We start from the raw sequence: 115343 nt of genomic DNA, 5'->3' as shown, positions 1-115343 counted from the left end.
GGGGCGGGAGCCGGACGGCGGTGATCAGCGCGCCCCGGGCCAGGGTGGTCTCCTGCTCCGGGTGGTTGCCGGGGGAGCGGTAGAGGTCGGTGATCGGGATGTCGCGGACGCCGTCGGACTCGTGCACCTGCACCACGGCGTCGAGTGCGGCCAGCGCGACGGCCAGGTCGGACGGGTGGGTGGCCACGCACTGCTCGGACCAGTCCAGCACCGCCAGGTCGCGGTTCTGGCCGTGCAGGGCGGCGCAACCGCTACCCGGCTCGCGTTTGTTGCACGCCTTGCCGGTGTCCTGGAAGTAGACGCAGCGGGTGCGCTGTAACAGGTTGCCGCCGGTGGTCGCCATGTTGCGCAGCTGCCCGGAGGCGGCGGCGAGTAGGGCGCGGGCCAGCACCGGGTAGTCGCGGCGCACCACCGGGTGGGCGGCGAGGTCGCTGTTGCGGACGGTGGCGCCGATCCGCAGCCCGCCGTCGGGCAGCTCCTCGACGGTGTCGAGCGGGAGTCGGGTCACGTCCACCAGCACGTCGGGGCGCTGCACCCCGAGCTTCATGAGGTCGACCAGGTTGGTGCCGCCCCCCAGGTAGGCGGCCTGCGGCTCGGCGGCCAGCACGGCGACCGCCTCCGCCACGTCGGCGGGCCGGTGATAGCGGAAGGCCCTCACCGCGTCGCCGCCCTCGTCGCGTCGGCCGCCAGCGGTTGCACACCCGCCGTCTCGCGCACGGCCGCGACGATGTGCGGGTACGCGGCGCAGCGGCAGAGGTTGCCGGCCATCCGCTCGCGGATCTCCGCGTCGGTCAGTTCGGCGGGCGTGGCGAGGTCGTCGGTGACCGCGCTGGGCCATCCCTTGGCGACCTCGTCGAGCATGCCGCGGGCGGAGCAGAGCTGCCCGGGGGTGCAGTAGCCGCACTGGAACGCGTCGTGGGCGACGAACGCGGCCTGCAACGGGGACAGTCCGTCCGGCCCGGCCAGACCTTCGACGGTCACCACCGAGCGGCCGTCCACGGTGACCGCGAAGACCAGGCAGCTCTTCACCCGGCGGCCGTCCAGCAGCACCGTGCAGGAGCCGCACTGGCCGTGGTCGCAGCCCTTCTTCGCCCCGGTCAGGTCGAGGTGTTCGCGTAGCGCGTCGAGCAGGGTGGTGCGGTTGTCCGCTGTCACCTCGCGGGACGCGCCGTTGACGTCGAGCGTCAACCGGGACGAGTGCCGCTCGTCGGGCGTCGTCGCGTTCTCCGGTCCGTCCTGCACCGCGCCAGATTAGCCTTATCGGTATATGTCGGTGCCAATAACGCAAAGCTCTTCATCCCCGAGAGGACGACGGTGATCGCCGGACTGCTCCTGGCCGCCGGGGCCGGACGGCGGTACGGCCGCCCGAAGGCGCTTGTCGAGCTGGATGGGGAACCGCTGGTGCGGCGTGGGGTCCGACTGCTCGCCGACGGTGGTTGCGCACCCGTGCACGTGGTGCTCGGGGCGGGCGCCGACGAGGTGCCCGACCTGCCCGGCGCGGTGCCGGTGCGCCACGATCGCTGGGCCGACGGGCTGGGCTCGTCGCTGCGCCGAGGCCTGGCCTCGCTGCCGGTCGACGCGTCGGGCGCGGTCGTGGTCCTCGTCGACCAGCCGCTGCTCAGCCCGGTCGCCGTTCGGCGGGTACGCGAGGCGTACGCCGACGGCGCGGTGGTTGTCGCCACCTACGCCGGCCGACCGGGCCACCCGATCCTGCTGTGTCGACGGACCTGGCCGCTGCTGAACAGGTACGCCGTCGGTGATCGGGGTGCCCGCGACCTGCTCCGCGAGCGGCCGGATCTGGTGGTCGCGGTGCCCTGCGACGACGTCGGCTCCCCGGTCGACGTGGACACCCCGGCCGACCTGCCCCGCTGCTGAGCACCGCCGAACGGCCGCCCGGGGTCGACACCCCGGGCGGCCGCACGCCCCCGTTCAGGCCACCGGCGTGGCGGTGCCGGTCGCCCGGGCGACCGCCTGGTGGGCGCGGATCAGCTCGGCGTAGCGCAGACCGCTCGCCTTCATCGTCCGCTGCTGGGTGGCGTAGTCCACGTGGACCAACCCGAAGCGCTTGTCGTAGCCGTACGCCCACTCGAAGTTGTCCAGCAACGACCAGACGAAGTAGCCGTCCAGCGGCACGCCCCGGGCCACCGCCGACGCGCACGCCGCCAGGTGCTGCTCCAGGTGGTCGGTGCGCTCCTTGTCCTCCACCGTGCCGTCCGCGGTGACCTCGTCCGGCCACGCCGAGCCGCTCTCGGTGACGATGATCCGGCCCGGCCGGTACTCCTCGTGCACGTCGACGAGCAGCCGCTCCAGGCCCGCCGGGTAGACCTCCCAGCCCATCGCGGTCTCCACCGAGCCCGGCACCGGCACCTGCCGGGCGTACGGCGCCGCGCCGGCCGGGTCGTCGACCACCAGCTGACGGAAGTAGTAGTTCACCCCGAGGAAGTCCGTCGGCGTGGCGATCACCGCCAGGTCGTCGCCGCGCACCGGTGGCTCCACCCCGTAGGTGGCGATCATGTCGGCGGGGTAGCCGCGCCCGTGGATCGGGTCCAGCCACCACCTGTTGACGTGCCCGTCCGCCCGGCGGGCCGCCGCCACGTCCTCGGGCCGGTCGGTCGCCGCCTCGATCGGGCTGAGGTTGAGCACCAGACCCACCGAGGCCGGCCGGGCGGCGTTGGCGCGGATCGCCTGGGTGGCCAGGCCGTGCCCGAGCAGCACGTGGTGCGAGGTGTGCACCGCGCGGGTGAGGTCCCGCTCGCCGGGGGCCATGTTCCCCTCCAGGTGCCCGATCCAGGACACGCAGAGCGGCTCGTTGACGGTGCACCAGTCGGCGACCCGGTCACCGAGGCGGCCGGCGACCACCGCCGCGTAGTCGGCGAACGCCTCGGCGGTGGCGCGCTGGGGCCAACCGCCGGAGTCCTGCAGCACCTGCGGCAGATCCCAGTGGTAGAGCGTGACGAACGGCCGGATCCCGTCGGCGAGCAACGTGTCGACGAGCCGATCGTAGAAGTCCAGCCCAGCCGCGTTGACCCGCCCCACGCCGTCGGGCATGACCCGGGGCCAGGCCACCGAGAAGCGGTACGCGTCCACGCCGAGCCGGCGCAGCAGCGCCAGGTCCTCCGGCCACCGGTGGTAGTGGTCGCAGGCCACCGCGCCGGTGTCGCCGTTGTCGACGTTGCCGGGAGTCGCCGAGAAGGTGTCCCAGATGGACGGCGCCCGGCCGTCGACGTCGACGGCCCCCTCGATCTGGTACGCCGCCGTGGCGACACCCCAGAGGAAGTCGGGTGGCAGCTTGGACAGGTCGGGCACGGGTTGGTTCTCCTCTGGGGTTGGATGACTCACTTGACCGCGCCGGCGGTGAGGCCGGCGACGAAGTACCGCTGCAGGGCCAGGAACCCGACGACGACCGGGATGCTGACCACCAGCGAAGCCGCCATGATCTGGTTCCAGTAGACGTTGAACTGGGTGGAGTAGCCCTGTAGGCCCACGGCCAGGGTGCGGCTGCCCTCGTCGGTCATCACCGAGGCGAAGAGCACCTCACCCCACGCGGTCATGAACGCGTACACGGTGACCGCGACGACGCCGGGCACGGCGGCCGGCAGGATGACCTGGAACAGGGTACGCAGCGGACCGGCGCCGTCGACCTGCGCCGCCTCGTCCAGACCCCGCGGAATCGAGTCGAAGTAGCCGACCAGCATCCAGATCGAGAACGGCAGCGAGAAGGTCAGGTACGTGATGACCAGGCCGGTCCGGCTGGCGTACAACTCGATGCCGGTGGCGTTGCCCAGGTTGACGTAGATGAGGAACAGCGGCAGCAGGAACAGGATGCCGGGGAACATCTGGGTGGACAGCACCGTCACCGAGAAGACCCCCCGCCCGCGGAACCGGTACCGGCTCACCGCGAACGCGGCGAAGATGGCCACCGCCACCGAGCAGACCGCCGCGATGCTCGACACCACCAGGCTGTTCACCAGGTACCGGGCCAGCGGCACGGTGCTCCACATGTCGATGAACGGTTGCACGGTGGGCCGGCTGGGCCACCAGGTGAAGCCGTTCTGCACGTCCTGCAACGGCTTCACCGCCGAGGTGACCATCACGTAGAGCGGGATGACGACGAAGAGGGCGAGCAGGGTCAGCACGATGCGCCGGCCCCAGCGCTCACCGGCGGTCTCACGCATGGTCGTCCCTCCGACGGTTGGTGATCAGCAGGTACGCGGCCGAGACGACCAGCAGGAACAGCAGCAGCGCCACCGACATCGCCGACCCGGAGCCGAAGTCCCAGGTCTTGAAGGAGCTGCGGTAGATGTGGATGGAGATGAGGTCGGCCTGCTCCGGCGCGGAGCCGCCGAACAGCACGAACGGGGTGTTGAAGTCGTTGAACGTCCACAGGAACAGCACCAGCAGCAGCACCAGGTTGACCGGCCGCAGCATCGGCAGGGTGACCGAGCGCAGCCGGCGCCAGAAACCCGCGCCGTCGATCGCGGCGGCCTCGTACAGCTCGCCGGGCACGTTCTGCAGCCCGGCCATCAGACACAGGAACGCGAACGGCCAGTTGCGCCAGACCGACACCACCAGCAGCGACCAGAAGCTGTTGTCGCCGATCAACCAGAACGGCCGGTCGTTCATCAGCCCGAGCTGGTCGACGAGGACGTGGTTGACCAGGCCGGTGTCGCGTTGCAGCAGGAAGCTCCAGGTGATGACGGCGGCGTAGACCGGCAGCGCGTACGGGGTGAGGAACAGCGCCCGCAGGATCGCCCGACCCCGGAACGGCCGTTGCAGCACGACCGCCGCCGAGATGCCGAGCAGCCAGGCGAACCCTACCGAGAGCAGGCTGTAGGCCAGGGTGACCCAGAACGAGTGCAGCAGTTCCTTGCCGGCGGCGCTGTTCAGGTCGAGCGTCGCCCGGTAGTTCTCCAGCCCGATGAAGGGCGCGGTGGACCAGTCGCGGATGTGGAACTGGGTCAGCTCCAGCAGGCTCATCCAGACCCCGACGACCATCGGGATCACGTGGATGGCGAGTTCCAGCACGATGGCCGGTGCGAGCAGCAGGTACGGCAGGAGCGAGCGGCGCGGGCCGCGGGGCCGGCGGACCGGCTTCCGTGCCGGTGACCCGGCCCGGGGTTCGCGCTGGTCGGCGTCCGGCGCGGTGGTGCTGGTTGCCATCGGGGTCCTCTCGGAGGCGGTGGCCGTGGCAGGGCTCAGCACCCGACCACGGCCACCGGTGACGCCTGGGTCAGCGCATCTTCTGCTGCGCGTCGGTCAGCTTGGCCTTCACCGACTCCTCGGTGACCGGCTTGCCGCTGGCCGCGTCGGCGAACAGCTCCTTCATCGCGGTGCCGACCAGGGTCTCGAACGTGCTCTCCTCGGGCACCTGCGGCAGCGGGGCCGCCGTGGTGACCAGGGTCTCCTGGATGGTCTTCTGCTCCGGGGCGGTGAACGCCGGGTCGGAGGCCGCCGTCTTCACGGCCGGCAGCGAGCCGTACGTCTTGTTGAGGATCGTCTGCTCCTCGTCGCTGGTCATGAACTTCACGAAGCTCAGCGCGCCGTCCTTGTTCTTGGTGTGCTTGAAGACCGCCATGTTGATCCCGGCGACCATGCTGTTGACCTTCTTGCCGCCGGCCGGCGGGCTGGCCAGGAACGGCACCGGGGCCACCCCGTACGCGTCGGCGGGCATGTTCTGCGTCTTCAGGTTCGACCCGGCGGACTGCCACAGCAGCATGGCGGCCTTGCCGTTGGCGAAGTCGGAGACCGACTGGTTCTGCGCGTACTCGGCGTTGCTCGGGTTGGTGATCTTGTCAGCGGCCATGAAGTCGATGTACCGCTTGATCGCCGAGACGTTCTGCGGGGTGTCGAAGGTCGGCTTGCCGGCCGAGTCGAACCACTCGCCGCCGTACTGCTGGCTGAAGGTGAAGGCGTGGTGGGCGTTCTCCGACGGGTTGGCGCCCTCGATCGCCAGGCCCCACTTGCCGCCGGTGCTCAGCTTCTTGCCGTACTCGGCGAGTTGCTCCCAGGTGGTCGGCGGGGCGGTGATGCCGGCGTCGGCGAACGACTTCTTGTTGTAGTACAGGCTGTACGCCATCGAGTAGAGCGGCACGGCGGCCGGCGGCTTTCCGGGGGCGCCGGCGGCGGCGAGCGCGGCTGGCACGATCCGGTCCTTGCCGCCGACGGCCTGCAGGGCGGCGTCGTCGAACTCGACCAGCGCGCCGGTGGCCTGCAACGACGCCGACCAGGTGTTGCCGATGTTGACCACGTCCGGGCCCTTGCCGGACGCGGCGGCGGCGAGCAGCCGGTTGAGCAGATCCGACCAGGGGACCACCTCGACGGTGACCTTGATGCCGGTCTGCTTCTCGAACTTGTCCAGCTCCGGCTGGAGGATGGTCTTGTCGGCCTCCAGGCTGGCGCCCTGGTTGCTGGCCCAGTAGGTGAGCGTCTTGGGCGACGCGGCGGAGTCGTCGCCGGAGCCGCCACAGGCGGTCAGCGAGGCGGCGGCCAGTACGGCGGCGGTGAATATCCCGAGGTGTCGTCTCGACACGGGTCAGCCCTTCCGGTGCGTGGTGGGGGTCCGCTGACCTTCGTCGCCGATAGGGGTCGGGCGACGGGGGCCGGCTGCGGGCAGGGTTTCGGGGGTGCGCCGTCGGGGTCCGTCGGCGTTTCCCGGGAGTTACATCACGGCTTAAATTATGTCGTCATTAAAGTTGTTGGCCGGTGGGTCGTCAAGCACGAGGCGGTTACAGTCGCCTCGAACGGCCGACAGGAATGAGGTGACGAGTGGAGCTGGCGCGTGCCACCAACCGCAGCGTGCGGCTGCGCAACCGGTCCGCCCTGCTGACCAAGCTCTTCCTCGACGGTCCGCTCACCCGGCAGGACCTGGTGCGCAGCACCGGGCTGAGCCAGCCCGCGGTCAGCAACGTGGTGGCCGACATGATCGACGAAGGGTTGGTCGCCGAGGCCGGGGCCGCCGAGTCCGACGGCGGTCGACCCAGCATGTTGCTGCGGATCAAACCCCGCTTCGCCTTCCTGATCGGCGTGGACGTCGGCGAGACCCGGGTCCGGGTGGAGCTCTTCGACTTCGCCATGACCCTGCTGGCCAGCGTCGAGTACCCCCTCGACCCGGCCCGAACCGAGCCCGACCTGGTGGCCGGGCACGTGCTGGCCGGCATCGACGCGGTCACCGGCCAGGCCGGGGTGGCCACCCGCGACGTGCTCGGCGTCGGCATCGGCGTCTCCGGCGTGGTCGAGCAGGGCACCGAGGCCGTCGTGCACGCCCAGGCCCTCGGCTGGGACCGGGTGCCGCTGGAGCGCCTGATCGGCGCCGGCACCGACCTGCCGCTGCACATCGACAACGGCGCGAAGACGCTGGGCCAGGCCGAGATGTGGTTCGGTGCCGGCCGGGGCGCCCGGCACGCCGTCTTCGCGCTGGTCGGCTCCGGAGTGGGCGCGTCGGTGGTGACCAACGGCGCCACCTACCGGGGCGCGTCCAGCAGCGCGGGGGAGTGGGGGCACACCACCCTGGTGTACGGCGGGAGGGCCTGCCGGTGCGGCGCGCGCGGCTGCCTGGAGGCGTACGTCGGGGCGGAGGCGATCATCGACCGCTACCGCGAGGCGCGCAGAGGTCGACCGGTGCCGGGCGAGGACGAGGAGTCCCAGCTCGCCGCGCTCGTCGCCGCCGCCGACACGTCGACCACCGCCCGACGGGTCCTCGATGACACCGCCGGTTACCTCGGCGCCGGGGTGGCCAACCTGATCAACCTGTTCAACCCCGAGCGGGTGGTGCTCGGCGGTTGGGCGGCGATGGCCCTCGGTGACCTTCTACCGGCCGTCCGGAAGGCCGCCGGCCGGCAGGCGCTGCGCCAGCCGTACGAGCAGGCGTCGATCGAGCTGTGCCGGCTCGGGGTCGACGCGGTGGCGCTGGGCGCGGCGACTCTCCCGATCGCCCGCTTCCTCACCGAGGGCGGCGTCCGCCGAACCTGACCCCCGCCGCCCCGCCCGTGCGCCCGCCGCCCTGCCCGTGCGCCCGCCGCCCTGCCCGTGCGCCCGCCGCCCTGCCCGTGCGCCCGCCGCCCTGCCCGTGCGCCCGCCGCCCTGCCCGTGCGCCCGCCGCCCTGCCCGTGCGCCCGCCGCCCTGCCCGTGCGCTCGTGCCCTGCCCGCGTGATCGTGCTCGATCCTGGTTGTAGTGGCCTCGCGGCGCGGGGAGGGCCCTCTTTCCTGGATCGAGCACGATCATGGGCGCCTGGATCGGGCCGGGCGCGGTCGATCGATCACCGGGGTCGATCACGGGCGGGGTCGGTGGCGGGCTGACGGTCGGTGGCGGGGAAGAATTACACAAAACCCGGCTCTCGGGATAAATAACGAAGTTATAGATCGATGTCTTGACGCCGTCGCAATCTCGCCGCAACACTCCTACGAGAGCGCTCTCCTCCCTCCGGTGTCGCGTCGGCGGCGGCACCATCCACGGCGCTACGGGCGCGCCCGATCCCCTCCGTGTGGCAACCCGTAACCCCCTATCGACAGGCGATGTCATGACATCTCGTGCTACATCCGTACGCCCGCGTCCCCGGGTCGTCCGGCACCTGCTGGTCGGGCTCACCGTGGCCCTGGTCGCGGCGCTCACCCCGACCGGCCCGACCACGCCCGCGCAGGCCGCGCCCACCCTGCTGTCCCAGGGTCGCCCCGCCACCGCCTCGTCCACCGAGAACGCCGGCACCCCGGCCTCCGCCGCCGTCGACGGCAACACCGCCACCCGCTGGGCCAGCGCGTTCAGCGACCCGCAGTGGCTCCAGGTCGACCTGGGCGCCCGCGCCACCATCAGCCAGGTCAACCTGCTCTGGGAGGGCGCCTACGGCCGGGCCTTCCAGCTCCAGACCTCCGACGACGGGGCCACCTGGACGACGATCTACTCGACCACGACCGGCACCGGCGGCACCCAGAACCTCACCGTCACCGGCGCCGGGCGCTACGTGCGGATGAACGGCACCACTCGGGGCACCGGCTACGGCTACTCGCTCTGGGAGTTCCAGGTGTACGGCGAGAGCGGCGGCAGCACCCCCACCTGCGGCAGCGCCAACGTCGCACAGGGCAGCCCGGCCACCGCCTCGTCCATCCAGGACGCCGGCCTCGCCGCGTCCGCGGCCGTCGACGGCAACCCGGGCACCCGCTGGGCCAGCGCCGCCAGCGACCCGCAGTGGCTACGCGTCGACCTCGGCAGCACCCGCACCATCTGCCGGGTGGTGCTCACCTGGGAGGCCGCGTACGCCCGGGCCTTCCAGCTCCAGACCTCGGCCGACGGGGCCACCTGGACGACGGTCTACTCCACCACCACGGCCACCGGCGGTACGCAGTCCCTCACCGTCACCGGCAGCGGCCGCTACCTGCGGATGTACGGCACCGCCCGGGGCACCGCCTACGGCTACTCGCTGTGGGAGTTGACGGTCAACACCACAGGCGGCGGCACCGGCGAGCCACCGGTGACACCCACCGACCCGTACAACCCCAATCTCGGCGCGAACACCTTCGTCTTCGACCCGAGCACGCCGACGTCGACCATCCAGAGTCGACTGGACACCCTCTTCACCCAGCAGGAAACCAACCAGTTCGGCCCGCAGCGCTACGCGGTGCTGTTCAAGCCGGGCACCTACACCGCCGACGTCAACCTCGGCTTCTTCACCCAGGTCGCCGGGCTCGGTATGAGCCCCGACGACGTCAACCTCAACGGCCACGTCCGCACCGAGGCGTTCTGGATGGGTGGCAACGCCACCCAGAACTTCTGGCGGGCCGCCGAGAACCTCTCCGTCACCCTGCCCGTCGGGCAGACCGTGGAGCGGTGGGCGGTGTCCCAGGCCGCGCCGTACCGGCGGATGCACCTGCGCGGCGGGCAGAACCAGATCCAGCTCTGGAACGGCGGCGACGGCTGGTCCAGCGGCGGGCTGCTGGCCGACACCCGCGTCGACGGTCTGGTCGTGTCCGGTTCGCAGCAGCAGTGGTACTCCCGCAACAGCGAATTCGGCAACGGCTGGACGGGCTCGGTCTGGAACATGGTCTTCCAGGGCGTCGTCGGCGCCCCGGCGCCGAGCTTCCCCAACCCGTCGCACACCGTCATCGCGCAGACCCCACAGGTCCGGGAGAAGCCGTTCCTCTACGTCGACGGCGGCGGCGAGTATCGGGTCTTCGTGCCGGCGCTGCGGGCCAACTCCACCGGCACCAGCTGGTACAACAAGACCCCGGCCGGCTCGTCCATCTCGCTGTCGCAGTTCTTCGTGGTGCAGCCCGGCACCAGCGCCGCCACCATCAACGCGGCCCTCGCCCAGGGGCGGCACCTGCTCTTCACCCCGGGCGTGCACCACGTTACGGAGCCGATCCAGGTCAACCGGGCCGACACGGTGATCCTCGGCCTCGGCCTGGCCACCATCCAGACCGACAACGGCGCGGTGGGCATGCGGGTGGCCGACGTGGACGGCGTGAAGGTGGCCGGCATCATGTTCGAGGCCGGCACGACCAACTCGCCGGTGCTGATGGAGGTCGGGCCGTCCGGCTCGTCCGCGAGCCACGCCACCAACCCGACCTCGCTGCACGACGTGTTCTTCCGCATCGGCGGGCCGCACGTCGGCAGGGCCACCAACACGCTGACAGTCAACAGCGACAACGTGATCGGCGACCACATGTGGCTGTGGCGCGCCGACCACGCCGCCAGCGGCGTGCCGACCGGGTGGACGCTGAACACCGCCGACACCGGGCTCACCGTCAACGGCGACAACGTCACCATGTACGGCCTCTTCGTCGAGCACTACCAGAAGTACCAGACCATCTGGAACGGCAACGGCGGGCGGACGTACTTCTACCAGAACGAACTGCCGTACGACGTTCCGAACCAGGAGGCCTGGATGAACGGGTCGACCCGGGGCTACGCCGCGTACAAGGTCGCCGACTCGGTAACCAGTCACCAGGCGTTCGGCCTGGGCAGCTACAGCTACTTCAACGTCAACCCCGCGGTGGTCGAGGAACGGTCCTTCGAGGTGCCCACCAACCCGAACGTGCGCTTCACGAACATGGTCACCGTCTCGCTCGGTGGCGTCGGCACCATCAACCGGGTGATCAACAACGCCGGAGGCACCGCGAACGCGGCCAACCAGACGGTGTACCTGACCACCTACCCCTGACCCGGGCGCCCGCGCCGGCCCGGCCGTCTGACGGACCGGGTCGGCCGGGTCGCACCGTGGGCCGAGGCCGGCCCGGTCCCGCCGAGACCGGGCCGGCCACGGTCGCGTTCGCTCGGCGGCACGTCAGCCGGCCAGCACCTCGGCGGCCGCCCGCTCACCGGCGCGTACCGCGCCCTCCAGGTAGCCCGTCCAACGGGTCGCCGTCTCGGTGCCCGCCCAGTGCACCCGGCCCACCGGCGCCCGCAGGTGCGGGCCGTACGCCCTCCACGCGCCGGGGGTGAGCGCACCGCAGAAGCAGCCCCGCGTCCACTCCTCGGTCGTCCAGTCGTACTCGACGAGGTCGACGGGGTCACCAGCGCGTGGCCCGACCACTGTGGCGAACGCGTCCAACAGGCACCGGCGACGCTGCTCGGGAGACATCTCGCGCAACACCGCGGCGTCCGAGGCGTAGCTGAACCCGGTCAGCACCCCGAGCGACGAGGTCGGCGTGGAGTTGTCGACCGTCTCAGTGAGCGGACCGGTGGTGCTGGTGGACACCCCGGAGAACCCGTCGGCGCGCCAGAACGGCTCCGGGTAGACGGCGTGCACCTTCAGCGCCGAACCCATCGGCATTCGCTGGGTCAACCCGTCGCGCTGTGCAGGCAGCGGCGGGGCGTACCGGATCCGGCCCGCCAGCGTCGGGGGCAGCGCGACCACCAGGAAGTCGCCGTTCACGCGCCCGGTGTCGGTCCACGCCGTCACCCCGTCGACGCTCTGTTCGACGGCCCGCACCGGTGTGGCCAACGTCAGCACCCCCGGTGGCAGGGCAGCGGCCATCCGTTCGGCCAGCGCCGGCGGCCCGCCCACGATCCGGTCCTGCTGAGCGCCGCCCGCCATCACCAGCAGAGGCCCGGTCCCGCCGCCGCTGCGCAGGTAGAACAGCAGGTGCAACAGCGACACCTCGTCCGCGCCGGTGGCCAGCAGCCCGCCGGCCAGCACCCGCCCCAGGTAGTCGGCGGTGTCGTCGTCCCCGGCTGTGGCGCGCAGCCAGCCGCCGAGGACCGTCCGGTCCCACTGCGCGGCCTCCGGCGCCTGCCAGGGCGCGGTCGGGTCCAGCCGGGCGGCGTACTCGTCGAGCAGGCCGAGGACCCGGACAGCCTGCGCCGACGGCTCGCCTCGGCGCTCGCCGGCCCAGAGCACGGTGGGCGGGCCGAACGCCGCCGACGGGAACGTCGACAGCCCGTGCTCGGCGACCAGTGCGTACATCCGGTCCTGGGTCGGGCCGATCCACTGCGCGCCCAGGTCGAGTTGGGTGAGCTCGGGCAGCCAGCGGGTCAACACCCGACCGCCCACCCGGTCGCGGGCCTCCAGCAGTCGCACCTGGGCGCCGGCGCGGGTGAGTGCCAGTGCGGCGGCGAGCCCGGAGAAACCGGCGCCGACCACGACCACCCGCAAGGCGTCAGCCACACCGGGGTCTACCCACAACTGTCGTCGCTATGACTGTCGGCTCCGGCTCCCGGCACCGGCGGGCGCGACCCCTGTCCTTCGCCCTTTGCTCCGCACCCACCGATGCGACACCCGGCCTGCGCCCCCGTGCCTCCGCGGGTGCAGAGCAAAGGGCGCATCACCACCGGGTTCGGGTCGGGGGCCGAGAATCTTCTGCGGACCTGTCGATTGGGACGGCGGCCGATCGTATGAAGGATGAGAGGTCGGCGAGCCGCCGTAGGGCCTTGACCTAGCGAGCCTGCATCGATGGCGGTGGCCCGGCTCGGCCGGGGCGGGGAGGCCGTCGAGGCGTACCGGATGGCTGTCGCCCTTACGGACAACGCGGCCGAACGGGCCTTTCTCACCGCACGCGTGACGGCCCTGGCGACGCCCTGAGGGCGCGTTTGCCGCCGGGGCGGCCGGGAACCCCGAGGCACCGCCGCAGCAGGGATGGGGAGGGGCCATGGCGTACCGTCCGACCGCCGTCGACACCGCACCCGACCTGTCCACCCTCACGCTCGGCGTGGAGGAGGAATATCTGCTGCTCGACCCGGACAGCGGCCGGAACCTCCCGGTCGCCGACCAGGTGCTCGCCGCGCTGCGCGGCCCCGCCCGGGACCAGAGCCGTCAGGAGTTCCGGCACAGCATGGTGGAGATGGTCACCCCGGTCTGCGCCGACCTCACCGAGCTGCGCGCCCACCTGGTGGCGCTGCGTCGCTCCGCCGCCGAGGCCGCCGCGGCGGCCGGGGCCCGACTGGTGGCGGTCGGCGCCACCCCGGTGGCTGAACCGCACCGGACGGTCCCCGACGAACCGCGCTACCACGCGATGTCCCGCCGGTATGGGCCGGTGGCGCACGACCCTGCGGTGTGCGGCTGCCACGTGCACGTCGGGCTGCCCGACCGGGAGTTGGCCGTGCAGGTCTGCAACCACCTGCGGGTGTGGCTGCCGGTGGTGCAGGCGATCACCACCAATTCGCCGCTGCACGACGGCTACGACACCGGGCACGCCAGTTGGCGCTCCATGCAGTTGGAACGGTGGCCCAGCATCGGGCCGACGCCGTACTTCGACTCGGCCGCCGACTACGACCGCACGGTCGACGAGCTGATCGCCGCCGGCATCATGCTCGACGCCGCGATGGTCTACTGGTACGCCCGGCCGTCTTCGACGTACCCGACGGTGGAGGTGCGGGTCGGTGACGTCTGCACCGAGGTGGACGACGCGGTGCTGGTTGCCGCGCTGGTCCGCTCGCTCGTGGCCACCCTCGCCGACGACGTACGGGCCGGGGTGAGCGCCCCGAACGTCCGGGACTGCCTGGTCGCCGCGGCGCACTGGCGGGCCGCGCACGACGGCCTCGACGGCGAGCTGATCGATCTGCGGGCCGGCGGCACCCGCCCGGCCTGGGCGCTCGTCGACGAGCTGATGGCGGTGATCGCCCCGGCCCTGCTGCGCCACGGTGACCTCGGGTACGTGTTGGCGCAGCTCGCCCGGCTGCGCCGCGACGGCACCGGCGCGAGCCGGCAGCGGCAGGTGCTGGAGCGCGCCGGGGAACTGCACGCGGTCCTCGACGACCTGGTCGCCCGCACGGCCGCGGGCTGACCGCCCGTCGGGCGCGCCGGTGGCTCAGCGGATGTCGTGCGTCTGTAGCCACAGCTCCAGCAAACCGAGCTGCCACAGCTTGTTGCTGCCGGCCGCCGCCTGCGCCCGGTCCGGCTCGGCGAGCAGATGGGCCACGTACTCCGGGCGGAACAGCCCTCGCTCGCGCGCGGCCGGCGCCTGCAACGCCTCGGCGACCAGTTCGCGCACCGGGCCGTCCACGTTGCGCAGCGCCGGCACCGGGAAGTAGCCCTTGGGCCGGTCGATGACCTCGGCGGGCAGCACCTCCCGGGCGACCTCCTTGAGGACGCCCTTGCCGCCCTGGGCGACCTTGTGCTCCGGCGGGCAGTGCGCGGCCAGGGTGACCAGGTCCTGGTCGAGGAAGGGCGTGCGCACTTCCAGACCCCACGCCATGCTCATGCTGTCGACCCGTTTGACCGGGTCGTCGGGGAGCATCAGGTGGGTGTCCAGACGCAGCACGGCGTCCAGCGCGGTCTGTGCCCCGGGCGCGGCGAGGTGCCCGGTGAGCAGGTCCCGGCTGGCGTCGTTCTCCAACGCGTACGCCGGGCCGACGATGCGGCGCAGCTCGTCGTGGTCCCGGTCGAAGAACGCGGCGGCGAACGTCTCGGCGGCGCCGTGCCGGGGCGCCTCGACCAGTGGTTGGTGGTAGCCGTAACCGGCGAACACCTCGTCCGCGCCCTGCCCCGACTGGGCCACCTTCACGTGTTTGGCCACCTGCTCGGAGAGCAGGTGGAAGGCGACCACGTCGTGGCTGCCCATCGGCTCGGTCATCGCCAGCACGGCCTGTCGGACGGCGGGCACCAGGTCGTCGTCGGCCAGTTGGATCCGGTGGTGGTCGGTGTCGAACGCGCGGGCGACCAGGTCGGAGTAGTGGAACTCGTCGCCGGACTCGCCGTCGCGGCTGTCGAAGCCGATGCTGAACGTGCGCAGGTGTTGCTGGCCGGCCTCGGCGAGCAGCGCCACGATGAGGCTGGAGTCCAGTCCGCCGGAGAGCAGCACCCCGACCGGTACGTCGGCGACCAGCCGTCGGCGTACCGCCGCGCGCAGCGCGTCGCCGATCGTGGCCCGCCAGGCGGCGGCGTCCATCCCTGCGTCGGCGGGCTCCCGTACGTAGTCGGGTCGCCAGTACACCTCCTCGCGGCTGCGCCCGTCCGACTCGATCACCCGCAGGGTGGCCGGCGGCAGCTTGCGCACACCGCGCAGCACGGTGCGCGGTGCGGGCACGATGGAGTGCCAGGACAGGTAGTGGTGCAGCGCCACCGGGTCGATGCCCGTGTCGACGTCGCCGGCGGCCAGCAGAGCGGGCAGGGTGGAGGCGAACCGGAGCCGCCCCGGCGTCTCGGCCAGGTAGAGCGGTTTGATGCCGAGCCGGTCGCGGGCCAGGATCAGCCGCCGCCGGGCCCGGTCGACCAGCCCGATCGCGAACATGCCGACCAGGTGGTCGACGAAACGTTCACCCCAGTGCGCGTACGCCACCAGGATCACCTCGGTGTCGCTGGTGGATCCGAAGGCGTACCCGGCGTTCTGCAGCTCCTCGCGCAGCTCCGGGTAGTTGTAGATGCAGCCGTTGAAGACCAACGCCAGGCCCAGGTCGTCGCGGACCATCGGCTGCCCGCCCGCGTCGGACAGGTCGATGATGGTCAGCCGGCGGTGCCCGAGGGTCACCCAGCCGTCGGCGAACAGGCCCTCGTCGTCCGGGCCGCGTGAGCGCATCGCCTCGGTCATCCGGGTGACCGCCGCCGCGTCGGGCGAGTGGCCGTCGAATCGCGCCTCCCCGCTGATCCCGCACATCAGCCGGGGCGGTGCTGGTTCAGGGCAGACATGGCCCCTCCTGTCAGGTCTCCCCGACTGGTGGTGGCGGGGCCCGCGGTGGGAACGGGGGCGCTGGCTACCCGAGTAGCGGGCGGGCAAACCCGCAGGTGATCTCGTGTCCGGCTCAGTCGAGCAGGGTGCGCAGGATGCGGGCCAGCTCGGCGCGGTCGGTGTCGTTGAGGTGGCCGAAGAAGCGGTCGGCCTCGGCCCGGCGTGCGGCGCGGATGGCGGTGCTGACCCGGTCGCCCTCCTCGGTGAGCGCGACAAGGGTCGCCCGGCGGTCGGTCGGGTCGGGTCGGCGCTCGACCAGCCCCCGGGTCTGGAGGTCGTCGATGACCTCCGTCGCCGAGCGGGGCGCGATGCGCAGGTGCTCGGCGATTGTGCCGGGGCGTACCTCGCCGTGCCGGGTCAGCACGCGCAGCGCCCGGGACTGGCTGGGGGTGACGTCCCAGGGCGCCAGCGAGTCCCGCGCCTGCCGGCGTAGACGGGACGCCACCGCCCAGAACGTCTCCGCCAGGCTCTCGTCGTCGGCGCTGTCGGAAGTGTGCTCGGTCACCGGAATACGGTAGCAGGAAATGTGGTTGCTCCCTCATGATGAGGTAACCTCAGCAATATTGCCGACGAGAGGTAGTGCCCCCTTGGAACCCACCCCGATGGGCCGCGACCGCGGCCACCGCACCCTCGGCGCCGAAGAGAAGGCGCAGGCCCGCCAGGTGTCGCTGCGCCGCATCGGCCGCCTGTTCACCCCCCACCGGCCCGCGTTGGCCGCCGTCACCGCGATCATCGTGCTCTCCTCGATCATCGCGATGGCCAGCCCGTTCCTGCTGCGTGCCGTGATCGACAGGGCCCTGCCGCAGGGCGACGTGACTCTGCTGGTCTGGCTGGTCCTCGGCATGGTCGCCGTCGCGGCCGTGACCTCCGCCCTCGGCGTCGTGCAGACCTGGATCTCCACGCAGGTCGGCCAGCGGGTCATGCACCGGCTGCGCACCGACGTCTTCAGCCACCTCCAGCGCCAGTCGCTCGGCTTCTTCACGCGCACCCGCACCGGCGAGGTGCAGTCCCGGATCACCAACGACATCGGCGGCATGCAGTCGGTGGTCACCTCCACCGCAACCGCCGTCGCGGCCAACCTCACCACCGTCGTCGCCACAGCTGTCGCCATGGTCGCGCTGTCCTGGCAGCTCTCCCTGGTCTCGCTCGTGGTGCTGCCGCCGGCCATCTGGCTGACCCGTCGGGTCGCCCGGATGCGCCGCGAGATCACCGCACAACGGCAACGCGAACTCGCCGACCTCAACGTCACCGTCGAGGAAGGGCTCTCGATCAGCGGCGTCCAGCTGGCCAAGACCCTCGGCACCGGTCCCGCGCTGATCGACCGGTTCACCGCCTCCTCGGAGCGACTGGTCGACCTGGAGCTGCGCAGTGAGCTGGCCGGCCGCTGGCGGATGACCTCGATGAGCATCATCTTCGCCGCCGTACCGGCGGTCATCTACCTCGCCGCCGGGCTGCCCGGCACCGCAGGCACGCTGAGCATCGGCACCCTGGTCGCCTTCACGGCCCTGCAGGGCGGCCTGTTCCGGCCGCTGATGGGGCTGCTCAACGTGGGTGTCTCACTCACCGCGTCGCTGGCGCTCTTTGCCCGGATCTTCGAATACCTCGACCTCCCGGTCGACGTGGCCGACCCCGCCGAACCGGTCCGTCTCGACCCGGCCCGGGTACGCGGCCACCTGCGCCTGGAGGACGTCACCTTCGGCTACCCGGGCAGCGACACCGCCGCCCTCGCCGGGATCACCCTCGACGTGCCCGCCGGCACCAGCCTCGCCCTGGTCGGCGAGACCGGCTCGGGCAAGAGCACCCTCGCCGGGCTGGTCAGCCGGCTGCACGACCCGACTGCCGGCCGGATCACCGTCGACGGAGTCGACCTGCGCGACCTGCGCCTGGCCGATCTGGCCGCGATCGTCGGCGTGGTCAGCCAGGAGACGTACCTGCTGCACACCACAGTTCGGGAGAACCTGCGGTACGCCCGGCCGGAGGCCACCGACACCGAGATCGAGGACGCGGCCCGAGCCGCCCAGATCCACGACCTCATCGTCGGCCTGCCCGACGGCTACGACACCATGGTCGGCTCGCGCGGTCACCGATTCTCCGGTGGGGAGAAGCAGCGCCTCGCCATCGCCCGTACGCTGCTGCGCGACCCGCGCATCCTGGTCCTCGACGAGGCCACCAGCGCGCTGGACACCGAAACCGAACGGGCCGTGCAGCGGGCCTTCGACGTGCTCGCCGAGGGGCGCACCACGATCACCATCGCGCACCGGCTCTCCACCGTCCGCGACGCCGACCAGATCGCGGTGCTCGACCACGGTCGCATCGTCGAGGCCGGCACCCACGACAGCCTGCTGGACCGCAACGGCCGCTACGCCACGCTGGCGGCCTGAACCCCGGCTTACAACCGTCTCGAAATAGTCTTAGAACTGTCTCATAATTCCGGGCCGAGGTGTCGGTAGACGGTGGCCCGCGAGACACCCAGGTCGGCGGCGATGGCGTCCACCGAATGGGTGCCCGCCGCGTGCATCCGCCGCGCCGCCTCGACCTGCTCCCGGCGCAGCGCAGGCGGCCGTCCCGGCCGCCGACGCGCCATCGCCGCACCGTTGGCCACGCCCGATGGCGGCCCGTCCGCGGGCGACCCCGCGGCGGCGTCCGCGGGAGGTGGGGCCAGCAGTCGGCGTACGCCGTCGAGCATGTCGGCGCGCAGCACCTCGTCGGACACGTCGGTGAAGAAGACGACCGGATCGCTGCACGCGCCCACCGCCTGCGCCGCGAGGACCCGCTCACGGCGCCCCGCGTTCGGCCCGGCGATGAGGTCGTTGGCCCGCATCGCGACCTCCATCAGGCGGTGGTACGTGTCGCCCCGGCCGATCAGCGCGATGTCGTGGAAGAGCATGCCCAGCGGTCGGCGATGGGCGAGCATGATGTCCACCCAGCCCTCCAGCACCGTCCACCTGGCCTGCTCGGTGGGTTGTGCCTGCGCCGAGTCGAGCAGCGCCTCCAGGTCCGCCATCAACGGCTCGACCAGGGCTGCGAGCAGGTGCTCCTTGGCCGGGAAGTGATACAGGATCGCGGTCTTGGTGAGCCGCAGCCGCTCGCCGATCTGGCGCAGCGAGGTGCGCTGGTAGCCGTGTTCAGCGAACAGGTCGAGTGCGGCGCGCAGGATCCGGGTGCGGGTGTCGTCCGCGGGATCGGCGGTCATGTCGGCCAGCCTAGCGACGTCCTGACCGACGGGCACGATTACCGTTGATTCGACTGACCAGCGGTCAGTACAGTGGGGGCGGTCGACGCAGCCAACGGCAGGAGGGGTCATGCCCGTCATCTCGATCGGCAACCTGGTCAAGACGTTCGGCGCCATCCGGGCACTCGACGGGCTGGACCTGCACGTCGAGCGGGGGGAGGTGCACGGCTTCCTCGGGCCCAACGGTTCCGGAAAGTCCACCACCATCCGGGTCCTGCTCGGGCTGCTCCGCCGCGACTCCGGCGACGCCCAGGTGCTCGGGGCCGACCCGTGGCGCGACGCGGTCCGCCTGCACCGCCGGCTGGCGTACGTGCCCGGAGACGTCAGTCTCTGGCCCAACCTCACCGGCGGCGAAGCCATCGACCTGCTCGGGCAACTGCGCGGCGGCCTCGACCGGCGTCGCCGCGACGAGCTGTTGCACCGCTTCGACCTGGACCCGACCCGCCGCTGCCGCACCTACTCCAAGGGCAACCGGCAGAAGATCGCCATCGTCGCCGCCTTCTCCTCCCCAGTGGAGCTGTATGTGCTGGACGAGCCGACCTCCGGCCTCGACCCCCTGATGGAGGCGGTGTTCCAGGACGAGGTCCGGCGGGTCAAGCAGGCCGGCGCCACCGTGCTGCTCTCCAGCCACGTGCTCGCCGAGGTCGAGGCGCTCTGCGACCGGGTCAGCATCATCCGCGAGGGCCGCACCGTCGAGTCCGGCACCCTCACCGAGCTGCGCCACCTCACCCGCACGGCGGTGACCGTCGAGACCGCCCGCCCGGTCACCGGCCTGGACGCGCTGCCCGGCGTGCACGACGTGCACGAGGTCGACGGCCGCACCCACCTGGAGGTCGAGCCCGCCCACCTCGACGAACTGCTCGGCCAGCTGATCCGCTTCGGCGTCCGCGCGCTGACCAGCACACCACCCACCCTGGAGCAGCTCTTCCTGCGCCACTACGGCGACTACAGCGCCACCACGGGTGCTCCCGCCGTCGCCACCACCGGTGCCCCCGCCGTCGCTGCCACTGGTGCTCCCGGCGACGGCGTCTCGGTCGCCGATGCGCAGGCTGACGCCCCGCAGGGCGGTGCCCGGTGAGCGCCCTCACCAACACGACCCGGCTGGCCCGGCTCGTGCTGCGCCGCGACCGGATCCGCCTCGCCATCTGGATCCTCGGCACACCCCTGCTCGGCTACGCCCTCGCCGGCAGCGTCGCCGCAATCTACCCGGACCAGGAGGCCCGGTTCGTCTACGCCACCACCTCGGCGTCCAGCCTCGTCGCCCGCGCCTTCAACGGCCCCATCCACGGCACCGACCTCGGTGCCGTGGTGGTCGCCGAGACGTACGTGACGTTGGCCCTGATCGTCGCGCTGTTGAGCACCTTCGCGGTGACCCGGCACACCCGCCAGAACGAGGAGACCGGCCGGGCCGAGCTGCTCGGTGCATCCGTCGTCGGCCGGTACGCGCCGCTGACCGCAGCGCTGCTTGTCATCGTCGCGGCGAACGCCCTGGCCGGCGTGCTGCTCGTGGTCGCGCTGGTCGCCGCCGGTCTACCGCTCGCCGGATCCGTCGCGGCGGCGGCCGCGATCGGCGGCGTCGGGGTCGCCTTCACCGCGATCGCCGCGGTCACCGCCCAGCTTTCCGTCACCTCGCGCGGCGCCAACGCGCTCGCCGCCGCCACCGTCGGGCTCTCCTTCGTGCTGCGCGCCGCCGGGGACGTGCTCGGCGAGCAGAGCGCCGACGGCACCCGGGTGCAGAGCGCCTGGCCTTCGTGGATCTCCCCGCTGGGCTGGGGCAACCAGGTACGCGCCTTCGACGGTGAACGCTGGTGGGTGCTCGCCCTACCTGTCGCGCTGCTGCTCGCCGGGGTGGCACTGGCGTACGCCCTTGCCGAGCGACGCGACCAGGGCGCCGGGCTGATCGCCCCCCGCCGTGGCCCGGCGACCGGCGCGCCACGGCTGCTCAGCCCCGCCGGGTTGGCCTGGCGGATGCAGCGCGGCACACTGCTCGGCTGGGCGGTCGGGGTGGCGGCGCTCGGCCTCCCCATGGGCGTCGCCGCCGACGAGTTCAACGACATGATCGACGCGAATCCGGCCGCCGCCGAGGCGATCAACGCGATGGGTGGCGGAGACGACCTGATCAACGCGTACCTGACCGCGATGCTCGGCCTCTTCGCGCTGACCATCGGCGCGTACGTCGTGCAGGCCCTGCTCCGGGTCCGCGGCGACGAAGCTGACGGGGTGTTGGAGGCCGCCCTCGCCACGGCGGTCAGTCGTACCCGCTGGCTCGGCACGCAGGTGCTCGCCGCGACGCTCGGCGCGGTCGCCCTGCTGCTCCTCGCCGGAGTGACCACCGGCCTCGGCTACGGCATCGTCGCCGGCGACCCGCTCGGCCAGGCCGTCGAGCTGGGCGGTGCCGCGCTGCTGCGCCTGCCCGCCCTGCTCGTGGTGGCCGGGGTGGTGACCGCCATCTTCGGGCTGTTGCCCCGCTGGTCGGTGGTGCTGTCCTGGACGGCGCTGCTGGTCTTCCTGCTCCTCGGGCAGCTCGGTGCGGTGCTGGAGTTGCCGCAGGCCGCGCTCAACGTCTCGCCGTACACCCATGTGCCGGCCGTGCCGGCGGTCGACCCGGCGGCGCTTCCCCTGCTGGTGCTGGCGGCGGTGGCCGCGGCCCTGCTGGCCGTCGGCGTGGCCGCCTTCCGCCACCGCGACGTCCCGTCCTGACGTGTTCGCCTGATCGTTGCCTTCTGCGTGGGCGGTCTGGACCACTCGCGCCGGGTCTCGGCTGAGGCGATCAGTGCCTACAGTGGACCCGTGACGGAATCCGGGCAGGCGAGCTGGTGGAACACCCTGGGGGGCCTGCTGACCGGTGTCGCGGCCGTCATCACGGCGATCGGGGCGCTCATCGGGACACTGCACGTCGTCGGTGTCATCGGCGGCACCGAAGCAGCGGCACCGTCACAGGATGCAACCGGCCCCGGTGCAGGTGCCAACTCTGCACCAGCAGGCTCACCGTCCCGCACCTCGACCGCCAAGGTGCCGGTCGCGCCGAGCGTGGAGGGAGCGTCGAGTCAGGGCCTGCTCACGATCTCGGCCATCGCGAGCGCCGACCTGGAGAGCGGCATCGTCGGCTTTGGTGTGCCAGGGCAGGACTTCGTGGTCATGCCCGGCGGGCGGGCATTCGGGCTGAACGGCACCCCCATGGGTGCCTACTTCAGCACGATCGGCAGTGACCCACGCAAGGATGCCTGCGTCGACGCTCTCACCACGAACCGGCTCGGCGACCTCGACATCGATGCCGAGTCGCTCGGCAGGTGGTGGTGCGTGCGGACGAGCGAAGGGCACACCGGCGCTTTCACGGTGAAGTCCGTTTCGGTCGAGGCGCCGCGCGAGTTGGTGCTCGGGTACGTGCTCTGGCGGTGACCCGGCAGGGACGCCCCCATCGTTCCTGCTGCTCGAGCGCTGCGACTGACGGCCGATCACCGGCCGGGATACGGGCGGGGCGTCCTGGCTGGCGCGGGTCGACCACAATCGTGCGGTGCGGCGACGCGGATGGAAGTGGGGCTTGCTGGGCGTGGTGGCCGCGCTGGCGGCGGGCGGCACAGCGTGGGTGTGGCTGAGGTACGACTTCGAGAAGGTCAACTGGACCTGGGGCGTCGTCGCCGGGGTCATCGCCGTCTACGTCCTGCTGGATCAGCTCTTCCGTGCCGGAACGGAGGGTCTCGCCGAGGTCGCCGCGCACCGTCGCGCCGCCGCCGACGAGCTCATGGAGCTGATCCGCCGCGACCCGACCGACGAGGCGCTGTTGCGTACCGTCGATGAGCCGTACCCGTTGCCGGTGCGGTGGCGTACCGCTCCCGACCGGTTCCTCCCCTCCTGGCGGGCCATCGGCCGATCCAGCGCCGCCGCCCCGATGGACCTCGCCGGCGGCAACGGGACACTGTGGGGCTGCTACCGGCGGGTGCCCTCCGGCCGGCTGCTGCTGTTGGGGCCGGCCGGCTCCGGCAAGTCGATCCTCGCGCTGCGGATGGCTCGGGAGTTGCCCGTGCACCGCGATCCGGACACGCCCGTACCGGTGCTGGTGCCGGCCGACTCCTGGGATCCCGACCGGGATGGCTTCCACGACTGGCTGGTCGACCGGATCGCCCGGCGCTATCCGCAGCTCGCGGCCGGTCACCCACGCAGCGACGCCGTGCTGCGCGACCTCATCGAGACCGACCTGGTGGTACCCGTCCTCGACGGACTGGACGAGGTGCCCGAGGACCGGCTGATCGCCTGCCTCGACGAGCTCAACGCACTGCCGACCCAGCGTTTCGTCCTCACCTGCCGGACCTCGGTCTATGAGCGTTACCTGACCCAGGGGGAGAAGCTGCGCGGCACCGCCGTGGTCATGCTCGAACCGCCGGCGCCCGCCGAGGTCGCCGACTACCTGGTGGACGCGGCCCCGCTGCACCAGGCCGACAACTGGTCCGCCGTCGCCGACGCGCTCGAGGTCACCCCGCAGCTGACCGCCGCGCTCTCCACCCCGCTGATGGTGTCGATGGCCCGTAGCGCCTTCGACCAGCCGGTGACCGATCCCCGGGACCTCGTGCCCCTGGCGCGCGAGCGGGGTCAGCGCTCCGTGGAGGACGACCTGCTGACCAGGGCGGTGGACGCCGCGCTGCGGTCCCGCCGCGGATCCCAGGGGCTACGGCGCTGGGAGCCCCAGACCGCCCGGCGCTACCTGTCCTTCCTCGCTGCGCACCTGGAGTCGCTCGACGTCCGGGAGTTCCGCTGGTGGCAGTTGGCCAACGCGCAACCCGGCCCGTTCTGGGCGCTCGTCGCCGGTGCGCGTACCGCGGGGGCGGTGTGGCTGACGCTTATCCTCTCCGCAGACGCTCTCACGGCGACGGCGCAGTTGGTGGCCCACCCTCCGACCCGGGATCTCCTCAACGATCTGGTCCGCGAGACGGACGCCTTGACGATCACGGCCTTCCTGCTGGCCAGCGTCGTGGCGTTGGTCCGCGGCGCGGGACGGGCCGGTCGAGAACGACCCCGCCGGGTGGCATTCGTCGGCGGCCTCCGGGCGTTTCGCGACGGGCTGCTCGACGGGCTGTTCAGCGGGGCCTTCCTGGCGCTGCTCACGTTCGGCTTCCTCACGGTGTTCGCGCCCACGCCACAACTGGTCGCGCTGGTGGACCGCGTGCCCGGCTTACCACCGTGGCCCGACCCGGTCCGGGCCGCCGTCCTGTTCGGACTGGTGACTGGGGCGTTCCGAGCGGTCCGAGCTGGACTGCGGGTGGACGTCGCCGCGCCCGCCGCGGAACTCGGGGCGACCAGCGTGGTCGAGACCGTCGAAGCCGACCGCGCCGCCAGCGTCGCGTCCGCGCTGGCCAGCGCCGCCACCGGCGTCATTCGCCTACTCATCGTCGTCGCGGCGCTGCGTCTCACCGGGGTGCTGTCCGCAATGCCGCCGCTGCCGGCGCTGGTCTGGGCCGGGGTGGGACTCGGGCTGGGCTGGTGGCTGCACCGGCGCGGGGGCGGGGCGTGGATCCGCTTCGCTCTCACCCGTGCCGCTCTCGCCGTCCGTGGCCGCACGCCCCACCGGCTGCTCGCCTTCCTGGCGTACGCGGAGACCGTCGGGCTGCTGCGCGACGGCGCGGGAGCCTACCGGTTCCGGCACGGACGGCTGCAGAGCCGACTCGCCGCCGGTTCGGTGAGCGCCCGACGGGGCAGCCGACTGCGTGAGGAGTTCGGCGTCGAGCTTGCCCGCGCCGGCTACTGGCGGGAGTCGCTCGGCGTCTTCGCCGACGTCACGCAGGCACGGGCCGCGAGCATCGGGCACGCCGACGACCTCACCGTGGCGGCGTTGCGCCGAGCGCTGCTGGCCGGGGCTGCCGCGGGGGAGTGGACCCAACTGGCGAGCCTGCTGGCGCTCATCCCACCACCCGACGAGCCGACGCCGTTGGCGGTGCAGCGACAGCGGCTCGCCCAGCTGATCGCCGACGACGCGCCGGTCACCCAACTGATCGTCGCGGCCGAGGAGCTGAACCGGGCGGCCACCGGCGTCCCGCCGGAGTCCGCTTCCGCGACCCGCCCGGCGGCGCCCGGAGTGCTGGAGTTCCTCGCCGTCCTGCACCACGTCAGCGGGGACGTCGAAGTGGCGCGCGAGCGCTTGGACCTGTTGCGCACCGCTGCCAGTCAGGACGTCGGGGAACCGGCCCCTATCGGCGCCGGTCTCCTCGCCGGGATGCTCGTCGACGCCGGTGAACCCGGCACAGCCCTGGTTGTCTGCCATCACGAACTACTCCTTGCCGATCAACCGCCCGACCGGGTCGACCTGCTGCTCCTCGTCGAGATGTGGCGCTGGTCGGTCGAGGTGATGCGCCGCAACACCGACGAACAGGCCGAACTGCGCCGCCGCATCCGGGCGGTGTTGGCCGAGCGGCGGGACCACCCGCGGCGGATCGAGCTGGGCCGACGCGAGCTGGCCGAGCTGGGACTCCAGCTGTGCCACGCCGTGATCGAGCACCAGACGTTGGGCCCGCTCGCGGTCGCGGCGTCCCGGCTGCTGGTTGCCGTCCTCGCCGAGCCGGCCATCGTCGTGCAGACCGTCAAGCGCAGCGCCCCCATGTGGTACCACGGCTGACGGGTACCTGACATTCTCGGCGATCGTGTGCGCGGTTTGTCGGACGCTGCCGCGACACTGGAGCCTCCTCGACCGGGGAGGTGCCTCGTGCCGTACGTCAGGTCACACACCAGGAAAGGTGGCGCGCGAGTTCGGGCGCACTACCGAAGGCGGCGCACCGGCAGTGTTCGGCGCAGATCGACGGTCCGCCGCGTGGGCGGTGGCGGCAGGTCGGCCAACGGCTGGGTGCTCGCGCTGGGTGCCGTCGTCGTCTTCGTGCTCCTCCGCGCGGTCATCGACTTCGTGCGGCGGCATCCATACTGGGCCGCGCTCCTGGTGAGCCTCGTCGTCGTGGGGGCGGTCGCGGTGGTTCTCCTGGTGTCGAAGCAGCGGGCCCGCGAGCGAGCCGATCAGGCCCAGCGGGACCGGTTGATCGCCGTGACCGACGCGATGAGCGGCCCCGAGTTCGAGCAGTGGTTCGCCCGGCTCCTGGTCGCCTCCGGGTTTCGCGACGTGACGGTGTGCGGCGGCTCCGGCGACCGGGGAGCCGACGTCGTGGCGTTGGCTCCCGACGGCCGACGCGTCGTGGTGCAGTGCAAGCGGCAGAGCGTCAACAACCGGGTGGGCAGCGCCGCTATCCAGCGGTTCGCCGGCACCTGCCGGGTGATCCATGGCGGCGAGATCTGCATGCTCGTGACGAACAGCTTCTTCACCGCGGGCGACGGCATCCAGATAGCCCGGCAGCTGGACATCACGCTCGTCGACCGGCACGCATTGGAGATGTGGGCCTGGACGGGGAGACCGGCGCCGGGGTGCATCGCGGGAGGCTGAGCGCAGCTCCGGTCGACCCGATCGCGCAGCTCCGACAACTCGGCGAGCTGCGTGACGCAGGCATTCTGACTGACGTCGAATTTACTACCAAGAAGGCGGAAATACTCTCCCGGCTCTGATTGCGCAGGTGGGGTCCCCGATGGTTCAGCCCGCTCCCCCTAGGATCTCTGGAATGCAGGAGGGCCGGTGGACGACGATCACGCCGTCGCAGTTCGCGCACGAGCGGGAGGCGCTGGCCCACGTCCAGGCTCTGCTACCCGACACGGAGCCCTACCGTGCCTGGTCGAACTTCACCTTCACCGCCCAGACCGGGCACCCCTACGAGGTTGACCTGCTGGTCGCCGCCCCGGGCGGGCTCTACCTCATCGAGATCAAGAGCCTGAACGGTCGACTGATCTCCAGCGGCTCCAACTGGATCCTGCAGGGCCCGTCGGGGAGCGCGACCCGTACCTTCGACAACCCGCTGCACCTGGCGGACATGAAGGCCAAGAAGCTCAAGTCCCTGCTTCAGGTCGCCGCGGCCCAGCGCAAGGGGCCGCCGGTCAGGATCCCCTTCGTGCAGGCGGCGGTCTTCCTGTCGAAGCCCGGCCTGCACGTCGGCCTCTCCGAGCACCACCTGCACGGCATCTTCGGCCCGGAGCCGGCACCCGGCCACCAGCCCGGCTCGCTGCCGACGATCGGTTCGCTGCTGCAGCGGCCCCCACAGGACGAGCGCCAGCGGGTCGCCAAGGAGGTGTCGGCGGCGCTACCGGAACTCCTCAAGGCGGTTGGCATCGCCCGCAGCCGCCGGCATTACCAGATCGGCGCGTGGGACCTGGAGACCCGTCCGTTCGACGTCGGCCCGACGTGGCAGGACCACCAGGCCCGGCACCGTGACCTGGAGCGGGAGCGCCGCCGGGTGCGCATCTACCTGGTCGAACGCAACGCCGTGCAGACCGAGCGGGCCAGCATCGAACGCGCCGCTAAGCGCGAGATGCTCGCGTTGCACGGCATCAACCACCCGGGCATCGTGCAGGTCGACTCGATGGAGTCGCACGAGGCCGGCCCCGCTTTGATCTTCCGGTACGACCCCCGCTCGGTACGCCTGGACCACTACATGGCCCAGTACGGCGACCGCCTGGACGCGCTGAGCCGGCTGGCGATGATCCGCCAGCTCGCCGAGACCGTGGCGTACGCGCATCGCAGGCGGCTGCACCACCGGGCCCTGTCGGCCCGCAGCGTACTGGTCAGCCCGGGGCGCGCCAGGAGAGGCGGCAGCGAGGACGAAGCATGGCTGATGCCCCAGCTGCAGATCAGCGACTGGCAGGCGGCGACCCGCGGCGCAGATTCCAGCGGTGGAAGCAGCGGTGACCCGGTCACCCTCTCCTCGCACGCGGCCTCGCACATCGAGCGCTCGGCGGAGGCGTACCTCGCGCCCGAGCTGACCGCGCCGAAGCCCGACGCGGTCGCGATGGACGTCTTCGGCCTCGGCGCGTTGGCGTACCTGATCCTGACCGGCCAGCCGCCGGCGGCCAAGCGCCCGGAGCTGCTCGCCCGGCTGGCCCGGGACAACGGTCTGCGGGCCGCTGCGGTCGCCGACGGGATCAGCGAGTTCGCCGATGAGCTGATCCAGGCCGCTACCGCCCCGGTGCCCACCCAACGGCTCACCACCGTCGCCGACTTCGTGGAGATGCTCCAGGTCGTCGAGGACGAGCTGACCGCCCCGTCCGCCCCTTCGGTGCACCCCGAGGAGCCGAAGCCCGAGCAGGTCGACCCTCTCGAAGCGCGGGGCGGCGACCGGGTAGGCGAGTGGAAGATCGTCCGGAGCCTCGGCACCGGTTCGACCTGCCGGGCGTTCCTCGGCTTCAACGAGCGCACCCGGCGGGAGGAGGTGCTCAAGGTCGGGCTCTCCGACGAGAAGGGCGCCCGCCTCGCGCACGAGGCCCGGGTGCTGGGCCCGCTCACCGACTCCCGGGTGATCCGGCTGGCCCGGCCCGAGCCGTTGCAGCTCGGCAACCGGACTGTCGTGGTGCTGGAGCACGCCGGCGACCACACCCTGGCCCGCAAGCTGCGCGACGACGGCCGACTCACCGTCGATGAGCTGGAGACCTACAGCGACTACCTCTTCGGCGCCCTCGACTATCTCGAGGGTGAGGGCGTTTACCACCGCGACATCAAGCCCGACAACATCGCCATCCGGATCCGCCCCAACCGCACCCGGCAGCTGGTGCTGTTCGACTTCTCCCTGGCCGGGGTCTCGGTCAAGGAGATCAACGCCGGCACGCCGCGTTACCTCGACCCCTTCCTCGGTACCGCCACCCGGCAGGTCTACGACAAGCACGCCGAGTGGTACGCCCTCGCGGTCACCCTGCACGAGATGGCCTCCGGCGAGCTGCCGGTCTGGGGCGACGGCGGCACCGAGCCGCAGCTCACCGAGGGCCCGCCGGTGTTGGCCGCCGAGGCGTTCGACCCGGCGATCCGCGATGAGCTGGTGGAGTTCTTCCAGCGCGCCCTGCACCGTGATCATCGCCAGCGGTACGCCTCGCTGAAGGACCTGCGCGACGCCTGGCAGCAGGTCTTCCGCCGCTCCGACGCCAGCGCCCCGGTCGGCACCGACCATCCGGAGATCGCCCCCGACGAGCCGAACGTCGAAAGCGCTGAGGCGGCCCGCGACGAGGCGGCCACGAGGGCCACCCGGGCCACCGCGCTGGAGGCCGCCGGCCTCACCCCGCGCGCGGTCTCTGCCGCGCACCGCCTGGAGGCCACCACCGTCGGCGACCTGCTCGCCGTGGCCAACAAGCTCGCCCACCTTCCCGGCCTCGGCGCGAAGACCCGGCAGGAGTTGCAGCGCCGGGTCAAGGAGTGGCGCGGCCGGCTGGGGGAGCGGGAGACCATTCCCACCACGCCCGCCGCCCGTAAGGCCGCGACGGAGGAGGTCGCCGCCGAGGCCGCAGCCGGGGATGGTGACCCCGATCTGGTACGCGTCGGCCTGGACGCGATCGCCACGCTGCTCGTCCCGGCCAGCCGTAACCCCAACGACGTCGAGGCCACCAGGCTGGCTCTGCACCTGCCCGACGCTGCGGGCGCCCTGCCGGACCTGCCGTTGTGGCCGCAGCACCCGCAGGTGGCGAAGCCGCTGGGTGTCACCCCTGCCCGGATCGCGCAGATCCTCGGCAAGCAGCGCAAACGCTGGGACGACATCCCGGTGGTCGGCAGCGTGCGTACCCAGATCATCGAGTTGTTGCGCGACGGCGGCCGGGTGATGGGCGTCGCCGAGCTGGCCGCGGCCCTGCTGAGCAGCCGCGGCTCGGTGCGCACCGGGGATGCGCTGCGTCTCGCGGTGGCGGTCGCCGCGGTGCGGGCCGCGGTGGAGGTCGACGCGCTCGCCGAGGAGCCGCGCCTGCTGCTGCGCCGGCACGCCCGCGCTGACATCAACGGCAAGCCGCACCCGCGCGGCGACCGACTGCTGGTCGCGCTGGAGGCCGGTGAGGACGACGCGCCGGACACCCCGGCCGCGCCGGCCCTGCTGGACTACGCCGACGCGCTGGGCAAGGCCGCCGACAAGCTCGCCGCCAGCGAGGTGCTGCCCAGCCCGGCGACGGTGTTGCGTACCCTCGCGGCGGTGACCGCGCCCGGCGGGGCGGCCGACGCGATCGACGAGCGGCGACGGGTGTTGCTCGCCGCGGTGGCCTCGGAGCGCGCCGCCGCGACCGCGCGACTGGAGCTCTACCCGCGCGACCTCGATCCGGTACGGGCGCTGCGGCTTGCCCAGGCCGGCGTGGTGCCCCCGACCAGCGAAGGGCGGCGAGGGCTTACCCCGACGCAGGTCGCCGACCGGGTGACCGCCCGCTTCCCGGAGCTGGATCCGCTGCCGCCGCATCCCAAGTTGGACCGGCTACTCGCCGAAGCCGGCTTCGAGCTGCGCTGGGACCGCGACCGGTACGTGCCGCCGCCGCGAGCCGCTTCGTCGTCGATGTCGATCCTGCAGCGGCGTCCGTCGGTGACCGCCGCGCTGAGCCGCTGGACGGCCGAGTCGCCGGAGCTGGCAGCGGCGATGCGGGCCGAGGAGCGACTGACCGGCGCGCGGTCCGTCGGCGGGTTCCTGGCGCTGACGGTACGACTGTCCCGGTACGGGCTGGCGCGGGAGGAGCTGGTCCGGCGCTTCGACGCCCGGCCGGTCAACGTGGCGGCCCGCTTCCTCGACCACCTGCACGCGCTGGTCGACGCCAGGCCGAAGCCGACCTGGGAGACGGTGCTCGGTGCGGACATCGCCGAGGAGGGCTCCCGGGCGGCAATCAAGCTCGGGGAGTACGTCGAACAGGCGTGGCAGCTCACCGTGCCGTCGCTGCGAGCCTCGTTGTCGACCGCGACTGGGCCGGTGCTGCTGCACGACGCGGCGGTCCTGGCGCGGTACCGGGCAATGGACCGGCTCTACGAGCTGGCCGACGCGGCGCGCGGTGGGGCGGGGGGCGTGTGGGTGCTCTGCCCGATGGAGGACCCGGCGCTGCTGCCCAAGCTGGACGGTGCGGTGGTGCGGGTGGGCGACAACGAGTGGATCGGCTTGCCGGACGCCTGGGTGGTCAACGCCCACCGCAGCGTACTGGCCTGAGCAACCGAGTCGCCCTGGTTGACCGGGCCGGTAGGTGAAGTGGCCGGCCGACCGGTCAGTTCCTGATGGCCGTCTCCCGCCTGCCCAATCCGATCCGGTCTCGTCTACGGGACCGGATCGTCCATACCCGACGGTAACTCATCGGAAGCCCTTGATGTCGCTTCGCGAGACTCCGTACGGTGAGCCTCCACCCGGCGCAAAGTGAGCGTGGCTTAACCGTCAGCGCCGATGCGGCATGGATCGGCAGAAGATTCAGTCTCAGCCCCTCGGCCACCACGGATGGCCTGTGTGCGATGGGAGCACCCCTATGGAATGTGTCGTGCCGCTGATCTACTTCGTCGGCCTTTTCATCGGCATGATCTTCGTTCGGGCCAGGGCGGGTCTCGGTCAGGGCCGGATCAAGGTCATTGGTGACGGCGGAGTCGGTCTGGAATGGTTCGTCGCGTCCGTGCTGACGCTGGTTTTCTGGCCGGTCAGCCTGGTTGTCTGGCTTGCCCGGGGCCGCCCGGAGCCACGGATCGTCTTCAAGGCCAAGGCGAGGTAGCCAGTGGAAGCAGGCCGCCTCGCTCTACGAGGTCTTCGTCAATGTCGGCCTGGCGCTGCAGTCACCGCCCCACTGGGTGAGCGCAGAGCTGGAGCCCTACATCCCGCTTCCCCGACCGAGCATCTGACGACGGAGGAACCATGCCTGGCTATGACCCGAACTGCGACAACTGCTGACGGTATAGAAGCGTGATTAAGCAGGCAGAGGTGCGAATCGCTGGATCGCTCCCGCTGGCAGTGGTGATGGACGCGTTGCGGGCCGAGCGGACCGTGTTCCACTCGGAGGCGGATTTCCAGCACGCCTTCGCCTGGGCGGTGCACTGCCTGGACAACGAGGTGCAGGTGCGGCTCGAAGTCCGGCAGGAGGAGAGGGCGTATCTGGATCTGCTCTGCTCTGGCCCGAATGGCCGGACGGCGATCGAGTTCAAGTACTTCACCGCGCTCTGGGACGGCGTCGACCCTCGCACCGGCGAGGAGTTCCGGCTGCGCCACCACGGCGCCCCGGATCTGGCCCGGCGGGGCTTCGTGGTCGACATCGCCCGGCTGGAACGGTTCTGCCATCCGGGCCCGACTCCGATGAACGGTCTGGCCGTTCTGCTCACCAACGACCGTGGGATGTGGAGCTCGCCGGCCGGCTCTCGGCCGACGCGGGACGGCGAGTTCCGCCTGCACGAGGGGCGCAGGCTTCGCGGAAGGCTTCGCTGGGGGACCGAGGGCAGCTACTTCGCGGCGAATCAGCGCGACCTGCTCGGTGACTACCCGCTGATCTGGCGGGACTACGCCCGCCTGGACGGCCGCAACGGCGAGTTCCGCTGGCTGGCGGTGCAGGTCGACCAGGTGCAGCCCACGGCGGCGGAGGTGGTGGGTGCGTGATGCCGCATCGGAACAGGTTCACGGCCTCCTGCCGCGCCATTGCGTTTCCCGCAGGGCTGATCTCACCAAACGCGGTTCTGGAGTTTACGACGGACGATCTCGCCCATGCCCTGTTCACCACGGGCAGGGCACCAGGCGACGAGGCGCGCCACGGGTGGGCATCCGTGTGGGAGTTCGTCCACCGCACCTCGCTCATCCCCGCGTACGTGCGCAGGACCGACGGCGGCGGGCTGGTGAAGTCGGACCTCGCCCGGGAGTTGGACCGCTCGGAGAAGGTGACGCTGTCGTACTCGCTCGGGCAGGCGATGACCGGAATCTTCTGCGAGCGAAAATTGGGGGTGACGCACCTGCTGCACATGGATCGCTACGCGAGCAGGTGGGACGTCGCCTTCTCCGCCACTAGGAAACGGGCGGATCTGTTCGGCCTGGCCTCCGCAGGCTGGGTGGTCGCCGAGGCCAAGGGACGCTCGAACGGCATCGAGGCGGACCTGCCGAACACCCTCGTCGCTCAGAAGCGCTCGGTGAAGTCCATTTCCGGCAAACGCCCCTGGCTCGCACTGGGCTGCGTCGCATCCTTCCCGCCGCACCGGGACGAGTTGTCGATCACTGTGGTGGACCCGGACGAAGACGGGCCCGAGCCGGTCGACATCGACCTGGACCTGGACCGGTACATGCTGGCGTACTACGAACCGTTCCTCGCCGCCATCGCCGCAGGAACTCCGCAGGTGCGGGACCCGCGCTACCTCACCTCCCACTTTGGCCTGCTCAACCTCCGTGTCGGCCTGAGCAGGGACGTCGCCGTCAGGGTGAGGCAGGCGAGCGAGGGGCAGCTGTCAGGGCTGTACGAGTCGATCGTGGAAATTCTCGACGCCGACCTTGAGCCGGACGAGGCAGCCACCGCCTTTCCCGACGGGACGCTGGTCGGCTCCGACTGGACGGATGACATCTCCCTCAGCGACTGGAGCCGTTGACCCTGACCGGAGCACGTGATCTGCCCCGACCCGCCGTCGCGCTCCGCTCGGCGACCGGCTCGGGCGCGGGGCGGAGGCCGGCGAGTTGGACGTAGACCTCGCGCTTGGCGGTCGCCTCGCCGCGGCGGTTCAGAACGTAGCCGGTCAACCAGACCCAGCCCTGGTACGTCGGCTGGTCGCAGACCGACACGACGCGGAAGGTCAGGGCGCGGTCCCCGGCGAACTGCACCGAGGCCCGGCCGTCGATGGTGAGCAGGTCGCCGGGGGAGGGCCGCACGGTCACCAGTGACCGGTGTTCGGTGGGCGGCACTCCCGCGCATGCATGGTCTGCCAGTCGCGCAGCGCCCGCTTGATCCGGTCATTCTCCTGGCTGAGCAGCCGTACCGTCTCGTTGAGCATGGCCAGCTCGTCGGCCACCCGGGCCTGGAACTCGCGTACCTCACCGGGGTCGACGCCGCGCCGGCATGCGGCGAACTCGCGGGTCCGCACCTCGTGCGGCGTCAACCGGCCTGGGTAGCCAGCGGGGTAGGGCTGGCCACCTCGATACACCTGAGCCACGACGATCCTCTCTGAGGGCAGGCGGGAGCGCGGAAGGTCCTTGTGGTGGGTCTGGAAGGGCGGGCCGTCCGCTCGGGGGCCGCGGGCGACCCGCCCGGCTCCGCCGCCGCAGCCCAATTCAGCGGTACGACAGCAGAGCAGTCCGGAGGGTCGGGACGGGCACACGCACCCGCCCCGACCAGGGGATGAGCCGAACTCGTTGCCACGCGAGAAGCGGCTCGGAACCAACATAACTAGACATGTCAGATGAGTCAACGTTGCTTGTTAGGTGAGTCGCGGTGTGATCAAATCGGATTGCCACGCGAGGAGTGCCATGCGAGAAGTGCCGGATTACTGGCGCATCGCCGATGATGTGATCGCCGACGTCAGGTCGAAGAGGTTGAAGCCGGGGGAGAAGCTGCCCTCGATCGCTGAGCTGCGCGCTCGCTACGACGTCAGTCACGGGACAGTGCAGATGGCCTACGCCCGGCTGGAGGCGCTGCGGGTGATTCGGCGGCAGCAGGGCAAGGGCGTCTTCGTCACCGATCCAAGGACCTGGATGCGGGAGCCGTAGGTAGCGACCCGTCGGCCAGAACGGACCTTACGGGTAACTCCCTCGTGACAGCCCTGCGACTAGAGTCGTCGCGTGATCGACCGGAAGCTGCTCTTGTCCGACCTGCAGAAGCAGGTCAAGAACCTGGAAAAGGACCTGCGAGAGCAGGCCGAGTCGGTCGAGGAGGTGCGCCTCCGCCTGCGTGGTGAGTACGACCACGCCTTCAAGGTCGGGCGTACCGCCGCCACCTGGACAGCGTGGCGGGACGAGCGGGTCACCCAGGCCGCCGTCGCCTGGGTGCTCGGCACCGTCTTCGTGCGCTTCTGCGAGGACAACGGCCTGCTGCCAGATCCCTACCTGGCTGGCCCGGCGGATCGCCTGGTCCTCGCCGAGGAGGCCGAGGCGCAGTTCTTCCGGGACCAGCCCGACAAGACCCTCCGCGACTGGCTGCACCAGGGCTACGACGCCATCGCCAGCACCCAGGCCGGCAAGTCGCTCTTCGACAAGCGGCACAACCCGCTCTACCAAATCCCGCTGTCACATGACGTAGCCAAGGAACTGATCGGCTTCTGGCGCCGGCGCGGCGAGTCCGGCGGCTTGGTGCACGACTTCACCGACCCGGAGTGGGACACCCGCTTCCTCGGCGACCTCTACCAGGACCTCTCCGAGGCAGCCCGCAAGACCTACGCCCTGCTCCAGACCCCGGAGTTCGTCGAAGAGTTCATCCTCGACCTGACGTTGACCCCGGCGATCGCCGAGTTCGGCCACGACGTGGTCAAGATGATCGACCCAACCTGCGGCTCGGGCCACTTCGTCCTCGGCGCGTTCCACCGCCTCCTCAAGGAGTGGGAGCAACACGCCCCCAACCGCGACCCCCACGAGCGAGTACGCCTCGCCCTCGACGCCGTCCACGGCGTCGACATCAACCCCTTCGCCGTAGCCATCGCCCGCTTCCGTCTCTTGGCAACTGCTCTGCGCGCCTGCGGTGCCAAGGCGCTCGCCGACTCGGCCGGCTACACCTTCCCAATGCACCTCGCCGTCGGCGACTCGCTTATCAAGCGGCGTCAGGGCACTCTGTTCGGCAACGACGCCATGACCGAGTTCGCCTACGCGACTGAGGACGTGCAGGAGCACTCCGGCATCCTCAGCCCCGGCCGCTATCACGTGGTCGTTGGCAATCCGCCTTACATCACCGTCAAGGACAAGGGCCTCAATGAGGCATACCGCGAGATGTACAACGCCTGCTCCGGCAAGTACGCACTATCTGTGCCCTTCGTGCAGCGCTTCTTCCAACTCGCCAAGCCAGGCAACGGAGACGGCAATGCTGCTGGGCACGTCGGGCAGATTACCGCCAACTCGTTCATGAAGCGTGAGTTCGGCAAGAAAATGATCGAGAAGTTGTTTGCTGTCGAGGTCAACCTGACCCACGTCATCGACACGTCCGGCGCCTACATCCCCGGGCATGGCACCCCGACCGTCATCCTGATCGGCCGCAACACCAACCGCGGCCGGGCTGGCACCATCCGCACGGTCATGGGTATCCGCGGTGAGCCCAGCGCGCCGGACAACCCGCGCGACGGCCTCGTGTGGCAGGCGATTATCGACCAGGTCGTCCGCCCAGGCTCGGAAAGCCAGTGGGTCAGCGTCAGTGACCTCGCCAGGACGGGGCTCGCATCCCACCCGTGGAGCCTCAGCGGCGGTGGGGCCGACGCTCTACTGGCGGCTGTGGAATCGGCGTCAGCAAGGCTCTCCGCGACTGCCGGTTCAATTGGGATCACCTCGGTGACTGGGGAAGACGACCTCTTCCTTCTTCCCATCAACGGTGCCCGGAAGAGGCTTCGCGTCGATGACACCCGGCCACTTGTAACCGGGGATATGATCCGCGACTACCTGATCGCTGTCGATGCGGAGGCCGTGTGGGTTTACGACGACAACCTTGAGGTGCTGCCGCTGGCGAAGCAGGTAGGCAATGCGGCCTACCTGGAGCCATTCCGCAGTGCGATTTCTGGCCGGAAGCGGTTCGGAGTGCCGATGCTTCAGCGCGGGATGGTTTGGTGGGAATGGCAGGAGGTCTACCCGAGCAAACTGCGGACACCGCTGTCGATCGCATTCGCTTTCGTGACGACGCATAACCACTTTGTGTTGGATCGAGGTGGGAAGGTCTTCAAGCAGTCGGCGCCGGTAATCAAGTTGCCGCAGGCGGCCTCGGAGGAAGACCACCTGCGGTTGCTCGGGTTGCTCAACAGTTCGACCGCCTGCTTCTGGCTTAAGCAGGTCAGCCATGGAAAGGGCAATGGGGGTGTTAACGAAGGTTACCGGGGCGACGAGTGGGAAGAGTTCTACGAGTTCACCGGAACCAAGCTGCAGGAGTTTCCGCTGCCGCCTGCGTACCCGCTCGACCTGAGCCGGGAGATCGACGGCCTGGCGCAGCGGCTCGCCACGGTGAGCCCAGCGGCGGTCACGGCCTCCGGGGTGCCCATTCGTGAACGGTTGGACCCTGCCGCATACGAATGGCACATCACACGGGGCCAGATGATCTCGTTGCAGGAGGAGTTGGACTGGCAGGTCTACTCGCTCTACGGGCTGTTGGACGAGGATCTGACAGCGCCGGAGAGCGTCCGGCCGCCGATGCTCAGCCTGGGGGAGCGGGCGTTCGAGATCGTGCTCGCTCGCAAGGTGGCCGCTGGTGAGGCGGAGACGCAGTGGTTTGCTCGACACAAGTCGACGCCGATCACGGAGCTGCCGGCGCACTGGTCGGACGAGTACAAGGCGGTCGTGGAGCGGCGGATCGCGGTCATTGAGGGCAACCGCAACATCGGCCTGATCGAGCGGCCGGAGTGCAAGCGACGCTGGGCCAGCGAGGGCTGGGACGTCATGCAGCAAAAGGCCCTGCGGGACTGGCTGCTGGACCGGTGCGAGGCGCGGGAGTTGTGGTACCACCACGTCGACGGCCTGGAGCAGCCGCGCCCGCTGACCACCGCCCAGCTCGCCGACGAGCTGCGCCGCGACGCCGACGTGCTCACCGTCGCCAGCCTCTACGCGCCCGGTCAGGATCTCGGCAAGGTGATCGCCGACCTGGTCGCCGACGAGCACGTGCCGCACCTGGCCGCGCTGCGCTACAAGGACACCGGGCTGGTCAAGCGCGCCGACTGGGAGCAGGTGTGGGACCTGCAACGGCAGGAGGACGCGCTGCCCGACGAGGCGGCGAAGCGGGAGTTCCGCAAGGGCATCCCGGTGCCGCCGAAGTACACCTCGGCGGACTTCCTCAAGAGCAGCTTCTGGAAGCATCGGGGCAAGCTCGACGTACCCAAGGAGCGGTTCGTCTCGTACCCCGGCGCCAGTCGCGACGGCGACCCGTCGCTGCTGGTCGGCTGGGCCGGCTGGGACCACCGCGAGCAGGCCCAGGCCCTGGCCACCCTGATCGTGGCCCGCGAGCAGGAGGACGGCTGGGCTGACGACCGGCTGTTGCCGCTGGTCGCGGGGTTGCGCGAGATCCTTCCCTGGGTACGCCAGTGGCACGGCGAGTTCGACCCGGAGTGGGGCGCGTCGCCGGCGGACATCTACGAGGGCTTTCTCGCCGAGACCACCAACCGGCTGCACCTCACCGATGAGGCGCTCACGTCGTGGCGTCCGGCGAAAGCCACCCGCGGCCGCAAGGCCAGGGTATGACGACCGAGTCGGTGCCGGCCGGTTTGTGGTCGGCGGACGACGTCGAGGAGCTGACCGGGATCCTGGCAGCCCGCCGTTCCCGGCTGTGGCAGCTCACCGAGCCGGCCGACCTCGCGGCGTGGGTGTTCGCCGACCCGGAGCCAGCGCCACTGGAGCCGCCGCCGGCAGCCTTCGACACTGACTGGGCCGATGGGCTGGACGAATCGCAGCGCGCCGCCTGGGCCTTTGCGGGATGGGTGGCCCGGATGGCGGTGCCCGAGGCGGCACCGACCGCCGGCACGCACTGGCTGCTGTCGCGGGTGAGCGACCGCCACGGTCCGCTGCTGCGGCTGACCGTCGGCGTGCTGGAAACCCTCGGCGTGTACGAGTCGGGCGAGGAGGTGTGGCTGCGGGTGGCCGCGGCACCGATCGGCCTGGCCATGGACGCCGGTACGGCGAACCTGGAGGAGTGGGGACGGCGCGGCATCGACGTGGGGGAGGACCTGACGAAGACCCTCGCCGAGGACAAGCTGCTCTTCACCTGCCCCGACATCGATACGGCGCTGTGGCTGCTCCGGCAGCCACCGGTCATGGCCGCCGCGCGGATGCTCAACGCCTGGGTGGCGGCTGGCCCGTTCCCGTTCGAGAGCCGATACCGGCCCGAGGTAGCTGGCCGTGCCTGGCGAGCCGGCGAGGCCCTGATCTCCGATGCGGTGTCCGCCGAGACCGGCGGGGAGCGGGGCTTCGACCGGGAGTACGCCGGGTCGGCTGCGCCGGCCGACCTGCCGGCGCAGCGGTCGTTTGATGCGAACGCCTACCGGGCCGGGGTGAGTGAGCACGATCGGCTGTGCCGGGCGTTGATCGACCACCTCGACGCCGAGGGCATACGGGCTGGTGCGGGACTGCGTGACGTCCTGGTGGATCTGGCGTGGCGGGATGCCGATGGGCGACAGTTCATCGCCGAGGTAAAAAGTGTGGTCGGGGGCAACGAGGTGGAGCAGCTGCGGCTGGGCCTCGGCCAGGTCCTCGAATACCGTCACCTCCTCGCGAGGCGTGGAGTCGATGCGACGCCCGTGCTGGTCGTGTCGAGATGCACGGCCCAGGCCTGGTTCGACATTTGCGCTGAGAACCAGGTCGTCCTGATCCAGGGCGAGGGCATAGCGGATTGGACGACCAGGCTGCGATCAACGCCCTGAGGATTCTGTTGGTGTCGCCAGCGCGGCGATGGTGCTGTCAGTTCGGGGAGGGAACAAGACGTGACCACTGTTGACACGGCGCAGGTGCCGTTGTGGACGCTCGCCACGGAGCCGGTGAGTGTGCCCGACGTGCTCGGTGCCGATGGCATGACGCCGGCCCGGCTCGCCGAGCTGAGAACGGCCCTGGCGACACTCGCAGGTGCCCCCATCGCCACACTGGAGGCCTATCCGATCTCGACCAGACGCGACCGGGCGAGCGGGATTCCGCTGCACGCGACCAGCCCGCTCGCTCAGCAGTTGTCGCACCTCGTCAGTCAGACCGCGAACTCAGCGCCCAGAACGTTGAACGCCGCCACCTCGGGTGACGTGCTCTACCGCATGGTGGTGCCGGCCAAGGTCGCCGCGCAGGTCGGTAAGGGACTCGTCCGACCCATGACGTCGAGGGCATCCGCGGGAGGCATTCACAGCGCGTTGGTCAACTCCACCGGCATCGCAGCCCAGGCCACATTCGTGCCCGTTGCCGGCAAGACCGCCGTTGCCGGGGCGGCGACCGGCTCAGCCGCCACCGCGGGTGTGGCAGCGGCCGGGGCCGGAGCGTTGACAGTGGCCGCGCCACTCGTTTTGATGGCCGTCGCGGTCGGCGTCAGCGCCTACGCCGATCACCAACGCCAGCAGGCTATCGAGCGCATCACCGACCTCCTGGAGCAGTTGCACGACGACAGCCTGGAAAGAGAACGCAACGCGCTGGACGGCTGCCGTGACGCCATCGACAAGGCGACGTCGGTCCTTCTGGACCAGGGCCGCGTCGGCCTGTCGTTGGGCCTGGATTCCTCCTCGTACGCGATCAACACGGCGATCGAGGGAACCAAACGTCGGCTCACGAAGTGGCAACAGGCGCTTGCGGCGCTACCCGACGGCCCGCTGGAGCTCGGCGTGTTGACGAAAGCGTTCCCCGGCATCAATGAGGAAAGCGGCGCGTTCCGCGCCCACCTGGAACTGGCGCGACTCGCCATCGCGCTCAAACGCCGAGTGCTCGTGCTCCAAGCGGTGGAACATGCCCAGCTGGCGGGTGCGGACAACCCCTTCAAAAGCTTTGTCGTGAGCCTGCAAGAGGATGAGCGCCGCATCGACGAGCTGGAGTCAGGCATCAACTCGGTTCTGCTTCGGCTGTCGTCGGTGGAGTTGAAGCGGCACAGCGGTATCCGAAACATCATGTTCACGCAGGGCGAGGTCGACGAGCTGCTCAAGGCGGCGTACCGCCTGCGCGCCTGGGGTGATGGGCTCGCCGTGGGAAGCCAACAGACCGACATGGCGATTGAGATCGAACGAGGCAGCGACGGATCGCTCGTGGTGTTCCCTGCAGTCGCCGCCTGAACTGGAAGGCCGGCGCGAACTGATCAGCTGAGCCGGATCGCAGAACGAGCGTTACGTCGGCGCGGGGACGGCGAGGAACGCGACGAGAAAGACTGAGTGGCCCAGCTCCGAAGGCCCCTGACCTGGCCAGCTCGGACAGATCAGGGGCATCTACGGCTCGGCGGGCGTTCAGGAACAGGTTCCCCATTGACAGTTGTGGCCCGAGGGCTTCCGCCTGAGCCCTTCAGCCTCCTTGCACCACGCGCACTTCGGTTTGCCTGCCTTGACGCATGCACAGCCCACGTTTGCCTCCTGTTTCACTTCGCGGCGCGTCACCCGCGCCAGTTCTTCTCGAACACCAGACGCCTGCTTCGTGTCGGCGGTCGAATCGCTCCAGGCTGGTATCTCGCCGCCGGCGGCCGCGGTCAGAAAGCTCCCTGACTGGAGCAGCCCGTCGTGCCTGCCCTCGACGCGTCACGCTTCAGTACCGGTCGGCTCCGGTGAGAAGGTGCTCAAGTCGGTCGGCGGTCGAGGTCACGAGCGCCAGTGGCCGTTCGAACTCGTTGATGTTCAGGTTGAGCAGCGGCACGGCGTGGCGGAACGTCACCATGTCGCCCAGGACGGACATCCCACCGCAGACCGTGTCTCCGATCTCGCGCAGCGCCTGCACCACATTGACCGACTGCAAATCCCCGAAGGATGACTCGATCTGCACCCACTCCTCGGACCCGTCCGCCAGGGTGACATGCCAGAGCAGCACCACCTGCGAACGGAGGTTCCCGGTCTCGAAGACGAGCTTGATCAGGTCCTGCTGCTCATCGGAGATCTTGTAGTTCGACCGTACGTAGGATTTGAGGTCGGCCCAAGTCGCCATGTTGACCCTCCTATGCCGTTTCTTGACGAAGAAGGCGCTCATGCGTCAGAAGTAATTGCTCGGTCGCACCGGCCTTCTGCCCATCGTCGGGGCAAAAGTGAGTGCACTCTACTTACAGGGAAATCGCAACCCCTGATTCACGCGCTATACAAGATCTGTCAATTCGACGACGACTTTCGGACGAAATTGCGTTGGATCTTTAGGTGGGCTCAATCGGCCGCTCGGTTGCCGTCGTCCGGACATTGTGGCCGTCCATCCCCATTGTGGCTGGAGTGGCCGCCATCGCGGGGCCGACCCGAGGTCAGCCGTTCGTAGAACGCGCGGCAGCGATTTTTCCAGTCCAATTCTGCCTCGCTCGTCAGACAGCGCGTGAGCAGCGAACACACGCCGTCGACCACCTCGGGATCGTTGATGTGCTGCTCGTACGTCTCGAGGGTTTCGGCCAGCCGACGGCGGGCACCGGACTCGACGAGTTCGAGCGTAGCCATCGCGCGGACGGCGGCGGGCAGGTCGATGTCGACCAGCGCCGGGATGAGGCGTCTGGCGACGCCGACGTCAGCGGCCCGGTTTGCCACCGAGATGCAGTGCGCGAAGAACTCTGGATCGGCGGGCCGGGGTACGTAGAGCTGCGGTAGCAGCTCGATCGCTAGTCGCTGTACGCCCTGCTCCATGCTGGACATCAGCGCGATGATGATCTCCTCGTCTGCGGCGCGGTGCGCGGCGAGCACGCGAATCGCCTGCTTACGGGCGATCTTGTTCTCGAACTCGTCGACCGCGATTGCAGCGCCGACCAGTAGTTCGGACCGGCTGAGCCGAGTGGGCTCATTGAACAGCCGGGCCACCGCAGCCCGCCTGTTGCGTTCCTCCATCTGGCGTAGGGCCAGTTCCGTCAGTCTGGACAGCTGACTCTTGAAGCGGTCCTTGAAGCCTCCGTACGAGAACGGGATGATGGTCAACTGGCGCTCTGACTCCACCTCGCTGAGGATGTCGACAAGCTTCTGCTTGTCGGGGTCGAGGATTCCGGCGGCCTCTCTGGTGAGAGTCTTGTACACCTGGTAGGTCCGATCGAGGCAGAAGACCAGGGTCGGCTTCCCGATGACCAGCGCCTCCCGCAGCTCCGTCCTCCAAGTGATCTCCCCGTACGCCTCGACGATGACGAACACGCACACATGTGCGTGCTGCACTGTGTCGCGCGAGTTGGTCTCCCAGCTCGCCTGCGCATGGTTGACATGCAGGATGTCCCCGGACAGGTAGTGCCAGACCTCCGCGTCAAAGCCGTTGGCGACGTGAATGAAGTCCTCGCGGTAGCGCTCTGTGTCGTGGGCGCCACACAACATGATCCGTAGCATCAGCCCACCGCCCGGTACCAGAGCGACCGGATGTCGACGTGTGGTTCATCGTCCGGCGCGCCGACGAGGAACAGCGCGTGTACGGGCGGGTCGCAGTCGAGTTGGACCGGTACGGACACCTCGTCGCGGCTCTTGCCGGTCATCAGCCGTGAGCCGGGTCGGGGGAGGGCCAGTGTCAACCGGGCACTCCACGGACCCCAGGCCAGTCGTATCTGGTGTGTCCGGCCGACGGTTGCCGGCGTCGGCCGCAGGTGTATCGCCACCAGGCCGCTGTACCCGGATGGCCAGGTGTGCACGTGAAGGCTACTGACCTCGTCGGTGCGCCACGGATCCCAGTGCCCCCGACTGCCGGACAGGACAGTGGCTTCGATCCAGCCCTGGGCCGAGTAGACACGGTCGAGCACCGAAGCCAGATGTAGTGGGATCGGTGCGCCGTTCTCGTAGCGGCTGAGGCTGGACTTGCTTACGTGGGCCGCCTCTGCCATATCTCGGAGGCTCCGCCGTCCCCGGAACCGCTTCAGCGCTGCACCGATCTCGTGGTTGGAGGCGAGGAGTCGACCGTCCATGAAGTCGCTGTCCCATCTTTGTCCCATGCCGCTGACGTGGATGTCGCTGTCGGGCGAGGCTGTTCACGTCCGTTCCGGGTGGTGCCGAGCGCCCATCCTGGGCCGGTGGACCGATGTCGACCAGTCATGAGATGGAGGAGCAGATGCCCCGTTCGCCGGAGAACAAGGAAAGCCCCAACGCGAGTGAGACCAAGCCCCGCAAGGAGGTGTCGGACCGCACCAAGTCGGCCCTGGGTAGCGCGGCCATCAAGGGCGCGCAGGGCTCGAAGTAAACGCCGGTACCGGTGGCGCGTCCCGGGTGTGCCGGGACACGCCACCGGTAGCCGACCGGCCGCACCATTCCCTTCACAGAAAGGCACTGATCTTGGGTCTGTTCTCCTCGACGACACCGCTCACCTCGAAGTACGCGGACGCCCTGAGCCCGTACTTTAAATCGGACGAGGTCGGCAAGCGGGTGTACCGGACCGGATGTGAGAAGCTCGCCGCGAGACAGACCATTATCGATGCGAACTTGCGCAGTGGGGAGGAACTGCTGACCATCGTTCCCGGCTTTCTCAACGGCGGGTTCGAGCGGTTGGCGGTGCTCACATCGCAACGGGTCATGGAATTCAAGCGGAAGCTCGAACGCGAGATCGCCGTCTCGGAGGTCGCCGAGGTGGAGCGCATGGTTCACGTGAGCGGGACGTTCATGGTGCTCATCATCAGCAAGAAGGCGCTTCCCTACGCGCCGATGCGGAACTCGAACAGCGCTGCGGGGATGAAGTTCCACGAGAACTCCCTTCTGCTCTACATGTCCACACCGGACTTGGCGCAGCACTTCGCATCGCTTCTGGACGGAGCTCGAGGACGGTGAGGTGGCTGGCCGTTGGCCTGCCCATCGGCCAGCGTCAGCGGCGGTAGTGGCAGCGCGGGGTCGCACGGAGTGACCGGAAGACGAGGGGCGACCGTCGGCTTGTGGCTGATCGGCGGCGGGGGAATGCAAAGTCTTGTCAGCTTCGTGACGCCCTGTCAATGACATGTACCGGACAGTGCCTCTGCCGATCGTTCATCGCCCCGGACGGTTCGTGTGAAGGGATACGTCTGTTCGTGCCAGACCCCGTGCCGTTGTGGACCCGCTCCACACCCAGGGCGGATGCGATCAGCACCTCCCTCGGTACGGTATGCAGCATGTCTTCGCCCACCCCTGCGCCGCTGCTCCGGGACTACATCGACATCCCGGAGCGCACGAGCACGAGCGACTTCGTGCTCAAGCTCGCCGACGGTGTCGCTGACGCCGACGCCACCCTTCGTGACTACGTCGTCACTGACCGGCTGCTCGGCAACTTCGACGAGGCGCTCGGGTTGATCCGATCCGCGGTCGAGGGACACGCCTCCAAGGCCGCCTACCTGCACGGCTCCTTCGGCTCCGGCAAGTCGCACTTCATGGCCGTGCTGCACGCGCTGCTGCGCGGCGAGGCCGCCGCCCGGGGCCGGGACGAGTTGGCCCCGCTGGTCGCCAAGCACAGCGTCTGGCTGGACGGCCGCAAGTTCCTGCTGGTCCCGTACCACCTCCTCGACGCCCGCTCGCTGGAGCAGCGGGTGCTCGGCGGCTACGTCGACCGGGTGCGTGACCTGCACCCCGACGCGCCGATCCCGGCCGTGCACCGCACCGACTCGCTGCTGGAGCAGGCCGCCTCGCTGCGGGAGAAGATCGGTGACAAGCAGTTCATCGACGGCCTGCCCGGCGGGGACGTCGAGGACGAGTGGGGCGAGAGCGAGACCTTCTGGACGTCCGAGCGACTCGACCAGGCGTTCGCCGGCGCGTACTCCGACGAGCTGCGCCGCAAGCTCGTCAACGACCTGCTGACCAGCTGGAACAAGGGCTTCTTCAGTAACGCCCGGGAGGACGCTGAGGCGTTCGTCTCGCTCGACCGGGGCTTGACCGAGATCAGCCGGCACGCCAAGGAGCTCGGCTACCACGGCCTGATTCTCTTCCTCGACGAGCTGATCCTCTGGCTGGCCAACTCCATCGGCGACCAGCAGTTCGTCTCCCGCGAGATCCAGAAGATCACCAACTTCGTCGAGGGCGGCGACACCCGTCGGCCGATCCCGGTGGTCAGCTTCATCGCCCGCCAGCGTGACCTGCGCGAACTCGTCGGCGAGGAGGTCACCGGCGCCAACGAGCTGAGCTACCAGGACACCCTCAACCTGGCCAGCGGCCGCTTTGACGTCATCAAGCTGGAGGACCGCAACCTTCCCGAGATCGCCCGTCGCCGGCTGCTCAAACCCCGCGACACCACGGCCGGCGAGGCGATCGGCAAGGCCTTCGACGCCACCACCAAGGTGCGCCGGGAGGTCTTCGACACCCTGCTCGGCACCGACTCCGGCAGCGGCGCCGATATCGACGCCTTCCGGTCGACGTACCCGTTCAGCCCGGCGTTCCTCTCCACGCTGGTGCACGTCTCCAGCGCGCTGCAGCGCTCCCGCACCGCGCTCAAGCTGATGCGACAGCTGCTGGTCGACCGCCGAGACTCCCTGCGCCTCGGTCAGCTCGTCCCGCTCGGCGACCTTTATGACGTGATCAGCGGCGGCGGCGACCAGCCCTTCACCGAGAAGCTCAAGGCCGAGTTCGAGATGGCCCAGAAGCTCTACGACCTCAAGCTCCGCCCCTACCTGCTCGGCCAGTACGACCTCACCGACGACGACCTGGACGCCGCCCGACGCGGCGACGCACATCCCGCCGAGATGGCCGGGCGTATCCGGGCCTTCACGGGCGACGATCGGCTGATCAAGACGTTGCTGCTCGGCGCCCTGGCCCCCAGCGTTCCGGCGCTGCGCAACCTCACCGCCCGACGCCTCTCGGCGCTCAACCACGGCAGCATCACCAGCCCGATCCCCGGGGGCGAGGTCGCCCAGGTCAACCGAAAGCTCGCCGACTGGGCCGGCCGGTTCGCCGAGATCCGCATCGGTGAGGGCGACGACCCGATCGTGTCGCTGGAGTTGGTCGGCGTGGACGTCGACAGCGTCCTCGCCACCGCCAAGCACTACGACAACGAGGGCGCACGCAAGCACATCGTCCAGCGGCTGCTCTGGCAGCAGCTCGGCGTGCCGTGGAGCGACTCGTTCTTCGCCGAGGCGGGGCTGACCTGGCGGGGGAGTCGCCGCACGGTCGAGCTGGTCTACGGCAACGTCCGCGACCCGCACGACATCCGGGACGAGGCTTTCCACCCGAACGACCCGGCCGGCTGGCGGATGATCATCGACTACCCGTTCGACGACGGCAGCCACGGCCCGGCCGACGACCGGCAGCGGGTGCAGGAGCTGACCAGCCGGATGAGCCCCCGCACCGTTTGCTGGATCCCCGCCGCGCTGACCATCGAACGCCGCACCGAGCTGGGCAAGCTCGTCATCATCGACAAGCTGCTCGAAGGGCAGCGCTTCGACAGCCACGCCGAGCACCTCAACCCCGACGACCGGCGCCGGGCGCATGCCGCCCTGACCAACCAGCGCAGCGCGCTGCTGGCCAAGATGCAGGCCGTGCTACGCCAGGCGTACGGACTGGCCGGCAAGCAGCCCACCGACGTGCAGCTCGGATTCGACGACCACCTCCAGTCGCTCACCCGCGCCCTGGAGCCGAAGCTGCCCATGGGCGCCACCTTCAACGACGCGCTGCGCAGCATCGGCGACCAGATGCTCGGCCAGCAGTTCCCGGCCCACCCGGACTTCGACCCAGACCGCAAGGGCGAGGCCGTACGCCTGCCTGACGTCAAGGTCGTCCTCGACCACGTGCGGCGGGCCGTCGAGTCACCGGAGGGACGCGTCGAGGTCGAGCGGGCAAACCGGCAGACCCTGCGCCGGATCGCCAACCCGCTTCAGCTCGGCACCATGCACGAGGCGGCGTTCGTCATCGAGGGGCAGTGGACCCAGCACTTCCACCGCCAGGCCGCCGCCGAGGGCATCGCGGGCGACCTGCGGGTGGCCGACCTCCTGCGCTGGATCGACGACCCGAGCCCCCGGGGTCTCGACCCGATCGTCGCGCAGTTGGTGGTGGCGACCTTCGCCGAGCAGACCGACCGGGCGTTCCACCTGCACGGCAGCGAGGTGGTCCCCGCTCCGGAACTAGGCAGGATCACCGCCGATCACACACTGCGCGAGCAGCGTCTGCCCGGCGAGGAGGACTGGGACATCGCCCGCGCCCGGTCCGCCGCGGTCTTCGGAGTTCAGCCGCTCGCACTGCGCCGGGGTCGGCTGGTGGCGATGTTCGGCCGGGACCTGGTCACCAGTGCCACTCGTCATCGTGAAGCCGCTCACGGCTTGGTCGCTCGTCTACAACAGCACGCAAGCTGGCTGAAGATCGATCAGGAGTCCGGCCGGCTCGCCACGGCCAGGGCCGCCGCTGACCTGTTGGAGACGCTGGTCAACGGACGGTCGGCGGTGGAGGCGGTCGAACGGCTCGCCCGCGCGGAACTCGCCGGCCCCGCCGACCGCACCGGCCGGAGCATCAGCAGTGCCTCGCAGGTGTCGGCGGCGTTGGCCGCCGCGCCCTGGGACACCTTCGAGATCGTGGCTGGTCTGCCTGAGCCGCACGCGGCCGAAGCAGCTGCGATCTTCGCCGAGCTGCGCCGGGTGGCGCAGGCTGACGAGCTGACCGCGCCACTCGCCCCGGCCCTGCGCCGCGCCCAGGGCGACGCGACCGCACTGTTGCGTCGCGCCACCCGCAAGCCGGAAATCGTTCACGTGCCCGGACGTGACGAGGGCAAGGACGAAATCGTCCAACCGCGCCGCCCGATCGACGAGGACACGCGTCGGATTCCAGAGGGCGAGGTCGGCAAGCCGAGTCAGCGGATCTCGGTTCCGGCCGGCGACCTCGACCGAGCCGTGGAGCAACTGCGCGCCTTCGCCGCTGACCAGGGTGACGCGACCATCGAGGTGACCTGGAGAATCGTGTCGTGACTCAGGCACCTGCCGCCGCTCAGGCGCTGCGGATCAACCCGGTGGCGTTGCGGCAGAAGGTGGCGCAGCAGCTCGAACGGCACCGCAACGGCGACGCGTACCCGGTGCTGGTCGTGCGGGCCGAACCGGCCTGGCCGCACGACCCCATGGTGCTGCTACCCGACGGACGTCCGGTCCGGGTCGTGCCCTGCGTGTCCCCGCTCGCAGTCTGGGAGCACCTCGTCGCCGAGCGGGGCGACGAGGTGCTGGTCCTGCTCACCGACGTCCCGGAATCCGTGCTGCACCACGGCGTGCGGAGTCGGATCTTCCGGCAGCGGGTCATCACCGTCGAGCCGTGGGACCTGGTCGTCGACGCGTTCGGCGCGCAGGTGCCGGACAGCGCGCTGGAACGCGAATCGTGGGCCGGCGTGGCGCTGCTCGACGCGATGCCGCCGGCGGGCTGGCCGAAGCTCACCACCTCCGTGCTGACCCGGGACGTCGCACTGCGCCACCTCGCCGCGGTGCGTCTCGGTCTCGATCATCGGGGCGAGGCCCCGGACGATCTCGACGTGACGACCCTGCTGCGCTGGAGCGCGGAACCGGGCGCCGTCGAGGCGTACGGGTTGCTGCGGGAGGCCGAACGGGACGGGCTCGGCCGTTGGCTGGTGGAACAGTTCGGCCGACCGGCCAGGGCGTTGTTCGCGCTCATCGCGGCCGGACACGGCGCGGAAGCCCTGCCGCTGGGTCTGGTCTGCGACGCGCTCTGGAGTACCGACAGCGCCGACGCCGTACGTGCCCAGGGGCGCGTCGACCAGTACTTCGGCAACCTCAACGACGATGCGACCGTGCGCGGATTCGCGTTGGCCGCCGTGCAGGTGGTCAGCGCGCTGCTCAGCGCACCGGTGCCGGAGGTGCAGCGACAGGGGCACGCCGTCCTCGACCGCGCCGAGCAACTGCTCATCCAGTTCAACGCGGTCAGCAGCGCCGGCCACAGCCCGATCCTGCGGACGGGGTTCACCCGGCGGATCGCCGCCGCCGCCCAGGCGCTGCTCGCCGGTTTGCGGGACCCGGCGGATTCGGCCCTCGACCAGGCCGTCGAGCACCTCGCTGGGCACCGGCTCGCCGATGCCGAGGCCGAGCGGGTCCGCCGCATCAGGATGTCGCAGCGGCTCGTCCGCTGGTTGGGCACGGCGGTGGCGGCACCGGAGAGTGTCGCAGACGGCGTGGACCGGCAGATCGCCGAATGGGGCTGGGTGGACCTCGCGCTCAACCACGTCTGGGCCGGCGAGGAGGCCCACCAGCAGCTGCAGCACGCGTTCCGGGAGATCCACGAGCGGGCGCACCAACGTCGCCGCGACCTCGACGGCGCCTTCGCCGGCCGGATGGCTGCCTGGGCCACCGCGGGCCCCGGCAACGACGGTGGCCTGCTGACGGTTGAGAACCTGCTCCCGCGGGTGATCGACCCGCTGATCCGCGCGGACCGGCCGGTGCTGCTCGTCGTGCTCGACGGCATGAGCGCTGCAGTCGCCGTGCAACTGGCCGATCAGCTGTCCCCGCACTGGGTGGAGTACGACCCGCTTGCCGGGTCCGGCGCGGGCCGGCGGCGAGGGATCGTGGCCGCCCTGCCAACGCTGACTGCGGTTTCCCGCACGTCGCTCTTCGCTGGCGCGCTGCGTGGCGGCAAGCAGGAGCACGAGATCAAGCTCTTCGCCGACGGCCGGTGGGGCAGGGACTCCCGGATCTTCCACAAGGGCCCGGCGCGCGGCGGAGCGGGGGAGGTGCTGGCCAGCGGACTGGCTGAGGCGGTGTCTGGTTCGGCACCCGTCGTCGCCGTCGTGATCAACACGGTGGACGACTCCCTGGCGTACGGTCGGGAGGGCAACGAGGCCGGCTGGCAGCTCGACGACCTCGGCTTCCTGCGGAGCCTGCTCGACCAGGCCCGTTCCTCCGGGCGGGCGGTCATCATCACCAGCGACCACGGCCACGTGCTTGAGCGGGGCGGCGAGCACGTCAAGGCGCTCGACGCCGCCTCCGCGCGGCACCGCACCGGCCCAGGGCCCGCCGGTCCCGGCGAGATCGAGCTCACCGGCCCCCGCGTCGTAGCGGATGGCAACCGGATCATCGCGTTGTGGGATCCACTGTTGCGGTACCGCCCGAGCAAGGCCGGCTACCACGGAGGTGCCTCGCTCGCCGAGGTGACCATTCCGTTGCTGGCCTACCTGTTGCCCAACGTGACCGAGCCGCCGGTCGGCTGGGCACCCGTCGAGGAGCGCCGGCCGGACTGGTGGGAGCCGACGACTGCCGCGCCGGTGCCGGTGGCTCCGGCGCGGCAGACGCCCGTACCGAAGGCACGCCGGAAGGCACCCGCAGCCGCAGGCGAGGCGCTGTTCGACGTACCCGGAAGCACCACGGCGCCCGCAGCGGAGCCGGCTGCTGGCGACGGTGACCTGGTGGAGGCGTTGCTCGCCACCGAGCTGTTCGAGGCGCAGCACGGCCTGACCCCGCGCCGGTTGGAGGTCAAGAAGATTCAGGCGGCGCTGAGGGCGCTGGTGGACGCAAAGGGCGTGCTGCCGGTGGCTGTGCTGGCCCAGCGGGCTGGCGAGGTGCCGGCTCGTGCCACCGGATTCGCCACCACCCTGCAGCGGATCTTCAACGTAGACAACTACGCGGTGCTGTCCCTGACCGACAACAACCGGACCGTCCGGCTGGACATCCGCCTGCTGCGGGAGCAGTTTCGGCTGCCTGGAGAGTCTTCGTGAGTGCGGTCAGCCCGGCCCGCCGGCGTGAGGTGATCGACGCACTCCGGCGAGGCGCGGTGCCGTCGGCCGGACTGGATCTCTTCGCCGTCGGGCTGGACCGGTTCGGCGCCGCGATCGGGGCGGACCTGGACACCGTCGCCGCCGGCGGCTCCGTCTTCAAGGCGGTCCGTGGTGAGTACGGATCCGGAAAGACGTTCTTCACCCGATGGATCGCCGAGCGGGCGAAACGGGCCAACCTCGCGACCGCGGAGGTGCAGGTCTCGGAGAACGAGACGCCGTTGCACAAGCTCGAGACGGTCTACCGCCGGCTTACCGAGCGGCTCACCACCTCGACCTTCTCGGCCAGCGCCCTGCGACCGGTGGTGGACGGATGGTTCTACGCGTTGGAGGAGGACGTCCTGGCAGCGGGGGACGTCGCTCCCGATGACACCTCCGCCCTCGACCGAGCGGTCGAGGCCCTGCTCGACCAGCGCCTCGCAACGGTCAGCCGAAGCGCCCCCGCCTTCGCCGCGGCGCTTCGCGGCTACCGGACCGTCACCGCACTGGGCGACTCGGCCACCGCTGACGCTGTTCTCGCCTGGCTCGGCGGACAGCCGCACGTCGCCGCCGCCGCTCGGCGGGTCGCCGGCGTCCGTGGCGACCTCGACCACTTCGCGGCACTGAGCTTCCTGCAGGGCCTGCTCGCGGTGCTGCGTGACAGCGGGCATCCCGGTCTGTTGCTGGTGCTCGACGAGGTGGAGACGCTGCAACGGGTCCGGTCGGACGCCCGCGACAAGGCGCTGAACGCGCTGAGGCAGCTCATCGACGAGGTGCACTCGGGGCGGTTCCCTGGGCTGTATCTGGTCATCACGGGCACCCCGGCCTTCTACGACGGCCCGCAGGGCGTGCAGCGGCTCGCACCGCTGGCCCAGCGGCTCGCCGTCGACTTCACCACCGATCCGCGCTTCGACAACCCGCGCGCGGTGCAGATTCGCCTGCCGGGTTTCACCGTCGACTCGCTCGTCGAACTGGGCGGCCGGGTCCGCGACCTGTACGCGGACGGATCGGCGGCGCCGGAGCGGGTGTCCGCGCTGGTCGACGATGCGTACCTCGATGCTTTGGCCCGTGCGGTCGCCGGCGGGTTGGGCGGCAAGGTGGGGGTGGCGCCGCGCCTGTTCCTCAAGAAGCTGGTGGGGGAGGTGCTCGACCGGGTGGACCAGTTCCCCGAGTTCGATCCCCGGCAGCACTACGCCCCGACGATGTCGACGACCGAGATGACCGACGTCGAGCGCAACGCGAACAGCGCCGACGAGATCGCGCTCGAGCTGTAAGGGCCTGTCGAATCATGACGAGTGGTGCGGAGTTGCTGCATCCGGTTGTGCTGCACCACGTGGTGAACTCCCTGCAGTGGCCGGCGCTGCGACCGCTGCAGGAAGGGGCCGTGCGTCCGCTGCTCGACGGGGAGGACGCCCTGCTGCTGGCGCCTACCGCAGGCGGTAAGACCGAAGCGGCCGTTTTCCCGCTGTTGTCCCGGATGGCACAGGAGAACTGGTCGGGCACCTCGCTCATCTACGTCTGCCCGCTGAAGGCCCTGCTCAACAATCTGCTGCCTCGACTGGAGACCTACACCGGATGGCTCGGCCGCCGGACGGCGCTCTGGCACGGCGACGTGACGATGGGGCGGCGGCGAGCGATCCTCCGTGACCGGCCCGACGTGCTGTTGACCACCCCGGAGTCGCTGGAGTCGATGCTGGTCAGCGCCGCGGTCGACCATGACTCGTTCTTCGGCCAGCTCCGGGCGGTCGTGGTCGACGAGGTGCACGCGTTCGCCGGCGACGACCGAGGCTGGCACCTGCTGGCCGTTCTCGAACGTCTCGGCCGCGTGGCGGGACGGCCGATACAGCGAATCGGTCTCTCCGCGACCGTCGGTAACCCGGACGAGCTGTTGAGCTGGTTGCAGGGCTCGGGCCGGGGCCAGCGGCCGGCGCGGCTCGTGGCGCCCGACCTGGGCGCGACGCCGAGCGCCGGGCGGCCGGCAGTGCCGGCCGGTGAGGTCGAGCTGGACTACGTGGGATCGGTGCACAACGCGGCCAAGGTCATCGCGTCGCTGCACCAGGGACAGAAGCGCCTGGTCTTCTGCGATTCCCGAGCGCTGGTCGAGGACCTCGGCCAACGACTGCGTGCGCTCAACGTGACGACGTTCCTCTCCCATGCGTCGCTCTCGGTCGACGAGCGGCGGCGGGCGGAGGAAGCCTTCGCGCAGGAGCGGGACTGCGTCATCGTCGCCACCAGCACCCTCGAACTCGGCATCGACGTGGGTGACCTTGACCGGGTCATCCAGATCAATGCTCCGCGCAGCGTCGCCGCGTTTCTCCAGCGCATCGGCCGGAGCGGTCGACGGCCCGGAAGCAGCCGCAACTGTCTATTCCTCGCATTGGACGGTGAAGGGCTGCTGCACGCCGCCGGGTTGCTGCACCTCTGGGCGCAGGGCTGGGTCGAAGCCGTCGTCCCGCCGCCCGAGCCACGACACATCGTCGCCCAGCAGATGCTCGCGCTGTCGCTGCAACAACACCGGGTCGGTGACCACCTTTGGCCGCGGGAGTGGAACGGGCTGGTGCCCTTCGACAAGACCGCCGACGTGATCGTGCGCCATCTCGTCGAACAGGGCTACCTCGATACCGACTCCGGGATGCTTTTCATCGGACCCGAAGCAGAACTGCGCTTCGGGCGACGGCACTTCATGGACATGCTCGCGGTGTTCACCGCACCACCGCAGTTCACCGTGCTGGCTGGTCGCACCGAGATCGGCCGGACCGATCCCGCACTGTTGACCGCCAAGGTGCTCGGTCCCCGACTGCTGCTGCTCGCCGGCAGAAGTTGGCGGGTCACCCATATCGACTGGAAGCGCCAACGCTGCTTCGTCGAGCCGGCCGAGGGTGGGGGGAAGGCACTCTGGATGACCGGTGGGTCGCCACAGGGACTGTCGTACCGAATGGTTCGAGCAATGCGTGAGGTGCTGCTCGGCGCCGACCCACCGGTCACACTCACCCGCCGAGCAAAGACCAGGCTGGCTGACCTGCGCGAGGATGCGACTTCTGTCGTCCATCCGGCGGGCACGGTGGTCTCCAGGGACGGTGACGGTGAGGTGCGATGGTGGACCTGGGCAGGTTTCCGCGCCAATGCCACACTGATCGCCACCCTCAGCGAGCTCGTCGATCCGACCCAACGGTACGACGATGCTTCCATCCGACTGCGGCCAGAACTGAACAGCACCATGGTGCGCGAGGCAATGGCAGACGCGGCGGATCGGATCTGCTTGCCCGATATCAACGACAGGGCGCTTGCCGGCCTCAAGTTCAGTGCTGCCCTGCCAGAACGACTCGCCGTCGCCACCCTGGCCGCCAGGCTGGCGGACATCCCGGCGGCGCGGGCAGTTCTCGCCCAGCCCGCGAGGATGACTTACCTTTCCCCTACCTGATCGACCGGTGCTCGTCGGCCGCGCCACCAGGGCCGGCGCGATCGTGGGCTGGCGGGAGCAGGCGTCGTGGTTTCCACCGGTGCGGTGCCGTTCAGGTTTGCCAGGGTCAGGTGCCGGCGTGGCCGTTGGGCCGCTCGAAGGTCGTTGAACCATCGCACGAAGGTGCCGATGAAGATGCCGTCCGGGTCGTTGATGATGTAGATGCCGGTCAGTTCGACGATGTCATCGCGCGCCTGCCCGTCGACGTGCTGGTGCATCTGCCAGATCAGCCGACCACCGTACTTTCCGTCTGCGGCGTTCTGGACGAGGACGAAGCAGGTTGGGTACTTGCCGAGCACCGCCTCCAGCACGGCTTCCTTTCCCTGCTGGCCGGCTTTGACGATTTCCCGGTAGTGCGCCAGGTAGTTCTCAGCCACGAGCTCGGCGATCGATTCGTCGGGGTGGCGCTCCAGTCGGTTCATGTCGAAGTGCGAAAGCTGCACGATGCGGTGGTAGGCGACCTTTCCGAGCTTCCGATTGAGTGATTCGAGGTAGCGCAGGCTGTGATCTTTCACGTGAGCGTCGCCCGGCTGGATGCCGACCTCCACGAATGAGTTGACGGCGTAGATGCGGGAGTCGCCGTCCTCGTTCGCCGACTCGATGACCATTCGCGCGGCCGCGTAGAGGGCTCTCGCCTTCTCGTCCCGCTCCGGCGAGTGCTGGCCCGGATCCAGCGGGTAGTACTGGATGGAGAGCCCGGCGCGTCGAGTCAACTCCTCGACGCTGCCGCGCAACGAGGCGAGGATGGCGATCGCCACGATGAGAATGAAGATGAGCACCACCATGAGCCACGTCGACTGGGTGATGGCTTTGTCGGCGACGTTCTGACCCAGTTGCCCCACCAGCGCCTGACCGAGCACCGCGAGGGTGAACGCGATCCCTGCGGTGAGCACGGCGACAAGTGGACTCTTTCGGAAGAACAGCCAGGTCCTACGCATCAGCCCACCCGTCCTGGAGTTGTTTCTTGGGCGTGGCGCCGACAGGGCCGCCCACCTTCGCATTTCGATGTTTGCATGCCGATCAAGGCGTCGAGAATGACAAAAATCCGACAGCCGGACTCCGCGCTGGGGCTTTGGCCGACCAGCGTTCGGCGAGTTCGGACACCTACATCAGTTCTGACGCCTACATCAGGGAGCGGATGAGGAGGTGGTTCGCGTCAGCGGGGTTCCAGGTGTAGGGGCGGCCCACCACTCCCGCTGCGGCTAACTTTTCCCGGCTCGCGCGTGCGATGACGGGCAGATTCTCGACGACCACCTGCATCAGCCCGCGTACGTCGTACAGGACAGTGGCGAGCGCTCGGTGCTGCACCAGGACGGACCAGCCCGCCTCGGCGTCGTGGAGGAAATGCGGGAAGATGGGATTGTCCCGAGTGATCTTGTTGCAGGCGTCGAGGATGGGAAGGGGTTCCTGAGAAAGGTCCTGGAGGACGCCCGATGTCAGGTTCAACAACGACTCGCTGCCGCCGCCAGAGACAGAGATGACGACGTAGTCCGCTGGTCCGTAAGGGACCGCGACGCCGACTCCCATGACGAAGGGGTCGAGCTCGACGTACTCCAGACCGATCTTGGTGAGGACATTCATGGTCTGCTCAAGTTGCTGGCGGGCCAACTGTAGATGATCCATCAGGGGTCCCTTCCGGGGGGATTTTCGCCTGCCGGCATCACCGACCGTCGAGGAGCCGTTGCGCCGCCGCTCTGACTTCGGGAGAGAACGAGTCGCCCGCATCGAGGACGTCAATGGCGCACTTCATCTGCACCGCTCTGATCGTGACGGAGCCGGTCGCGTTGCTGACCACCGTCTCGTTGGGGAAGGGGCCGGGCAGGGCGAGCACCGCGAGGGAATAGACCTCACTGGTGACACCGTGCGGAGGGGCGGCCAGCATCATGTCGGTCGTATCGGCCATCTGGATCTTGTGGCGTAGCTCGGTGTCCCAGATGTTGGTGAAGAGCGCGACGGCGGCGATGAGGGCGACGTCGCCTGCCGCCCGGGCCTCGCGACATACGGCGGCGAGCCAGTGCCATGGTCGATCGATGCCGGTGTCGCCGGTCTCGAAGCCGTTCCTCATCGCAGCCTCGATATTCGCTGGACCGCCGCCGGCGCGCGAGACCTCCAGGGCCGTGATACGCATTCTCGCGTCGATGCCCACCACCGAGAGAAAGTCCTGGACGACCCGACGGGCGACGTCGAGATCGTCCCGAGTAGCGGTCGGAGGCGGTGGCGGTGGTTTCCGGTGCTGCTTCTCCTTCTTGCTGAACAAGCCCATGCATTCCTCCTCGGCGGCTGAAGATCGAGCGGAGTCCGCAGGCGGTCACGGTCGCGTCGAGACGTTCACGTTTGCTCATTCTCGTTGCTCGGTGAGCAACGCCTATCCCCGAAACGGACGAGGTAAGCGGACCTATGGGCAGCCGCAGATTGACGTCAGAGCGATCGCATGCCCTGCCGTCATTGACGAAAATCAGACAGAAGCTTTACTTGCCATCGATTGACAAATGGGCGAGAGGTATTCGTCCCGGCGGGGCGTACCAGAATCGGCGAGGACCGGGCCGCCGTCCACGGATGTTCGCCGGTAGCGGTCCGACCAGCTTGTGGTCGGCGGATGACGTCGGGGACCTGCCCGAGGGTTGCCGACAATCCCGAACGACTACTCAGCATCGAGCGATGGTGAACGAGTGGGCGTGGGATGGGTTTGTTGCGGGGGGATCGGGGGTGCGATCGGCGGTTCCGGCGGGTTTTGGGCGTGCCGGTGGAGGAGGTCGGTGATCCAGCGCGCGGCTTCCCGCTGCGCGGTGAGCATGTGCTCGCGGGCCTCGGCCACGTCCTGGTCGTCGGCGTCGTCGCTGAGGATGGCCACCCACTGGCGACTCAACTGCTCGGCGTACCGGGCTTTGCGGATCTGCTCGTCGAACTGGTACTCCAGCTTGATCAAGCGGTCGACGTGCGGCTGGAGTGCCGGCATGATTCGCTCGTCGAGTCGGACGGCGGCGTCGGGGCGGCAGGTGACGACGACATCGCCCCGCTGGTAGTGCCACACGGGGTCGCCGGCGAGCGCCTGCTGCAACGCCACCTCCAGGTCCCCGGCCCGGTGCGGTGGCAGGTCCCGGGCGGCGTCCGCGGCGAGCCGGGTCAGCCGTTGGATCGCGTTGGGCTGGTAGTACTGCACGTACCAGCTCAGCACCTCGGCCCGCATGGTCGCCGGCGACGACCAGGCGAAGGTGGCGCGGATGTAGAACGAGTACACGTAGCCCCGTGCGGGGACCGCGATCAGCCGGGGCGCGTCGCGCTGTTCGACGAGCGGGTCGGACGGCGACGGCGCGGCGGCGGAGCCGACGGGCGCCTCGTCCTGGAGGGCGGCGACCAGACGATCCCAGTTCCGCGCCCACCACCGCCAACCGCGGACACTGCCGTCGCGGGCGACGACAAGCGCGCGAAAGACCCGGTGTTGCCACTGGTCCGCAGGCTTCGGCTTGCCGTCGGGGGCGTCCGTCATGGCACCCCTCCACGGCCTCGGATCCGCGTTTCACGCTAACAACCAGTGCCCGATATGCCCCGTAGCCACGCCGTGCGGCGCCGGGCGGCCTACGGTCGCGCACCGGACTCGTCGGCGCCGCGACAGCTGATCACCCAGGGTTTACCGGGCATTGTGGAGCAGTTGGGGTGCCGAGGGCTGTTGCCGCCAGTCGGTAACGGCGAGACTGGGACCGGTCTGACAACCATGCAGATCGATGTCTTGGATGGTCTGGAGGCAGCCTGTGTCCACCCTCGTGTCCCCGCTCGGCGCGATCCGTCGGCGTAGCACCACCCTCGCCCTGCTCCTCTCCATGGTCGCCGCCGCGCTGGTCGGCCCGTCCGTGGTGTCACCCCGGCTGACCGACCCGGCCTCGGCCGCGGTCTACAGCTCCTGCACCATGAGCCGCTGTGCCGACGCGCGCGCCGCCCGTTCGGGGTGGTCCGCCAAGGGCTTCCCGACCAGCCGCGGCTGGTACTCCTGGAGCGGTGGGAAGTCCAACTTCGCCGGCGGCCAGTTCTACAACTACGAGGGTCAACTGCCCACCAACGCCACCTACAACGAGTACGACGTCTACCCGCGCACGCAGGGCGCCGCCCGGGACGCGTACCGGATCGTGGTGAATCGCAGCACCGGCGTGACCTGGTTCTCGCCCAACCACTACACCGACTTCTACCGGCTCTGACCGACAGTGGACCGGCCGGTCGGGCGCGGCATCGCGTCCGACCGGCCCAGCGGTTTTCGATGCCTGACCTGAGCAGGAGGCACGTGATGGCCGACGAGGACGACGGGCGGCGGCCCTACTGGTTGACGGTGGGCCGCGACGACGCGCCAAACGCGCCGGGCGCGGTGGTGCTGGCCGGTGCGGCGACCCGGTCCCGCCCCGCGCTCTTCGCCGCGATGGCCGAGGCACTGACCCTGCCGGCCCACCTGGGGACCACCTGGGACGCCCTCGCCGACGCCCTGCGGGACCGACTGGACGCCGGTCCGCTCACCCTGCTGGTCGACGACGCCGGTCAGCTGCTCGTCGACGAGCCGGCGGGTCAGTACGCTCTGCTGCTCACCGTGCTCGGCGACCTCGCCACGACCGCACCGCACCCGCTGCGCGTCGTCCTCCACGAAGTCCCGCCCACCTGACCACTCTGAGGTAGCGACACCGCCCGTTCGCGCCGGATCGAGCCTGTGCGGGTGCTCAGTTCCCGACAGTCGGGGGCGGCACGGGGGTGCGGTGACGGTGGTGGTGACGCTCGGGTGACGGGTCCTTCGCGATCATCGTGCCGAGCCGGGCAGGGTGCACCGGCGCGGGCAGCGGGGAGGCCGTGCGGTGGACTTCGTCGACGGGGTGCTGGTGCGGTTGGCCGACCCGGGCACCCGCGCGGAGATCTTCGACGACGCGTCGCTGGCGCACCTGGTCGAGGCCGCGTACGACACCGAGGCGATGCCGGTCGCGCCGCCGTACGCCGCGGTCTTCGACGAGCTGACCCTCGGCTTCGCCGCCGCCCCCGTCACAGTGGCCGAGGGGGAGTGGCTGGGCTCCGGCGGCACCACCCGCACCGAACTGCGCGTACGCCTGCACGGACTCGGCGGTGCGGCGCTGCGCATCGACGCCCTGTGGCGGGGCAGCCTGGTGGTGCGGACCAGCGCCGCCCGGGACCGGGTCGAGAACCTCGACGTGGCGGTGCCCGCCTTCGACGTGGACCCGCAGATCATCGCCGACCTGGGCGCGTTGCCGGGCGACCCGGCCCAGTTGGAGGCCGAACGGCGTAGCCGCCTGGTGACCCGGCTGCGGGCCGGGCTGCACCAGCCGGCCGCGTTCACCGACGCCCACCTGGACCGGCTGCTCGCCGGGGTCGGCGCCACGAACGCCGGCGACCTGGTCGCCCGGATGCGCGGGCAGGCCGCCGGGGCCACCGTGAAGCTGCGCTACGCCGCGCCGCCGGCCGCCCCGCCGACCCCACGCCCGCTGCCGTTCGCCGCGGCCGTGCTGGTCCGCGACCGGGGCTTCTCCCTGGCCGACCTGCTGGTCGAGACCCGCCTGGTGCGAGCCCGCGCGGAGGAACTCGGGCTGGACGTGCCCGCGCCGGACGACGTGCGACGGCGGCACCGGGTGGTCGCCGTCTGGGTGGTCCCCATCGAGACGTTCGACGACGACGGCTGGCCCGGTGGTGACACCGGCACCGACGCGCAGAAGAGGGCCGCCCGGTTCGCCCGGGCCGGCCAGTGGCTCGCCCGCAGCGGCATCGGACTGGCCGCCGTGACGACCTGAGCCGCACAACGACAGCAGCGGCTGCCAGCCGCAGAACGACCACGGCGGCGCAGAGCCGCCCCAGACCGCAGCAGCAACTTCGTCCGGGAGGACCCGTGGCACCGACAGCAGCATTCCCGTACATCGAGGTCCGGATCGTGCCACCACCGGCGCCGCTGGCGCAGCGCTCGCCGGGCGTCATCGCGGTCGTGGGCAAGGCACCGGCCACGGTCGACGGCGGTTCGGCGCCGGCGAACACGCCGGTGCGGATCGAGACGCTCGACGACGCGGTCACCAACTTCGCCCGCCGGCAGAACGGCAACGTGGTCCGCAACGCCCTCTACAACTCCCTTGAGCTGGCCTTCCTCCAGGATCCGCGCCCATCCAAGGTGTACGGCGTCAAGGTCGCCGGCGACGACTACGCCGCCGCGCTCGGCGGCCTGGAAGCCGCCGACGACGTGACCATGGTGTCGCTGGCCAACGAGTCGAGCGTCGGGAACCCGGCCGGTGCGGGTGCGCCCACCGGGCTGCACGCGCTCAAGGCGCACGTGGAGACGATGTCCGCGGCCGGACAGCGGCGGATCGGGTTCGCCATGGTCAACCCGGCTACCGACAAGGGCCCCACCTACGTCGCGGACATCACCACAGCCGCCAACCCGCTCAAGAGCAGCACCAGCCGGATGGTGATGATCGCGGCCCGGGGCGCGGACGGGGACGCGGCCACCGCCGCGATGGCCGCCGTGGCCGGGCTGCCGGTGCACCACAGCATCGTGCTCAAGAAGATCCGGGGAGTCGCCATCCCGGTGGCCAAGCAGTACAGCCCGGCCGAGATCAAGGGCCTCGCCGAGGCCAACCTCACGCCGATCATCGACCCGACGCTGATCACCGGGGAGAGCCTGCACTTCGCCGACGGGCGGCTGTTCACCTCAGATGCCAGCCTGCTGCACGTCGACCTGGTGCGCACCCTCGACCAGATCGAGTTCATGCTGCGCGCCGGCCTGATCGGCCTGGTCGGCGACGCCCGGATCACCAAACCCGGCATGACCCTGCTGAAGACCCAGGTCGACGGCATCCTCGGCCCGCTCAAGCGGCAGGCGGTGATCGACGACTACCGCATCGAGATCCCGGTGCTGGACATCCTCGCCATCCCCGAGGTCGCGCGTACCGCCACCGACACCTCGATCGTCACCGCCGCCCGGGCCGACCGCACAGTCGACCTGGTCGTCACCGTCACGTACGGCCCGGCCGTGAGCCGCCTGCTGGTCACGCTCGTGGCCAAGTTCTGACCGGAGGAACCAGACCATGGAGTGGAAGACCCGCCTCGCGGTGCAGTACACCAAGGGCACCGAGACGGTGCTGATCAGCCCGATCGACTCGTTCAGCCCATCCTTCTCGCTCAACGTCGAGGCGCTGCACTCGTGCGAGGTGACCCACCTGGGTGTCATCCACGCGCCGGTGTCGATGAACTTCACGATGACCGTCAAGGCGATCGGGGACGTCGCCGGCCGGCTCACCAAGCTGGCCCTGGACGGTGAGTTGTTCGACATCGCGCTGCTGGAGCACACCGGCGACGACTGGTCGTTCTCGTCGTTCGTGCTGCGCGACTGTCTGATCACCAGCGCCACCCCGACCACGGCCACCATCTCCGGCGCGCCCGCGGCGACCTTCAGCGGTTTCAGCCTGGCCGCGACCGTCGACCCGAAGACCGGCGACCAGTCCGTCCTGCCGTAACCCGACGAGGATCAACCGGAGGTAGCGAATGGCGACCGGTGCTGGCCGCGCCGCCCGGGTCACCCGTACCGGGCTGGCCCTGGTGCACGCGGGTGAGTTGGTGCTGCCGGCGGCCGGTAGCGAGGCGGAGGCCGAGCAGGTGGCCGAGGACGACCGCGCGGTCATCGCGTACCACTTCCCGGTGGAGATCGAGGTGGTCGCGGCCGGCGGCGCGATCGACGCCGACGCCCTCGCCGACCTGGCGCTGGCCCGCCTCGCCGAGCACCTGGACGGGCGGTTCTGACGGTGGCCATCTCGGTGCACGTGCCGGTGCGGATCCGGCTGGACGCCCGGTCGGTGACCGAGCGACCGGAGGCCGTGACCGAGGCGCTCGGCGCGGCCCTGGCGCGCGCGTTGGAACGCTCCCGGCACGAGGTGGTCGCGCCCCGCGGCGGCTACCTGGAGGTACGCGCCGGAGCGCCGGAGTTCCGGTGGACCGGCCCGGGCGGCGAGTGGGTCTCCCCGGACGACCGGCGGGCCTTCGAGGCCCGGCTGCGCCGGCGCATCGACGAGGTGTTCACCGCGGCACGGTTGGACCCAGGGCTGCCCGCCGGGGTGGCCGTGCCGCTGAGCCGGCCGGCGGCCGAGCTGTTCGATCCGCAGCGGATGCGCCACCTGCTCGCGGTGTACCGGGTGCCGTCCTACGACGACGGTGGGGATGCCGCCGAGGTGGCGGTGGAGGGCGACGAACCACCGCCGGTGACCTACCAGTGGCTGCTGCGCCCCGCCGCCTACCTGGCCAGTCATCTCGGCGAGCTGGGCCAGGAGGCGGTACGGCAGCACGGTGGCCTGCCGTCGGGCACCCCGCAGGGGGTGATCGCCCGGGTGATCGGCACCGACGGTCGCGAGGTCTGGGCGGTCATGGTGAACACCACGCCGTGGTCGGTCCTCACCTTCGAGCGGTTCGGTGAGACGGTGTTCCGGCCCACCCCGCAGCCGCATTTCGAGGTGGAGGAGCGGATCCCCAGCCCGCAGCCCGGCACTGTGACGCGGCGGCCGGTGGCCGGGCGCAGCGCCCTGGTGTCGATGGTGGACGAGGAGGTGAGCGCCGACATCCGGCAACGGTTGCGGATCGCCCAGCCGCGCGGCGAGACCACCAGCGTGGACGAGTACCAGGCGCAGATCGAACGGGCCGTCGACGCCGAGGTGACCCGGCGGGTCGACGCGATCCTCGCCTCGGTGGGCGGTGCGGTGCCGACCTGCCTCGTGGTGATCAGCATCGGTGGGACCTCCCTGCTGCTGGTGGGCACCGAGGAGACCGAGGGTTCGCTGCACTGGACCGGCACGGCCAACCTGTTGCCGATCAGTGTCGAGCACCGACCGGCCACCCCACCGGATCCGAACGCGCCTCCCGGCGGAAGCATCGGCGACGGCACCAGCAGCGGCGCCGGCCCGGGCGGTGGATCCGGCACCCGACCGGGTGGCGCGGGCAGCGGACCGGGTGGCGCGGGCAGCGGACCGGGCGGCAGCGGACCGGGCGGCAGCGGACCAGGCGGTCTGGGCACCGGGCCCGGCGGCGGTGCCGGCGGCAGCGGCGGGGACGGCACCGGCGGGGCCCGGCGGGGAGGCTTCGTCTTCGACCCGAGCAGCCCCAGCGCCCCACCCGGCACCGACGGCCGACGGTTCCCGGTTGTCACCGGCCAGCATTCCGAGATGCGGGCCTGTGCCCCCTTCAACGGCGAACCGGAGCTGGCCGCGCTCGGCCCGGACGGCGACGAGCTGCGCCGACTGATGGACGACATCGCGTTCCGGTTGCAGATGGGTGAGCCGTGCCGTTATCCGGCGAACTTCTGCCTCCAGGCCGCCGCCATGCTGCGCGGTCGGGCCGCGGCGATCAGCCTGCTGGTCGGCTCGGCCGAGCAGGAGGCGTTCACCCGACCCGTGCCGGAGGGCACCGGGCGGCTCGGCCCGCTGGACTTCCGGCCGGTCGCCTCGCCGGCCGTGCAGTTCCTGCGCCACCTGGCCGGGGTCGTGCCCCGACTGGACCGCCTCGCCCAACTCGTGATGGGCCGCTACAGCCAGCCCGAGCACTTCGCCCGGATCCAGGGCGGCTGGATCGACACGTCCGCGTCCTGGAACCTGCACTTCGTCCAGCCGTTCAGCTCGGCCATGAACGGCGCCGTCGGGCAGCTCTTCGTCGTCGGCAGCCAGGCCATGCTCGTGCAGCTGCTGCTCAGCTCACGCGCCGGCATCGACGCCCGGATCACCAACTTCGACAGGTACGCCCCGATCTTCGAGCGGCTGATCGTCTCCCAGCTCACCGACTACGCCGAGCTTCAGGGGCTGCGGGAGCGGCTGCGCCGCCACGAAGCCGCCCGGTGGACGCAAGCGCACACCGACCTGGGCGACGGCACCGTCGCCACGCTGAGCATGGCCAACCCGTCCACCGCCTGGTACGGGGCCGCCCGCGCCATCTCCAGCGCCTTCCTCGCCACCGAGGCCGCCCTGAGCAGCCCCGGCGCGGCCGGTGAGATCGTCGAACGCGACGGCACCACCCGGATCCGTGACTCGCACGCGGTGCTCTGGACCCTCGCCGAGATCGAACAGGCACTGGTCATCCAACGCGGCGAGGCCGAGGGCATCGACCCGCTGGTCAAACAGATCACCGACCTGCCCGACGTGCTGGCCCGCTTCGCCGGTAACCGCGCCGCGATCCGCGACGAGCTGTGGCGGGTGCTGCAGGACATGCGGCGCAACAACACCGAGATGCTCGGCCGTGCCCGCACCGACGCCCGGTTCGCCTTCCGGTCCAGCCGGATCAGCGAACACATCCCGTCGGCCACCATCCCCCGCGGCCGGTACGCGCTGCAGGGCATCCACCTGGTGACCCACCAGCAGATCGGCGAGTTCTTCGGCGGCAACCTCTACTACGCCACAGGCGTCGACGACCTGTTCAGCACCGAGCTGGGCCGGGAGGCGCTGAGCGCCTTCGCCACCATGGTGGGGATCATCGCGCTGTCCGTCCTCTGCCCACCGCTGGGTTTCGTCGTCGGGGTGGCCGTCGCCGCCGTCGACGTGGCGCACGCCCACCAGCGCGAGCGCCTCTACGGCTCGATGCTCGACCCGGAGCTGGTGCTCACCCGCACCGAGGTCGAGGTCGAGCTGTTCGCCGCGTACCTCGGCCTGGCGATGTCGCTGATCCCGGAGGCCGGCACCATCGGCGGCGCGGTGGTGCGCGGCGGCCGGGTCGCCCTGCGCTTCGGCGTCCGCGCGGGGCTGCGCGCCGCCCGGGGGTACGTGGTACGCCGGGTCACCCGGCAGATCGTCGAAGCCGCGTCCCGTGACCTGCTCCAGGCCTTCCTCACCGAGATCCTGCTCAACGAGGTGCTCGAACGGGTCGTGCAGAAGCTGATGGAGCCGGTGCTCGCGTACGTGGAACGCGAGGCGATGCTCAGCGGCGCGGTCGGCGGCCCGGAGGGCGCCCGGTTCATCCTCATGGTGCTCGACTCGCAGCCCGGTGGTGCCGCGGCCGGGCCGCGGGCTCCGGTGGTGCGGCCGTGACCGGGCCGCGTCGGTTCCGCGCCGGCCGGTTCCTCGACGCCGCCGCCGTGCACGCCGCCGCCGACGCGAACCCGCGGCTGCGCAGCTTCATCCGGACCGTCGCCGCCCACAGCGAGGCCGGCGAGGTGCGCTCCCGGCGACTGCTGGAACACCTCATCCGCCGCATCGTCGACGACGTCGGTGACCTGCACCTGAACAACGCGCTCAACCGGTTGGAACGCATCGCCGTCCTGCGCGACAACATCGCCGCGATCCTCGACCACGTGCTGGAGGGCGGCACCCTGCCCGACGGGGTGCGGGTGGCGACCCTCGGCGAGTACTTCGACCAGCTCAACACCGAGATGCGCGAGTTGAGCCGACCCCGCGACGGCATCGTCGGGGACGCGCCGCTGCGGCTGGCCGACGACTCCGCCGCGTACGCCGACTCGCTGCTGCGCGAGTTCGACGCCGGCGGCGGCGCGGGCGGCCGGCACGTGGAACCCACCGGGATTGTCGGTGACGCGTTCCGGGCCATGCCGGCGGACCGGCAGGCCGCGCTGCGCCGTGCCGCCGAGCTGGAACCGGCAGCGCTGTGGCATGCGGTGGCCGCCGAGTCGCAGGCCGGGAAGCGGGCCGCCGTGGCGGATCTGGAGACCCGGCTCGGCGGCCGGCTCAGCCCCGACGAGGTGACCCGGCTGCGCGCCGCCGTCGACGACCTCGGTCGCGCCCGCTCCCGCGCCCTACAGGTCAACGAGGCCCGGCTCACCGAGGCCCTCGCCCGGATCGGGGACGCGGACCTGCGGGCCGTGGTGGCCGGCGGCGACGTGTGGCTCACCCAGCAACTCGCCCTGCACAACCCGGAAGCCCTGACCACCCTGTGGCGACGTTTCCGGGACCGGGGTGGCCGCGCCGACGACGGCCCCGGCTTCCGCGCCTACCTGCGCCACGACATGGTCACCTACGGCCGGGGCGTGCTCGGCGAATACAGCGCCGCGTTCTCGCTGAGCAGCATCGAGCTGTTCCTCAAGGGCCCGGACGCCAACGTCAAGGTCGCCGGCACCGACCTGGTCGGCATCGGCCACGACGGCTGGGTGTGGCTGATCGACGACAAGTCGCACCGGGCCGGCAGCGTCAGCGGCGTCAGCGCGCTCACCGACAACCTCGTCACCAACCTGCGCCGCGACGCCGCCGACTTCCGCGACGGCATCGCCCGGCTGCAACGCGACGACCCCGGGTTCACCCCCGACCCGCGGATCCTCGACGCGATCTCCCGGATGGAGGACGCCGCCGCCGAGATCGACCGGATCAACCGGCGCGGGTCCGCGTCCACCCGGCCCGCGCGGATCAGCGCGGCACTGGAGGAACGCCGGCTGCGGCTGCGGGTCACCAGCGCCGCCGGCGAGGTCCGCGAGATCACCCAGGCCCTGCGCGACCTGGGCCTCGCCGTCGAACCCACCGGTACGCCGGTGCCGCTGCCACCCACCGGAGGGCGCTGAGCATGGCCATCACCAGCAGCTTCATGCGGTACGGCACGGTGCCGTCGGCGATCATCAGCGACGGGGTGCTGCCGATCCCACTGTGGGCGGTCACCGCCATCTCCCTCGCCCAGACATACCACCTGCCGCCGATCGGCTCCACCGCGCACAAGGCCATCGTGGCCACCCACGACGACACCATCACCCTGACCGGGGTACTCGTCGGCGCGGAACGCTACGCCTGGAAGTTCGCCCTGGAGACGATGGCCGAGGCGAGTAAACGCGGAACCGCCCTCGCGGCGTACTCCGGGGGGAAGTTCGGCGGGCTGATCCTGGTCACCTCGATGACCATCCGCACCGACATGCAGGTGCAGTCGCTGACCTTCAACGCCTCCGCCGCCCGCCGCGACGTCCTGGACACCACCATCACCCTCGTCCACGTGCCCCGTCCCAGCCTGTTCGGCAAGCTGCTCGACGTGGCCAGCATCGGAGTCGGCGCGCTCGCCGACGGGTTGGGCAACTGATGCCACCGTTCCCGATCGACCGCTACCTGCTGCCGGAGGCCCCTGTCGAGGTTCCCGACGGCTTCACCGAGGTGCGGCAGAGCCTCACCGCCGGCCTCCCGCACCGCGTCGAGTTGGGCGCCGGTGTCCACGCGGTGTTGATCCTGCCCACCGGGCTGGCCCGGCAGTGGCTGGCCACCGACCCGCTCGCCGTGGTGAGCAGCTCCGCCGACGACCTGGCGCCCCGACCCGCGCCGCCGTCGGCACCCCCGCCCCCGGCGCTGGTCGGACGGGTGCCGCTGCGTCTCGTGGTCCGCCAGGGCACCCGGATCCTCGGCTCAGTGCCACTCGCCGCCGGCCTGCGCCGGGTCTGCCCCGACGCCGGGCCGCCGACCGACACCGGCTCGTCGAGCACCGCCAGCTCCGCCCCGATCGCCGTGGAACTGCTGGTGCTGACCTGGCTGCTGCACGCCGGTACGGTCCGTGGTTCCGGCGACTACGGCTCGTCGCTCGCCCTGGCCTGGCGTCGGGCCGACCGCGCCGTGGACCAGTTCGGGCCGCCGCCGATCAACGAGTTCGTCTGGCGTCGCCGCCCACCCGCGCAGCGCGTCGAGTCCGAGCTGGGCCCGGCCCGGCTGCGCTACCGGTACCTGCTCGACAAGAAGCTGCGGAGAGTGCTGCGATGACGCTCACACCGTTCCAGACCGGCCAGATACGTCAGGGCGCGGTCGGCAACGACGCCGGCTGGACCATCACCTTCCACCGGGAGACCCCGACCGGGCTCAGCCCCGATGTGGCGCTCACCCTGTCCAGCGCCGACTACTACGCGGCCATCGACGCCGCGCTGCCCGACGGGCTGGGCCCCGGCGCGTACACGGTCACCGTGCAGGGGCTGATCGACGAGCACTTCGCCGCGCTGCGCACCGCCGAGGGACAACCCCCGCTGGTGGCGAAGCTGCACCTGTACTGGCGCGACGCCAACACCTCCGTCGGCGCGTTCTTCACCAACCTGGTCGGCGTCAACGCCGGTCCCACACCGGCCGAACTGACCCAGGCGCTGGTCGCCGTGCTGCGGGTGACGAAGGTGCGCCGGCTCACCGGCGAACGGACGTACGACACCGAGCTGACCCTCGTCGAGCAGGCGTACGCCCGGCTCGGGCAGCGGGTCGCCGAACGCTTCGAGGCGTCCACCTTCAGCGCCGCGATCCGGGCCATCGCCGACCGGACCCGGGTGGACATCGCCACCTGGGGCGCCAACCCGGACGGCACGATGACCCGGGGCGCCACCGAGGCGGCCGGCGACGAGCGGGCCGCCTTCGGCGCCGGGCTGGTCTACCGTGCCGCGCTGGAGCGGATCGGCGGTGCGGTGCAGCAGTCGCTCAACGCGTACGGGCGGGGGATGCTGCTGATCCGCGATGGCACCGTGCACGTCGGCAAGCGACCGATCCCGTACCCGGAGGGCGAACCGAAGCCGCTCACCCTCGCCACCGGCCTGTTGGCGTGCACCGAGAACGGCAGCCAGGACACCGACCCGTACGCGGCCACCGAGGCCGGTGGCACCGCCGCGCCGCGCCGTCGGGCGTGGACATTGACCCTGAAGGGTCGCCCGGATCTGAAGCCCGGTGACCTGGTGTCCTTCGACCCGCCGGCGGTGGACGAGGCCACCACGCTGGGCAGCGTCGGCGCGGCGCTGCTCGGCTCGTTCGCCGCGCCGTTCGCCCCGTCGACCGGGGAGTTGGGCGCGGGGGCGAAGCTGCTCTACCTCAGCGCCGCCCGGCACACCCTGTCGCGTACCGCCGGTTTCGTCACTGTGGTGCAGGGCGTCGAGGTCACCTCGGGCGCCCAGGCCTGGGACAGCTGGAGCGACGCCTCCGGAGTGGGCACCGCCGAGCCGGCCGGTCCGGCGTCCTCGCCCGGGGTGGCCGCCGCCGAGGCGGTGCGGCGCGCGGCCCGGGCGGCCCGGGGCGAGACGCGTGGCCTGGAGATCGGCGAGGTACGCGCGGCGGCCACCAACGCCAGCGGGGCGGTCGAGCCACCGGCGCAGACCGAGACGGTGTGGGAGGGGCTGGCCCGGCCGGACGGTCGCCCCAACGGCTCCCGCCGCCTGCCGGTACGCCGGGAGCAGCCCGCGCCGCTGCCCGGGGTGACCTACCTGACCCCGTTCGCCTGGGGTGGTTGCGGACTCATCCTGCCCCGCTACCCGGGCACCCGGGTGGCGCTCGCCTACCGCAACGGGTCGCCCGACGACCCGGTGGAGGTGGGCGCGCTCTGGCCGACCGGACACGCCCCGGTCTCGCAGCCGGGGGACTGGTGGCTGTCGCTGCCGGTCGGCGTGGCCACCAACAGCCGCTCGTCGATCGGCGACACGGTGGTGCCCGCCGACCACGACGGCAAGGTGGCGCACGACCTCACCGACGGTGACGGCAACCGGGTCATCGAGCTGGGGGAGTTGACCGTGCGGGTGGGTCGGGCCCAGTTGCGGGGCCGCGGTCAGCGCCCGGCCCGCGCGCAGGAGGCCGACAGCATCACCATCGAGCACGCCGCCGGCGGGTCGTCGATCGTGATGAAACAGGACGGCTCGATCACCATCACCGCCACCCGGATCGACCTGGACGCCGGAAACGGCGCGGTGAACATCAGCGGCGGCACCGTCAACATCGCCGCCGACGACGTCGACGTCCAGGTCGACAACGCGATGAACGTCCACTGAGGAGAACGAGATGGCCTTCGTGCTCACCACGTCGAGCGACGTGCACTGCCCCAGCCAGGGCACGGTCACCCCGGCCGGGCAGTCGAAGCTGATCGTGGCCGGCGACGAGGTGACCCGCCTCGATGGCATCACCGGCAAGTCGGTGTCCGGGTGCACGATCACCGACAGCAACTCCACCTTGCAGTGCAAGAAGGTGATGTCGGCGACCGGCGCCGCCCGGAAGCTCGTCGTCAGCGGGGCCGGAGTCGCGCTGAGCACCCTCACGGGCGCCACCAACGGCAGCACCCCTGGCCTGGCGGCGAACGCCAGGCAGACCAAGCTGAAGGCGGTCTGAGATGGACCGCACCGAGCGGGAGCGGCAGGCCGCCCAGCGCCGCTACCTCGGCTGGGGCCTCGCCTTCGAACCCACCATGCCGGGCGTCGACCTGGCCCGCGACGTCGTCTTCGACGACGGCCCGAACGGGCGGGTACTGGCCCTCGTCGCCGGCACCGACAACGTGGCCCAGAGCCTCGCGGTGGCCCTGACCACCCTGCGCGGGTCCAACGTCTTCGACGCCACGTTCGGCTTCGACGGCCTCAACGCCCTCGCCGAGCAGATCGAGCCGAACCTGATCCGCGAGCAGGTGCGCATCGGCATCATCACCCTGCTCGACCGCGACCCCCGGGTCCGCAAGATCGTCGACGTCAACCTCGACGACGGGCGGCTGGGCGCCGGCGCGACCGGCACCGACGACACCGCCCAGGCCGCGCTGCGCTCATCTCGCACCCTCCAGGTGCAGGTCCAGTTCGAAACCATCACCGACGACCGGCTCTCGGTGCATCTCGGGGAGCTACCCAGTGTCTGATCCCACCCTCCCGGCCGAACTGGCCGACGTTCTGGCCGTCGACGCCGCCGCGCTGCGGGCCACCGGCTCGACCGGCTTCGGCATCGTCGAGAGCGGCTTCGTGCCGAAGTCCTTCGCCCGGCTGCTCGCCGAGAAGCTGGCCACCGCCCGACTGCTCTTCGGCGACGACATCGACCTGACCAGCGGCGCGGTGCTGCGCAAGGTCCTCGAACTGGCCGCGTTGGAGGACGCCCGGATGTGGGCGGCGCTCGGCGCGGTCTACGACAACTCGTACGTCGTGTCGGCGACAGCCGACGCGCTGACCCGCCTCGGCGAGGAGCTCGGCATCCCCCGGCCCTACCTGTCGGCCCGGGGCACCGTGAAGCTGAAGCTGAAGGCGGCGCTGCCCACCGGTCGCACGCAGCTCACCCTGCCCCGGGGCGCCCGACTCTCCACGCCCGGCGGGCACCACGTGGCCCTGGACGAGACGGTGGTGCTCTCCGCCGCCGTCGGCGAACGGGTGCCGGCGGTCGCCGCGTTCTACCCCGGCCCCGCGCACAACCTCGACCCCGCCCAGCCCAACCAGAAGATCGACAGGTGGAACCGGGCCGACACCCTGCTGGCCGACCTGGACGACGCCGAGCAGGCCGCCGGCAAGGAGCTGGTCGAGATCACCCACACCGTCGCGCTGACCGGCGGCGAACAGCAGGTCTCCGACGCCCGCTACCGGCAGCTGCTACTGGCCGCGCCCCGCTCCATCTGGACGGCCGAGGCGATCGGCCTGGCCGTGACCACCGTGCCCGGCGTACGACAGGTGCAGGTCTTCGACGGTCGCGGCGGGTTGGACCTCAACCAGTCCATCTTCGGCAACTTCAACTTCATCGAACGGGTCTTCAGCACCGAACGTGACCTGGGCAATCCGTACTACGTCACGGTGCTGGTGGCACCCACCGCCGCCGCCATCTGGGACGGCCCGGACGGGTTGCACGCCACCGTCGAGTCGGTGATCGAGGACCTGCGCCCGGTGGGCATCTTCGCCTCCGTGGACCGGGCCGACGAGGTGGGCATCGGCGTCGAGGCAGACCTGGTGATCCGGGGCCTGCCGCTGCCCACCGGCTCCCGGGAGACGGTGAACGCCTCCACCGCCGCCACCGAGCTGCGCGCCCGCCTGCACGCCCGGCTGCGCCGCTACGTCGACGAGCTGCCCTTCGGTGAGCCGGTCCGCGCCGCCGAGGTGATCTGGACGCTGATGAACGAGCCGGGCGTGGCCGACGTCCGCGACCTGCGACTGGTCCGCTTCCCGGCCGACTCGGCGGTGGTGGTGACCGGCAGCGCGCCCACCGGCGACGGGGTGCAGCGGCTGCCCGTCGGTGACAACGCGGTGCTCGCCGCGAACCAGGTGCCCGTCTACGTCGACCGGGACGACCCCCGGCCGTTCCGGATCGTCTGAGCGGGGGCGCGATGACCGACATCCGGGTACCGGTGGACGGGGCCGACCCGTCCGTCGAACGTAACCTCGTCGACCAGTTGGAGGGCCCGTACCCGGGCACCGTCCGGCGGGTGGTGGTGCCAATCGCGGCCAGCGGCGCGGCGGCCGTGGACTGGACCAGCCGACACCCCCTGCTCACCGTGGTGTTGCGCCGGGACCTGGCCGAGGAGACCGTCCGGGTGACGGTCACCGTCGACCCGGGCGGGACCGGCGAGCGGGTGCTGCCGTCGGTGGTCTTCGCACCCTGGTCGGCCGCCGGCGCGTCGGTGCCCACGTACGTGCCGGACACCGCCGACGAGCCGTTGGTCGCGTCGTTCCCGGTCGCCGTGACGGCCGAGCGGACCGTCGACGGCGACGCCCCCACGGCGGTCACCGGGGCGGCGCTCACCGGGCTGGTCGAGCTGGCCGTGCTGGAGGGCAACCTCGGCCGGCTGCTCTACCTGATGTCGTACGAGAAGCACCGGCTGCGCCGCGCGGCCCGGGAGGTGCACGCGTACCGGACCCTCGCGCACGCCCGACGCGACGCGCTGGACCGGATCGGCGCGGACGTCGGAGTGGCCCGCTTCGTCGACGAGTTGGTGCACGAGCCGACCAACGGCGAGGTGTACGCGCGCCGACTGGCCCCGCCGGCCCGTGAGCCAGACGCCGCGTACGCCCACCGGCTCGGGCTCTACCGGCGGTTCCTGCTGCCCACCCCGGGCGCGGTACGCCACCTGCTCAACGGCCCCGGCGCGGACACCGACCCGAACGCCGGGCTCTTCGCCGACCTGCCCGGCGGCGCACGGTTCACAGTGCGCGAGGACGACGACCGGTTCGCCGTCGCGATCCGGCTGGTCGCCGTCGGCGATCCGCAGCACCGCACGAACTTCCTCGCCCAACTGCGCCGCGACCGTCTCGTCCTGCCCGCGAACACCCCGCCGAACAACACCACGCACGCCGGACGGGCGTTGCCGGCCAGCCGGCTGACCGAGGTCACCGCGTTGCGGGCCAGCCTGCGCCAGTCGTACACCTTCGACAGCGCCCACGGGGTCGCGCCGCCGCTGGCCGCCGCCCTGGACCGCGCCGGGCGGGTCTGCCGGGCGCTCGGCTCGTCCATCGTGTGGCAGGTGACCCGCGCCCAGGACGACGCCGGCGGCAGCCGCTACGAGCTGGGTCTCGGCGTCGACGTCAGCTGGCCGACGCCCGCGCAGGCCACCGACCTGCGCAACCGGGTGCTGGACACCGGCCGGGCGCCCACCGGTGACCGGAGCGCCGAGGCGCTGATCGCCGCGGCCCGCGCCGCCGGTGTGCCCACTGTGGCGGCCGACGGTGGGCTGGCCTGGCTGTGGCAGGTGTGCGGAATTCCGACCGTGCACCGGATCAGCACCACCCGGATGTACCTGTCCCACCTGCCCACCCGGGGGTTGGCGGTGACCGCGCCGCTGAGCGCGGCGGTCGGCGCCAACGCGGCGGTCGAGGCGCAGTTCTACGCGCCGGGCGACCCGGCCGGCAACGCGCTGCTGCTGGCCGGTCTGTCCGCTGCCGCGCGGGCCTGGACCGATGCCGGGGAGCCGGCGTGGGCGCCGCTGACCGACGCGGTGGCTCGGACCCGGTGGGCGGCGGTGCCGGCCCGGCCGGCCGGGCAGCCGGTGGACCAGGTGCTGGCCGCCGCCGGCCTGCCGGCGGTCCGGGAGCCGGCGCCGGTGGTGGCCGCGCTGAACCGGCTCCCCGACGAACTGGTGGAGACCATCGAGCTGCCGGCGGCGTTGGCCGGCGCGCTGATCGCCGGCCAACCGGCCGCCGGCGACCGGCTGGCCCGGTTGGTCCGGTTGCTGCGCGATCAGCACCTCGCCGCCGCGCTGCCGCTGGTCGAGACGGGCAACCGGGTGCTGCTGGTGTGCAGTGTGATCGGTCTGCCCCAGGCCGGGTTGAACCTCAGCGAGCGTCGGGCCACCGGGTTCCGCTGGTACACAGTGGGGCTCGGTGGCGGCACGGCGGAGATCAAGGCGGTCGGCGCGCGGACCACGCTGCGGCCCACCCACGCCGGGCTGGTCGCCGTGGTGGCGCTCTCCTACGTGCGCACCGGCCTGACCGACCCGTACGAGTTCCGGGTGGAGCTGCCCGACGGGGTGACGTTGACCCTGGCGCAGTACGAGCGGTTGATGAACGCGCTCACGCGGGTCTGCCCGCTCGGGGTGGAGATCAACACGTTCGGTATCCGGCGCGACCACGTCGACCTCGACGACGACGGCACCGCCGAGCCGCTGCGCCCGGCGGTCGCCCGCACCTTCCGCACCTTCCAGCAGCGCCGGCACCGCGGCGTGTACGACCAGCTCTGAGAGGGACATCATCATGGCGAGCGAGATCAACTACGACGGGCTGACCGTCACCGAGCTCTACCGGATGTTCACCGAACACGGCATCCCGCAGTCGGACGCCAGCGTGCTGGTCTCGTCCTGGATCTACGAGAACGTGGGCAGCGCGAAGCGGGTGTTCAGCTACGCCGAGTCGTTCCCGGCGGTGGAACCGGGCTGCGCGCCACCGCCGTTCGCCCGCACCTTCGCCCACACCGACTGGATCGACGGCGAGGACGTGGTGCAGGCCGGTGAGACCCCCGGCGAGCAGGGTTTCAACGAGCGGTTCCATCGGATCGAGCACGACCTGGACCACCTCGGGACCGACCTGGCCAAGGCGTTCTCCTGCATGGCGGCGATGCGGGTGAGCCTGCGCCGGCTGCTCGACGAGATCCGCGCCGAGATCAACCGCCTGCACTCGACAGTGCACGAGAACAAGGTGGTCCCCGGCCCGTACACGTTCGAGCAGATCCCCAACTACATCAGCACGCTGGACTTCGGCAAGTACATGGGCACCACGATGTTCCTGGACAAGAAGGTCAGCATCTGGCAGACCAAGGCGGGCACCATCGTGCTGCCCGCCGTGGAAACCCTCGGGGTGGACGTGGTCGCCGGCCCGAAGGTCCGGGGCGCGGCCTACCTGGAGCGGTACGCCGCCGAGAACGGGGACGTCCGGCAGCGCTTCCCCCGCGAGGTGAAGCTGACGGAGTTCATCCGCTACTTCGGCAAGGATGAGTTGGCCGACGGTCGGACGGTCCGTGACGTGCTCAAGGTGCTGCCGGCCGAGGCAGCGTTCCAGAGTGTGGACGACATGTTCAGCGAGGTGAGTGAGCGGGAGGCGATGATCGTCCGGACCACGGTCGGCGCCCACTCGGCGGTCTCCGCGGCGCTCGGCATCGAGGCGGAGCTGGAGAACGTCGCCGACGCCGACATCGCGATGCTCGCCGGGGTGCCCACCAAGGCCCGAGCGGCCCTGGCCGGCGCCGGGATCAGCACCCTCGGCAAGCTCGCCGACGCCCACCCCGAACAGGTGCTCGCCGTCATGAAGGAGGCCGGGGTACGCGCCGACGTCGGCGACGCCGCCGAGTGGACCGGCTACGCCCGGACGCTGAGCAAGCTGCGCTGAACGGCCGGTGCCGAATCCGGCGAACGGTTGATCTACACCGTTGGCCGGGTCGGTGAAGCGACATTGCGCTGGCGCGTCGACCGTCCACACCCGACCGTGGAACTGCCACGGGGCATCGGGTGCGAAAGGCGCAGGTATGGCTGTTCACGAGATGACGCGAGACCTTCGCCCCGAGGCGTCCGGGACCGAAGCCGGACAGCCCGCCCGGTACACGTTGCGGCTGCTCGGTGGGTTCGGGTTGGAACGCGACGGGCGGACGGTGGCGGTGCCGCAGGGTGCCCGCCGACTGCTGGCCTACCTCGGCGTACGCCAGGGGTGTGCCCGGTCCGAGGCTGCTGGCACGCTCTGGCCCGGCTCCCACGAGGAGCGGGCCCGAGCCAACCTGCGCACCATGCTCTGGCGGTTGCACCGGGTCACCCCCGAGCCGTTGGTGGAGGAGGACGACCGGCTGGCCCTGGCCGCCGGGGTGACCAGCGACGTGGCCACCCTGGGCGCTGCGGCCACGGCGCTGCTGGCCGGCGCTGGGCCGCTCGCCGTCGGCCCCGGCGTGCCGACGTTGGCGACCGGGGAGCTGCTGCCCGGCTGGTACGACGACTGGGTGCTGACCGAGCGGGAGCGGCTGCGTCAGACCCAGCTGTACGCGCTGGAGACGCTTGCCGAGTGGCTCACCACGCGGCGTCGGTTCGGCGAGGCGGTGCAGGTGGCGTTGACCGCCGTGCAGTTGGAGCCGCTGCGGGAGAGCGCTACCCGCACGTTGATCTCCGTGCACCTGGCCGAGCGCAACATCAACGAGGCGGTACGGCGGTTCGAGCTGTTCCGCGCCGACCTGGGCCGGGAATTGGGCGTCGCCCCGACACCCTGGCTGGAGCAGCTCGTCCGCGCCGGTGTGACCGGTGTGACCGTCCCGTCGCCGTAGCCGGCCCCGGCGCCCGTCCCGTCCGGCGTCCCTCCCGCCCGGCGTTCCGCCGGCCGACCGTCCCGCCCAGATTGGCCCCCACGACCCCACACCCCCGACATCCGTCCTTTGCTCTGCACCCACGGGCGCGACACTCACGTTCTGTAGCTGGTGCATGCGTGGGTGCAGAGCAAGGGATGCGCGTGAGGTGAGGTGAGCGAGGAGCCGTGGGGTGGGGTGGGGGCGCGGTGGGGCCGGTCAGTGTGTCGCGGGTGGGATGCTCTGCTCGTACTGGAAGACGTTGTGGGGGTCGTACTTCGCCTTGATCCGGCGCAGCCGGTCGAAGTTGCGTCCCCAGTAGGCGGTCTCCCACTCGGCCATCCCGACGTTGGGCACGTTGACGTAGGCCCCGTCCACGTAGGGCCGCAGTGCCTGGCTGAACTCGGCGATCCAGGCCTGGGCAATCGGGGTGAGGGCGTCGCCGCTGTCGGGCTCGCCGCGGGTGCCCCAACCCGCTCCTGGCTCGGAGTAGAAGAGCGCGTCGCGGTGCGGGAAGGCCGCACCACCGAACGGCTCGTGTCGCTGTGCCCCGGTGCCGAAGGCCTGGGTGAAGAAGTTGCTGTCGTCGGTGGGTGCGTCTCGCATGAACGCTCGGATCACGCTGATCGCCTTCTCCGGGAACGGCTCTCTGGTGAACTGGGAGAAGAACTTCCAGTTCGCGGGTTCGTCCTCGGTGGGGATCTGGAACCCGGCGTAGGTGTCGCCCCAGCCGCCGATCTGCACAGTGACCGTGGGGTCGCCGATCGACAGGATCGACGCCAACAGCGTCCTGACCTCGGCCTCCGACCCTTCCGCGAGCACCCCGAACAGCAGGATCTCGTTTCGGTGGATCTCAAGTTGGGTGCCGAGACGAGGGTCGGTGAGCGGTGCGGTGCGCTGCCACGTGTCGAAGACCCCGTGCAGGTCGTCGAGGCCCGGCCAGGTCGCCTGAAGGTAGGCGACGCTCTTGAGCGGGGCGACCTTGTAGGTCAGTGCGGTGACGATCCCGAAGTTGCCGTTTCCGGCGCCGCGAAGCGCCCAGAGCAGGTCCGAGTGGTTCCACGGGTCCACCTCGAGCACCTTCGCGCCGTCCGCGCCTGCCGCTACGACGATCTCCACCCCGATCAGGTTGTCGCAGGCCATCCCGAGGTAGCGGGTGAGGAAGCCGAAGCCGCCGCCGAGGGTCGCGCCGGACAGGCCGACCGTCCCCTCCGTGCCGGTGGTGGCAGCCAGGTCGTGCTCCCCGAGCGCGGTCACGGCCTCCGACTGGGTGAGCCCCGCGCCGACCTTCGCCGTACGGGTGGCGCTGTCGATGTGGACATCCTTCAGCTCGCTGACGTCGATCACGATGCCGTTGTCGACGTTCGACCAGCCTTCGAGGTTGTGCCGACCACTGCGTACCCGCAGCGCGACGTTGTGCTGCCGCGCCCAGGTGAGGGCGTTGACCACGTCCCGGGTCTCCTGGGCGAAGACGATGACCAGCGGATAGTGCACGAACAGTTCGTCCCAGCCGAGGCTGGCCTCCGCGTAGTCGGGGCTCTGTGGGCGGACGATACGGCCGGTCAGCTGTGCCGGCGGGAACGTCGTGTCGGAGGGCCACCCGGGACCGTCGGCCGCGATTGCCGAACTGCCGGCGATCATGCTCGGGATAGCGACCGCGCCGGCGCCGACGGCCGTCGCCCTGAGCAGATCACGACGGGAAAGGTCGCGCATGGTCCAAATCCTCTCGATTGGTGACACGCCCGAAAGATGAACCGAGAGGGGCTTTACCTCTCATCTGGTGCAAACCAACCGTAATGCCCGAGGTTTCGTCGCAGATCTGAGAACTTGTCGCGGAACCCGGTCGGGTGATGCGACGCCCCGTCAGTTTGGGGCGGGCTGGTCCAGGATGGCGCTGAACCGCTCCTCGGCAAGGTCGAGCTGGCCGAAGATGTGCCGCTTCACCGCCAGCGACAACGGGGTGTCCGGTCGGCCGATCAGGTCCCGGAAGAGCGGCACCAGCGGCCGGTACTTCCGGGCCGACGAGATCACCTTCGGCCCCACCGTGTGGATCACGCCCACGCCGTTGTCGGTGAAGTCCGACACCTTGATCACCCGGGCCCAGGGCTCCCGGTCCAGGCTGACCGCCAGGTGCTCCCGGTACTGCGCGTTACGGTCCCGCTCGGGGTCGTACACCGGATTGGTGACCGCGGCGACCAGGGTGGCCACCCGTGGCCCGAACCGCGCGGCGAGCGCGGCCAGTGCGGCCCCGGTCGGGTCGATGCCCGGGTCACCGTCGGCCAGCTCGGCCGGGTGGTCCTCGACGGCGTCGTGCAGCAGGCCGGCGACGATCACGTCCACGTCCCGCACCTGGTAGTGGTGCATCAACCGGATCGCCACCCGCAGCAGGTGGTTGAGGTACGGCTCGCGGACGCGTCGGTCGTCGCGGTGCAGGTCGGCGGCGAGGTCGAGCGCGGCGGTCAACCGCGCCCGGGCGGCGTCGTCGAACTGTTGGACCTCCAACCGGAAACGTTCCAGCAGGCCCGGTTCGCCGTGGATCTCGGTGATCGCGTGCATCGGCATGCTGCCCAGGTGCGGCGGGAAGTCCATGCGTCACTTATAGCCGATCTTCACGCCATCGATGAGCCCCTAAGTCGCCGACCCGACCGCGATTTGCGTGCGCCCGGAACCGTCAGATCGGTAGCCGGTCGGCGCCGGCGAGTGGGCCGACCAGGACGGGGACCAGCGGTGCCGGCAGGACGGGGTCACGGCGCAGGCTGGGTGTCCAGCCCGCATCCGCGGCCAGGTCGGGATCATGGGTCGCGTTGTACGCCGCCAACAGGTCGACCGGTCGTGCCACGCCACCGCCCTGGCGCACCCAGGAGCCCCGCTCGGTCAACGCGGTGCCACCCCAGTCGTAGAGCAGGTCGGCCGGGTCGACCGACGCGTCCAGTGTGAAGAAGTTGTTCTGCGCGTAGATCGCCGACTGGACACCCACACCGAGCGCGTACTGGAAGTCGTCCCCACCGAGTCGGTAGTGGTTGTTGTAGACGTCGACCTGGCCGAAACGCACCCGGGGCAGCCGTTGCAGGACGCCGTCGAAGAGATTGTGGTGCAGGCTGACCCTCAGCCGGCCCACGTCCGGGCCGACGGTGTTGGACGAGCCGATCAACAACAGCTTGTCCCGACCGGAGAAGCGGTTCCAGGAGGCGGTGACCAGGCTGGCGGTGTGGGTGACGTCCAGCGACCCGTCGTGCACCTGGTACGGCCGACCGAAGTACACCGGCTGGGCGCTGTCCGGGTTGTCGCCGTCGGTGAAGGTGTTGTGGTCGACCCAGACGTTCTCGCTGCGGCGTACCGAGATCTGGTCGTACTGGCTGTTCCAGTTGCCGGCCTCGCCGTCGGTCGGCGACCAGGCGGGGAAGCAGTCGCGGGCGTCGACGAAGGTCAGATTGCGGACGATGACGTTCGACGCCCGGTCGATCATGAGGGTGAGCCCGGTCAGTCGAGCGCCGCGCAGCCCGACGATCGTGGTGTTCGGGCCGACGTTGATCTGGGTCTGCCGGGTCTGGTTGGTCACCGAGCGCACCCGAGCCTCCTCCAGCGGCCCGCTCGGCGGCACCCGTCCCCACACCGCCGGGTCGTACGCGGCCAGGTACGCGTCCAGCCGGTACCCCGGGTCGGCCAGGTCGGCGCAGCTCAGCGGCGTGCCGTCCGGCGCCTCGAAGCCGTCGATGACGCCGTCGACGTAGATGAGCTTCCCGGTGGCGTCGGTGGCGTTGCTGGCGTTGTCGCCGCCCAGCGCGGCGACCAACTCCGCCCGGTTGTGGACCACCCGGCTCCGCTCGGGGCTGGCCGTTGAGCCGCCGGTGGTGCCGGGTCCGTCGGCCGCCCAGCCGTCCCGCTCGGGTAGCGCCTGCCGGCCGAGGTGACGGGCGGTCCAGGAGAGCCGGTCGGTGGACGGGACGTCCGGGCTCACAGCGGCGGCGGCCGGGGCGGCGCCGAGGAGGACGGCGATCACTGTGGCGCCGCCGAGGATTCTGCGCATCGGCTCTCTCCGTTCGTTGTGGTGGAGGTCTATCCCGCCAACTCGGCGCGGTACGCGGCGGACGCCCACGGCACCGCCAGTTCGCTCGGCAGCGCCCCCCGCTCGGCCGCCCGACGCAACACGTCGACGACGCCGCGCAGGTGGCGGACCCGCTCCCCGCCCTCGCCGAGGGTGGTCACGAGATCGCCGTCGAGCAGCCGGGGCTCCGGCGCGGGCCGCAACGCGTCCAGCAGCGCGGTGAACGGCGCGGTGCGGGCCAGCGGCGCGATCAGCGGCACGCCCACCGGGTCGACCCGGTGGGCGAGCAGGTTCTCCAACAGCCCCAGCCGCCCCGGGACCCGGCGGGTCACCACGTCTCCGGGCAGGCGCAACCGGTCGGTCGGGTACTCCAGCACCGCCTGCCCTGTCGTTCCGGTCACCACCACCTCGCCCGCCACGAACTCCGCCGCGGCCAGCGTCACCGCCACCAGGATCGGCGGCCCGGCGCGGAACAGGACCCGCAGCACGGCGGTGTCCTCCACCCCGATCGGCCGGACCCGGTAGCGCTCCACCTCGATCGCGGCCGGCCAGGGCGTCGCCCCGGAGAGCGCCTCGGCGATCGCCAGGCACTGCATCACCGCGTGCGCGAACGGGTTGGCGAGTGCGCCGTCCAGCACCGGCCGGCCGTCCAGACTCCGTCGCCCGGCCCAGGGGGAGCGGGCGTAGTAGGCGTCCGGCCGTTGCCAGGCGGCGATTGTGGAGATGCCGGTGACAGTGCCCAGCCGGCCGGCGGCCAGCGCGTCGGTCAGCGCGGTGAGGGCCGCCGAGCCGAGCGCCTGGAAGCCGACCTGGGCCACCCGGCCGGCGGCGGTGAGCGCCCAGGTCAGCTCCTCGTGCTCGGCCAGCGACAGCACCGGCGGCTTCTCCAGCAGCAGGTCCGCGCCGACCGCCAGGGCGTCGCGGGCGATCGCCAGGTGGGTGTGCGGCGGTGTGCAGATCACCACCACCTCCGGCCGGGTGGCGGCGAGCATCGCCCGGTGGTCGGTGAACACCGCCACCCCGGGCGGCACCGGGGCGTCCGGGTCGTCCTCCACCGGCCGGACGTCGACCAGGGCGACCAACCGGAGCCGACCGGCGGCGTGCAGGGGCGCGATCACCCGCCGGTGCCAGCGCCCGTGCCCGTTCGCCCCGATCACCGCCACCCGGGGCGGCGGCGCGGCCCCGCTCACCGCCGACCGACCGGCGTCGACCCGGTCACCGGGCACCGGCCAGGGTGGCCTCGACGCCGTGCCGTTCCAACGCGGTCAGCCAGCCGATCACGTCGGCGCGGACCTCGTCGTCCTCTGCCACCTCCGCCGGGAAGACCTCGCGCAGCGCGAAGACCGCGTCGACGGCGCCCGCCGGGCTCTGCGCCCCGTTGTCCAGCGCGGCCCGGATCGGCCCGGCGAGGGGGTCCTGGAACGGCAACGGCCGGCCGTCGTCGGCGTACCCCAGCGCGAAGCGCAACCAGGACGCCACGACCAGCGCGCCCCAGCGCGCGGACCGCCCGGTCGCGCGCAGGTCGGCGATGGTGTGCAGGACGCGCTGCGGCAGCTTCTGCGAGCCGTCGATCGCCACCTGCAGGGTGCGGTGGTGGATCGCCGCGTTACCGAACCGGGCCAGGGCCTGCTCACCGTAGTCGACCACCCGAACCCCGTCCGGCGGGCTGAAGCTGGCCGCCACGTCCTCGGCGATCAGTCGGCGCAGCACGTCGCGCAGGTGCGGGATCTCCAGCGCGTCGGCGATCGTCTCCCGACCGGCCAACGCCCCGAGGTACGCGATGGCCGAGTGCACGCCGTTGAGGGCGCGTAACTTCAACCGCTCCCACGGGCCGGCGTCGTCGGTGAGCACCGCCCCGGCGAACTCCCAGCCGGGCCGCCCGCCCGGGAAGTCGTCCTCGATCACCCACTGCGCGTACGGCTCGGCGGCCACCGCGGCCAGGTCGGTCACGCCGAGCGCCCTCCGGGCCGCCTCGATCGTCTCCGGGGTGCTGGCCGGCACGATCCGGTCCACCATGGTGCCCGGGCAGGTGACGTTGCCGGCCACCCACTCGCTGAGCCCGGCGGGCACGCCGCCGGCCCGGCCGACCGCCTGGTCGAGCATGCCGCGCAGTCGTCGGCCGTTGGCCGGCAGGTTGTCACAGCTCACCAGGGCCACCGGCCCGGCGTCCGCGGCGGCCCGGGCGGCCAGCCCACGCAGCAGCAGCCCCGGCACCGTGGTCGGCGCTTTGCCCCCGGCCAGGTCCGCGGCGAGCGCCGAGTCCGGGGACAGTCGGCCGGTGACCGGGTCGAGTTGGTACGCCTTCTCGGTGACGGTCAGGGTGACCACGCGTACCGCCGGGTCGGCGAGCAACGCCACCACCGCGTCCGGGTCGCTGGGCGCGTGCCGTACGCCGCTCAGGGCGCCCACCACCCGGGTGGCGCTGCCGGCGGCGGAGAGGGCGCTGACGCTGAACAGGTTGTCCTGCGCGGCGAGCGCCTCGACCATGGCGGTGCTGCGCGGGGCGACGGCAACGATGCCCCAGTCACCGCCGGCCGCGCCGACCGCAGCCTCGGTGAAGACGGCCTGGTGCGCCCGGTGGAACGCGCCCAACCCCAGGTGTACGACGCCGGTCGGCACGGTGCCCGGTCGGATCAGCGGTCGGGCCTCGGCAGGCAGTCGGCGCAACACACCCAGGCCGAGCCGGGAGGCCCCGACGGTCACCGCCATGCCGGACCGTCCGGGAAGCGGAACTCGGCGATCGACGCCGGTTTCATGGTGGCGCTGTAACCGGGTCGCTCGGGCAGGAGGTAGCGGCCACCGCGGGTCCGCACCGGATCGACGAAGTGTTCGTGCAGGTGGTCGACGTATTCGATCATCCGACCGTCCAGGCCGGTGCCCACCCGCAGGTAGTCGAAGATCGCCAGGTGTTGGACGTACTCGCAGAGGCCCACGCCACCGGCGTGCGGGCAGACCGGCACGCCGAACTTCGCCGCCAGCAGCAGCTCGGCCACGACCTCGTTGACGCCACCGACCCGGCAGGCGTCGACCTGCATCACCCCGATCGCCTCGGCCTGGAGCAGCTGTTTGAAGATCACCCGGTTGGCGGCCACCTCACCGGTCGCCACCCGGCACCGGCCGCCGGTCAACTCGCGCACCGCGCGGGCGATCCGGGCGTGCCCGAGGATGTCGTCGGCGTGGGTGGGCTCCTCGATCCAGTACGGGTCGACCTCGGCCAGCGCCGCCATCGCGGTGATCGCCTCGTCGACGTCCCAGACCTGGTTGGCGTCCATCATCAACAGCGCGTCCGGGCCGATCTCCTCGCGGATGATCCGGGCCCGCCGCAGATCGTCGGCGAGCGGGCCGCCGACCTTCATCTTCATCGCCCGCCAGCCGTCGGCGTACGCCTGCCGGGTCAGCGCCCGGACCTTGTCGTCGGGGTAGCCGAGCCACCCGACCGAGGTGGTGTACGAAGCGAAACCACTCTGCTTGAGTTCCGCGAGCCGGCCATCGGATCCGATCAGTCCCTTGTCGAGGATGGCGGCCGCCTCGTCCGGGGTGAGCGCGTCGCTGATGTGCCGGAAGTCGACGCTGGCCACCAGGTCGTCGGTGGGCAGCTCGGCGAGGAAGCGCCACATCGGCTTGCCGGCCAGTGTGGCCCGCAGGTCCCACACCGCGTTGACCAGCGCGCCGGTCGCCATGTGGATGACGCCCTTCTCCGGGCCCAGCCAGCGCAGCTGCACGTCGGCGCTGAGCGAGCGCCAGAACGCGACCGGCTCGGCCGTGATCTCCTCGATGGTGCGCCCCCGCACGTGGTGGGCCAACGCGCGCACCGCCGCGCAGGTGATCTCGTTGCCCCGACCGTTGGTGAAGGTGAATCCGGCGCCGACCGGGCCGGCGTCGGTGCCCAACTCCACGTACGTCGCCGAGTAGTCACCCCGGTTGATCGCGTCGGAGCCGTCGCCCCGGGCTGCGGTCGGGAACCGCACGTCGTGCACCTCGACGGAGGTGATGGTGACGGTCACTGGTCGCTGCCTCCAAAGTTGAAGACCCGCCTGGGCAGCCGGTACGCCAGGTCGACGATGGTCTCGGCGGCCTCGTCCAACGGCAGCCGGTGCTCGGCGACGAGGCGGGCCAGGAAGCCGGCGTCCACCCGGCGGGCCACGTCGTGGCGGACGGGGATGGAGCAGAACGCCCGGGTGTCGTCGACGAACCCGGCGGTGTTGTAGAACCCGGCGGTCTCGGTGACGGCCTCCCGGAACCGGCGCAGCACCTCGGGGGAGTCCAGGAACCACCAGGGCGCGCCGAGCAGCAGCGCGGCGTACCCGCCCGCGAGGGGCGCCAGCTCGCGGGTGAAGGTGTCCTCGTCGAGGGTGTAGAGGACCACCCGCAGCCGGGGGTCGTTGCCGTAGCGCTCCAGCAGCGGGGCGAGCGCGTGCACGTACTCGGTGGTCTGCGGGATGTCGCCGCCGACGTCGCGGCCGTGCCGGGCGTGCAGCCACCGGTTGTGGTTGCGCACCGCGCCGGGGTGCAGTTGCATGACCAGGCCGTCGTCGAGCGACATCCGGGCGAACTCCACGAGCATGTGCGCCCGGAACGCCTCCGCGTCGGCGGCGTCGGCCTCGCCGCGCCGACCCCGGTCGTAGAGCCGCTCGGCCTCGGCCGGGGTCAGGTCCAGGGTGCGCGCGGTGGGGTGGCCGTGGTCGGAGGAGGTGGCGCCGGCGGCGATGAACGCGGCGCGTCGGGCCCGCAGCGCGGCCAGGTAGCCGGCGTACGTGCCGGTGTCCTCGCCGGCCCGGTCGCCGAGGCGGTCCACATTCGTCGACCAGCCCTCGAACTCCATGTCCACCACGTCGTCCGGGCGGAACGTGGTGACCACCCGGCCGCCCGGCCCGCCCCACCCGTCGGCGGCGAGCTTGGCGTGCTGCGCGAGGTCGTCCAGCGGCGACTCGGTGGTCGCGAGGACCTCGATGTTGAACCGTTCGAACAGCGCCCGGGGCCGGAAGTCCGGCTCGGCGAGCCGGGCCGCGATCTCGTCGTAGACGGCGTCGGCCGTGCTCGGGCGAAGTGGGGTGTGCACCCCGAACACGGTGCGGAAGGTCTGCTCCAGCCAGAGTCGCGACGGGGTGCCCCGAAACAGGTGCCAGTGCGCGGCGAAGCGCCGCCAGATGATCCGGCCGTCGGTCTCCACCGCGCTGCCGTCGCGGGTGGGCACCCCCAGATCCGCCGGGGGTACGCCCTGACTGAGCAGCATCCGGGTCAGGTAGTGATCGGGCACGATGAGCAGCTGCGCCGGGTCCGGGAAGGGGCGGTCCTCGGCGAGCAGGGCCGGGTCGACGTGCCCGTGCGGCGAGATGATGGGTTGCTCCGCCGCCAGGGCGTACAGCTCCCGGGCCAGCGCGCGCTGGCCCGGTTCGGGCGGCAGGAGCAGGTCGGTGTGGTCGAACGTGGGCACGGGGTGGGGCTCCTCGTTGTGTCAGCGGGGGGTGAGCAGGTCGGCGACGCGCACGGGTTGGCCGGTCTCGAAGGACCGGTTGGCGGCCAGCCCGGTGAGCAGGGCCAACGCGCCGTCGTCGGCGGTCGCGGCGCGGCCCAACGGGTCGGGTTGACCGCCGAGGAGCACCCCGGTCATCCGGGCGTCCGCGCCGCCGTGCCCGTGCCGACTGCGGCCCTCCACCGGGATCTGCCGGGGCGGGGCCCAGAACGGGCGCAGGGTCAGCGTCGCACCTCCGCCCTCGGCCGGCGCGTCGGTGCCGTGCAGGGCCGCGCCCTTGACCGCGCCGGCGGTGTCCCGGTCGACGAAGTCGTTCTCGGCCACGTCCAGCTCCAGCCGGCCCCGGCTGCCGTTGACCATCACCCGGTAACCCTCCCAGGGCGCGTACGCGGTGAGGTGGTAGCTCATGGTGGCGCCGGTGGAGTAGCGGGCCAGCACCGCCATGTCGTCCTCGATGCTCACCCCGGGCGCGAAGACGTTGCGGTCGCGCTGGTAGCCGTCCTCGGCCTCGGCGTCGAGGTACAGCTCGCGCAGTCGGGGGTGTGCGTCCAGTCGCAGCGCGAACGGGTCGTCGACGGCGGCGGGGGAGCCGTGCGCCCGGTCGTAGTCGCGGGCGTAGCCGTGCCGGCGGCCGCCCTCGCCGTAGAAGAAGAGCCGGCCGGCCGCGTACACCTCGACGGGTGTGGCGGCCAGCCACCAGTTGACCAGGTCGAAGTGGTGGCTGGCCTTGTGCACCATCAGCCCGCCGGAGGTGGCCTTGTCCCGGTGCCAGCGGCGGAAGTAGTCGGCGCCGTGGCGGACGTCGAGCAGCCACTCGAAGTGCACCGAGCCGACCTCGCCGACCGCACCGTCGGCGAGCAGTTGGCGAACCTGTTCGTGCAGCGGGTTGTAGCGGTAGTTGAAGGCGACGGTCACCCGGCCGCCGGTCTCGGTCACCGTGTCCAGGATCCGCCGGCAGCGTGCCGCGTCCACGGTCATCGGCTTCTCGGTGACGACGTCGCGGCCGGCGCGCAGCGCGGCCACCACGTACTCGTCGTGGGTGACGTCCACGCTGGTGACCAGGACGACGTCGACGCGCTCGGAGTCCAGCATGGTCTTGAAGTCACCGGCCGGGTACGTGGGCACAGGGCGGTGGCCCAGCTCGGCCAGCCAGCGGTTGTGCGCGTCCATCCGGGCCTGGTTGATGTCGGCGAAGGCGACCAGTTGGGTGGTTTTGGCGTGGTCGAGCACCAGCGCCCGGACGAACATCTCCGCCCGCGCGCCGGTGCCCACGACGGCGTAGCGGACGCGTCCGGCGGCTCTCGGTGACATGCGGTCGCCTCCCACAGCGCTGCAAAGGTTTGCAATGAAGTAATCACGATCGATCCGATCGCGTCAACGACGGCAACGAGATCGGCGTCATATGTCAGTTTTTGTGGGGTGGCAGATCACCAAGGGGAGCACGGGTGCAGCAAAACCGTAACCATTGACCGTTGACACTGGCGCAACCGTTTGCATTAATGGGCCACACCCACGTGACCGCCACCACATCGGATGAAGGGGCCGCCGTGCCAGTCACCATCCGGGACGTCGCCCGGGCGTCCGGTGTGCACATCTCCACCGTGTCCCGTACGTTCTCCGCTCCACACCTGGTCAACCCGGAGACCCGGGTCCGGGTGCTGGCGTGTGCCGAGGATCTGGGCTATCGACCGAACCGCGCCGCCCGGGCACTGATCACCGGGCGGACGCACAACATCGGGTTGATCATCGCGGACATCGCGAACCCGTTCTTCCCCCCGCTGATAAAAGCGGCGGAGGGTCAGGCCCGGCACCGCGACTACCACGTCTTCGTGGCCGACACCAACGAGGACCCGACCGCCGAGGAAGAGCTGGTCCACGCACTGGCCAAACAGGTGGACGGGGTGCTGCTGTGCAGCCCCCGGATGAGCAACAGCCTGATCGAGCAGCTCAGCCGCGAGGTGCCACTGGTCGTGGTGAACCGCCAGGTGACCGGCCTGCCCTGCGTGCTGATGGACGTCGGGCAGGGTGCCCGCTCGGCGATCGAGCACCTGGTGGGCCTGGGGCACCGCAGCATCGCGCTGCTCGGTGGCCCGCGCAGCTCGTGGACCAACCGGGAGATGCGCCGTGCCGCCAACGCGGCGGCCCGAGCCGGTGGCGCCGAGCTGACCGTGCTCGGCCCCAACGCGCCCACCGAGGTCGGCGGCTCCGCCGTCGCCGAGCAGGTGCGACGCAGTGGCGTGTCCGCGGTGCTCGCCTACAACGACCTGATGGCGATCGGCCTGATCGAAGGGCTGGACGCGCTCGGGGTCCGGGTGCCGCAGGAGGTGAGCGTCGTCGGGGTCGACGACATCACCCTGAGCCGGCTGACCCGCCCCAAACTGACGACGGTGGCCACACCCACCGGGGCCGCCGGCCGGACGGCCGTCGACATGCTGCTGCAACAGGACATCGAATCACCGCGCGGTGCGCGGGGATCCGGTGCCGGCACGGCGCTCGGCGTCCGTCGCACCACCGCACAGGTAATGCTCCAGACCGACCTGGTCATCCGCGACTCGACCGGCCCGGGCCCGTACGCCCGGCCGGCACGTCCCCTGGCCGCACCACGTGGCCCGGGCCCGCATTGCCCTGCGGGCCCGGGCATCCCGACTGCGGCCACCGGTGACGCCGTCGCCTCCTAATGCCGAGGAGTGAGCGCACATGCACCCCGCAACGCCCCCCACCACTGACGCGCCCGCCGGGCGCGCTCACCGTACCCCGCTGCCTCGGCGGCGCCTGCTGCGTGGCCTGCTCGCCGTGACGGTGGCCGCACCGCTGATGTTCGGTGCCGCCGCCTGCGGCGACGACGGCGGCGCCGCCGACCCGAACGCGCCGGTCAAGCTGTCCATCTTCTGGTGGGGCGGCGACGCCCGGGCCAAGCTGACCGAGGACGCGCTGGCCCTCTACACCAAGAAGCACCCGAACGTGACCTTCGAGAAGACCTGGCAGGCCAACCAGGGCTACTTCGACAAGCTGGCCACGCTCACCGCCGGCGGCAACCCACCGGACCTGTTCCAGATCGACGACAACTACCTCGCCGAGTACGCGGCCCGCAACACCACGCTCGACCTGACCTCGTACCAGGAGTCCGGAAAGCTGGACACCTCCAAGTTCCCCAAGAGCCTCTGGCAGTACGGCGTCGTCGACGGCAAACTCGCCGGCCTGGCCGCCGGGGAGAACACCCAGGGCCTGGTCTACAACAAGACGCTGCTGACCAAGCACAACCTGCCCGAGCCGACCACCGGGATGAGCTGGGAACAGCACATCGCCTGGGCCGAGCAGGTGACCGCCAAGACCAAGGTGCCGGGCACCCAGGACCCGAGCGCCGACTACAAGGCGCTCTGGGTCTGGCTACGCCAGCAGGGCAAGGACCTCTACCAGGGTAAGGAGTTGGGCTTCACCGCCGAGGACGTGACCAAGTGGTTCGACCTGTGGAAGGGCGCCCGGGACCGCAAGGCCACCCCGACCGCCGACGTCATCCACGAGGGCAACTCCAGCGACGTCACCAAGCAGCTGGTGGTCACCGGAAAGTCGGCGACCTCCTGGGTCTGGGCCAACCAGATGCCGGACCTGAAGAAGAACACCAAGGACGAGCTGGGCGTGATCGCCTACCCCGGTGACCCCAGCGCGCAGTGGGCCCGGGCCTCGATGTACTGGTCGGTCTTCAAGGGCAGCAAGAACAAGGACGTCGCGGTCGACGTGATCAACTTCCTGAACAACGACGTGGAGGCGGTCAAGCTGCTCGGCACCGACCGCGGCCTGCCGTCCAACCTGGACCTGCGCCGGGTGGTCAGCGACGACACCACCGACCCGGCCATGAAGCAGTCCATCGCCGTCGAGGCGGAGCTGACCCAGAAGTTCGGCGAGTCGCCGCAGGTGCCGATCAAGGGGCACAGCAAGGTGAAGGCCGAGCTGATCAAGGCCGCCGAGAACGCCCAGTACGGCCGCGCCACCCCCGCCGAGGCCGCCGCCCAGTTCGTCGAGGCGTGCAAGTCCGCCATCGCCTGACCGCCCCGCCAGGGTCTGTGTCGAAGTCCCTGGCCGGCCTGCGGCGGGCCCAGACAACGACCGGCCGCGTTGGAGATCGGTCCGGATACAACACCGGTATCCGGACCGATCTCCGCCTTGCCGGACCGCCGCCTGGACTCCGCCTCGGCTCAACCGGGGACTTCGACACAGACCCAACGCGAGGAGAGGAGCTATTCGTGGCGTTGACCACGGCGCCCGACCCGACCCGACGCGGCCCCGGATCCGCCCGGGCCCACAGTGATCGGCGTGGGCCCGGGCGCCTCCGGCACAGCGAAGGTCTGGCCGGGTACGTCTTCCTGTCGCCGTGGCTCATCGGTCTGATGGGTGTCACGGCAATCCCCATGCTGCTGTCGCTCTATCTGAGCTTCACCAACTACGACATCCTCACCCCCTTCTCCGAGGTGGAGTGGGTGGGGCTGGCCAACTACGAGCGGATGTTCACCGCCGACCCGTCGTACTGGCACGCGGTGCGGGTGACAGTGACCTTCGCGCTGATCGCCGTACCGCTGAAGCTGGCCGCGGCGCTCGGCGTGGCGCTGCTGCTCAACCGTGCCTGGCGCGGCGTCGGGCTGTTCCGTGGGTTGTTCTACCTGCCGTCCCTGCTCGGCGGCAGCGTCGCGTTGGCCATCGTCTGGGTCAACATGTTCAACCGCGACGGCGCGTTCAACTCGCTGCTGAGCCTCTTCGGCATCACCGGCAAACCGTGGGTCAACGACCCCGACTGGGCGCTCGAAACGCTGATGGTGCTGGCCATCTGGCAGTTCGGCGCACCAATGGTGATCTTCCTGGCCGGGCTCAAGCAGGTGCCCACCGAGCTGTACGAGGCCGCCTCGGTCGACGGGGCCGGTCGGTTCCGCCAGTTCCGCAACGTCACCCTGCCGATGCTCTCTCCGGTCATCTTCTTCAACCTGGTCCTGGAGACCATCAACGGCTTCCAGGGCTTCACCGCCGCGTTCGTGCTCAGCAACGGCACCGGCGGCCCCGTCGACTCCACACTGATGTACACGCTGAACCTCTACATCACCGGCTTCACCGAACTCAACATGGGCTACGCCTCGGCGATGGCCTGGGTCTTCCTGCTCGCCATCGCGGTCATCACCACGATCTTCTTCAGCACCGGACGGTTCTGGGTGCACTACTCCGACGGGGAGGACCGGTGATGGTGACGGTGACCCCGACGAACGCGACGCCGACCACAGCGCCGCCGAACGCGCGCCGCCGGCCCGGCGGACGGCCCGTGCTGCGACTGTTGATCCTGGTGGCGATCGTCGCCGTGGTGCTCTACCCGCTGATCTGGATGGTGGGCACCTCGCTGAAGTCCCAGGAGGAGATCGTCAACAACGTCGGGCTGCTGCCCGAACGGTTCAGCCCGGGCAACTACACCGCCGGGTGGTCCAACTTCGACGTCAGCTTCGGCCGGTTCTTCCTCAACAGCGTCATGGTCAGCCTGCTCACCGTGGTCGGCAACGGGCTGTCCTGCCTGCTGGCCGCGTACGCCTTCGCCCGGCTGCGGTTCCGGCTGCGCGGCATGTGGTTCGCCGTCATGATCGGCACGCTGCTGCTGCCCCAGCACGTGCTGATCGTGCCGCAGTACATCCTGTTCCGCACGCTCGGGCTGGTCGGCGGCGACTGGCCGTACCTGCCGCTGCTCATCCCGCAGTTTTTGGCCACCGAGGCGTTCTTCGTCTTCCTCATGGTGCAGTTCATGCGCGGCGTCCCCCGGGAGCTGGACGAGGCGGCCCGCATCGACGGGGCCGGCCCGTTCGGCATCTTCCGGCACATCATCCTGCCGCTGAGCCGACCCGCGTTGGTCACCACGGCGATCTTCTCGTTCATCTGGACCTGGAACGACTTCTTCCGCCAGTTGGTCTTCCTGTCCCAACTGGAGGACTACACGGTCCCGGTCGCGTTGACCCTGTTCATCGACTCGACCAGCCAGAGCGCGGTGGGCCCGATGTTCGCCATGTCGGTGCTGTCGCTGCTGCCGGTGTTCCTGTTCTTCGTCGCGTTCCAACGGATGCTCGTCGAGGGGATCAACACCAATGGCATCAAGGGCTGAACCGGCAGCAGGGGCTTCACCGGCAGCAGGGGCTGAACCGGACGACACCGGCGGCCGGCGGGACTGGCGTGACGTCGCCGGCGACGCCGCCGACCTCGCGCTGCTGGGCATCCTGCTGACCCTCGCGGCGGCGCCCCTGCTCACCGCCGCCGCCGCGGCGGGCACGGCCAGCGCGGCGGTGCACGACTGGACGCGTACCGGCAGCTGGCCGTCGGCGCGCACGACCGTGCGCCGCTTCGGGCGCGCGGTGTTGCCCGGTGTGCCGGTCAGCCTGCTCGGGCTCGGCGGCGCCGCGCTGCTCGCCGCCGACCTGGCGGCGCTGGCCACCGGCCGGGTGCCGGGTGGCCCGGTGGCGCTGCTGGTGACCGGGCTGATCGCGGCCGGTCTGGCCGGGTACGCCGGGCTGGTCGTCGTCGAGGTGGGCGGTAACGGGGGCGGGCGGTGGCGGGCCTCGGCCCGCTGGGCCGCCCGCGCCTGCCTCGACGCGCCCACCCGCTGGGCCGCTCTCGCCGGGGTCGTCGCGCTGGCCGGGCTGCTCGCGGTGCTGGTCACCCCGGTCGCGGTGCCGATCCTCGCCGGCTACACCGTGGCCGCCCTGCACGCCGTCACCGTCCGCCGGCCGCGACCGGCCACTGTCGTCCAGCAGCGGCCAGCCGAGCCCATCGCGGGCCAGCAGCGGCCGGCCGACTCCACCGCCGGTCGGCAGCGGCCAGCCGTGCCCACCGTCCGCCGGCCGGTCCCGGCCACTGTCGTCGGCCGCCGGGAGCTGCCGTGACCGGGGCGGGGGAGCCGGTACGGCTGACGGCCGGGGCCACCGAGGTGGCCGAGTACGTGCTCGACCCGGCGCTGGACGCGCGGCACGGGCCCCGGCCGTACCTGCACCCGGTGCGCACCCTCGGCGGAACGGTGGTCACCGACGCGCTCCCCGCCGACCACGTGTGGCACCTCGGCGCGTCCCTCGCGGTGCAGGACGTCAACGGCAGCAACCTCTGGGGCGGGCGTACCTACATCCGCGACGTCGGCTACACCTGGCGGGACGACCACGGTGTCATCGCGCACACCGGCGAGGTCGAGCGGTCCCCGGGCCGGTACGCGCACGACCTCCAGTGGCGCGACCGGGCCGGCGGGGTGCTGCTGACCGAGCGGAGGTGGCTCGCCGCGTCGGTTGTCGCGCCGGACGCCTGGCGGCTCGACCTGGAGTCCGTCCTCGTCGCCCCGGACGACCGGGAGGTGCGGCTGGGCAGCCCGGCCACCAACGGACGCCCGGGCGGGGCCGGCTACGGCGGGTTCTTCTGGCGGGCCGCCGCCGACGGTGAACCGGCGGTGTTCACCGCCGACGCGGCCGGGGAGGAGACGGTCAACGGCAGTGCCGCGCCGTGGCTCGCGCTGACCGGGGCCGGGCCGGGCGGCGGGGCGTACACCCTGGTCTTCGCGGGCCTCGGCCGGGGCGACCGGTGGTTCGTGCGGACCCGGATGTATCCGGGGGTCTGTGTGGCGTTCGCGTTCGATCGCCCGGCGGTGGTGCCGGCCGGTGACAGCCGGCACGGCCGCTACCTGGTGTGGGTGGCCGACGGGATCCTCGACCGCGACGGTGTCGCCGCCCTGACCCGCTCCCGTCGATCATGAAGTTATTGCCGCGACACGCCGGGCGGGGTGGCAATAACTTCATGATCAACGGGACGTGGCTCGGGCTGGCAGCGCGGCGGTGACCCGGATCGCCTTGACGATCGCCGGGATGGAGCCGATGAGCAGCACCAGCCCCCAGATGATCGCGATGATCGCGAAGATCAGCGCCGCCACGTCGTCGACGATGCTGACCAGGATCACCGGCACCAGGTTGTGCAGGAACTCCAACACGACCGTGCACAGCAGGGTGGTGAGGATCAGCAGGACGAGACCCTTGTTCTGCAGGAAGCGCGGCTGGGCCAGCACCAGCATCCCGGCCCACACCAGCTTGAGCAGCAGCACCAGCCCGAGCAGCACCGCCGCCTCGCCGACCGGGAAGAACCCCCACAGCGCCAGGTACGCCAGGGTGCCGAAGGGTACGGCCAGAAAGAGCGAGACCATGATGGACAGCTCCACGAACGCGACGACCAGGGCGACCAGCCCGACGATGATCAGGATGATCGAGAAGATCAGGCTGGCGACGCCCTGCACCCGGCCCTGGACCCGCTCGGGCAGCAGCAGGCCCAGGCAGAACAGCCCGGTGCTCCAGACCGCCACCGCGTCGATCAACGCCAGGTAGCCGGTGCCCCGGCCGGACGGCTCGCTCACCCCGGACACGTCGTCGATCTCCACGTCCAGCGCGCCGGCACTGTCCGCGAGGGCCGCACCGGCGTCGGCGCCGCCGAGCAGCAGCCCGGCACCCAGCTCCACACCGATCGCCAGGACGATGGCGAGCATCGCCATCAGCAGGAACGGCTTGCGCAGGTCACCCACGGCGGCACCTTCCTCTCAGTCCAGGTCGTGGGTCACGACGATTCAGTCCAAGTCGTGGGTCACGACGATTCAGTCCAGGTCGTGGGTCACGACGATTCAGTCCAGGTCAGGTCAGGACGTGGCCACGACGACCGTGCAACCGCCCAGGCCGGGGCAGACCAGGCCCACCTCGGTGGCCTGGTCGACGGCGATCTTCGCCACCGCGCCGGTGCCGTCCGCCGCCGGTTCCACCTCGTCGCGGATGGTGAGGTCGGCGTCGCCGGGCGCCGGGGCGACGACCGTGAACCGCGCCGCGCTGCGCAACACCAGCGTGCGCAGCCCGCCCGGGTCGGCGACGCGCAGCACGCAGTCGCCGGAGAAGACCAGCCGACCAGGCTCCTCGAAGCAGTCGGCGCTGACCGTCGCCGGGTCCACTGCGGAACGCTCGCCGCCCAGCGCGCCCAACCGGTCGACGAACCCGTGTCGGGCCCCCGGATCACCCCGGTCGTCGCGGCCCGCCCCGACCGCGACCACGAACAGCGCCACCAGCAGGACGGCGAGCAGCCCCAGCAGCACCTTCTGCCGACCGCTCATCGCGTCGCGGCCCGCGCCACGAACTCGGTGAACCGGATCTCGTCGACGCCCGCGAAGTAGCGGTTCGTGCCCTGCGTCTTGCCCACCACCAGCAGCGTGACCTGGTGTGGGCCCTTGGTGAGCTGCACCAGACCGACGTCCAGCCACTCCGTCTTTCGGACCGTCGGCGTGAAGCCGAGGAACGTGCCGCCGACCTGGGTGCCGTCGATCGTGAAGACGGTGTTGGCGTAGTCGAGGGAGGTGGTGCGGACCGCCGCGAAGCGCCAGGTGCCGTCGGCCGGGATCTGCACCGTCACGGTGACCTTGTCGCCGATGGCCAACCCCTGGAAGAACAACTGCTTGTCGCCGGACCAGACCACGCCACAGCAGTTGGGTTGCTCCTCCACCTTCGCCGCGCTCTTGCTCGGCGACTCCACCACCGCGCCCGACACCAGGCTCTCCGCCTCGACGGTGACCACCCGCGGCTCCCCGGGGGTCGGCTCGCCGTCCCGGTTCAGCAACACCACTCCCACGGTGACCACCACCAGCACCAACGCCGCCGCCGCGGCGATCCACAACCATGGGGTACGCCGTGGCGGCGCGACCGCCCGTACCTCGTACGTGACCCGGCCGCTGGAGCGGGAGCTCTCCTCCGGCGCGGTGTTGGCCGAGTACGCGAACCCGGTCATGTCGTAGCGCCGGGGCGGGGTGCCGGCCGGCACGGCGAGCTTGACCAGGAACGACACCGAGCCCTGGCCGGGTACCACCCGTTGGGGTTCGGTGACGGTGAACCACGCCCGCTGGGAGCCGTCGCCGGGCGCCACGTCGAACACCACCGTGTCCGGCGCGTTGCCCGGGTTGGAGACGGTGAAGGTCAGCTCGCCGCTGTTGCGCGGGTCGAGGGTGAACTGCTCGGCGGCGGCGACGACCGCCCACTCGGTGGTCATGACGGCTCCTCTTCCAGGACGATCTCGACGGTGGCCGAGGCGGGCTTCTCCGCCTCGACGATGCGGGTGATCACGGGGAGCTGGTCGGCGGCGGCGGCCGGCACCCGCACCACGACGTGGAAGGGCCGCTCGGCGGGTTCGTCGATGGCGAAGCCCGACGTCCCGGTGGCCAGCTCCAGGGCCCGGCGGATCCCGTACGGGGTGCCGCGCCACCGGGCCAGCAGGGCGGCGTTCGCCACCAGGTCCCGCAGCCGACCCACCGGCAGCGGCAACGGGGCGTCCGGGCGGGGCGAGGCGACCACGTGGTCCATCGCCACCCAGCGGGTCAACCGCACCACCAGCCCGTCCGGCGCCCGGTACGGGTCGAACAGCGCGTCCACCTCGGCGAGGATCGCCTCGTCCGGGGCGTGTAGCCCTTCCATCACGTCGAGCAGCGCCCAGAGCACGCTGCCCGGCACGCAGGCCCGCTGGTAGGCGGCGGGCAGCAGCCGTTCAATCGCCGAGCGTCGCATCCTGGCGCACCACCTCGATGTCGTGCTCGCCGGAGCAGAGCAGCCAGGTATCCGGGACGGTCACCACGTCGGCGGTGGCCTGGTTGGCGCTGGGCGTCCAGGTGACGGCGTCGGCGCTGCGGTGCACGCCGCGTTCTCCGCTGGCCAGGATCAGCCGTTCCGCCGCGCCGGTGCCGCCGGTCGCGCCCCCGCCGGTCGCGCCCCCGCCGGTCGCGCCGCCGGCAGTCGGGCCGCTCACCGCGATGGCGTCGACCGGCACGAACCGGGTCCGGTCCCGCAACGGCAACCCACAGTTGACCGACACCGCCTGCCATTGCGGTTGGGCGGCCAGGGTGTCCAACCGCAGCACCCCGCCGCTCTGCGTGGCAGCCACCGCCTGCTGGCCGGTGAACGCGAGGTCCCGGCAGGTGCCGCCGATCCACCCGGACTGCATCGACTGCCACTTCACGTCCGACTCGAACAGCCGGGTACGGTGGCAACCCTGGCCGGGCTTCTTCGGGTCCGGCTCGCCGGCGCCGCTCCACAGCAGGGTGGCCGGGCCGTCGTACTGCACCGCGAGGACCCGGTTGTCCACGTTGGCCAGACCCACGTGGGTGAAGCTGCCCGGTCGGCCGCCGCCGGTCGACAGGTACACCCCGAAGCTGGCCTGCGCGGCCACCGCCACACCCGGTGCGCCCCGCTCGGAGACGAACGTGCGGACCGCGTAGAAGCCCCGATCGGCGTCGGACGGGTCGACCAGGATCTGCAACGGCACCGCCCCGGGCAGCAGCGACACCTCGTACAGGCCGGTGTCGGTGGCCACCAGCAGCGCGCCCGCGCCGTCGCGGTCCAGCCAGGCCACGTCGGAGATCCGCGAGTCCAGGTCGGTGAGCAGCGACCACGTCTCGCCCAGGTCGGTGCTCAGGTGCACCCGGGAACCGCCCGAGGACCGCAGCGTCACCACCGCCACCGAGCCGGCCCGCGCGACGATGCCCGGCCGCACCGGCGCTGGCGCGGGCGCCACCCGCACCACCGTCTCGCCGTCGAAACGACCGGCCGGTTCCCAACCCGCGCCGCCGTTGCTGGAGCGGAACAGCACCGGGCCGCGCCCGGCGTACCAGGTGCGCGGCTGGTACTGATCCACGGCGAGGGCGCGGACGTCGGCGTCGGGCGCCTCGTCGACCACGAACCGCACCGACTCGACGTAACGCACCCCCGGCTCGGCGTGCTCCAGCAGCCGATACACGTTGGACGCCCGCAGTGGCTCGCCGAACGGCCAGCCGGTCGGGTTGAGCGCGGTGGGCAGCGGGCTCAACGTCTGGTGCAGCCGGTCGTGGATACGGCGACGGACCGCGTCCACGTCCTCCTCCCGGCGGACCACCACCCGGGCGCGTACCGACACCGCCTTGAACCGCGCCCAACTGGCCCGGGAGCGGATACCGACCATCCGGCGTTCCTCCAGGTCCGCCTCGACCCGGTGGCGTGCCTCGGGCACCTCGTGCTCGCGCAGCACCGCCACCGGCAGCCGACCGCCCGGACGGGCCGCCTCCGGCACGTACGGCACCAGCACCACCTCGACCTCGCCCGGCCGGGCGAAGCTGTACACCGCGGCGCGGGTGAACGCCCGGGCCCGCGCCACCGCCCCGGAGCTGGTCGCGAGGACCTCGAAGTCGCGGGCGGTGACCGCCCGCTGCTGGGCGAAGAACTCGTACGGGCCGCGCAGCAGCACCGACTCCAGCGCCTCCAGCTCCCGGCCGCCGGCCGCCGGGGCGGGGTTGTCGACGCGTACCCCGGGTAGTGGGTCGCGCAGGCTGGTCAGCGTGCCCGCCGCCACGTTGCCGGTGGGCCCGCCACCGGAGCGGTACCAGAGCCGGACCTGCCGCCCGGCCGGCGGCACGGCCGCGACGGTCACCGACGTCGACCCGGCCGGCGCGGTCTCGGCCACCGGGGTCGCCCCGGCGGGGGGTCGCAGGTCGAGGGCCGGCGCGAAGGTGACAGTGCCCGAGCAGCGGTCGACCAGGTACGCCTTGGCCTGCGGGCCGAGGCCGGCGAAGCTCTCCACCGGCTGCCAGATCTCGAACGTGCGACCGTCGTGCTCGCGGGCCGCCGCGCCCAGCTCGACCGTGCCGGCCGGCACCTCCACCCCGAGCAGCAGGTCCAGGCTCTCGGCGGTGTGCGTCAGCGGCGCGTGCGCGGCGCGCAGCACCTGCCCCGGCTGGCCGGTGCCGACACCGAGCAGCTCCGCCTCGACCGGTTCGCAGTGGTGCATCCGTACCGTCACCGACGTCTCGTCGGCGGGCAGCAGCGTCGGCTCGGTGGTGACGAACACGACCGGCCGGGGGTCCGCGCCCCGGGCCGCCGCGACCCGTAGCCCGGCCGGGATGCGGACCGCGCCGCGGTCGGTGCCGGTGCGGGTGAACCGGACGTCCGCCCAGGCCGCGGTCGGTGCGTGCCGGGTGACGCCGAGCAGGTTCAGGAACGAGACGTACGCCTTCTCCGGCAACTGGTTCAACCGGTAGATCATCACCTCGGTGAGGTGCGCGAACGTCTCCACCAACGCCATGCCCGGGTCGTGCGCCGACAGGTCGGTCCACGCCGGGCAGGACTGCCGGATCCGCTCCCGGGCCTCGGTGACCAGATCGAGGAAGCCGCGATCGTCCAGGTGCGGCACGGGCAGCGTCATGACGCTCCTCCCTCGGCGGGCTCGTCGGTCGGGAGCAGGTCAACGGAGAAGACCAGTTGCCCGGGTGTCAGGCTGGCCCGCACCCGGTAGTCCAACCGGATCACCAACCGCCACGCGTCGTCCGGGTCCGGCCCGGCGTCCACGTCGATCATCTCGACCCGGGGCTCCCACCGGGCGATGGCCTGCCGGACGTAGTGGATGGCCAGACCGGCAGTCGTGTCGTCGTTGGGCGCGAAGACCAGTCGGTGCAGCCGGGACCCGTACCCGGGTCGCATCAGCCGCTCGCCCGGTGTGGTCGACAGGAGCAGGAACAGTGCCTGGCGTACGCTCTCGTCGCCCTCGGTCATCGCCAGGCCGCCGGCCGCGGTCAGCGCCAACCCGCCGGTACGGCCGGCGTCGAAGCCGGCGCCGACGAAGCGCAACGCCCTCATCGGTCCGCCCCCAGGAACCCCTGAGCGGGGTCGCGCACGGTGTGCTTGACCAGCCCCGGCGGTGTGCCGTTGGTGAACCCCTCCAGGTGCGACAACACCACCCGGTGCCCGTCGACACGGATCCAGTCGCTGTAGCCGACCCGGACCGTCAGCGTCGTCGTGCACGGCTTGATGGTCGGGCCGTAGTTCGGGCAGGCGACGATCTTTCGTCCCTCCGGGTCGTCGTCGACGAGCACGGGCACACCGGTGACGGTCACCCACTGCCGTGAGGGACGGTTCTCGACCCGGCCGTCGTGATCGCAGGTGATCACGGAGTCCCGGTGGATCCAGCGCATCAGCCGCCTCCTTGGTGGTGGGCGCGGGCAAGTGTTCGGGCCTGCTCCGCCGCGGTGGTCGGGTCCTCGGTCGACTCGGCGTGCAGGAAGTCCACGCTGCGGGCGCGTACCACCATGGCCTGGCCGGGCGCGGAGATCACCAGGTCGGACGCCGCGTGCAGGGTGGCCAGGTCGGGGGTCAGCTCCAGGAAGCTGCCGCCCTCGGTGGCCAGCCGCAGGCTGCGCCGCACGTCGTCGACGACGATCGACTGCCCGCCGGCGGTGCGGATCGTCCAGCGGCGGGCCTTTCCGTCGTCGATGCCCGCGTCGTACGGCTCGACCGCGCCGAACAGCGAACCGAGCACGATGCCCGAGGCCGGCTCGCCACCGGGCAGCACCACCAGCACGGTGTCGTCCGGGTCGGGCAGTGCCACCAGGCCCTTGCCCGGCCCGGCACCGGGGCAGAGCACGGCGAGCCAGCCGGCGTCCAGGTCCCCGTACGCCGGCAGGGTCAACCGGACCCGGCCCAGCCCGTCCGGGTCGGCGACGTCGGTGACGGTGCCGAGGGTGACCACCGCACCGCCGGCCGGTGTGGCCGGGGCGGCCGGCGGCACCGTGGAGAAACGGGTCAGGTGCCCGTTGCCGTCCACGGTGTGCACCACCTCGGTCAACACGTACGCCCCGGCGACCGGGTCGGGCACCCCGCCGAGGTCGACGCGGCGGCCCGGCCGCAGCGCCGGATCACCCTCGGCCACCCCCTCGGCGGTGACCAGCGTCGCCGCGCGGGTGTCCAGTCGGGCCTGGGCCAGCGCCGCCAACTCGTCGTCGCTGCGGCCGGGCTGGTCCACGGCGGTGCGCACGCCGTCGGCGCCCACGTCGGCCGGGTCCGGGCGGTCGTCGGCGGGTCGGCCGCAGCGCGCCTCGTCGACCTGTTGGCTGATCACCTCGGCCCGCTGCGGGTGCCAGCCCAGCGCCGCGCTGGCACCACTGGCCTGGTCGGTGTTGGTGGACAGCCGCAGGGTGTGCACCCCGGCGCCGAGCGTCAACGCGACCGGCTCCCCGTAGCCGGCGAGCGTGACCAGCCGGAGCTCGTCACCGTCGGCGGCCAGGTGCAGGCCGGCCCGGCCGGTCACCTCGCGCAGCAACTCCAGGTCGCTGTGCCGGTGCTGGAGCAGCCGCTCCAGCCGGGGGCCGTCCTCCTCCGCCGTCACCGTCAGCCCCACCGCGCCGCACAGCTCCCGGGCCAGCTCGGCGGCGGTCACCGAGGTGAAGACCCGCAACCCCTGCCGTTTGCGCAACCGGTGCAGCCGGTCGTACGCCCGCAGCCGCAGCACCGCCGCCCCGTCGGCGGCGTACTCCACCTCCACGCAGGTGACCTCGCCGGTGAACAGGGCGTCGGTGTGGTCGGAGACCCGGACGTCGAGCGTCGTGCCGGGGCGTACGGCCGGGTCGAACGCGCCGGTCCCGGCGGCGGTGGCGAGCACCAGCTCGGCCTGGGTGGGCTGGTCGAGGCGGGCCGCCACCCGCAGTGAGCGGACCCGCTGACGTGCCGCGCCGACCAGCTCGGCACCGTCGAGCACGACGATCAACGCCCGGGGCGCGACGCTGGTCACGGCGCACCCCCGGGGTTGCCGGGCCCGCCCACGGGCGCGCCGGTCGGGCCGGTCGCCGCGTTCCACGGGGCGCCAGCGATGGCGGCGTCCAGGTACGACGCTCCCGCGCCCACCGCACCGGCCACCGTCCGGGCCAACCCGGTCATCGAAGCGCCGATGGTCGAGCCGGTGCCGGCGGCGGGTGGGACGGCGAGGGTGGTGCCGGCCGGCACGGCGAGGGGATCGGTGATCCGGTTGTGTTCGGCCAGCAGCCGCCAGCGCAGCGGTGAGCCGAGTGCGTCGTTGGCCAGCAGGTCGAACCGCACACCGGAGCGACCCGGCTCGGCCGCGCCGTCACCGGCGGCGATCACCGCGCTGCCCGGCGCGGCGGTCGGGGTGCTCGCGGCGGCCAGCTCCTCGGCGAAGCCGGCCTCGGCCTGGTCGGCCGTCTCGGCGGCGCGGACCAGCTTCAGCCGCAGCCACGACCGGCGCGGTGACCCGGTGCCGGTGAACGCGTCGAAGCGTTCCGCCACCGCGATGATCACACCGGGCACGTTCCAGGTCTTGCCCCAGACCAGCCGGACCAGCGGTGGTCGCAGCCAACCATGCTCGGCGGTGGAGTTCTCCGCGAGCATCCACAGCGGACGGGTGAGCACCCGCACGTCAACGGGACGCAGTTGCGCCTCGACGAAGTCGACGTCGAAGAGCAGGTCGAGCACCAGTTCGGTACGGCCGCCGCCGGTGAAGACCAACGGATCGTCGGCCAGACCGGACCCGGTGAGCTGCCCGTCGCCGGCACCCCGCTGGCGTACGCCGGCGAGCCGGGTCACCTGCACGGTCTCGGGGTTGAGCAGGCAGTCCACCCGAACACCTGAGGAGTCGATGAGGAAGGCGACACGTTCCATCAGTCACCCCCCTGTTCCCGATCCAGTCGGGTCAGCTGGGCGGTGTCCAGCGCCGGCCCGGCGACCGACCAGAGCGCGCTGTCGTCGGGGAGCGCCGGCCACGGGTCGGCGGCCCTCGCCGCCACGAGGGGCGACGGCGGGTCAATGCCCGTCGCTCGTCCGCCGCCGGCCACGTCCGAGCCGGTGTCGAGCCGCGCGGGTGCTGCCGGTTCGCCGGGCAGGGCCAGCCAGGGGCCACCGTCCGCGACGCGCGTCACGTCGATGGTTGGTGTCTCCCCACCACCCGTCGCGGGTGAGCCGGTCCAGGATGCGTCGACCCTGCCCCGGTCCGACCAGGCCAGACCGCCGTACGACGCCGCGCTCGCCGACGCCGCGTCCACTCGCGCCGAGCGTGCCGTGCGCGGCGCGCTGTCCCGCCGGCCGCGTTGGTCCTTGCCGGGCCACTGTGGACCGTCACCGTCGCCCCGGAACCCGTCCCGCCCGCCCGCGATTCGCTCGGCGGTGGGTCGTGCGGGGGCCGCGCCGGTGGAACGCCCGGGACCGTGGTCGACCTCGCCGGAGCGGTGGGCGTTCTGGGGCGGGTGCGATGTGACGCGGGTGGGTTCGGCCTCCGCCCGGCGGGGGTGGCCGCTCGGCGAGCCGTGCGGCCCGAAGATCATGGAGCGGACCGGCTGCGCGACCGACCGGGGCAGCCCGTTCGCGTCGACGGCCGTGGCGTCCAGGGCTGTCACGTCCAGGGCTGCGGTGTCGAGGGCCGTCACGTCCAGGGCTGTGGCGTCGAGGGCTGCGGTGTCGAGGGCTGTGGTGTCGGCCCGGGCCGCCTGTCGCACCGGGGGCACCGCTGCGCCCGCTCGCGCCGCCGCGCCCGGCCCGGTCGATTCGGCCGACCCGTCAAACCTGGTCGGTCCGGCCGACGGGTTCGGTCCGGCGGACGCGCCCGGCCCGGTCGAACCGGTCGGTGACGATGGCGTGTCCGAGCGGGACGAAGACGCCCCGCCATCGGACGGGCCGGCAGCACCGACCCCCGTACCGTCGGGCTGGGCACCGGCCCGTGGCGGGCGGCCCGACCTGCCGATCCGGCGCTCGGCCCGCGACCTGCCCGGCCTCGTGTCCCCCCTCGCACCGGACCCTCGCCCACCCGTCCCGACAGGGCCGCCCGCACTGGCGGGTCCGCCCGCGTCGGCCTCGCCGTCGAACCTGCCGTCCGCGACGGGGTTCGCACCATCGGCGTCGGCCCGACCCGTCGATGGTCCGTGCCCGCCGTCGCGGGCCCCGGTCTCGGCGCTGCCGGTGGGGGACGGGTCGAGGTCCAGGTCGTGCAGCAGGCCGGGCGCGTGGGCGGCGACCAGGTCCAGCCAGTGCCGCGGAGGCTCCCCGAAACGGCGCGGTGTCGCCGCGGGCGTCGTCGACGGTGGCTGCGGCGGGAGGTGTCCGGCGGGCTCGACTCGCCCGGCGAGGCGCTGCACCGCCCCGGCCGCCGAGCGCAGTCGGCCGGCCAGCCAGCTACGCGGGCGTCGGCGCGGTGGCACCGCCGGTCTCCAGCTCCAGGCCCTCGTAGCGCAGCGTCAACGAGGCGATGGCGATCTCGTGGCTGAGGGTGTTGAGGTGCGCGCCGCGCCACCGGGTCGGCCAGGCGTCGATCAGGTTCCAACGCAGCACCTCGGCGGTGCCGACCGAGTCGAGCAGCACAACGGAGACGTTACGACGGTTGAGGGTGCCCTGGGCGGTGGCGTTCACCCAGTCCCACAACTCGCGGGAGGCGGTGAGGCCGAAGTGCAGCGTCACCGGCTCGTACTCGGCCTGGCCGGGCACCATCCGCATCCGACCCAGGCCGTGCTCCCGGTAGGGCTGCCCGGGGATGTTCACCTCCAACCCGGTCATCTCAGTGAAGTGGCCGTTGGTGACACCGTTGATGAGCAGCCGGAAGTTGTACGCCCGGTACGGGTCGACCGGGGCGCCGGGTTGCGGGGTTGCGGTGGTGGGCATGTCAGCCTCCGATCGTCTCGGTCTCGGTGCCGCCGGCCCACTGGCTCAGCTTGAACACCACGAATTCGGCGGGCTTGACGACCGCGATACCGATGTGGGCGATCACCATGCCGGCGTCGCGCACCTCCGTCGGGTTGGTCTCCTCGTCGCACTTGACGAAGAACGCCTCCTCGGGGCTGCGCCCCAGCAGCGCGCCGTCGCGCCACACCCGGGTCAGGAACGCCCCGATGTCGCGGCGGATCGAGCGCCAGAGGGTGAAGTCGTTGGGCTCGAACACCATCCACCGGGTGCCGTTGGCGATGGCCTGCTCGATGGCGATGCTGAGCCGCCGGACGTTGAGGTAGCGCCACTCGCTGGCCTCGGCGGCGAGCGTACGGGCACCCCAGACGCGGATGCCCTCCCCGGCGAAGTAGCGGATCACGTTGACGCCCTTGGGGTTGAGCACGTCGTGTTCCGGTCGGGTGACCAGGTAACCCAGGTCGACGGCGCCGCGCACGGGCTCGTTGGCCGGGGCCTTGTGCACCCCGCGCAGGGCGTCGGTGCGGGCCCAGATGCCGGCCAGGTGCCCGCTCGGCGGGGTGAGTTCCAACTCGCCGCTGATCGGGTCGCGTACCCGTAGCCAGGGGTAGTAGAACGCGCCGAACTCGGACTGTCGCGGCCGGTAGGCGGCCCCCTCGTGCCCACCGGAGCCGCCCGGCTGGGCGGAGCCGCCGCCGGGGCCGCCGGCCGCACCCTCGGCGGGCTTGGGGGGTTTGCCGGAGGACGGCGTGGCGACCCGGGTCAACGCGGAGATGTCGTCGATGTCCGGTGCCGGGTCGCAGATCGCGACCATGGTGCGGGTGCGCTCGGCCATGCTGAGCAGCGCCTCGTGCGACACCACGTCGTGGAAGCCGGGCGCGGCGATGATGGAGATCTCGTCGACGGCCTCCAGCAGTTGCAGACCGCCGCGCCGCTGCCCGGTGCCGGTGATCGTGCCGCCCTCGCCGACGTTGACCACCCAGCAACGGGCGCCCCCGTTGTCCAGGAAGCCGAAGACCGCCCGGGCCAGCGGGGTGCTCTCCACCCGCTCGCCGGCGGCGAAGAGCCGCAGGAACTCCGTCCAGTTGTTGACCGGCACCGCCTTGCCCAGGTGGGCGGAGCGGTCCGGGGCGACGCCGACGAAGGCGGCGATGCTGGTGCTCGCCGGCCCGATCGGTCGGGCGCCGCTGGGGACCTCCTCGACATAGATGCCGGGGGAGAAGTAACTGGGCATCGGTCCTCCTGTGCGGGTGGGTGTCAGTGGGTCGGTGGCGCACAGACGATGACGATGTCGTCCTCGTCCGCGTCGACGTCGGCGGTGAGGACGAGACCGCGTCCGGTCAGCCGCAGCCGGACCGGGCTCGGATGCTCGGGGTCGTGCGGCACACCGACGATCAGGAACCGGCCCTGCGGGTCGGTGCGGGTGGCGACCCCGGTGCCGGGCAGCTCGACCCGCATCGCGGCCAGTGGCTGGTCCTGGGGGCCGACCACCCGTCCACTGAGGCTGCGCACGTCGAGTTGCCGCAACCGCAGCGGTTGCAGCACCGGCGGCGCGGCCGGGGTCGGGTGGTCCACCTGTGCGGGCACGTCGATCAGCAGCGCCGGTCGGGGCGCCGTACCGAACGCCGTCCACAGCGGTGGGTCGCCGGCCTCCAGCACGACCGGGTACCTGCCGTCGGTGGTCGCGGCGGTCAGCACCCGGTCCAGCCGGGGCAACCCGGCCGGACCGGTGACGCAGAGCAGGTGGCGGACAGTGAACCGGTACGGTTCGCGGACCGCGCCGCTGGAGCGGGTCTGCCGGGCCGGCCGCAGCTCCATCGGCCAGAGGGCGAGCCCGTCGGTGTCGTCGCACGCGCGGGGCGGACCGACTCCGACGGGTTCCCCCGCCGCGCTGGTCACCCAGGCGACCAGCTCGGCGGTGGCGGCCTCGATCGGTCCGCGCCCGTGGGTGCTCATCGCGGCGGCGTCCCCTGGATCCGGTACGCGATGGCCTCGTTCCACACGTGCGGGTAGACGCCGATCTCGAAGTACCGGGTGAAGCGGTTGATCGGCGCGTTGGTGTGGTCGTGGTAGAGCAGCCACACCGGCGCGATGGTGAACAGGACGTAGTTGGCCAGCACCAGCGGGATGTAGAGCGGCCCGAGCAGGCGACCCTGGAAGATGTGCACGTCCTCGTGCCGCTGGATGCCCGAGCTGGAGCCGGCGCAGACGGTGCCGATGGTGGTGGCGTACCGGGGCGAGACCCCCTCCACCACGCTGACCCGACCGCTGCCCAGCGACGTGGGTCGGTCCAGCGAGTGCCCGAAGATCAGGTGCACGGTCAGGTAGATGGCGCCGACGACCGTGTTGAGCAGACTCCAGGTGTGGTCGACGACGAAGAGGAAGATGCCGCGGGCGTCTGAGGCGTACACCCCGGCGGAGGCCACCGACCAGCCGAAGACCGCGCCGACCACCAGGCCCACGACGGCGCCGATCAGCAGGCCGATCGGGCCACCGGTGAGGAAGCCGAGCAGGGCGCCGAAGCCGACCTGGACGGCCGCGCTGAGAATTCCGAAGACCATGACGACACCCCCTCAGACCCAGGAACGGAAGACTCGGGGCTCGCGACCGCTTGCGACCTGGGTCGGCGTTGCCTGCCGGTTGCCGGGCGGGAGCTGGTTGATGCCGAGCGCGGCGGAGAAGATGACGAGCGCGTTGAAGAACGCGATGACCCACTTCTCGCCGCCGGCGTCGTCGGCGAACGCCGCTGTCACGTAGGACAGCAGCAGCGCGATGGCGATGGCGATCCACTTGCGGTACTTGTCGCCGCTCGGGCCGATCAGCCCGCCGATGACGTTGGTGGCCAGCAGGGTGGCGGCGCTCGCGCCGGCGATGCTCCCCAGGGCTGCCCAGGTGTAGAGATCGTTCACGGCGATCCCCCTCTTCTGCGATGGTGCGACCGGGATGTGGTGGTGGTGAGGTCCGGTGCCCCGCGGGGAAGCACCGGGGCCGGTCGCCGTCGGGTCGGGGGCGGCCGGGGCCGGGCGTGGCCGGCCGAGCCGGCCACCAGATGGATCAGCCGGGCCCGGGGGCGCCGGCGGGCGGGCCCGGCGGAGGGGTCGGACCGGGCGCTGCCGGCGCCGTCGGGTGACGGCGGCGCACCAGGAGTACGCCCACCGCGGCGAGCAGCAGCAGGAGGAGGACACCGCCGACGACCAGCAGCCAGGGGAATCCTCCGTCGTCCTCAGCGCCGGCGGCGGCCGGTGAGGCGGACGGACGAGGGGGCGCCTCGGCCACGGCCCGCAACTCGGTCGGCTTCTCCTGGTTGGGGTCGACCTTCCAACTGACCGAACGGCCGTTGACGGCGCCATTGCTGTCGATCACCCGGCCGGGAAATGTCACCGAGATCTCGAACGACATGAGCTTGAGGAACGCCTGTTGGTTCTGCGGATTCTGCTCGGCAACCTTTCCGCCATATTTCTTGGGATCGAGCGGCAGCGTGAAGCGGTACAGGTCGCCGTCCCTGACCAGTTTCACGCTCTCGGTGTCGAAACCGGCCAGCGGCGCCTTGCGGTAACTGATCTGGGAGCCGTAGAAAGCGTCGTCCTGGTAAAGGGTCTCCTCGCCGGCGGGTAGGGCGGGGATGTTCTGCCGCAGCTCCGCGAAGGCCAGCGGGATGTTCTTGTTCCGTGCGGTCAGCACGGACTTCTGGGCCGTCAGAAGGAGCTGCCCGTCGACCGTGTCGTCGGCGTTGACCGTCAACCCCATGTTGAGTTGCATGCAGCCGCTCAGCGCGGCGAGAAGGAGGAGGCACACCGCGACGCGGAGTGCTCTACCGCGGTTGACTCTCCTGTTCATGGGCTCAGTGTGTGTGATCGCTTTCATCATCAGCAGTCAGCGATCGGTCACAACGAAGTCGCCGATTGTACCCGCGCACTGTCGCCTTTGATTAGTTCGGACGACGGCCCGAATGACTATTCTGGAGTTTTGGGGCGACGGCGGTTCATCGTCGGCCGTGGGGGCTGATCGGATGAGAATTGTCGCGTGCGTCCGGCTGGGGGTGAGGGCGCGGAGCAGCCCCGGTGATCAGGTCGGACGCGTGATGGGAGACGATCGCCTCTGGGAGGCCGTGGGCCGCCGGTGTCGTGCCGTGGGCCAGCGGTGTCGTGCCGTGGGCCGGCCCTATGGAGCTGAATCGTTTGCGACATCGAGGCTGATGCGTTTACGGCATCAGCTCCAAAGGGGGAGCGGACGGCCTGCTGCCCCCAGAGGCATTCGTGGCGCATGCCATCGGTGAGCTGCCGACCTGGTGTCGGACCGGGCGCGGCGCGCCGGCTGATGCGGGTGGCTGGCAGGCGCGGGTGGCCGGCAGGCGCGGGTGGCCGGCAGGCGCGGGTGGCCGGCTGGTGGGGTGGTGCGGGTGGCCGGCTGATGCGGGTGGGAGAGGTTGGGCGATGGTGCGGATCAGCGGGCTGCGGACGGCCGGCGGGCGGCTGCGGCGCGGCTGGCGGCCGGTGTTGGAGGCGACCGTCGCGGCGACCGTGGCCTGGCTGCTGGCCACCCGGTTGCTCGGGCACCCGCAGCCCTTCTTCGCGCCGGCCGCCGCGCTGATCGTTCTCGGTCAGGCCCGGGGGCAGCGCATCCGTCGAGCCGTCGAGGTCGTCCTCGGGGTCGCCGCCGGCGTGCTCGTCGCGGACCTGGTGGTGCAGGCGCTCGGGCCGGGCAGCACCTGGACTGTCTTCACCGTCATCCTGCTCACCGTCCTGCTCGCGGTGGCCTTCGGCGCCACCGGTGTGACGCTGGTGCAGGCGGCGGTCTCCGCGCTCTACCTGGTGGTGGTCGCGCCACCGGACGGGTCGTTGGTGCCGTTCCGCTTCGTCGACGCGCTGGTCGGCGGCGCGGTCGCGCTCGCGGCCAGCCTGCTGGTCGACGCCCGGCGTCCGCTGGCCCCGCTGGTCGCCGAGGTACGGCGGACCTTCGACGAGCTGGCCGGGCTGCTGGGCGGGATCGCCGACGCGCTGGACGACCGCGACGAGCCGGCGGCGCTCGCCGCGCTGCGGCAGGCGCGGGGGATGGACGCCCGGGTGGACGGGCTGCGCGACGGAGTGCTGGCCGCCGGTGAGGCACTGCGCCTCAACGTCCGTCGACGTCAGCACCTCGGTCGGCTGCGCTCGGTGGACGAGTCGATCCGGCAGATCGACTACGCGGTCCGCAACGTCCGGGTGCTGGCCCGTGCGGGGGTGACCCTTAGCCGGCTGCACACGCCGGCCCCGGCCGAGCTGGGCGCCGCCCTGCGGTCACTGGCCGAGGCGGTCCGCCAGGCCGGTGCCGCCCTCGCCGCCGACCTGGACGGGCAGGAGGAGATCGCCGACCGGCACGCCACCCGGGCCGACGAGTCGGCGTTGGCCGCGGTGCACGCGGCCGGGCAGCTCTTCGGCTCCACCCAGACCCTTCCCCTGGCGATGATCATCGGTCAGGTCCGGGCCACGGCCATCGACCTGCTGCGCGGCGTCAACCCGCAGGACGACGCCGCCGTCCTCGCCCGCGTCGACGACGCCCTCGGCCTGCCCCCGCTCTGACGCACGCGCCGATCAGGGATGGGCCCCGGCCCGTGGGGGATGGCCGGTCAGCCAGGTGACGGCGGAATCGCGGATCGGGGCGGGAATCTCGTGGCCGCCGGGGAACTCCTCGTAGGTCACGTCGTAGCCGAGGTCGTGCAGGTGGGGGACGAGGCGGCGACTGCACACGTCGATGGGCAGCACCCGGTCGTCGACGCCGTGCGAGATGAAGACCCGTGGCCGACCGTGAGTGACCGGCGGCGCGGCGAAACCGGGGGAGAAGGCCACCACCGCGTCGATCAGATCCCCGTTCGCCAGACCCAGCGACAGCGCGTACGAGGCGCCGTCGGAGAAGCCGCCGATTGCCACATTCGAGACCGGGTAGCCGTCGAAGACCGTCGCCAACAGCGCGTCGATGCGCCGCACGTCCGCCCCGAAGCCGCCGGCGATCAGGTCCCAACTGGCCGCCGACGAATCCGGGGCGACCAGCAGCAGGTGCTGCGCGTCCGCGACCGGCAACAGCAGGTCCAACCCCTGTCGCGCCGAGCCGCCCGCACCGTGCAGGAGCAGCACCAACCGGTACGCCGAACCGTCGTTCGGCAACTCCGGGGCGTACGCCAGGGCCAGCCCGTCCCCGTCGGGGCCGGTGATCGGCACGAGCCCGGTGCGTCCCGGTGCCACCGGCGGGTGGTGGCGGGCGGTCAACCGGCCGTCCCGAGGGCTCGGCGCCGGGTCCCAGTGCGACGGCGCGGAGTCGGACACTTCTCGGCGCTCCTCGCGGTGGACGAAAGGTCCGACCCGGTTACCCGGCCCGTGGGCGGTTAACCGTCGACGTGCTGAGCCGAGCGTCGACTCAGGCGCTGGCCCGCGCCACCAGGGCCGACGGGAAGAGGGTCACCGGCGCCGCCGGGCGCCCGTCCAGCAGAGCGGTGGCCGCGGCGACGGCGATCCGCCCCACCGGGTGACTCGCCGTGGTCAGCGCCGGGGTGGTCATCCCGGCCAACGGAATGTCGTCGAAGCCGGCCACCGCGACGTCGCCGGGCACCCGCACACCGGCGTCCCGCAGGCCCGCGATCACCCCGAGCGCGGTGTCGTCGCTGATCGCGTAGACCGCGTCGATGTCCGGCCAGCGGCGCAGCGCCTCGCCGGCCGCCGTCCGGCCACGCGCCGCCCCGAAATCCCCGGGCAGTATCCGCTCCGGTAGGCCAGCCTCGGCCATGAGGCGACGGTACGTCTGCACCGGGCGTTGCGCGCAGGGCAGCCACCGGGGGCCGGTCACCATGGCGATGCGGCGGCGACCCGCGGCGTACAGGTGGCGCAGCACCGCTTCGGAGCCGGCGGCGTTGTCGACGTCGAACGACGGCACGGTCGCCGAGCCGACGCCGATGGAGACCACCCGACCGCGTAGCGACGGGGGCACCGCCGCCAGCAACTCCTCGGTGGTGTTGACCAGGATCACCCCGCACACGCTGCGATCCCCGTCGAGTTGGTTGAGCCTGCGGGGGTCGCCGAACGGCAACCAGTGCAGCGCCACCCCGACACCGGCGGGCGTGCACACCCGGGCGGCCGAGCCGACCACCCGGTGCACGTACGGGTCGTCCAGCACCGCGGCGCTGGTCCCCAGAACGGCCACGACCAGGCGTACGCCGCCGCCGCGGACCAGCGCCCGGGCGGCCGGGTTGGGCACGTAGCCGAGCTGGTCGACGGCTGCCGTGACCTGTTCCCGGGCGGCCGGTGAGGCGAACCCCGTGCCGGCGATCACCCGCGACGCCGTGGACCGGGACACCCCGGCGACCCGGGCCACGTCCTCAAGGGTGGCCGGTCGGTGTGCCGCTGTCGTCATCGTCGCCTCCCGCGGCTGCCCGTCCGGTCGGACCAACGCCTGCGCACATCATGCCCCGGCCGGACCAGCAGCGGTAAGGGGCGGTCCCGGGTTGTGGTGGTAGCGCTCTCAGGTGTGCGATCGTGCCAGCAGATCACCCCGAGAAAGAGGACCACCCTCGTGAGCGCCCCCACCAGTCGACCCCTGGCCCCGGACACCGCAACGCCGACCCTGCGCACGGTGCGGCTCGCCCGCAACGCCGTCGCTGTCACCTTCACCCTCAACGGGCTGGCCGTCGGCAGCTGGTTCTCCCGCGTCCCGGCGGTCCGTGAGGCGTTGGACCTCTCCGCCGGCCGACTCGGGCTTCTGCTGCTGGCGATGAGCGTCGGCGCGCTGCTCGCCATGCCCACCTCCGGCCTGCTCGCCCAGCGATTCGGCGCGGCCCGCACCGTCACGATGGCCACGGTGCTGGTCGCTGTCGGCCTGACCGTGGCGGGGCTGGGCGCCACGATGACCGGGTCGTTCGCCATCGTCGCCCTGGGGTTGGTCGGCCTCGGCTACGGTTCCGGCGCCTGCGACGTGGCGATGAACGTCGAGGGCGCGGCTGTGGAACGGCGGCTCCGCCGGACGATCATGCCCCGCTTCCACGCGGGGTGGAGCCTCGGTTCGGTAGCCGGCGCGGCGCTCGGCGCCGGGGCGGCCCGGTTCGACGTCTCGGTCGGCGCGCATCTCGTCGCGGTGGCGGTTGTCGTCCTGACCGGTACCGCGCTCGCCGCCCGGGCGTTCCTGCCGGTGGGCAGCGACCACGCCGGCGACCCGGCGGACGCCACCCCGGCTGCCCGTCGCCGGGCGCAACTCGCCGCCTGGCGGGAGCCGCGCACCCTGCTGATCGGGCTGTTTGTGCTGGTGGCGGCGTTCACCGAGGGCGCCGCCAACGACTGGCTGGCGGTCGCGTTCATCGACGGAAGGCACCTGAGCGAGGCCGCCGGCGCGGCGGTCTTCGCCGTCTTCGTGGTGGGCATGACCGTCGGGCGCACCGCCGGCACCATCGCGCTGGACCGGTGGGGTCGGGTGCCGGTGCTCAGCGGCACCATCGGCCTCGCCGTGGTCGGCGCGGGCCTCGCCGTACTGGCGGGTTCCGGGCCGGTGGCCATCATCGGCGTGGCGTTGTGGGGTCTCGGTGCGTCGCTGGGCTTCCCGGTCGGAATGAGCGCGGCTGCCGACGACGAGGCGCACGCGGCGGTGCGGGTGAGCGTGGTCGCGGTGATCGGCTACACCGCGTTCCTCGGTGGCCCGCCGTTGCTGGGGCTGATCGGCGACCAGGTCGGCACCCTGCGCGCGCTGCTGGCGGTGCCGCTGCTGTTGCTGCCGACCCTGCTGCTGGTGCCGGTGCTGCGCCCGCAGCAGCCCGCTGAAACTGCTCCGTCGGTAGTTAAAAACTAACCCATTTCGCCGTCGGGCGGTATCGGGTGCGTGGCCGACTGCGCCGCGCACCCGTGCTGGTTACGGTCGCCCGATGCCAACCGACGAGATCACCGCCGCCGCGGCGGGTAGCTGGACCCTGGGCGACCGCACCGTGCACCGGATGGGCTTCGGCTCCATGCGGATCACCGCCAACCCCGAGCCTGACCGGGCGGTGGCCCTGCTGCGCCGGGCCGTGGAGCTGGGCGTCAACCACATCGACACCGCCGCGTTCTACGTCTCGCCCGGCGGCACCCTGCGCGTCGGCACCGGCCCGGCCCGCTACGCCACCGAGCTGATCCGCGCGGCGCTCGCCCCGTACCCGCCGGAGCTGGTGATCGCCACCAAGGTCGGTTTCGGGTACGACCCGGAGGTGGGCTTCACCGAGGCGCTCACCCCGGCGCAGCTGCGGGCCCAGGTCGAGGAGAACCTGCGCCGGCTCGGCCGCGACCAGCTCGACGTGGTGAACCTGCGCCTCGGCCGAGGGCCGGGCCCGGTGCCGCTGGCCGATCGGTTCGGCGCGCTCGCCGAGTTACGGGCCGCCGGGCTGATCCGGCACCTCGGCCTCTCCAACGTCCGCGCCGAGCAGCTCGACGAGGTGGCGGGCATCGCGCCGGTGGTCTGCGTGCAGAACAACTACGGGGTGGACGCCTACCGGGAGCAGGACGCGTTCGTGCGGCTCTGCGGTGAGCGGGGCATCGCCTACGTGCCGTTCTTCGCGTTGGCCGGCACCGGGCGGGAGGCGGGCGCGAGCGCCGCGCGCAACGAGGCCGTCGAGGCGGTCGCCCGCGCCCACGGCGTCACCCCGCACCAGGTACGCCTCGCCTGGACCCTGCACCAGGGCCGTCACGTGCTGGCCATCCCCGGCACCGCGGACCCGGACCACCTGGCGCAGAACGTGGCGGCCGGTGCTCTGCGCCTGACCCCGGAGGACCTGACCCAGCTCCGTTGACCTCCCGCCCGGCTGCCGCTCAGGCCCGCACGACGTGTACGACGATCTCGTGGCCGTCGCCCACGGTGCCGGAGAAACCCTCCGACAACGCCTCCGCCACGGTCAGCTGGAGCGCGAGGGTCTCGTGCGCGATGAGCAACTGATGCGTGGAGATGGCCGCCGCGACGTCCGCGGGGGCGGCGATCGACACCGTGATCCGGTCGGACACCTCGAAGTCGGCG

General features: G+C 71.4%; 97 protein-coding genes (2 of these 97 running past the window's edge). 51 read left to right on the top strand and 46 right to left on the bottom strand.

Features of this window, described 5'->3' with window-relative positions; genetic code table 11:
* Positions 1 to 658, bottom strand: partial view of an FAD binding domain-containing protein gene (locus V6U86_RS10750; protein WP_334501453.1) — the 5' portion only. 326 nt of this gene lie to the left of the window's left edge; 658 of the gene's 984 nt are visible here — the first part of the coding sequence; its start codon is at positions 656 to 658; its stop codon lies beyond the left edge, outside the window.
* A complete protein-coding gene (locus V6U86_RS10745; RefSeq protein WP_442934916.1) occupies positions 655 to 1242 on the bottom strand; it encodes a 2Fe-2S iron-sulfur cluster-binding protein in 588 nt (195 codons plus the stop codon). The genes V6U86_RS10750 and V6U86_RS10745 overlap by 4 nt, the downstream gene beginning before the upstream one ends.
* Positions 1243 to 1314: 72 nt before the next feature.
* On the opposite strand from V6U86_RS10745, the gene V6U86_RS10740 reads away from it, so the two are divergent.
* Positions 1315 to 1875, top strand: a complete 561-nt coding sequence (locus V6U86_RS10740; RefSeq protein ID WP_334501450.1) for a nucleotidyltransferase family protein — start codon at positions 1315 to 1317, stop codon at positions 1873 to 1875.
* A gap of 54 nt (positions 1876 to 1929) precedes the next feature.
* On the opposite strand, the gene V6U86_RS10735 is transcribed toward V6U86_RS10740, so the two are convergent.
* From V6U86_RS10735 to V6U86_RS10720, 4 genes are all read right to left on the bottom strand, one after another.
* On the bottom strand, positions 1930 to 3306 hold the full coding sequence (locus V6U86_RS10735) for a GH1 family beta-glucosidase (RefSeq protein ID WP_334501448.1): 1377 nt from the start codon (positions 3304 to 3306) through the stop codon (positions 1930 to 1932).
* Between the two features lie 29 nt (positions 3307 to 3335).
* Entirely contained in the window at positions 3336 to 4175 is an 840-nt protein-coding gene (locus V6U86_RS10730) for a carbohydrate ABC transporter permease (protein ID WP_334501446.1), read from the bottom strand.
* Positions 4168 to 5160 carry a carbohydrate ABC transporter permease gene (locus V6U86_RS10725; RefSeq protein WP_334501444.1) on the bottom strand — a complete coding sequence of 331 codons (993 nt, stop codon included), beginning with the start codon at positions 5158 to 5160 and terminating at the stop codon, positions 4168 to 4170. The genes V6U86_RS10730 and V6U86_RS10725 overlap by 8 nt, the downstream gene beginning before the upstream one ends.
* 70 nt (positions 5161 to 5230) lie before the next feature.
* Positions 5231 to 6529, bottom strand: a complete 1299-nt coding sequence (locus V6U86_RS10720; RefSeq protein ID WP_334501442.1) for a sugar ABC transporter substrate-binding protein — start codon at positions 6527 to 6529, stop codon at positions 5231 to 5233.
* Between the two features lie 236 nt (positions 6530 to 6765).
* Between V6U86_RS10720 and V6U86_RS10715 the strand changes: the two genes are divergently transcribed.
* Positions 6766 to 7968 carry an ROK family transcriptional regulator gene (locus V6U86_RS10715; protein WP_334501441.1) on the top strand — a complete coding sequence of 401 codons (1203 nt, stop codon included), beginning with the start codon at positions 6766 to 6768 and terminating at the stop codon, positions 7966 to 7968.
* A gap of 549 nt (positions 7969 to 8517) precedes the next feature.
* A complete protein-coding gene (locus V6U86_RS10710) occupies positions 8518 to 11151 on the top strand; it encodes a discoidin domain-containing protein (protein WP_334501440.1) in 2634 nt (877 codons plus the stop codon).
* A 123-nt stretch (positions 11152 to 11274) separates the two neighbouring features.
* Here the strand turns inward: V6U86_RS10710 and V6U86_RS10705 are convergent, their stop codons facing one another.
* Complete coding sequence (locus V6U86_RS10705) at positions 11275 to 12597, bottom strand: flavin monoamine oxidase family protein (RefSeq protein ID WP_334501437.1); 1323 nt, start codon at positions 12595 to 12597, stop codon at positions 11275 to 11277.
* A 481-nt stretch (positions 12598 to 13078) separates the two neighbouring features.
* On the opposite strand from V6U86_RS10705, the gene V6U86_RS10700 reads away from it, so the two are divergent.
* On the top strand, positions 13079 to 14212 hold the full coding sequence (locus tag V6U86_RS10700) for a carboxylate-amine ligase (RefSeq protein ID WP_334501434.1): 1134 nt from the start codon (positions 13079 to 13081) through the stop codon (positions 14210 to 14212).
* A gap of 24 nt (positions 14213 to 14236) precedes the next feature.
* On the opposite strand, the gene V6U86_RS10695 is transcribed toward V6U86_RS10700, so the two are convergent.
* Both V6U86_RS10695 and V6U86_RS10690 read right to left on the bottom strand, forming a co-directional pair.
* Positions 14237 to 16021, bottom strand: a complete 1785-nt coding sequence (locus V6U86_RS10695; RefSeq protein WP_334501432.1) for an N-acetylglutaminylglutamine amidotransferase — start codon at positions 16019 to 16021, stop codon at positions 14237 to 14239.
* 145 nt (positions 16022 to 16166) lie between these two features.
* On the bottom strand, positions 16167 to 16598 hold the full coding sequence (locus V6U86_RS10690; RefSeq protein ID WP_334501430.1) for a MarR family winged helix-turn-helix transcriptional regulator: 432 nt from the start codon (positions 16596 to 16598) through the stop codon (positions 16167 to 16169).
* A 97-nt stretch (positions 16599 to 16695) separates the two neighbouring features.
* On the opposite strand from V6U86_RS10690, the gene V6U86_RS10685 reads away from it, so the two are divergent.
* Positions 16696 to 18474 carry an ABC transporter ATP-binding protein gene (locus tag V6U86_RS10685; protein WP_334501427.1) on the top strand — a complete coding sequence of 593 codons (1779 nt, stop codon included), beginning with the start codon at positions 16696 to 16698 and terminating at the stop codon, positions 18472 to 18474.
* Positions 18475 to 18515: 41 nt separating this feature from the next.
* Here the strand turns inward: V6U86_RS10685 and V6U86_RS10680 are convergent, their stop codons facing one another.
* A complete protein-coding gene (locus tag V6U86_RS10680; protein WP_334501424.1) occupies positions 18516 to 19286 on the bottom strand; it encodes a TetR family transcriptional regulator in 771 nt (256 codons plus the stop codon).
* A gap of 109 nt (positions 19287 to 19395) precedes the next feature.
* Between V6U86_RS10680 and V6U86_RS10675 the strand changes: the two genes are divergently transcribed.
* The 10 genes from V6U86_RS10675 (at position 19396) to V6U86_RS10635 (ending at position 33714) form a co-directional block, all read left to right on the top strand.
* Complete coding sequence (locus tag V6U86_RS10675; protein WP_334501422.1) at positions 19396 to 20403, top strand: ABC transporter ATP-binding protein; 1008 nt, start codon at positions 19396 to 19398, stop codon at positions 20401 to 20403.
* On the top strand, positions 20400 to 22025 hold the full coding sequence (locus V6U86_RS10670; protein ID WP_334501419.1) for an ABC transporter permease: 1626 nt from the start codon (positions 20400 to 20402) through the stop codon (positions 22023 to 22025). The genes V6U86_RS10675 and V6U86_RS10670 overlap by 4 nt, the downstream gene beginning before the upstream one ends.
* 90 nt (positions 22026 to 22115) lie before the next feature.
* Positions 22116 to 22724 (top strand): hypothetical protein, encoded by a 609-nt coding sequence (locus V6U86_RS10665; RefSeq protein WP_334501417.1) that lies wholly within the window; start codon positions 22116 to 22118, stop codon positions 22722 to 22724.
* A 115-nt stretch (positions 22725 to 22839) separates the two neighbouring features.
* Positions 22840 to 25929 carry an NACHT domain-containing protein gene (locus tag V6U86_RS10660; protein ID WP_334501414.1) on the top strand — a complete coding sequence of 1030 codons (3090 nt, stop codon included), beginning with the start codon at positions 22840 to 22842 and terminating at the stop codon, positions 25927 to 25929.
* Positions 25930 to 26121: 192 nt separating this feature from the next.
* Positions 26122 to 26739: a restriction endonuclease gene (locus V6U86_RS10655; RefSeq protein WP_334501412.1), complete on the top strand. Its 618-nt coding sequence runs from the start codon at positions 26122 to 26124 to the stop codon at positions 26737 to 26739.
* Positions 26691 to 26858 (top strand): SHOCT domain-containing protein, encoded by a 168-nt coding sequence (locus V6U86_RS33365; protein ID WP_442934915.1) that lies wholly within the window; start codon positions 26691 to 26693, stop codon positions 26856 to 26858. The genes V6U86_RS10655 and V6U86_RS33365 overlap by 49 nt, the downstream gene beginning before the upstream one ends.
* Before the next feature lie 53 nt (positions 26859 to 26911).
* Complete coding sequence (gene pglW, locus V6U86_RS10650; RefSeq protein WP_334501410.1) at positions 26912 to 31327, top strand: BREX system serine/threonine kinase PglW; 4416 nt, start codon at positions 26912 to 26914, stop codon at positions 31325 to 31327.
* A gap of 319 nt (positions 31328 to 31646) precedes the next feature.
* Positions 31647 to 31871: a hypothetical protein gene (locus V6U86_RS10645; RefSeq protein WP_334501408.1), complete on the top strand. Its 225-nt coding sequence runs from the start codon at positions 31647 to 31649 to the stop codon at positions 31869 to 31871.
* A gap of 206 nt (positions 31872 to 32077) precedes the next feature.
* Positions 32078 to 32743, top strand: a complete 666-nt coding sequence (locus tag V6U86_RS10640) for a hypothetical protein (protein ID WP_334501406.1) — start codon at positions 32078 to 32080, stop codon at positions 32741 to 32743.
* Positions 32744 to 32907: 164 nt separating this feature from the next.
* On the top strand, positions 32908 to 33714 hold the full coding sequence (locus V6U86_RS10635; protein ID WP_334501404.1) for a hypothetical protein: 807 nt from the start codon (positions 32908 to 32910) through the stop codon (positions 33712 to 33714).
* Here the strand turns inward: V6U86_RS10635 and V6U86_RS10630 are convergent.
* Together V6U86_RS10630 and V6U86_RS10625 are read right to left on the bottom strand one after the other, a co-directional pair.
* Positions 33695 to 33997: a hypothetical protein gene (locus V6U86_RS10630; protein ID WP_334501402.1), complete on the bottom strand. Its 303-nt coding sequence runs from the start codon at positions 33995 to 33997 to the stop codon at positions 33695 to 33697. The genes V6U86_RS10635 and V6U86_RS10630 overlap by 20 nt on opposite strands.
* Positions 33994 to 34272: a DivIVA domain-containing protein gene (locus V6U86_RS10625; RefSeq protein WP_442934914.1), complete on the bottom strand. Its 279-nt coding sequence runs from the start codon at positions 34270 to 34272 to the stop codon at positions 33994 to 33996. The genes V6U86_RS10630 and V6U86_RS10625 overlap by 4 nt, the downstream gene beginning before the upstream one ends.
* A gap of 313 nt (positions 34273 to 34585) precedes the next feature.
* On the opposite strand from V6U86_RS10625, the gene V6U86_RS10620 reads away from it, so the two are divergent.
* The 4 genes from V6U86_RS10620 to V6U86_RS10605 all read left to right on the top strand — a co-directional run bounded on the left by V6U86_RS10620 (position 34586) and on the right by V6U86_RS10605 (position 41022).
* On the top strand, positions 34586 to 34825 hold the full coding sequence (locus V6U86_RS10620) for a winged helix-turn-helix domain-containing protein (protein ID WP_334501400.1): 240 nt from the start codon (positions 34586 to 34588) through the stop codon (positions 34823 to 34825).
* A gap of 72 nt (positions 34826 to 34897) precedes the next feature.
* On the top strand, positions 34898 to 38473 hold the full coding sequence (pglX, locus tag V6U86_RS10615; protein WP_334501397.1) for a BREX-2 system adenine-specific DNA-methyltransferase PglX: 3576 nt from the start codon (positions 34898 to 34900) through the stop codon (positions 38471 to 38473).
* Positions 38470 to 39648: a hypothetical protein gene (locus V6U86_RS10610; protein WP_334501395.1), complete on the top strand. Its 1179-nt coding sequence runs from the start codon at positions 38470 to 38472 to the stop codon at positions 39646 to 39648. Before pglX ends, V6U86_RS10610 begins: the two co-directional genes overlap by 4 nt.
* Before the next feature lie 60 nt (positions 39649 to 39708).
* On the top strand, positions 39709 to 41022 hold the full coding sequence (locus tag V6U86_RS10605; protein WP_334501393.1) for a hypothetical protein: 1314 nt from the start codon (positions 39709 to 39711) through the stop codon (positions 41020 to 41022).
* A 460-nt stretch (positions 41023 to 41482) separates the two neighbouring features.
* Here the strand turns inward: V6U86_RS10605 and V6U86_RS10600 are convergent, their stop codons facing one another.
* The 3 genes from V6U86_RS10600 to V6U86_RS10590 all read right to left on the bottom strand — a co-directional run bounded on the left by V6U86_RS10600 (position 41483) and on the right by V6U86_RS10590 (position 43790).
* Positions 41483 to 41875 (bottom strand): hypothetical protein, encoded by a 393-nt coding sequence (locus V6U86_RS10600; protein ID WP_334501391.1) that lies wholly within the window; start codon positions 41873 to 41875, stop codon positions 41483 to 41485.
* A 209-nt stretch (positions 41876 to 42084) separates the two neighbouring features.
* Positions 42085 to 43224 (bottom strand): hypothetical protein, encoded by a 1140-nt coding sequence (locus V6U86_RS10595; RefSeq protein ID WP_334501389.1) that lies wholly within the window; start codon positions 43222 to 43224, stop codon positions 42085 to 42087.
* A complete protein-coding gene (locus V6U86_RS10590) occupies positions 43224 to 43790 on the bottom strand; it encodes a helix-turn-helix domain-containing protein (protein WP_334501634.1) in 567 nt (188 codons plus the stop codon). The genes V6U86_RS10595 and V6U86_RS10590 overlap by 1 nt, the downstream gene beginning before the upstream one ends.
* 113 nt (positions 43791 to 43903) lie before the next feature.
* Here V6U86_RS10590 and V6U86_RS10585 point away from each other — a divergent pair, with 113 nt between their 5' ends.
* The 6 genes from V6U86_RS10585 (at position 43904) to V6U86_RS10560 (ending at position 54917) form a co-directional block, all read left to right on the top strand.
* Positions 43904 to 44062 carry a hypothetical protein gene (locus tag V6U86_RS10585; RefSeq protein ID WP_334501387.1) on the top strand — a complete coding sequence of 53 codons (159 nt, stop codon included), beginning with the start codon at positions 43904 to 43906 and terminating at the stop codon, positions 44060 to 44062.
* A 92-nt stretch (positions 44063 to 44154) separates the two neighbouring features.
* Positions 44155 to 44643 carry a hypothetical protein gene (locus V6U86_RS10580; RefSeq protein ID WP_334501385.1) on the top strand — a complete coding sequence of 163 codons (489 nt, stop codon included), beginning with the start codon at positions 44155 to 44157 and terminating at the stop codon, positions 44641 to 44643.
* Positions 44644 to 44957: 314 nt separating this feature from the next.
* Positions 44958 to 48722, top strand: coding sequence for a BREX-2 system ATPase PglY (pglY, locus tag V6U86_RS10575; protein ID WP_334501381.1), 3765 nt, complete (start codon positions 44958 to 44960; stop codon positions 48720 to 48722).
* Positions 48719 to 51460 carry a BREX-2 system phosphatase PglZ gene (gene pglZ / locus V6U86_RS10570; protein ID WP_334501379.1) on the top strand — a complete coding sequence of 914 codons (2742 nt, stop codon included), beginning with the start codon at positions 48719 to 48721 and terminating at the stop codon, positions 51458 to 51460. The genes pglY and pglZ overlap by 4 nt, the downstream gene beginning before the upstream one ends.
* The gene (gene brxD, locus V6U86_RS10565) at positions 51457 to 52770 is read left to right on the top strand and encodes a BREX system ATP-binding protein BrxD (protein ID WP_334501377.1); all 1314 of its coding nucleotides are present in this window, start codon (positions 51457 to 51459) and stop codon (positions 52768 to 52770) included. Before pglZ ends, brxD begins: the two co-directional genes overlap by 4 nt.
* A gap of 14 nt (positions 52771 to 52784) precedes the next feature.
* Positions 52785 to 54917, top strand: coding sequence for a DEAD/DEAH box helicase (locus V6U86_RS10560; protein WP_334501375.1), 2133 nt, complete (start codon positions 52785 to 52787; stop codon positions 54915 to 54917).
* Here the strand turns inward: V6U86_RS10560 and V6U86_RS10555 are convergent.
* From V6U86_RS10555 to V6U86_RS10540, 4 genes are all read right to left on the bottom strand, one after another.
* The gene (locus V6U86_RS10555) at positions 54899 to 55816 is read right to left on the bottom strand and encodes a hypothetical protein (protein WP_334501373.1); all 918 of its coding nucleotides are present in this window, start codon (positions 55814 to 55816) and stop codon (positions 54899 to 54901) included. The genes V6U86_RS10560 and V6U86_RS10555 overlap by 19 nt on opposite strands.
* Positions 55817 to 56078: 262 nt before the next feature.
* Positions 56079 to 56579, bottom strand: a complete 501-nt coding sequence (locus V6U86_RS10550; protein WP_334501371.1) for a hypothetical protein — start codon at positions 56577 to 56579, stop codon at positions 56079 to 56081.
* Between the two features lie 37 nt (positions 56580 to 56616).
* On the bottom strand, positions 56617 to 57219 hold the full coding sequence (locus V6U86_RS10545; protein WP_334501369.1) for a hypothetical protein: 603 nt from the start codon (positions 57217 to 57219) through the stop codon (positions 56617 to 56619).
* A 378-nt stretch (positions 57220 to 57597) separates the two neighbouring features.
* A complete protein-coding gene (locus tag V6U86_RS10540; protein WP_334501366.1) occupies positions 57598 to 58443 on the bottom strand; it encodes a hypothetical protein in 846 nt (281 codons plus the stop codon).
* A gap of 274 nt (positions 58444 to 58717) precedes the next feature.
* On the opposite strand from V6U86_RS10540, the gene V6U86_RS10535 reads away from it, so the two are divergent.
* From V6U86_RS10535 to V6U86_RS10455, 17 genes are all read left to right on the top strand, one after another.
* Positions 58718 to 59146: a ribonuclease domain-containing protein gene (locus V6U86_RS10535; protein WP_442934919.1), complete on the top strand. Its 429-nt coding sequence runs from the start codon at positions 58718 to 58720 to the stop codon at positions 59144 to 59146.
* Positions 59147 to 59232: 86 nt separating this feature from the next.
* Positions 59233 to 59598, top strand: a complete 366-nt coding sequence (locus V6U86_RS10530) for a barstar family protein (protein ID WP_334501362.1) — start codon at positions 59233 to 59235, stop codon at positions 59596 to 59598.
* A gap of 187 nt (positions 59599 to 59785) precedes the next feature.
* Complete coding sequence (locus tag V6U86_RS10525) at positions 59786 to 60727, top strand: hypothetical protein (protein WP_334501359.1); 942 nt, start codon at positions 59786 to 59788, stop codon at positions 60725 to 60727.
* Between the two features lie 95 nt (positions 60728 to 60822).
* The gene (locus V6U86_RS10520) at positions 60823 to 61992 is read left to right on the top strand and encodes a hypothetical protein (RefSeq protein ID WP_334501357.1); all 1170 of its coding nucleotides are present in this window, start codon (positions 60823 to 60825) and stop codon (positions 61990 to 61992) included.
* Positions 61993 to 62008: 16 nt separating this feature from the next.
* A complete protein-coding gene (locus tag V6U86_RS10515) occupies positions 62009 to 62437 on the top strand; it encodes a hypothetical protein (protein ID WP_334501355.1) in 429 nt (142 codons plus the stop codon).
* 28 nt (positions 62438 to 62465) lie between these two features.
* Entirely contained in the window at positions 62466 to 62720 is a 255-nt protein-coding gene (locus tag V6U86_RS10510; RefSeq protein WP_334501353.1) for a hypothetical protein, read from the top strand.
* 2 nt (positions 62721 to 62722) lie between these two features.
* Positions 62723 to 65977 (top strand): hypothetical protein, encoded by a 3255-nt coding sequence (locus V6U86_RS10505; protein WP_334501350.1) that lies wholly within the window; start codon positions 62723 to 62725, stop codon positions 65975 to 65977.
* A complete protein-coding gene (locus V6U86_RS10500; RefSeq protein ID WP_334501348.1) occupies positions 65974 to 67452 on the top strand; it encodes a hypothetical protein in 1479 nt (492 codons plus the stop codon). The genes V6U86_RS10505 and V6U86_RS10500 overlap by 4 nt, the downstream gene beginning before the upstream one ends.
* Positions 67453 to 67454: 2 nt before the next feature.
* Complete coding sequence (locus V6U86_RS10495) at positions 67455 to 67955, top strand: hypothetical protein (RefSeq protein WP_334501346.1); 501 nt, start codon at positions 67455 to 67457, stop codon at positions 67953 to 67955.
* Positions 67955 to 68620 carry a hypothetical protein gene (locus V6U86_RS10490; RefSeq protein ID WP_334501344.1) on the top strand — a complete coding sequence of 222 codons (666 nt, stop codon included), beginning with the start codon at positions 67955 to 67957 and terminating at the stop codon, positions 68618 to 68620. Before V6U86_RS10495 ends, V6U86_RS10490 begins: the two co-directional genes overlap by 1 nt.
* Positions 68617 to 70644: a hypothetical protein gene (locus tag V6U86_RS10485; protein WP_334501341.1), complete on the top strand. Its 2028-nt coding sequence runs from the start codon at positions 68617 to 68619 to the stop codon at positions 70642 to 70644. Before V6U86_RS10490 ends, V6U86_RS10485 begins: the two co-directional genes overlap by 4 nt.
* 10 nt (positions 70645 to 70654) lie before the next feature.
* Positions 70655 to 70978, top strand: a complete 324-nt coding sequence (locus tag V6U86_RS10480) for a hypothetical protein (RefSeq protein ID WP_334501339.1) — start codon at positions 70655 to 70657, stop codon at positions 70976 to 70978.
* 1 nt (position 70979) lies between these two features.
* Positions 70980 to 71489 carry a hypothetical protein gene (locus V6U86_RS10475; protein WP_334501338.1) on the top strand — a complete coding sequence of 170 codons (510 nt, stop codon included), beginning with the start codon at positions 70980 to 70982 and terminating at the stop codon, positions 71487 to 71489.
* Positions 71482 to 72918: a baseplate J/gp47 family protein gene (locus V6U86_RS10470; protein WP_334501337.1), complete on the top strand. Its 1437-nt coding sequence runs from the start codon at positions 71482 to 71484 to the stop codon at positions 72916 to 72918. Before V6U86_RS10475 ends, V6U86_RS10470 begins: the two co-directional genes overlap by 8 nt.
* A gap of 11 nt (positions 72919 to 72929) precedes the next feature.
* Positions 72930 to 75275, top strand: coding sequence for a hypothetical protein (locus V6U86_RS10465; protein ID WP_334501335.1), 2346 nt, complete (start codon positions 72930 to 72932; stop codon positions 75273 to 75275).
* A gap of 13 nt (positions 75276 to 75288) precedes the next feature.
* On the top strand, positions 75289 to 76416 hold the full coding sequence (locus tag V6U86_RS10460) for a hypothetical protein (RefSeq protein ID WP_334501333.1): 1128 nt from the start codon (positions 75289 to 75291) through the stop codon (positions 76414 to 76416).
* A gap of 136 nt (positions 76417 to 76552) precedes the next feature.
* The gene (locus tag V6U86_RS10455; protein ID WP_334501330.1) at positions 76553 to 77332 is read left to right on the top strand and encodes an AfsR/SARP family transcriptional regulator; all 780 of its coding nucleotides are present in this window, start codon (positions 76553 to 76555) and stop codon (positions 77330 to 77332) included.
* 237 nt (positions 77333 to 77569) lie between these two features.
* On the opposite strand, the gene V6U86_RS10450 is transcribed toward V6U86_RS10455, so the two are convergent.
* From V6U86_RS10450 to V6U86_RS10415, 8 genes are all read right to left on the bottom strand, one after another.
* Positions 77570 to 79063 (bottom strand): FAD-binding oxidoreductase, encoded by a 1494-nt coding sequence (locus V6U86_RS10450; RefSeq protein ID WP_334501327.1) that lies wholly within the window; start codon positions 79061 to 79063, stop codon positions 77570 to 77572.
* Between the two features lie 150 nt (positions 79064 to 79213).
* On the bottom strand, positions 79214 to 79939 hold the full coding sequence (locus tag V6U86_RS10445; RefSeq protein WP_334501325.1) for an HD domain-containing protein: 726 nt from the start codon (positions 79937 to 79939) through the stop codon (positions 79214 to 79216).
* Between the two features lie 82 nt (positions 79940 to 80021).
* Complete coding sequence (locus tag V6U86_RS10440) at positions 80022 to 81377, bottom strand: pectate lyase family protein (RefSeq protein ID WP_334501323.1); 1356 nt, start codon at positions 81375 to 81377, stop codon at positions 80022 to 80024.
* A 29-nt stretch (positions 81378 to 81406) separates the two neighbouring features.
* Positions 81407 to 82621, bottom strand: coding sequence for a Gfo/Idh/MocA family protein (locus V6U86_RS10435; protein ID WP_334501320.1), 1215 nt, complete (start codon positions 82619 to 82621; stop codon positions 81407 to 81409).
* Complete coding sequence (locus V6U86_RS10430) at positions 82611 to 84104, bottom strand: mannitol dehydrogenase family protein (RefSeq protein WP_334501318.1); 1494 nt, start codon at positions 84102 to 84104, stop codon at positions 82611 to 82613. The genes V6U86_RS10435 and V6U86_RS10430 overlap by 11 nt, the downstream gene beginning before the upstream one ends.
* Positions 84095 to 85399 (bottom strand): enolase C-terminal domain-like protein, encoded by a 1305-nt coding sequence (locus tag V6U86_RS10425; protein ID WP_334501316.1) that lies wholly within the window; start codon positions 85397 to 85399, stop codon positions 84095 to 84097. The genes V6U86_RS10430 and V6U86_RS10425 overlap by 10 nt, the downstream gene beginning before the upstream one ends.
* Positions 85396 to 86829: a glucuronate isomerase gene (gene uxaC, locus V6U86_RS10420; protein ID WP_334501314.1), complete on the bottom strand. Its 1434-nt coding sequence runs from the start codon at positions 86827 to 86829 to the stop codon at positions 85396 to 85398. The genes V6U86_RS10425 and uxaC overlap by 4 nt, the downstream gene beginning before the upstream one ends.
* A gap of 21 nt (positions 86830 to 86850) precedes the next feature.
* Positions 86851 to 88179 (bottom strand): Gfo/Idh/MocA family protein, encoded by a 1329-nt coding sequence (locus V6U86_RS10415; RefSeq protein ID WP_334501311.1) that lies wholly within the window; start codon positions 88177 to 88179, stop codon positions 86851 to 86853.
* Between the two features lie 236 nt (positions 88180 to 88415).
* On the opposite strand from V6U86_RS10415, the gene V6U86_RS10410 reads away from it, so the two are divergent.
* The 6 genes from V6U86_RS10410 to V6U86_RS10385 all read left to right on the top strand — a co-directional run bounded on the left by V6U86_RS10410 (position 88416) and on the right by V6U86_RS10385 (position 94618).
* Complete coding sequence (locus tag V6U86_RS10410; RefSeq protein ID WP_334501309.1) at positions 88416 to 89546, top strand: LacI family DNA-binding transcriptional regulator; 1131 nt, start codon at positions 88416 to 88418, stop codon at positions 89544 to 89546.
* Between the two features lie 19 nt (positions 89547 to 89565).
* Positions 89566 to 90912 (top strand): ABC transporter substrate-binding protein, encoded by a 1347-nt coding sequence (locus V6U86_RS10405; protein ID WP_334501307.1) that lies wholly within the window; start codon positions 89566 to 89568, stop codon positions 90910 to 90912.
* 197 nt (positions 90913 to 91109) lie between these two features.
* Positions 91110 to 92093: a carbohydrate ABC transporter permease gene (locus tag V6U86_RS10400; protein ID WP_334501304.1), complete on the top strand. Its 984-nt coding sequence runs from the start codon at positions 91110 to 91112 to the stop codon at positions 92091 to 92093.
* On the top strand, positions 92093 to 92992 hold the full coding sequence (locus tag V6U86_RS10395; RefSeq protein ID WP_334501631.1) for a carbohydrate ABC transporter permease: 900 nt from the start codon (positions 92093 to 92095) through the stop codon (positions 92990 to 92992). Before V6U86_RS10400 ends, V6U86_RS10395 begins: the two co-directional genes overlap by 1 nt.
* A complete protein-coding gene (locus V6U86_RS10390) occupies positions 92976 to 93767 on the top strand; it encodes a hypothetical protein (protein WP_334501302.1) in 792 nt (263 codons plus the stop codon). The genes V6U86_RS10395 and V6U86_RS10390 overlap by 17 nt, the downstream gene beginning before the upstream one ends.
* A complete protein-coding gene (locus V6U86_RS10385) occupies positions 93764 to 94618 on the top strand; it encodes a PmoA family protein (protein WP_334501298.1) in 855 nt (284 codons plus the stop codon). Before V6U86_RS10390 ends, V6U86_RS10385 begins: the two co-directional genes overlap by 4 nt.
* A 45-nt stretch (positions 94619 to 94663) precedes the next feature.
* Here the strand turns inward: V6U86_RS10385 and V6U86_RS10380 are convergent, their stop codons facing one another.
* From V6U86_RS10380 to V6U86_RS10305, 16 genes are all read right to left on the bottom strand, one after another.
* Positions 94664 to 95431: a hypothetical protein gene (locus V6U86_RS10380; protein ID WP_334501296.1), complete on the bottom strand. Its 768-nt coding sequence runs from the start codon at positions 95429 to 95431 to the stop codon at positions 94664 to 94666.
* A gap of 111 nt (positions 95432 to 95542) precedes the next feature.
* Positions 95543 to 96004 (bottom strand): hypothetical protein, encoded by a 462-nt coding sequence (locus V6U86_RS10375; protein WP_334501294.1) that lies wholly within the window; start codon positions 96002 to 96004, stop codon positions 95543 to 95545.
* A complete protein-coding gene (locus V6U86_RS10370) occupies positions 96001 to 96930 on the bottom strand; it encodes a hypothetical protein (protein WP_334501292.1) in 930 nt (309 codons plus the stop codon). The genes V6U86_RS10375 and V6U86_RS10370 overlap by 4 nt, the downstream gene beginning before the upstream one ends.
* Positions 96927 to 97442, bottom strand: a complete 516-nt coding sequence (locus V6U86_RS10365) for a phage tail protein (protein ID WP_334501290.1) — start codon at positions 97440 to 97442, stop codon at positions 96927 to 96929. Before V6U86_RS10365 ends, V6U86_RS10370 begins: the two co-directional genes overlap by 4 nt.
* Positions 97423 to 100104 carry a putative baseplate assembly protein gene (locus V6U86_RS10360; protein WP_334501288.1) on the bottom strand — a complete coding sequence of 894 codons (2682 nt, stop codon included), beginning with the start codon at positions 100102 to 100104 and terminating at the stop codon, positions 97423 to 97425. The genes V6U86_RS10365 and V6U86_RS10360 overlap by 20 nt, the downstream gene beginning before the upstream one ends.
* Positions 100101 to 100535, bottom strand: a complete 435-nt coding sequence (locus V6U86_RS10355; RefSeq protein ID WP_334501285.1) for a GPW/gp25 family protein — start codon at positions 100533 to 100535, stop codon at positions 100101 to 100103. The genes V6U86_RS10360 and V6U86_RS10355 overlap by 4 nt, the downstream gene beginning before the upstream one ends.
* Positions 100532 to 100870: a hypothetical protein gene (locus tag V6U86_RS10350; protein ID WP_334501282.1), complete on the bottom strand. Its 339-nt coding sequence runs from the start codon at positions 100868 to 100870 to the stop codon at positions 100532 to 100534. Before V6U86_RS10350 ends, V6U86_RS10355 begins: the two co-directional genes overlap by 4 nt.
* On the bottom strand, positions 100870 to 102462 hold the full coding sequence (locus V6U86_RS10345; RefSeq protein WP_334501279.1) for a contractile injection system protein, VgrG/Pvc8 family: 1593 nt from the start codon (positions 102460 to 102462) through the stop codon (positions 100870 to 100872). Before V6U86_RS10345 ends, V6U86_RS10350 begins: the two co-directional genes overlap by 1 nt.
* The gene (locus tag V6U86_RS10340; protein ID WP_334501277.1) at positions 102459 to 103346 is read right to left on the bottom strand and encodes a CIS tube protein; all 888 of its coding nucleotides are present in this window, start codon (positions 103344 to 103346) and stop codon (positions 102459 to 102461) included. The genes V6U86_RS10345 and V6U86_RS10340 overlap by 4 nt, the downstream gene beginning before the upstream one ends.
* A complete protein-coding gene (locus V6U86_RS10335) occupies positions 103346 to 104176 on the bottom strand; it encodes a hypothetical protein (RefSeq protein WP_334501274.1) in 831 nt (276 codons plus the stop codon). The genes V6U86_RS10340 and V6U86_RS10335 overlap by 1 nt, the downstream gene beginning before the upstream one ends.
* 673 nt (positions 104177 to 104849) lie before the next feature.
* Complete coding sequence (locus tag V6U86_RS10330) at positions 104850 to 105332, bottom strand: phage tail protein (RefSeq protein ID WP_030327509.1); 483 nt, start codon at positions 105330 to 105332, stop codon at positions 104850 to 104852.
* Between the two features lies 1 nt (position 105333).
* The gene (locus V6U86_RS10325) at positions 105334 to 106584 is read right to left on the bottom strand and encodes a phage tail sheath family protein (RefSeq protein ID WP_334501257.1); all 1251 of its coding nucleotides are present in this window, start codon (positions 106582 to 106584) and stop codon (positions 105334 to 105336) included.
* A 23-nt stretch (positions 106585 to 106607) separates the two neighbouring features.
* Positions 106608 to 107306, bottom strand: coding sequence for a carboxypeptidase-like regulatory domain-containing protein (locus V6U86_RS10320; protein ID WP_334501255.1), 699 nt, complete (start codon positions 107304 to 107306; stop codon positions 106608 to 106610).
* Positions 107303 to 107911, bottom strand: coding sequence for a glycine zipper family protein (locus V6U86_RS10315; RefSeq protein ID WP_334501253.1), 609 nt, complete (start codon positions 107909 to 107911; stop codon positions 107303 to 107305). Before V6U86_RS10315 ends, V6U86_RS10320 begins: the two co-directional genes overlap by 4 nt.
* Positions 107912 to 107923: 12 nt before the next feature.
* Complete coding sequence (locus tag V6U86_RS10310; RefSeq protein WP_334501251.1) at positions 107924 to 108259, bottom strand: hypothetical protein; 336 nt, start codon at positions 108257 to 108259, stop codon at positions 107924 to 107926.
* A 145-nt stretch (positions 108260 to 108404) separates the two neighbouring features.
* A complete protein-coding gene (locus V6U86_RS10305) occupies positions 108405 to 109187 on the bottom strand; it encodes an LppM family (lipo)protein (protein WP_334501249.1) in 783 nt (260 codons plus the stop codon).
* A gap of 596 nt (positions 109188 to 109783) precedes the next feature.
* Between V6U86_RS10305 and V6U86_RS10300 the strand changes: the two genes are divergently transcribed.
* Positions 109784 to 110908 (top strand): FUSC family protein, encoded by a 1125-nt coding sequence (locus tag V6U86_RS10300; RefSeq protein ID WP_334501246.1) that lies wholly within the window; start codon positions 109784 to 109786, stop codon positions 110906 to 110908.
* A gap of 12 nt (positions 110909 to 110920) precedes the next feature.
* Here V6U86_RS10300 and V6U86_RS10295 read toward each other — a convergent pair whose 3' ends face one another.
* Both V6U86_RS10295 and V6U86_RS10290 read right to left on the bottom strand, forming a co-directional pair.
* Positions 110921 to 111649 carry an alpha/beta hydrolase gene (locus tag V6U86_RS10295; protein WP_334501244.1) on the bottom strand — a complete coding sequence of 243 codons (729 nt, stop codon included), beginning with the start codon at positions 111647 to 111649 and terminating at the stop codon, positions 110921 to 110923.
* 91 nt (positions 111650 to 111740) lie between these two features.
* Positions 111741 to 112730 (bottom strand): LacI family DNA-binding transcriptional regulator, encoded by a 990-nt coding sequence (locus V6U86_RS10290; protein WP_334501242.1) that lies wholly within the window; start codon positions 112728 to 112730, stop codon positions 111741 to 111743.
* Positions 112731 to 112889: 159 nt separating this feature from the next.
* On the opposite strand from V6U86_RS10290, the gene V6U86_RS10285 reads away from it, so the two are divergent.
* Together V6U86_RS10285 and V6U86_RS10280 are read left to right on the top strand one after the other, a co-directional pair.
* A complete protein-coding gene (locus V6U86_RS10285) occupies positions 112890 to 114152 on the top strand; it encodes an MFS transporter (protein ID WP_334501240.1) in 1263 nt (420 codons plus the stop codon).
* Between the two features lie 73 nt (positions 114153 to 114225).
* Positions 114226 to 115122, top strand: coding sequence for an aldo/keto reductase (locus V6U86_RS10280; protein ID WP_334501238.1), 897 nt, complete (start codon positions 114226 to 114228; stop codon positions 115120 to 115122).
* A 19-nt stretch (positions 115123 to 115141) separates the two neighbouring features.
* Here the strand turns inward: V6U86_RS10280 and ileS are convergent, their stop codons facing one another.
* A protein-coding gene (ileS, locus tag V6U86_RS10275; protein ID WP_334501236.1) for an isoleucine--tRNA ligase crosses the window boundary here: on the bottom strand, positions 115142 to 115343 show its 3' portion. Its footprint extends 2969 nt past the window's final position; the window shows 202 of its 3171 coding nt (coding positions 2970-3171); its start codon lies beyond the right edge, outside the window; its stop codon occupies positions 115142 to 115144.

The organism is Micromonospora sp. CPCC 205558 (assembly GCF_036902955.1).
Taxonomy (GTDB): Bacteria; Actinomycetota; Actinomycetes; order Mycobacteriales; family Micromonosporaceae; genus Micromonospora.
The sequence above is the reverse complement of the archived record's forward strand: the minus strand, read 5'-3'. Positions and strand labels throughout refer to the sequence as shown.

Excerpts from the sequence above, each read along its gene's own strand:
- V6U86_RS10700 (WP_334501434.1), top strand. The coding sequence starts at position 13,079 with ATGGCGTACCGTCCGACCGCCGTCGACACCGCACCCGACCTGTCCACC.
- V6U86_RS10495 (WP_334501346.1), top strand. The coding sequence starts at position 67,455 with ATGGCCATCACCAGCAGCTTCATGCGGTACGGCACGGTGCCGTCGGCG.
- V6U86_RS10465 (WP_334501335.1), top strand. The coding sequence starts at position 72,930 with ATGACCGACATCCGGGTACCGGTGGACGGGGCCGACCCGTCCGTCGAA.
- V6U86_RS10415 (WP_334501311.1), bottom strand. The coding sequence starts at position 88,179 with ATGTCACCGAGAGCCGCCGGACGCGTCCGCTACGCCGTCGTGGGCACC.
- V6U86_RS10440 (WP_334501323.1), bottom strand. The coding sequence starts at position 81,377 with ATGCGCAGAATCCTCGGCGGCGCCACAGTGATCGCCGTCCTCCTCGGC.
- V6U86_RS10585 (WP_334501387.1), top strand. The coding sequence starts at position 43,904 with ATGTCGACCAGTCATGAGATGGAGGAGCAGATGCCCCGTTCGCCGGAG.
- V6U86_RS10315 (WP_334501253.1), bottom strand. The coding sequence starts at position 107,911 with ATGGTCTTCGGAATTCTCAGCGCGGCCGTCCAGGTCGGCTTCGGCGCC.
- V6U86_RS10370 (WP_334501292.1), bottom strand. The coding sequence starts at position 96,930 with ATGACCACCGAGTGGGCGGTCGTCGCCGCCGCCGAGCAGTTCACCCTC.
- V6U86_RS10685 (WP_334501427.1), top strand. The coding sequence starts at position 16,696 with ATGGGCCGCGACCGCGGCCACCGCACCCTCGGCGCCGAAGAGAAGGCG.
- V6U86_RS10480 (WP_334501339.1), top strand. The coding sequence starts at position 70,655 with ATGGCCTTCGTGCTCACCACGTCGAGCGACGTGCACTGCCCCAGCCAG.
- V6U86_RS10610 (WP_334501395.1), top strand. The coding sequence starts at position 38,470 with ATGACGACCGAGTCGGTGCCGGCCGGTTTGTGGTCGGCGGACGACGTC.
- V6U86_RS10510 (WP_334501353.1), top strand. The coding sequence starts at position 62,466 with ATGGCGACCGGTGCTGGCCGCGCCGCCCGGGTCACCCGTACCGGGCTG.
- V6U86_RS10375 (WP_334501294.1), bottom strand. The coding sequence starts at position 96,004 with ATGAGCGGTCGGCAGAAGGTGCTGCTGGGGCTGCTCGCCGTCCTGCTG.
- V6U86_RS10545 (WP_334501369.1), bottom strand. The coding sequence starts at position 57,219 with ATGGGCTTGTTCAGCAAGAAGGAGAAGCAGCACCGGAAACCACCGCCA.
- V6U86_RS10450 (WP_334501327.1), bottom strand. The coding sequence starts at position 79,063 with ATGCGCGACCTTTCCCGTCGTGATCTGCTCAGGGCGACGGCCGTCGGC.
- V6U86_RS10730 (WP_334501446.1), bottom strand. The coding sequence starts at position 4,175 with ATGCGTGAGACCGCCGGTGAGCGCTGGGGCCGGCGCATCGTGCTGACC.
- V6U86_RS10725 (WP_334501444.1), bottom strand. The coding sequence starts at position 5,160 with ATGGCAACCAGCACCACCGCGCCGGACGCCGACCAGCGCGAACCCCGG.
- V6U86_RS10405 (WP_334501307.1), top strand. The coding sequence starts at position 89,566 with ATGCACCCCGCAACGCCCCCCACCACTGACGCGCCCGCCGGGCGCGCT.
- V6U86_RS10390 (WP_334501302.1), top strand. The coding sequence starts at position 92,976 with ATGGCATCAAGGGCTGAACCGGCAGCAGGGGCTTCACCGGCAGCAGGG.
- V6U86_RS10515 (WP_334501355.1), top strand. The coding sequence starts at position 62,009 with ATGGAGTGGAAGACCCGCCTCGCGGTGCAGTACACCAAGGGCACCGAG.
- pglW (WP_334501410.1), top strand. The coding sequence starts at position 26,912 with ATGCAGGAGGGCCGGTGGACGACGATCACGCCGTCGCAGTTCGCGCAC.
- V6U86_RS10320 (WP_334501255.1), bottom strand. The coding sequence starts at position 107,306 with ATGAGCACCCACGGGCGCGGACCGATCGAGGCCGCCACCGCCGAGCTG.
- V6U86_RS10430 (WP_334501318.1), bottom strand. The coding sequence starts at position 84,104 with ATGGCGGTGACCGTCGGGGCCTCCCGGCTCGGCCTGGGTGTGTTGCGC.
- pglY (WP_334501381.1), top strand. The coding sequence starts at position 44,958 with ATGTCTTCGCCCACCCCTGCGCCGCTGCTCCGGGACTACATCGACATC.
- V6U86_RS10395 (WP_334501631.1), top strand. The coding sequence starts at position 92,093 with ATGGTGACGGTGACCCCGACGAACGCGACGCCGACCACAGCGCCGCCG.
- V6U86_RS10710 (WP_334501440.1), top strand. The coding sequence starts at position 8,518 with ATGACATCTCGTGCTACATCCGTACGCCCGCGTCCCCGGGTCGTCCGG.
- V6U86_RS10330 (WP_030327509.1), bottom strand. The coding sequence starts at position 105,332 with ATGCCCACCACCGCAACCCCGCAACCCGGCGCCCCGGTCGACCCGTAC.
- V6U86_RS10445 (WP_334501325.1), bottom strand. The coding sequence starts at position 79,939 with ATGGACTTCCCGCCGCACCTGGGCAGCATGCCGATGCACGCGATCACC.
- V6U86_RS10560 (WP_334501375.1), top strand. The coding sequence starts at position 52,785 with ATGACGAGTGGTGCGGAGTTGCTGCATCCGGTTGTGCTGCACCACGTG.
- V6U86_RS10290 (WP_334501242.1), bottom strand. The coding sequence starts at position 112,730 with ATGACGACAGCGGCACACCGACCGGCCACCCTTGAGGACGTGGCCCGG.
- V6U86_RS10485 (WP_334501341.1), top strand. The coding sequence starts at position 68,617 with ATGACGCTCACACCGTTCCAGACCGGCCAGATACGTCAGGGCGCGGTC.
- V6U86_RS10340 (WP_334501277.1), bottom strand. The coding sequence starts at position 103,346 with ATGGAACGTGTCGCCTTCCTCATCGACTCCTCAGGTGTTCGGGTGGAC.
- V6U86_RS10455 (WP_334501330.1), top strand. The coding sequence starts at position 76,553 with ATGGCTGTTCACGAGATGACGCGAGACCTTCGCCCCGAGGCGTCCGGG.
- V6U86_RS10365 (WP_334501290.1), bottom strand. The coding sequence starts at position 97,442 with ATGCGACGCTCGGCGATTGAACGGCTGCTGCCCGCCGCCTACCAGCGG.
- V6U86_RS10550 (WP_334501371.1), bottom strand. The coding sequence starts at position 56,579 with ATGGATCATCTACAGTTGGCCCGCCAGCAACTTGAGCAGACCATGAAT.
- V6U86_RS10300 (WP_334501246.1), top strand. The coding sequence starts at position 109,784 with ATGGTGCGGATCAGCGGGCTGCGGACGGCCGGCGGGCGGCTGCGGCGC.
- V6U86_RS10590 (WP_334501634.1), bottom strand. The coding sequence starts at position 43,790 with ATGGACGGTCGACTCCTCGCCTCCAACCACGAGATCGGTGCAGCGCTG.
- V6U86_RS10325 (WP_334501257.1), bottom strand. The coding sequence starts at position 106,584 with ATGCCCAGTTACTTCTCCCCCGGCATCTATGTCGAGGAGGTCCCCAGC.
- V6U86_RS10350 (WP_334501282.1), bottom strand. The coding sequence starts at position 100,870 with ATGCGCTGGATCCACCGGGACTCCGTGATCACCTGCGATCACGACGGC.
- V6U86_RS10280 (WP_334501238.1), top strand. The coding sequence starts at position 114,226 with ATGCCAACCGACGAGATCACCGCCGCCGCGGCGGGTAGCTGGACCCTG.
- V6U86_RS10675 (WP_334501422.1), top strand. The coding sequence starts at position 19,396 with ATGCCCGTCATCTCGATCGGCAACCTGGTCAAGACGTTCGGCGCCATC.
- V6U86_RS10530 (WP_334501362.1), top strand. The coding sequence starts at position 59,233 with ATGGCCGACGAGGACGACGGGCGGCGGCCCTACTGGTTGACGGTGGGC.
- V6U86_RS10595 (WP_334501389.1), bottom strand. The coding sequence starts at position 43,224 with ATGCTACGGATCATGTTGTGTGGCGCCCACGACACAGAGCGCTACCGC.
- V6U86_RS10620 (WP_334501400.1), top strand. The coding sequence starts at position 34,586 with ATGCGAGAAGTGCCGGATTACTGGCGCATCGCCGATGATGTGATCGCC.
- V6U86_RS10600 (WP_334501391.1), bottom strand. The coding sequence starts at position 41,875 with ATGGCGACTTGGGCCGACCTCAAATCCTACGTACGGTCGAACTACAAG.
- V6U86_RS10695 (WP_334501432.1), bottom strand. The coding sequence starts at position 16,021 with ATGTGCGGGATCAGCGGGGAGGCGCGATTCGACGGCCACTCGCCCGAC.
- V6U86_RS10360 (WP_334501288.1), bottom strand. The coding sequence starts at position 100,104 with ATGACGCTGCCCGTGCCGCACCTGGACGATCGCGGCTTCCTCGATCTG.
- V6U86_RS10460 (WP_334501333.1), top strand. The coding sequence starts at position 75,289 with ATGGCGAGCGAGATCAACTACGACGGGCTGACCGTCACCGAGCTCTAC.
- V6U86_RS10680 (WP_334501424.1), bottom strand. The coding sequence starts at position 19,286 with ATGACCGCCGATCCCGCGGACGACACCCGCACCCGGATCCTGCGCGCC.
- V6U86_RS10355 (WP_334501285.1), bottom strand. The coding sequence starts at position 100,535 with ATGAGGGCGTTGCGCTTCGTCGGCGCCGGCTTCGACGCCGGCCGTACC.
- V6U86_RS10540 (WP_334501366.1), bottom strand. The coding sequence starts at position 58,443 with ATGACGGACGCCCCCGACGGCAAGCCGAAGCCTGCGGACCAGTGGCAA.
- V6U86_RS10475 (WP_334501338.1), top strand. The coding sequence starts at position 70,980 with ATGGACCGCACCGAGCGGGAGCGGCAGGCCGCCCAGCGCCGCTACCTC.
- V6U86_RS10490 (WP_334501344.1), top strand. The coding sequence starts at position 67,955 with ATGCCACCGTTCCCGATCGACCGCTACCTGCTGCCGGAGGCCCCTGTC.
- V6U86_RS10305 (WP_334501249.1), bottom strand. The coding sequence starts at position 109,187 with ATGAACAGGAGAGTCAACCGCGGTAGAGCACTCCGCGTCGCGGTGTGC.